The organism is Bradyrhizobium sp. sBnM-33, from assembly GCF_032917945.1.
Lineage (GTDB): Bacteria > Pseudomonadota > Alphaproteobacteria > Rhizobiales > Xanthobacteraceae > Bradyrhizobium.
The window spans coordinates 966,922-1,079,893 of the sequence record NZ_CP136624.1 but is presented as its reverse complement, the minus strand read 5'-3'; the positions used below and the strand labels follow the sequence as shown (position 1 = coordinate 1,079,893).

General features: G+C 62.7%; 108 protein-coding genes, 1 other RNA gene and 3 pseudogenes (1 of these 112 cut by a window edge). 43 read left to right on the top strand and 69 right to left on the bottom strand.

Annotated features, from left to right (window positions below):
- On the bottom strand, positions 1–84 hold the 5' portion of the coding sequence (locus RX328_RS05075) for a TetR/AcrR family transcriptional regulator (RefSeq protein ID WP_213254039.1). Its footprint begins 576 nt before the window's first position; 84 of the gene's 660 nt are visible here — the first part of the coding sequence; it begins with the start codon at positions 82–84; the stop codon falls past the left edge of the window.
- A 106-nt stretch (positions 85–190) separates the two neighbouring features.
- Here RX328_RS05075 and RX328_RS05070 point away from each other — a divergent pair, with 106 nt between their 5' ends.
- Positions 191–835, top strand: a complete 645-nt coding sequence (locus RX328_RS05070; RefSeq protein ID WP_213254040.1) for a glutathione binding-like protein — start codon at positions 191–193, stop codon at positions 833–835.
- A 175-nt stretch (positions 836–1,010) separates the two neighbouring features.
- Here RX328_RS05070 and RX328_RS05065 read toward each other — a convergent pair whose 3' ends face one another.
- From RX328_RS05065 to RX328_RS05020, 10 genes are all read right to left on the bottom strand, one after another.
- Complete coding sequence (locus RX328_RS05065; RefSeq protein ID WP_213254041.1) at positions 1,011–1,577, bottom strand: TetR/AcrR family transcriptional regulator; 567 nt, start codon at positions 1,575–1,577, stop codon at positions 1,011–1,013.
- Between the two features lie 4 nt (positions 1,578–1,581).
- Positions 1,582–2,049, bottom strand: a complete 468-nt coding sequence (locus RX328_RS05060; RefSeq protein ID WP_213254042.1) for a DUF1348 family protein — start codon at positions 2,047–2,049, stop codon at positions 1,582–1,584.
- 66 nt (positions 2,050–2,115) lie between these two features.
- On the bottom strand, positions 2,116–2,523 hold the full coding sequence (gene ybgC, locus RX328_RS05055) for a tol-pal system-associated acyl-CoA thioesterase (protein WP_213254069.1): 408 nt from the start codon (positions 2,521–2,523) through the stop codon (positions 2,116–2,118).
- Positions 2,524–2,646: 123 nt separating this feature from the next.
- Positions 2,647–3,558: a metallophosphoesterase gene (locus tag RX328_RS05050; RefSeq protein WP_213254043.1), complete on the bottom strand. Its 912-nt coding sequence runs from the start codon at positions 3,556–3,558 to the stop codon at positions 2,647–2,649.
- Between the two features lie 94 nt (positions 3,559–3,652).
- Entirely contained in the window at positions 3,653–4,522 is an 870-nt protein-coding gene (locus tag RX328_RS05045; RefSeq protein ID WP_213254044.1) for a DUF6869 domain-containing protein, read from the bottom strand.
- Positions 4,523–4,613: 91 nt separating this feature from the next.
- Positions 4,614–5,660 (bottom strand): Holliday junction branch migration DNA helicase RuvB, encoded by a 1,047-nt coding sequence (gene ruvB, locus RX328_RS05040; protein ID WP_213254045.1) that lies wholly within the window; start codon positions 5,658–5,660, stop codon positions 4,614–4,616.
- Positions 5,657–6,076, bottom strand: a complete 420-nt coding sequence (locus RX328_RS05035) for a cytidine deaminase (protein ID WP_213254046.1) — start codon at positions 6,074–6,076, stop codon at positions 5,657–5,659. The genes ruvB and RX328_RS05035 overlap by 4 nt, the downstream gene beginning before the upstream one ends.
- A gap of 41 nt (positions 6,077–6,117) precedes the next feature.
- Positions 6,118–6,735: a Holliday junction branch migration protein RuvA gene (ruvA, locus tag RX328_RS05030; protein WP_213254047.1), complete on the bottom strand. Its 618-nt coding sequence runs from the start codon at positions 6,733–6,735 to the stop codon at positions 6,118–6,120.
- 334 nt (positions 6,736–7,069) lie between these two features.
- Entirely contained in the window at positions 7,070–7,597 is a 528-nt protein-coding gene (ruvC, locus tag RX328_RS05025) for a crossover junction endodeoxyribonuclease RuvC (RefSeq protein ID WP_213254048.1), read from the bottom strand.
- Between the two features lie 212 nt (positions 7,598–7,809).
- A complete protein-coding gene (locus tag RX328_RS05020; RefSeq protein ID WP_213254049.1) occupies positions 7,810–8,556 on the bottom strand; it encodes a YebC/PmpR family DNA-binding transcriptional regulator in 747 nt (248 codons plus the stop codon).
- Between the two features lie 198 nt (positions 8,557–8,754).
- On the opposite strand from RX328_RS05020, the gene RX328_RS05015 reads away from it, so the two are divergent.
- The 4 genes from RX328_RS05015 (at position 8,755) to RX328_RS05000 (ending at position 14,545) form a co-directional block, all read left to right on the top strand.
- The gene (locus RX328_RS05015) at positions 8,755–10,533 is read left to right on the top strand and encodes a methyl-accepting chemotaxis protein (protein ID WP_213254050.1); all 1,779 of its coding nucleotides are present in this window, start codon (positions 8,755–8,757) and stop codon (positions 10,531–10,533) included.
- Positions 10,534–10,803: 270 nt separating this feature from the next.
- Positions 10,804–11,319 carry a (2Fe-2S)-binding protein gene (locus RX328_RS05010; RefSeq protein WP_213254051.1) on the top strand — a complete coding sequence of 172 codons (516 nt, stop codon included), beginning with the start codon at positions 10,804–10,806 and terminating at the stop codon, positions 11,317–11,319.
- Positions 11,316–12,332 carry an FAD binding domain-containing protein gene (locus RX328_RS05005; protein WP_213254052.1) on the top strand — a complete coding sequence of 339 codons (1,017 nt, stop codon included), beginning with the start codon at positions 11,316–11,318 and terminating at the stop codon, positions 12,330–12,332. Before RX328_RS05010 ends, RX328_RS05005 begins: the two co-directional genes overlap by 4 nt.
- Positions 12,333–12,337: 5 nt before the next feature.
- Positions 12,338–14,545 carry a xanthine dehydrogenase family protein molybdopterin-binding subunit gene (locus tag RX328_RS05000; protein WP_213254053.1) on the top strand — a complete coding sequence of 736 codons (2,208 nt, stop codon included), beginning with the start codon at positions 12,338–12,340 and terminating at the stop codon, positions 14,543–14,545.
- Between the two features lie 13 nt (positions 14,546–14,558).
- On the opposite strand, the gene RX328_RS04995 is transcribed toward RX328_RS05000, so the two are convergent.
- The 5 genes from RX328_RS04995 to RX328_RS04975 all read right to left on the bottom strand — a co-directional run bounded on the left by RX328_RS04995 (position 14,559) and on the right by RX328_RS04975 (position 17,039).
- A complete protein-coding gene (locus RX328_RS04995; RefSeq protein ID WP_213254054.1) occupies positions 14,559–15,380 on the bottom strand; it encodes a TIGR00282 family metallophosphoesterase in 822 nt (273 codons plus the stop codon).
- Positions 15,381–15,383: 3 nt separating this feature from the next.
- Entirely contained in the window at positions 15,384–15,959 is a 576-nt protein-coding gene (locus RX328_RS04990) for a 5-formyltetrahydrofolate cyclo-ligase (RefSeq protein ID WP_213254055.1), read from the bottom strand.
- A 160-nt stretch (positions 15,960–16,119) separates the two neighbouring features.
- Positions 16,120–16,280: non-coding RNA, 6S RNA (ssrS, locus tag RX328_RS04985), on the bottom strand.
- 52 nt (positions 16,281–16,332) lie between these two features.
- Positions 16,333–16,716, bottom strand: coding sequence for a cell division protein ZapA (locus tag RX328_RS04980; protein ID WP_028349229.1), 384 nt, complete (start codon positions 16,714–16,716; stop codon positions 16,333–16,335).
- Positions 16,713–17,039: a DUF4164 domain-containing protein gene (locus RX328_RS04975; RefSeq protein WP_213254056.1), complete on the bottom strand. Its 327-nt coding sequence runs from the start codon at positions 17,037–17,039 to the stop codon at positions 16,713–16,715. The genes RX328_RS04980 and RX328_RS04975 overlap by 4 nt, the downstream gene beginning before the upstream one ends.
- A gap of 285 nt (positions 17,040–17,324) precedes the next feature.
- Here RX328_RS04975 and tkt point away from each other — a divergent pair, with 285 nt between their 5' ends.
- From tkt to RX328_RS04935, 8 genes are all read left to right on the top strand, one after another.
- On the top strand, positions 17,325–19,310 hold the full coding sequence (gene tkt / locus RX328_RS04970) for a transketolase (protein WP_213254057.1): 1,986 nt from the start codon (positions 17,325–17,327) through the stop codon (positions 19,308–19,310).
- A 139-nt stretch (positions 19,311–19,449) separates the two neighbouring features.
- Positions 19,450–20,463 (top strand): type I glyceraldehyde-3-phosphate dehydrogenase, encoded by a 1,014-nt coding sequence (gene gap / locus RX328_RS04965; RefSeq protein ID WP_213254058.1) that lies wholly within the window; start codon positions 19,450–19,452, stop codon positions 20,461–20,463.
- A gap of 154 nt (positions 20,464–20,617) precedes the next feature.
- A complete protein-coding gene (locus RX328_RS04960; RefSeq protein WP_213254059.1) occupies positions 20,618–21,814 on the top strand; it encodes a phosphoglycerate kinase in 1,197 nt (398 codons plus the stop codon).
- Positions 21,815–21,864: 50 nt separating this feature from the next.
- Positions 21,865–22,932: a class II fructose-bisphosphate aldolase gene (gene fba, locus RX328_RS04955; protein WP_213254060.1), complete on the top strand. Its 1,068-nt coding sequence runs from the start codon at positions 21,865–21,867 to the stop codon at positions 22,930–22,932.
- 111 nt (positions 22,933–23,043) lie between these two features.
- Positions 23,044–24,069 carry a class I fructose-bisphosphate aldolase gene (locus RX328_RS04950; protein ID WP_213254061.1) on the top strand — a complete coding sequence of 342 codons (1,026 nt, stop codon included), beginning with the start codon at positions 23,044–23,046 and terminating at the stop codon, positions 24,067–24,069.
- A 2-nt stretch (positions 24,070–24,071) separates the two neighbouring features.
- Positions 24,072–24,782, top strand: coding sequence for a thiamine phosphate synthase (locus RX328_RS04945; RefSeq protein WP_213254062.1), 711 nt, complete (start codon positions 24,072–24,074; stop codon positions 24,780–24,782).
- A gap of 9 nt (positions 24,783–24,791) precedes the next feature.
- Positions 24,792–25,937, top strand: coding sequence for a tetratricopeptide repeat protein (locus RX328_RS04940; protein WP_213254063.1), 1,146 nt, complete (start codon positions 24,792–24,794; stop codon positions 25,935–25,937).
- A gap of 42 nt (positions 25,938–25,979) precedes the next feature.
- Positions 25,980–26,774 carry an inositol monophosphatase family protein gene (locus RX328_RS04935; RefSeq protein ID WP_213254064.1) on the top strand — a complete coding sequence of 265 codons (795 nt, stop codon included), beginning with the start codon at positions 25,980–25,982 and terminating at the stop codon, positions 26,772–26,774.
- A 201-nt stretch (positions 26,775–26,975) separates the two neighbouring features.
- Here RX328_RS04935 and RX328_RS04930 read toward each other — a convergent pair.
- The 5 genes and pseudogenes from RX328_RS04930 to RX328_RS04910 all read right to left on the bottom strand — a co-directional run.
- A pseudogene (locus RX328_RS04930) lies at positions 26,976–27,169 on the bottom strand (transposase); the annotation flags it as partial.
- Between the two features lie 262 nt (positions 27,170–27,431).
- Positions 27,432–28,169, bottom strand: a complete 738-nt coding sequence (locus RX328_RS04925; RefSeq protein ID WP_213254065.1) for a 50S ribosomal protein L11 methyltransferase — start codon at positions 28,167–28,169, stop codon at positions 27,432–27,434.
- Between the two features lie 433 nt (positions 28,170–28,602).
- Entirely contained in the window at positions 28,603–30,309 is a 1,707-nt protein-coding gene (locus RX328_RS04920; protein ID WP_213254066.1) for an adenylate/guanylate cyclase domain-containing protein, read from the bottom strand.
- Between the two features lie 378 nt (positions 30,310–30,687).
- Positions 30,688–31,050: a cache domain-containing protein gene (locus RX328_RS04915; RefSeq protein ID WP_249726911.1), complete on the bottom strand. Its 363-nt coding sequence runs from the start codon at positions 31,048–31,050 to the stop codon at positions 30,688–30,690.
- 645 nt (positions 31,051–31,695) lie between these two features.
- Positions 31,696–32,523 (bottom strand): Crp/Fnr family transcriptional regulator, encoded by an 828-nt coding sequence (locus RX328_RS04910; RefSeq protein WP_108523393.1) that lies wholly within the window; start codon positions 32,521–32,523, stop codon positions 31,696–31,698.
- 353 nt (positions 32,524–32,876) lie between these two features.
- Between RX328_RS04910 and RX328_RS04905 the strand changes: the two are divergent.
- Positions 32,877–33,901: pseudogene (locus RX328_RS04905) on the top strand (IS110 family transposase).
- A 720-nt stretch (positions 33,902–34,621) separates the two neighbouring features.
- On the opposite strand, the gene RX328_RS04900 reads toward RX328_RS04905, so the two are convergent.
- Positions 34,622–35,686 (bottom strand): IS110 family transposase, encoded by a 1,065-nt coding sequence (locus RX328_RS04900; RefSeq protein ID WP_317258619.1) that lies wholly within the window; start codon positions 35,684–35,686, stop codon positions 34,622–34,624.
- 442 nt (positions 35,687–36,128) lie between these two features.
- Here RX328_RS04900 and RX328_RS04895 point away from each other — a divergent pair, with 442 nt between their 5' ends.
- Both RX328_RS04895 and RX328_RS04890 read left to right on the top strand, forming a co-directional pair.
- Positions 36,129–37,403, top strand: coding sequence for a serine hydrolase domain-containing protein (locus RX328_RS04895; RefSeq protein WP_249726153.1), 1,275 nt, complete (start codon positions 36,129–36,131; stop codon positions 37,401–37,403).
- A 214-nt stretch (positions 37,404–37,617) separates the two neighbouring features.
- Entirely contained in the window at positions 37,618–38,553 is a 936-nt protein-coding gene (locus RX328_RS04890) for an alpha/beta fold hydrolase (protein WP_213248382.1), read from the top strand.
- A 239-nt stretch (positions 38,554–38,792) separates the two neighbouring features.
- Here the strand turns inward: RX328_RS04890 and RX328_RS04885 are convergent, their stop codons facing one another.
- Positions 38,793–38,966, bottom strand: a complete 174-nt coding sequence (locus RX328_RS04885) for a hypothetical protein (protein WP_213248384.1) — start codon at positions 38,964–38,966, stop codon at positions 38,793–38,795.
- A gap of 79 nt (positions 38,967–39,045) precedes the next feature.
- Here RX328_RS04885 and RX328_RS04880 point away from each other — a divergent pair, with 79 nt between their 5' ends.
- Complete coding sequence (locus RX328_RS04880) at positions 39,046–39,555, top strand: PadR family transcriptional regulator (RefSeq protein WP_213248386.1); 510 nt, start codon at positions 39,046–39,048, stop codon at positions 39,553–39,555.
- Positions 39,556–39,671: 116 nt separating this feature from the next.
- Here the strand turns inward: RX328_RS04880 and RX328_RS04875 are convergent, their stop codons facing one another.
- The 4 genes and pseudogenes from RX328_RS04875 to RX328_RS04860 form a co-directional block, all read right to left on the bottom strand.
- Positions 39,672–40,391, bottom strand: coding sequence for an NAD(P)H-dependent oxidoreductase (locus tag RX328_RS04875; RefSeq protein WP_213248388.1), 720 nt, complete (start codon positions 40,389–40,391; stop codon positions 39,672–39,674).
- Between the two features lie 11 nt (positions 40,392–40,402).
- Complete coding sequence (locus tag RX328_RS04870; protein WP_213248390.1) at positions 40,403–40,771, bottom strand: nuclear transport factor 2 family protein; 369 nt, start codon at positions 40,769–40,771, stop codon at positions 40,403–40,405.
- 159 nt (positions 40,772–40,930) lie between these two features.
- Positions 40,931–41,812, bottom strand: a complete 882-nt coding sequence (locus tag RX328_RS04865; RefSeq protein ID WP_213248821.1) for an SDR family oxidoreductase — start codon at positions 41,810–41,812, stop codon at positions 40,931–40,933.
- 6 nt (positions 41,813–41,818) lie between these two features.
- A pseudogene (locus RX328_RS04860) lies at positions 41,819–42,247 on the bottom strand (aldehyde dehydrogenase family protein); the annotation flags it as partial.
- Positions 42,248–42,344: 97 nt separating this feature from the next.
- Here RX328_RS04860 and RX328_RS04855 point away from each other — a divergent pair.
- Positions 42,345–42,956 (top strand): TetR/AcrR family transcriptional regulator, encoded by a 612-nt coding sequence (locus tag RX328_RS04855; protein ID WP_213248392.1) that lies wholly within the window; start codon positions 42,345–42,347, stop codon positions 42,954–42,956.
- Between the two features lie 62 nt (positions 42,957–43,018).
- Here the strand turns inward: RX328_RS04855 and RX328_RS04850 are convergent, their stop codons facing one another.
- The 3 genes from RX328_RS04850 to RX328_RS04840 all read right to left on the bottom strand — a co-directional run bounded on the left by RX328_RS04850 (position 43,019) and on the right by RX328_RS04840 (position 48,746).
- Entirely contained in the window at positions 43,019–46,174 is a 3,156-nt protein-coding gene (locus RX328_RS04850) for a multidrug efflux RND transporter permease subunit (protein WP_213248394.1), read from the bottom strand.
- 9 nt (positions 46,175–46,183) lie between these two features.
- A complete protein-coding gene (locus RX328_RS04845) occupies positions 46,184–47,389 on the bottom strand; it encodes an efflux RND transporter periplasmic adaptor subunit (RefSeq protein ID WP_213248396.1) in 1,206 nt (401 codons plus the stop codon).
- A gap of 331 nt (positions 47,390–47,720) precedes the next feature.
- Positions 47,721–48,746, bottom strand: a complete 1,026-nt coding sequence (locus RX328_RS04840; protein WP_213248398.1) for an SAM-dependent methyltransferase — start codon at positions 48,744–48,746, stop codon at positions 47,721–47,723.
- 390 nt (positions 48,747–49,136) lie between these two features.
- Here RX328_RS04840 and RX328_RS04835 point away from each other — a divergent pair, with 390 nt between their 5' ends.
- The 3 genes from RX328_RS04835 to RX328_RS04825 all read left to right on the top strand — a co-directional run bounded on the left by RX328_RS04835 (position 49,137) and on the right by RX328_RS04825 (position 51,781).
- Positions 49,137–50,132, top strand: coding sequence for a flagellar motor protein MotA (locus RX328_RS04835; protein WP_213248400.1), 996 nt, complete (start codon positions 49,137–49,139; stop codon positions 50,130–50,132).
- Between the two features lie 180 nt (positions 50,133–50,312).
- A complete protein-coding gene (locus tag RX328_RS04830) occupies positions 50,313–51,338 on the top strand; it encodes a peptidoglycan -binding protein (protein WP_213248402.1) in 1,026 nt (341 codons plus the stop codon).
- Positions 51,338–51,781, top strand: coding sequence for a GNAT family N-acetyltransferase (locus RX328_RS04825; RefSeq protein ID WP_213248404.1), 444 nt, complete (start codon positions 51,338–51,340; stop codon positions 51,779–51,781). Before RX328_RS04830 ends, RX328_RS04825 begins: the two co-directional genes overlap by 1 nt.
- 136 nt (positions 51,782–51,917) lie before the next feature.
- Here RX328_RS04825 and RX328_RS04820 read toward each other — a convergent pair whose 3' ends face one another.
- Together RX328_RS04820 and RX328_RS04815 are read right to left on the bottom strand one after the other, a co-directional pair.
- Complete coding sequence (locus RX328_RS04820; RefSeq protein WP_213248406.1) at positions 51,918–52,118, bottom strand: hypothetical protein; 201 nt, start codon at positions 52,116–52,118, stop codon at positions 51,918–51,920.
- 79 nt (positions 52,119–52,197) lie between these two features.
- Entirely contained in the window at positions 52,198–54,051 is a 1,854-nt protein-coding gene (locus RX328_RS04815; RefSeq protein ID WP_213248407.1) for an ABC transporter ATP-binding protein/permease, read from the bottom strand.
- A gap of 181 nt (positions 54,052–54,232) precedes the next feature.
- Between RX328_RS04815 and rpmE the strand changes: the two genes are divergently transcribed.
- Positions 54,233–54,460, top strand: a complete 228-nt coding sequence (rpmE, locus tag RX328_RS04810) for a 50S ribosomal protein L31 (protein WP_057833964.1) — start codon at positions 54,233–54,235, stop codon at positions 54,458–54,460.
- 229 nt (positions 54,461–54,689) lie between these two features.
- Here the strand turns inward: rpmE and RX328_RS04805 are convergent, their stop codons facing one another.
- Both RX328_RS04805 and RX328_RS04800 read right to left on the bottom strand, forming a co-directional pair.
- Positions 54,690–55,202 carry a DUF1465 family protein gene (locus RX328_RS04805; protein ID WP_065747422.1) on the bottom strand — a complete coding sequence of 171 codons (513 nt, stop codon included), beginning with the start codon at positions 55,200–55,202 and terminating at the stop codon, positions 54,690–54,692.
- A gap of 644 nt (positions 55,203–55,846) precedes the next feature.
- Positions 55,847–56,038, bottom strand: coding sequence for a DUF1192 domain-containing protein (locus tag RX328_RS04800; RefSeq protein ID WP_213248408.1), 192 nt, complete (start codon positions 56,036–56,038; stop codon positions 55,847–55,849).
- 120 nt (positions 56,039–56,158) lie between these two features.
- Here RX328_RS04800 and RX328_RS04795 point away from each other — a divergent pair, with 120 nt between their 5' ends.
- The gene (locus RX328_RS04795) at positions 56,159–57,157 is read left to right on the top strand and encodes an NAD(P)H-quinone oxidoreductase (RefSeq protein ID WP_213248409.1); all 999 of its coding nucleotides are present in this window, start codon (positions 56,159–56,161) and stop codon (positions 57,155–57,157) included.
- Between the two features lie 121 nt (positions 57,158–57,278).
- Positions 57,279–60,155 carry an EAL domain-containing protein gene (locus RX328_RS04790; RefSeq protein ID WP_213248410.1) on the top strand — a complete coding sequence of 959 codons (2,877 nt, stop codon included), beginning with the start codon at positions 57,279–57,281 and terminating at the stop codon, positions 60,153–60,155.
- A gap of 129 nt (positions 60,156–60,284) precedes the next feature.
- Here RX328_RS04790 and RX328_RS04785 read toward each other — a convergent pair whose 3' ends face one another.
- A complete protein-coding gene (locus RX328_RS04785; protein WP_213248411.1) occupies positions 60,285–61,820 on the bottom strand; it encodes a L,D-transpeptidase in 1,536 nt (511 codons plus the stop codon).
- Positions 61,821–62,153: 333 nt separating this feature from the next.
- Complete coding sequence (locus RX328_RS04780; protein ID WP_213248412.1) at positions 62,154–62,411, bottom strand: hypothetical protein; 258 nt, start codon at positions 62,409–62,411, stop codon at positions 62,154–62,156.
- A gap of 132 nt (positions 62,412–62,543) precedes the next feature.
- On the opposite strand from RX328_RS04780, the gene RX328_RS04775 reads away from it, so the two are divergent.
- Entirely contained in the window at positions 62,544–64,070 is a 1,527-nt protein-coding gene (locus RX328_RS04775) for a sensor domain-containing diguanylate cyclase (protein ID WP_213248823.1), read from the top strand.
- 126 nt (positions 64,071–64,196) lie between these two features.
- Here the strand turns inward: RX328_RS04775 and galU are convergent, their stop codons facing one another.
- Entirely contained in the window at positions 64,197–65,075 is an 879-nt protein-coding gene (gene galU / locus RX328_RS04770) for a UTP--glucose-1-phosphate uridylyltransferase GalU (RefSeq protein ID WP_213248414.1), read from the bottom strand.
- A 244-nt stretch (positions 65,076–65,319) separates the two neighbouring features.
- Between galU and RX328_RS04765 the strand changes: the two genes are divergently transcribed.
- Entirely contained in the window at positions 65,320–66,684 is a 1,365-nt protein-coding gene (locus RX328_RS04765; protein WP_249726155.1) for a lytic murein transglycosylase, read from the top strand.
- Between the two features lie 163 nt (positions 66,685–66,847).
- The gene (locus tag RX328_RS04760; protein ID WP_213248416.1) at positions 66,848–68,551 is read left to right on the top strand and encodes an SGNH family hydrolase; all 1,704 of its coding nucleotides are present in this window, start codon (positions 66,848–66,850) and stop codon (positions 68,549–68,551) included.
- A 166-nt stretch (positions 68,552–68,717) separates the two neighbouring features.
- Here the strand turns inward: RX328_RS04760 and RX328_RS04755 are convergent, their stop codons facing one another.
- The 3 genes from RX328_RS04755 to RX328_RS04745 all read right to left on the bottom strand — a co-directional run bounded on the left by RX328_RS04755 (position 68,718) and on the right by RX328_RS04745 (position 70,449).
- Entirely contained in the window at positions 68,718–69,092 is a 375-nt protein-coding gene (locus tag RX328_RS04755) for a CsbD family protein (protein WP_213248418.1), read from the bottom strand.
- Positions 69,093–69,172: 80 nt separating this feature from the next.
- Complete coding sequence (locus RX328_RS04750) at positions 69,173–69,907, bottom strand: SDR family NAD(P)-dependent oxidoreductase (protein WP_213248420.1); 735 nt, start codon at positions 69,905–69,907, stop codon at positions 69,173–69,175.
- A gap of 23 nt (positions 69,908–69,930) precedes the next feature.
- A complete protein-coding gene (locus tag RX328_RS04745) occupies positions 69,931–70,449 on the bottom strand; it encodes a GNAT family N-acetyltransferase (protein ID WP_312017960.1) in 519 nt (172 codons plus the stop codon).
- A 95-nt stretch (positions 70,450–70,544) separates the two neighbouring features.
- Between RX328_RS04745 and RX328_RS04740 the strand changes: the two genes are divergently transcribed.
- Together RX328_RS04740 and RX328_RS04735 are read left to right on the top strand one after the other, a co-directional pair.
- Complete coding sequence (locus RX328_RS04740; protein WP_213248422.1) at positions 70,545–71,324, top strand: SDR family NAD(P)-dependent oxidoreductase; 780 nt, start codon at positions 70,545–70,547, stop codon at positions 71,322–71,324.
- Positions 71,325–71,570: 246 nt separating this feature from the next.
- A complete protein-coding gene (locus RX328_RS04735) occupies positions 71,571–72,458 on the top strand; it encodes a TauD/TfdA dioxygenase family protein (protein ID WP_213248424.1) in 888 nt (295 codons plus the stop codon).
- Between the two features lie 115 nt (positions 72,459–72,573).
- On the opposite strand, the gene RX328_RS04730 is transcribed toward RX328_RS04735, so the two are convergent.
- The gene (locus RX328_RS04730) at positions 72,574–73,224 is read right to left on the bottom strand and encodes a YqgE/AlgH family protein (RefSeq protein ID WP_213248426.1); all 651 of its coding nucleotides are present in this window, start codon (positions 73,222–73,224) and stop codon (positions 72,574–72,576) included.
- A 136-nt stretch (positions 73,225–73,360) separates the two neighbouring features.
- Between RX328_RS04730 and RX328_RS04725 the strand changes: the two genes are divergently transcribed.
- A complete protein-coding gene (locus tag RX328_RS04725) occupies positions 73,361–74,194 on the top strand; it encodes a protein-disulfide reductase DsbD domain-containing protein (RefSeq protein WP_213248428.1) in 834 nt (277 codons plus the stop codon).
- Between the two features lie 90 nt (positions 74,195–74,284).
- Here the strand turns inward: RX328_RS04725 and RX328_RS04720 are convergent, their stop codons facing one another.
- Complete coding sequence (locus tag RX328_RS04720) at positions 74,285–74,539, bottom strand: hypothetical protein (protein WP_213248430.1); 255 nt, start codon at positions 74,537–74,539, stop codon at positions 74,285–74,287.
- A gap of 200 nt (positions 74,540–74,739) precedes the next feature.
- Entirely contained in the window at positions 74,740–74,892 is a 153-nt protein-coding gene (locus RX328_RS04715; protein WP_213248432.1) for a hypothetical protein, read from the bottom strand.
- 594 nt (positions 74,893–75,486) lie between these two features.
- Between RX328_RS04715 and RX328_RS04710 the strand changes: the two genes are divergently transcribed.
- From RX328_RS04710 to RX328_RS04700, 3 genes are all read left to right on the top strand, one after another.
- Positions 75,487–75,834, top strand: coding sequence for a hypothetical protein (locus tag RX328_RS04710; protein ID WP_213248434.1), 348 nt, complete (start codon positions 75,487–75,489; stop codon positions 75,832–75,834).
- Positions 75,835–76,099: 265 nt separating this feature from the next.
- Positions 76,100–77,458, top strand: coding sequence for a lipopolysaccharide biosynthesis protein (locus RX328_RS04705; RefSeq protein WP_213248436.1), 1,359 nt, complete (start codon positions 76,100–76,102; stop codon positions 77,456–77,458).
- A gap of 296 nt (positions 77,459–77,754) precedes the next feature.
- Positions 77,755–78,585, top strand: a complete 831-nt coding sequence (locus tag RX328_RS04700) for a sulfite exporter TauE/SafE family protein (protein WP_213248438.1) — start codon at positions 77,755–77,757, stop codon at positions 78,583–78,585.
- A gap of 127 nt (positions 78,586–78,712) precedes the next feature.
- Here the strand turns inward: RX328_RS04700 and RX328_RS04695 are convergent, their stop codons facing one another.
- From RX328_RS04695 to cysG, 12 genes are all read right to left on the bottom strand, one after another.
- Positions 78,713–79,501 carry a 3-hydroxybutyrate dehydrogenase gene (locus RX328_RS04695; RefSeq protein WP_213248440.1) on the bottom strand — a complete coding sequence of 263 codons (789 nt, stop codon included), beginning with the start codon at positions 79,499–79,501 and terminating at the stop codon, positions 78,713–78,715.
- 5 nt (positions 79,502–79,506) lie between these two features.
- On the bottom strand, positions 79,507–80,682 hold the full coding sequence (locus RX328_RS04690; RefSeq protein ID WP_213248442.1) for a DUF3734 domain-containing protein: 1,176 nt from the start codon (positions 80,680–80,682) through the stop codon (positions 79,507–79,509).
- A gap of 135 nt (positions 80,683–80,817) precedes the next feature.
- A complete protein-coding gene (locus RX328_RS04685; protein WP_213248444.1) occupies positions 80,818–81,315 on the bottom strand; it encodes a CAP domain-containing protein in 498 nt (165 codons plus the stop codon).
- Between the two features lie 207 nt (positions 81,316–81,522).
- Complete coding sequence (locus RX328_RS04680) at positions 81,523–82,572, bottom strand: sulfate/molybdate ABC transporter ATP-binding protein (RefSeq protein WP_213248446.1); 1,050 nt, start codon at positions 82,570–82,572, stop codon at positions 81,523–81,525.
- Entirely contained in the window at positions 82,562–83,530 is a 969-nt protein-coding gene (gene cysW / locus RX328_RS04675) for a sulfate ABC transporter permease subunit CysW (RefSeq protein ID WP_249726170.1), read from the bottom strand. The genes RX328_RS04680 and cysW overlap by 11 nt, the downstream gene beginning before the upstream one ends.
- A gap of 16 nt (positions 83,531–83,546) precedes the next feature.
- On the bottom strand, positions 83,547–84,332 hold the full coding sequence (gene cysT / locus RX328_RS04670) for a sulfate ABC transporter permease subunit CysT (protein WP_249726171.1): 786 nt from the start codon (positions 84,330–84,332) through the stop codon (positions 83,547–83,549).
- 90 nt (positions 84,333–84,422) lie between these two features.
- Positions 84,423–85,412: a sulfate ABC transporter substrate-binding protein gene (locus RX328_RS04665; RefSeq protein ID WP_213248450.1), complete on the bottom strand. Its 990-nt coding sequence runs from the start codon at positions 85,410–85,412 to the stop codon at positions 84,423–84,425.
- 137 nt (positions 85,413–85,549) lie between these two features.
- Positions 85,550–86,272 (bottom strand): phosphoadenylyl-sulfate reductase, encoded by a 723-nt coding sequence (locus RX328_RS04660; RefSeq protein WP_213248831.1) that lies wholly within the window; start codon positions 86,270–86,272, stop codon positions 85,550–85,552.
- A gap of 2 nt (positions 86,273–86,274) precedes the next feature.
- Positions 86,275–86,790 (bottom strand): DUF934 domain-containing protein, encoded by a 516-nt coding sequence (locus RX328_RS04655; protein ID WP_213248452.1) that lies wholly within the window; start codon positions 86,788–86,790, stop codon positions 86,275–86,277.
- Positions 86,777–88,432, bottom strand: a complete 1,656-nt coding sequence (locus RX328_RS04650; RefSeq protein WP_213248454.1) for a nitrite/sulfite reductase — start codon at positions 88,430–88,432, stop codon at positions 86,777–86,779. Before RX328_RS04650 ends, RX328_RS04655 begins: the two co-directional genes overlap by 14 nt.
- Before the next feature lie 12 nt (positions 88,433–88,444).
- Entirely contained in the window at positions 88,445–88,756 is a 312-nt protein-coding gene (locus RX328_RS04645; protein ID WP_213248456.1) for a DUF2849 domain-containing protein, read from the bottom strand.
- Positions 88,753–90,189, bottom strand: a complete 1,437-nt coding sequence (gene cysG / locus RX328_RS04640) for a siroheme synthase CysG (RefSeq protein WP_213248458.1) — start codon at positions 90,187–90,189, stop codon at positions 88,753–88,755. The genes RX328_RS04645 and cysG overlap by 4 nt, the downstream gene beginning before the upstream one ends.
- Before the next feature lie 253 nt (positions 90,190–90,442).
- Here cysG and cysD point away from each other — a divergent pair, with 253 nt between their 5' ends.
- The 4 genes from cysD (at position 90,443) to RX328_RS04620 (ending at position 95,759) form a co-directional block, all read left to right on the top strand.
- Positions 90,443–91,237 carry a sulfate adenylyltransferase subunit CysD gene (gene cysD / locus RX328_RS04635; RefSeq protein WP_213248832.1) on the top strand — a complete coding sequence of 265 codons (795 nt, stop codon included), beginning with the start codon at positions 90,443–90,445 and terminating at the stop codon, positions 91,235–91,237.
- Positions 91,238–91,261: 24 nt separating this feature from the next.
- The gene (gene cysC / locus RX328_RS04630; protein WP_213248460.1) at positions 91,262–93,178 is read left to right on the top strand and encodes an adenylyl-sulfate kinase; all 1,917 of its coding nucleotides are present in this window, start codon (positions 91,262–91,264) and stop codon (positions 93,176–93,178) included.
- Between the two features lie 134 nt (positions 93,179–93,312).
- Entirely contained in the window at positions 93,313–95,475 is a 2,163-nt protein-coding gene (locus tag RX328_RS04625) for a malate synthase G (protein ID WP_213248462.1), read from the top strand.
- Positions 95,476–95,558: 83 nt separating this feature from the next.
- Positions 95,559–95,759 (top strand): CsbD family protein, encoded by a 201-nt coding sequence (locus tag RX328_RS04620; RefSeq protein ID WP_213248464.1) that lies wholly within the window; start codon positions 95,559–95,561, stop codon positions 95,757–95,759.
- A 69-nt stretch (positions 95,760–95,828) separates the two neighbouring features.
- On the opposite strand, the gene RX328_RS04615 is transcribed toward RX328_RS04620, so the two are convergent.
- The 3 genes from RX328_RS04615 to RX328_RS04605 form a co-directional block, all read right to left on the bottom strand.
- Positions 95,829–95,984, bottom strand: a complete 156-nt coding sequence (locus RX328_RS04615) for a Thivi_2564 family membrane protein (protein ID WP_213248466.1) — start codon at positions 95,982–95,984, stop codon at positions 95,829–95,831.
- A 344-nt stretch (positions 95,985–96,328) separates the two neighbouring features.
- Positions 96,329–96,970, bottom strand: a complete 642-nt coding sequence (locus RX328_RS04610; RefSeq protein WP_213248468.1) for a DUF2865 domain-containing protein — start codon at positions 96,968–96,970, stop codon at positions 96,329–96,331.
- 33 nt (positions 96,971–97,003) lie between these two features.
- Complete coding sequence (locus RX328_RS04605; RefSeq protein ID WP_213248471.1) at positions 97,004–97,774, bottom strand: L,D-transpeptidase; 771 nt, start codon at positions 97,772–97,774, stop codon at positions 97,004–97,006.
- 295 nt (positions 97,775–98,069) lie between these two features.
- Between RX328_RS04605 and RX328_RS04600 the strand changes: the two genes are divergently transcribed.
- From RX328_RS04600 to RX328_RS04590, 3 genes are all read left to right on the top strand, one after another.
- Entirely contained in the window at positions 98,070–99,173 is a 1,104-nt protein-coding gene (locus tag RX328_RS04600) for an AI-2E family transporter (protein WP_249726172.1), read from the top strand.
- 81 nt (positions 99,174–99,254) lie between these two features.
- Entirely contained in the window at positions 99,255–99,599 is a 345-nt protein-coding gene (locus tag RX328_RS04595; RefSeq protein ID WP_213248475.1) for a YqjD family protein, read from the top strand.
- Between the two features lie 119 nt (positions 99,600–99,718).
- Positions 99,719–100,162, top strand: a complete 444-nt coding sequence (locus RX328_RS04590) for a hypothetical protein (protein ID WP_213248477.1) — start codon at positions 99,719–99,721, stop codon at positions 100,160–100,162.
- 509 nt (positions 100,163–100,671) lie between these two features.
- Here RX328_RS04590 and RX328_RS04585 read toward each other — a convergent pair.
- The 3 genes from RX328_RS04585 to RX328_RS04575 form a co-directional block, all read right to left on the bottom strand.
- A complete protein-coding gene (locus tag RX328_RS04585) occupies positions 100,672–101,088 on the bottom strand; it encodes a hypothetical protein (protein WP_213248479.1) in 417 nt (138 codons plus the stop codon).
- A gap of 253 nt (positions 101,089–101,341) precedes the next feature.
- Positions 101,342–102,616 carry an MFS transporter gene (locus RX328_RS04580; protein WP_213248481.1) on the bottom strand — a complete coding sequence of 425 codons (1,275 nt, stop codon included), beginning with the start codon at positions 102,614–102,616 and terminating at the stop codon, positions 101,342–101,344.
- A 441-nt stretch (positions 102,617–103,057) separates the two neighbouring features.
- On the bottom strand, positions 103,058–103,669 hold the full coding sequence (locus tag RX328_RS04575) for an NYN domain-containing protein (RefSeq protein ID WP_213248483.1): 612 nt from the start codon (positions 103,667–103,669) through the stop codon (positions 103,058–103,060).
- A gap of 574 nt (positions 103,670–104,243) precedes the next feature.
- On the opposite strand from RX328_RS04575, the gene RX328_RS04570 reads away from it, so the two are divergent.
- On the top strand, positions 104,244–104,681 hold the full coding sequence (locus RX328_RS04570; RefSeq protein ID WP_213248485.1) for an energy transducer TonB: 438 nt from the start codon (positions 104,244–104,246) through the stop codon (positions 104,679–104,681).
- 117 nt (positions 104,682–104,798) lie between these two features.
- On the opposite strand, the gene RX328_RS04565 is transcribed toward RX328_RS04570, so the two are convergent.
- On the bottom strand, positions 104,799–105,782 hold the full coding sequence (locus RX328_RS04565; RefSeq protein WP_213248487.1) for a DUF808 domain-containing protein: 984 nt from the start codon (positions 105,780–105,782) through the stop codon (positions 104,799–104,801).
- 125 nt (positions 105,783–105,907) lie between these two features.
- Positions 105,908–106,714 (bottom strand): response regulator, encoded by an 807-nt coding sequence (locus RX328_RS04560; RefSeq protein WP_213248490.1) that lies wholly within the window; start codon positions 106,712–106,714, stop codon positions 105,908–105,910.
- A gap of 312 nt (positions 106,715–107,026) precedes the next feature.
- Here RX328_RS04560 and RX328_RS04555 point away from each other — a divergent pair, with 312 nt between their 5' ends.
- The gene (locus RX328_RS04555; protein ID WP_057841045.1) at positions 107,027–107,224 is read left to right on the top strand and encodes a NepR family anti-sigma factor; all 198 of its coding nucleotides are present in this window, start codon (positions 107,027–107,029) and stop codon (positions 107,222–107,224) included.
- Positions 107,224–107,772: a sigma-70 family RNA polymerase sigma factor gene (locus tag RX328_RS04550; RefSeq protein ID WP_028349310.1), complete on the top strand. Its 549-nt coding sequence runs from the start codon at positions 107,224–107,226 to the stop codon at positions 107,770–107,772. The genes RX328_RS04555 and RX328_RS04550 overlap by 1 nt, the downstream gene beginning before the upstream one ends.
- Before the next feature lie 253 nt (positions 107,773–108,025).
- On the opposite strand, the gene RX328_RS04545 is transcribed toward RX328_RS04550, so the two are convergent.
- From RX328_RS04545 to RX328_RS04520, 6 genes are all read right to left on the bottom strand, one after another.
- On the bottom strand, positions 108,026–109,684 hold the full coding sequence (locus RX328_RS04545; protein WP_213248492.1) for an HWE histidine kinase domain-containing protein: 1,659 nt from the start codon (positions 109,682–109,684) through the stop codon (positions 108,026–108,028).
- Between the two features lie 399 nt (positions 109,685–110,083).
- Positions 110,084–110,716 (bottom strand): urease accessory protein UreG, encoded by a 633-nt coding sequence (gene ureG / locus RX328_RS04540; protein WP_213248494.1) that lies wholly within the window; start codon positions 110,714–110,716, stop codon positions 110,084–110,086.
- A 137-nt stretch (positions 110,717–110,853) separates the two neighbouring features.
- Positions 110,854–111,591: an urease accessory protein UreF gene (locus RX328_RS04535; RefSeq protein WP_213248834.1), complete on the bottom strand. Its 738-nt coding sequence runs from the start codon at positions 111,589–111,591 to the stop codon at positions 110,854–110,856.
- On the bottom strand, positions 111,572–112,144 hold the full coding sequence (locus RX328_RS04530; RefSeq protein WP_213248836.1) for an urease accessory protein UreE: 573 nt from the start codon (positions 112,142–112,144) through the stop codon (positions 111,572–111,574). The genes RX328_RS04535 and RX328_RS04530 overlap by 20 nt, the downstream gene beginning before the upstream one ends.
- 160 nt (positions 112,145–112,304) lie before the next feature.
- A complete protein-coding gene (locus tag RX328_RS04525) occupies positions 112,305–112,604 on the bottom strand; it encodes a putative quinol monooxygenase (RefSeq protein WP_213248496.1) in 300 nt (99 codons plus the stop codon).
- 26 nt (positions 112,605–112,630) lie between these two features.
- A complete protein-coding gene (locus tag RX328_RS04520) occupies positions 112,631–112,930 on the bottom strand; it encodes a putative quinol monooxygenase (protein ID WP_213248499.1) in 300 nt (99 codons plus the stop codon).
- Positions 112,931–112,972 lie beyond the last annotated feature (42 nt).

Genomic DNA, 112,972 nt, shown 5'->3' with positions numbered 1-112,972 from the left:
ATAGGCGCGCGGGCGGCCCCGCCGCTTGGGCGGGATCGGTGTATCGATCTGGGGGATCGGAGGCTTCTTCCCTTTTTGTACCATTTCGCAAACAATTCCTTGACCGGATCCATATTATGCGGAACAGTATAAAAATCAATCCTGCCCGCCTCGAAGCCGGCCGATTGATCAACCGCCAAGGAGGCAAATCATGGACCTGTATTTCTCGCCGCTCGCCTGCTCGCTGGCGACACGGATTGCGCTGCACGAAGCCAGCGCTGACGCCAACTATCTCGAGGTCGATCCCAAGACCAAAGTGGTGCAGAAGGACGGCTCGGATTTCCGCGCTGTCAATCCGCTCGGGCTGGTGCCGACGCTGCGTACCGACGAGGGGACGGTGCTGACGGAGAACGCGGCGATCCTGCAATATGTCGCCGATCACTTTCCGGGCGCTGGCATCTCGGCCAACTCGGCTGAGGAGCGCAGCCGTCTGCATCAATGGCTGTGCTTCATCGGCACCGAACTGCACAAGGCGCTGTTCGTGCCGCTGCTAGACAAGACGGCGCCGCAGGACGCAAAGACTTATGCGCTGAACAAGAATCTGTCGCGTCTCGACTATCTCGAGAACTACCTGAAGGGCCGCGAATTCCTGCTCGATCACTTCAGCGTCGCGGATGCCTATCTCGTCACCATCATCAACTGGACGATGGCGACGCCGCCGATCGAACTGGCGAAGTGGCCTAACGTGAAGGCCTATCACGAGCGGCTGCGCGCACGCCCCTCGATTGCGAAAGCGGTCGCCGAGGAGTTCGAACTCTACAAGGCCGAACTGGCAAGGCATAAGGCGGCGGCGTAAGGAAGATCTCGTGTCCCGGACGCGGTGCAGCACCTCTTCGGTGATGCACCGCAGAGCCGGGACCTGTGTCGGTATCGTAGCCCGGATGAAGCGCAGCGAAATCGGGGAGAAACTCGCGCAACGTGCTGCGCCGCCCCGGATTGCGCTACGCTCCATCCGGGCTACGGACTGACACTCAGTCCGGCGACGCCAATAGCCGCGCCGTCAGATCGCTCAACGCGCGACGAAAGATTTTGGCGTCGCCCCGTGCACGTGCCAGCACCAGCGCGCCCTGAATGGTAAGTAGCGCGTCTTCGGCGCGCCGCTGCGCTTGGCTGTTCGTCAGTCCGGATCGCCGCAATAACGCGGCGAGCGCTGTCTGCCAGCGCGCGAAATAACCATCGACCGCTTCGGCAAAACTGTCGCGCGCCGAGCCGAGCGCCACCATGCCGACCAGGCAGACGCGATCGCCCGAATGAAAATATTGATCGACGCCCGCGATCATCGCAGCGATGGCGCGCGCGGGATCATCGGCGGTGCGCAAGGGCGCGAAGATATGGAGTTCGAACCAGCCGTCGATCTCGGCCAGCACCTCGGAGGCCATCTGCTCCTTGCCGCCGGGGAACAGATGATAGAGGCTACCCTTGCCGAGCCCGGTGGCCTCCGTGATCAGCGTCAGCGAGGCGCCCTCGTAGCCATGGGCGCGAAACACCTCGCCGAGCGCGCGCAGTACCTCTCCCCGTTCGACGCCTCTTTTCAGCATCCCATCACAGCGGATTCTCACTCAGTCCCGCGACATCGTCCGGACGCGGACCCGGGGCCGGCCAGTGGAAGCGGCGCTCGCTTTCCTTGATGGCGATATCGTTGATGCTGGCTTCGCGCCGCCGCATTAGGCCGTGCTCGTCGAATTCCCACTGCTCGTTGCCGTAGGAGCGATGCCACTGCCCGGAACCGTCGTGCCACTCATACTGAAAGCGCACCGCGATGCGGTTCTGATCGAACGCCCAGAGGTCCTTGATCAGGCGATAGTCATGCTCCTTCGCCCACTTGCGGGTAAGGAATTCGACGATCGCCTCGCGGCCTTCAAAGAATTCGGAGCGGTTGCGCCAGCGGCTGTCCTCGGTATAGGCCAGCGATACCCGGGCGGGATCGCGCGAATTCCAGGCGTCTTCCGCCATGCGCGCCTTTTGGGCGGCGGTTTCGCGGGTGAACGGCGGCAGCGGCGGACGCGACATGAGGTTTTCTCCGGAATGATTGCCGGAGGAGATTGTACCGATCGGTACAAAGAGTCAATCCGCGAATTATTCCGGCGCCAGATCGGCCTTCATCAACAACCGCAGCGATTTCGGGATCGGCTGCGCCTTGCCTTCGCTGATGAAAGCGACGCGCACCTCGGCCTTGACCAGCACGTCATCGCCGCGCCGCACTTCCTGCGCCAGCGTGATCGAGGCGCCCTTCACCGCAACCGGCCACGTCACCACGTCGAGCACGTCGTCCATCCGCGCCGGCCGCAGGAAGTCGAGCAGCATCGAGCGCACCACGAAGGCAAAGCCGGGCGTCTCCTCCTGCGCCTCTTCGAACAGCGCGTGCTGCGAGGCGCCCATCAGCCGCAGATGGTTGGTGCGCCCGCGCTCCATGAAGCGCAGATAATTGGCGTGGTAGACGATGCCGGAGAAATCCGTGTCCTCGTAATAGACACGGACCTGCATGTGATGGCGGCCGTCGCGGATCTCGCCGTCGAGATTGGGTAATGCCACTTGCGGTTCCTGATCGCGCTGGAAAGCCCTGCTTTTGCGCAAAATCGGCGCGGCGCGCAAGCGCTGCGAGGAACGCTACGCCACCGCCGGCCTCGTCGCCCCAACCGTTACCAGCACGATCTCCGGCGGCACCCCGAGACGGAACGGCATGATGCTGCAGCCGAGGCCGCCGGAGACGACGACATCGCAATTCATGCGGACGTGGCCGTAGGCGAGCTGCTGTCCGGACGGCGAGATCGGTGACCACCCCAACATCCGGACCTGGCCGCCATGGGTATGTCCGGAGAGCTGCAGCGCGACGCGCGAGGGCACGCGGCGGGCGATATCAGGCTCATGCGCCATCAGAACCACCGGCGCATCGTCGGTGATCTTCGCCAGCGTCGCGCCGAGATCGTCGACGCCAATCCGCTTGAGCGGCCGGAAGCGGCGGGCCGGCACGTAGGCGAGCTGGTCGCCAAGACCCGCTAGCCAGAACGAATGACCATTCTTGCTGAGCTTCTTCGCGTCATTTTCGTACACGGGGATGCCGGCGGCCTCCAGCGCCCGGCCCGCGCTCGGCAGTCCCTGCCCTTCGCGTTGCACTTCCTTGTCTTCCCACCAGTCGTGATTGCCGAGCACCGCATGTACGCCGAGCGGCGCCTTCAATCCGGCCAACGCTCCCGCCCATTCGGCGTCGGGAATGAAGCGCGTTACCTTGCGATGTCCGGCCACGTAGTCGCCGAGCATGACGACGATGTCAGGCTTGAGCGCATTGGTGCGGTCGACGATCTCACCGATATGATCGAGCGACATCCAGGGATCGCAGGCGTGGAGGTCGGCGATGGCGGCGATCCTGAGCTTGAGACCGGCCGGCCATTGCGGCGGCGAGATATTGTACCGCACGACGCGAAGCCGGACGACCGGCGCGCTGAATCCGTAAGCGGTGGTCGAGACGCCCACTGCGCCCAAGCCACCCATGGACTTCAAGAAATGACGGCGTGTTAACATGTGATCCAATCGTGATGCAGCGCCAACATGGTGGCGGATTGAGCCCGAATTGGGGTATGTTTGTGCAAAACGTCAGCAGTCCTCCAGCAGCTTCTCACCAACGGTTCTGCCCTACAAGAGCATCCAGGCGCGCTTTCAATTCTTCCGGCGCGCGGTAGTACCAGACGCCGCCGAGCAGGTCGTGGAAGCGCTTGTTGGCGGCAGCTTCGCGCTCGATGCGATCGATCGTTTCCATGCTGATGACATCCTCGAGCGGACCGGCGGCGAGCAGCGACAGCATCACCGAATTGGTCTCGATCTTCAGGATCTCGACGATGAGGTCGATCGCCTTGTCGGGATCCTCCTCCCGCAGGTCACGCTCGTAATCCATCATGGTGAAGAAATTATCATCGCGGTCGCGCTCGGATTTCGAATATTGCTCGACCCAGGCGCGCGCCAGTTCCGCCACCGACATCGCTTCGCAATCAAGCGGATGCTTCGGGGTCCGGCGCGCGAGATCGTCGGCGCGCCAGGCTTTGCTGTCGGCAATCGCCTCGATGCGGCGCTTGAACGGCTCATCGGGCCCAAAGTGAATTCCGCCCAGCAGCCAGCGCAGGGCGGCGTTATGCTTTGCCTCGGCCTCGATGCGGTCGATCACGGCGGCGCCATGGGCATAGAGCAGCGACAGCATGAACTTGTCATTGAGCTGCATCACGGTCGGCTTGTCGGATTCGGCGCGCAGCACTTCAAGCGCGAGGTCGAGCGCGCGGTCCGGCCGCTTGTGCGGCAGATGATCGAAATAGAGGATCGCCGACCAGGCGGCGCCTGTCTGATCGCGCCGGCTCAGGCGCTGCAGCGCGCCCCACATCGAGGCGAGTTCTGATATCGGCATGGCGTCGAGAAAGATTTCGGTGTCATCGGGTGTCGCCAGTTCCGGCGCCTCCGCGATGTGGGCAAGCATGTCAGCGTCTTCGGTCGATGCCATCGTTATGCACTCCACGGCAAGCAGGCCGGGCGCTTAGGCGCCAGGCGTTTTGCCCCTTAGTGCACCGCCGGAGTGAACGGGTTCGACGCGATCAATCGTCGCTGTCGTTGCCGAACAGGCCGAACTGCGCGGGATCGCGCGTGGGCTCGGCGAGGCCGAGATGGCGGAAGGCGTGCGAGGTGAGCAGCCGGCCGCGCGGGGTGCGCTGCAAATAGCCGCACTGGATCAGATACGGCTCGATGATGTCCTCGATGGCGTCGCGCGGCTCCGATAACGCCGCTGCCATGGTCTCGACGCCGACCGGGCCGCCGCCATAGTTCATCGCGATGGTCGTCAGATAGCGGCGGTCCATCGCGTCCAGGCCGGCGGCATCGACTTCCAGCGCGCTCAGCGCGTGGTCGGCGATGGCGCGATCGACCGAGCTGGCATCGGCTGCGGAAGCAAAATCGCGTACGCGGCGCAGAAGGCGGCCGGCAATGCGCGGCGTGCCACGGGCGCGGCGCGCGATTTCGTTGGCGCCGTCAGGCGTCATGCCGATATTGAGAACGCGGGCGCCGCGGCTAACGATCTTCTCCAGCTCTTCCTCGGTGTAGAAGTTCAGCCGGATCGGAATGCCGAAACGGTCGCGCAGCGGATTGGTCAACAGCCCTGCCCGCGTCGTGGCGCCAACGAGCGTGAACTTTGCGAGATCGATCTTGACCGAACGCGCCGCCGGGCCCTCGCCGATGATGAGGTCGAGCTGAAAATCCTCCATCGCGGGATAGAGCACTTCCTCGACCGCGGGGCTGAGGCGATGGATTTCGTCGATGAAGAGCACGTCGCGCTCTTCGAGATTGGTGAGCAGTGCCGCGAGATCGCCGGCCTTGGCGATAACGGGACCGGAGGTGGCGCGAAAGCCGACGCCGAGTTCCCGCGCGACGATCTGCGCCAGCGTGGTTTTTCCGAGACCGGGAGGCCCGACGAACAGCACGTGGTCCAGCGCCTCGCCTCGCTTTCGCGCGGCCTCGATGAAGATCGAAAGATTCTTGCGCGCCTGCGCCTGGCCGACGAACTCCGACAGCAATTGCGGGCGCAGCGCGGTGTCGCCGACATCGTCGGAACGGCGCTCGGGGGTAACGATGCGGGAGGGCGTGTTCACTCTACGCCCCGCTTGTACTTGTTGGGCAGGAGTTCGCCGATGGTCACGACCTTCGGCTCACGGCCGCTGTCGGGGACAATAACCCGCGCCTTTGCATCGTAATCGTGGATCAGCTCGCGACAAATTCCGCAGGGCGATACCACGGCGACATCGCCTCGCTCGTTCGGCTTCGGATGGCGTACGGCGACGATGGTCTCGATGCCGTGATCGCCGGTTTCGGTGATGGCGCGGCCAATGGCGATCGCCTCCGCGCAGACCGCGATCCGGCCGATATAGGCGTCGATATTCACTCCGGTGACGATGCGGCCGTCGCGGGTGCGCAAGGCAGCGCCGACCTCCTGCCAGTCGTTGCGATAACGCCGACTGATCGCATCAGTCGCGGCGGCGATCAGTTCTTGGTCTTTTTCGCTCAACATGGCGGGAAAGCATTCCTTGGTCGGTCAGTGGCGAACATAGTCTATTTCGCCAACTCCTTCAGGCCCAGCCGGATCAATTGCGCGGTCTCGGCTTTCTCGCCTGCGCTGCGCGACGCCGCAGCAATTGCGGCGGCGGCCTGGGGCTGGCCGTAGCCGAGATTGACCAAAGCCGAGATCGCGTCGGTGACCGGGCGCGGCGCGCGGTCGCTGTCGACCGCGCCGGCGAGATGCACCACGGCCGGATCGACATTGGCAAACGCCGGCGCCTTGTCCTTCAATTCAGACACGATGCGCTCGGCGACCTTTGGCCCGACACCGGGCGTGCGCGATACTGCGGCCTTGTCGCGCAGCGCGATGGCGTTGGCGAGTTCGGCGGGCGGCAGCGTCGAGAGCACCGCCAGCGCGACTTTGGCGCCGACGCCCTGCACGGTCTGCAGCAGGCGAAACCACTCGCGCTCCGTGTCGGTGCGGAAGCCGAACAGCTTTATCTGGTCTTCGCGGACATAGGTCTCGATCGACAACACCGCGGCCTCGCCAGGCGACGGCAGCGCCTGCAGCGTCCGCGACGAGCAATGCACCTGATAGCCAACGCCACCAACGTCGAGGATCACGTAATCCTCGCCGTAGGAATCGATCAGGCCTTTGAGCTTGCCGATCATCTTGAAAACCGGGATTCGATGCCGGCGACGGCGGCTCCAACATCAGTGAGGGACGCAGCGGCGGACGGGTTCCCTCCCCCCTCGTGTCCGCCGAAGCCTAGGCGAAGGCGGATGCGGGGGAGGGTTAGGGAGAGGGGTGCCGCTTGTTCGATTGCCTGACCTATAGCAAGAAGGACTTCCTCATCGATTATCTCGGCAAGTTCGTTGATCGACTGCCGTCGCATTTCTTCGATCGGAGCCCGGGGCTTACCCCTCTCCCCGACCCTCCCCCGCAAGGGGGGAGGGAGCCCGACCAGCGTGCTCTCCTCACTTGGCATTACGCGGCGGCAGTTCATCATGCGCTCGCCACTTTCAGCCGCATTGCCGCGCTCTGGCGGTGATGGGCATGCGTGATGGCAATCGCCAGCGCATCGGCGGCGTCGGCGGATTTGGGCTCGGCCTTCGGCAGCAGTATTTTCAGCATCACCGCGATCTGGTTCTTATCGGCGTGGCCGGCACCGACCACGGTCTTCTTCACTTGATTGGGCGCATATTCCGCAACGGATATGCCAAACATCGCGGGCGCCAGCATGGCGACGCCGCGGGCCTGGCCGAGCTTCAGCGTCGCGACGCCGTCCTTGTTCACAAAGGTCTGCTCCACCGCGGCTTCCGCTGGCCTGAAATCGCCGAGCACGGCGGCGAGCCCCTCATGGATCGCGAGCAGGCGGCTCGCTATAGGCAGATTATCCAGCGGCTCCACCGAGCCGCAGCCGACGAAGACGAGCCGGTTGCCCTCGGTCTCGATCACGCCCCAGCCAGTGCGGCGCAGGCCGGGGTCGATGCCGATAATCCGGACAGGATGGCGAATCGGTGGGGATGTCATGGCGTAGTGATAACGCCAGAGGCGGATGAACGAAACATAAAGAGAACGGAAATCCCCTGCCGGCTCGTCGCCCCTTGCTCCTCTTGTCATCCCCGCGGAAGGCGGGATCCAGTACGCCGCGGCGTCTGGTGCGATCACCACGGCCTCTGGAATACTGGATCGCCCGGTCAAGCCGGGCGACGACAGCGGCGTGAGAGGCGGGATTGCAGCCGCTACCCGCCCATCTTGGCGACCAGCGCGTCGGAGACCTCGAAATTGGCGTAGACGTTCTGCACGTCGTCGTGCTCGTTCAACAGGTCCATTAGCTTCAACAGCTTCTCGCCGGTCTCGTCGTCCACCGCGACCGTGTTTTGCGGCTTCCAGGTCAGCGCTGCCTTGCGGGCTTCGCCGAACTTGGCTTCCAGCGCTTTCGCAACCTCGCGGAAGGTTTCCTGTGAGGCGTAGATCTCGTGGCCGCTTTCGCTTGAGACCACGTCGTCGGCGCCGGCCTCGATCGCGGCTTCCAGCATCGCGTCATCGGAGGCTTTGCCGGCGTCATATTCGATGATGCCGGTGCGGTCGAACATGAAGGCGACCGAGCCGGTTTCGCCCAGATTGCCACCGGATTTGGTGAAGTAGGAGCGGATATCGGAGGCGGCGCGGTTGCGGTTGTCCGTCAGCGCCTCGACGATGATAGCGACGCCGCCGGGGCCGTAGCCCTCGTAGCGGATCTCGTCATAACTCTCGCTCTCGCCGCCGATCGCCTTCTTGATGGCGCGCTCGATATTGTCCTTCGGCATGTTCTCCTGGCGCGCCGCGATCACCGCCGCGCGCAGCCGGGGGTTCATGGCGGGGTCCGGGGTTCCCAGCTTGGCGGCAACGGTGATTTCGCGCGCGAGCTTGCTGAACAGCTTGGATTTCTGGGCATCCTGCCGGCCCTTGCGGTGCATGATGTTCTTGAATTGGGAATGGCCGGCCATGCGAGGTCTCTTGGATTCGTCCCGGGAATGTGGGGTGAAGCGCGGCCTTATAGGCCGGCAATCGGCTGAAATCAAAGATTTACGGCCGATTCGGCTACTAAAGTAGTGCGCGCCTACGGGAAAAACAGGCAGCTGTTAACCATGACTTCATGCTCGGATGAGAGGATTTCGCACCTGTCCTCAACTTTTGAGAGACCCATGGCCTTCGGTTTGTTCAAAAAGCAGGTGGCGGAACCGACTTTGCCTGCCGTCCAGCCCAAGGCTCAAACGGCGGTTCAGCCGGCCGCCGTGGCGGAGGCCGTTTCGGGCGATGGCGAGTCGGCCAAGGCCATTCTCGAACTTCTGGAACTCGAACTCGGCGCGATGATCCGCCAGCTCGAGCGCGCGGCCAATTCGGTCGCCGGCGGCGCCGAGGCGACGGCTGCGACGCTATCCACGATCCGCCAGCGCACCGATGCTCTGACGAGCCGCACCAGCGCTGCACAGGGCACCGCGACGACTTTTTCATACGCCGCAGACAAGTTCACCCAATCGGCGCAAGGGATCGGCTCCCAGGTGCGCGACGCTGGCAAGCTCGCCGACCAGGCCAGTGAGGCCGCCCGCGAAGCCAGCGTCAATGTCGACCGCCTGAGGGAATCGTCGGCCGCGATCGGCAACGTCGTCAACCTGATCGCGCAGATCGCGCGGCAGACCACGCTCTTGGCGCTCAATTCCACCATCGAGGCCGCACGCGCCGGCGAGGCCGGGCGCGGTTTTGCCGTCGTCGCCACCGAAGTGAAGGCGCTCGCGGTGCAGACCCAGAACGCGACCGAGGAAATCACCAAGAAGATCGAGGCGCTGCAGCGGGATGCCGCGGGCTCGGTCGACGCCGTGCATCGCATCACCCAGGCGATCGAGGCGATCCGTCCGGTGTTCGAGAACGTCAACGGCGCGGTTGCCGAGCAGAACGCGACCACTGGCGAGATGGCCGACAATGCGGCCTCCGCCTCAAGCTTCATCGCTTCCGTCGGCGCCAGCGCTACCGAAATCGACAGCGCGACCAAGGAGGCCGAGGTCCATGGCGAAAGCGTCGCCAAGGCCGGACGGGCCGTCACCGCATTTGCGCAGAAGCTCAAGGCGCGTTGCGCGGTGCTGTTGCGGCAAGGAGAAAAGGAAGGCGAGCGCACGGGGCGCCGCGAACAGCAAAAGCTGCCCTGCAGCCTCAAGATCGAAATCCAGACGCCGCGCGGCGTGATTTCGGCACCGGTCTATGAGATTTCGATCGACGGCATCCTGGTCAGCGGCCCGGACGCCGAAAGGCTCGCGCAGGGCCAGAGTTTTGATGCGACGCTGCAGGACATCGGCGCCTGCCGCATTCGCATCGGCGAGCGCTCGAAGGCCGGCACGCAGGCCCGATTCGAGCGGACGAATGCCGCGCTGACCGAGAAGATCGAAGACAAGCTGTGGTCGATCCAGGATGACAACACCGAGGCGGTGACCCGCGCGATGGAAGCCGGCGCGGCGCTGAAGAAGATTTTCGAGAACGCTATCGATAGCGGCGCGATCTCGATGGAAGAGATGTTCGATACCAATTATGTCGAGATAGCCGGCACCAACCCGGTGCAATATCGCACCAGGATCCTGGATTGGGCCGATCGAGCGTTGCCGGCGTTCCAGGAAGCGTTCCTCGCCAAGGATCCGCGGATGGCGTTCTGCGCCATGATCGACACCAACGGCTATTTGCCGGTGCATAACAAAATCTATTCGCACCCGCAGCGGCCGGGCGACGTCGCCTGGAACACCGCCAACAGCCGCAACCGCCGCATCTTCAACGATCCGGCCGGGCTTGCCGCAGGACGCAATCAGCGCGCCTATCTGATCCAGAGCTACGCCCGTGACATGGGCAACGGCAAAATGGTGATGATGCGCGAGATCGACGTGCCGATCCGCGTCAAAGGCCGCCACTGGGGCGGCTTCCGCACGGCCTACCGGCTGTAACCCCACTCACCCTCACCGCGCATGTTGCATCATTGCGTCCGTCGCTTCGCGTGATTGCGCGGATGGCTGCCTGAAAGACCTGCCGCGGAGCGGATGCGCCTATCGCGCTTTCACCCTGAACCTTCCTTGTTCGAACTCGTTATAGGGCAGGCTTGGAACCGCGGCTGACGGGCTCCCTCAGCGCGCCAAATCAAGCAGGCTGGATCATCCCCGCGCAGCATCCTCGCGCACCAGCCAAAGGCAGGCGGAGATCAGCAGGCGGAGGTCAAAATGGCCCGATCTGGCACAGCAAAGCGTGCGGCGCGGACGGTCACCGTGCCGGACAAAATTCCGATCAGGCTGACCGTCAACGGCAACCGTATGGAACTGACGGTCGCCCCGTGGACGACGCTGCTGGACGCGCTACGCGATCACCTCGACCTGACGGGCACCAAGAAGGGCTGCGACCACGGACAATGCGGCGCGTGCACCGTTCTGGTCGACGGGCGGCGGATTAACTCCTGCCTGACGCTGGCGGTGATGCAACAAGGCGCCGAAATCGTCACCATCGAGGGCCTTGCGCGCGACGGTGAGCTGCATCCGCTTCAGCAGGCCTTCATCGATCACGATGCATTTCAGTGCGGCTACTGCACGTCGGGCCAGATCTGCTCCGCCGCCGGGCTGATCGCCGAGGGCAAGGCAAAAACGGCCGACGAGATTCGCGAACTCATGAGCGGCAATATCTGCCGTTGCGGCGCCTATCCGAACATCGTGGCGGCGATCCAGCAGGCGATGGAGCGATCATGACCCCATTCCAGTATGCGCGCGCCAACGACGTCGCCGATGCCATCAAGCAGATTGCCACGGACCCTTCCGCAAAATTCATCGCCGGCGGCACCAATCTGATCGACCTGATCAAATATGACGTCGAGGGACCGAGCCGGCTGGTCGATATTTCGCACCTGCCGCTCAGGAGCGTCGAGCCAACCTCCGCCGGCGGTGTTCTGATCGGCGCGATGGTGCCGAACACCGATCTCGCCTACCATCCCATCATCGAAGAGCGCTATCCACTGCTCTCGCGCGCGATCTTGTCCGGCGCATCGCAGCAATTGCGCAACATGGCCTCGACCGGCGGCAACCTCTTGCAGCGGACGCGCTGCTTCTATTTCTACGACACAGCGACGCCGTGCAACAAGCGCGAGCCGGGCAGCGGCTGCTCGGCGATCGATGGCGTCAACCGCATCAATGCAATCCTCGGCACGAGCGAAGCCTGCATCGCCACGCATCCGTCCGACATGTGCGTAGCGCTCGCAGCGCTTGAAGCTATCGTGCATGTCGTAGGCCCGGCCGGGCCGCGCACCATCGCATTTGCGGATTTCCATCGCCTGCCCGGCAACACGCCGCAGCGCGACACCAATCTGGAGCCCGACGAGATCATCACCGCTATCGAGCTTCCACCGAAGGGTTTTAGCGCGAACTATTCCTACCTCAAGATCCGCGATCGCCTCTCCTATGCGTTCGCCCTGGTATCGGTGGCGGCGGCGCTCGAACTCGACGGCGACACGATCAAGGAGGCGCGCCTGGCGCTCGGGGGCGTGGCGCACAAACCGTGGCGCAATTCGGCGGCCGAAGCGGCGCTGCTCGGACAACACGCCGACGCGACTGCATTTGCGAAAGCCGCGGACTGGCTGCTGCACGGCGCTAAGGGCTATGGGCACAACGATTTCAAAATTGGCTTGGCACGACGCGCCATCGTGCGGACACTCAGTCAAGCCGCGCGAGGCACGCCGCAATCGGTCTCAGACAAGAAAATACGGTGAACGCCATGGCATCCTATATCGGATCAGCGACATCCCGCGTCGACGGCAAGGCCAAGGTTAGCGGCGAAGCCAGATATGCCGGCGATTTCAACGTCCCCGGCCTGGTCCATGGCTATGTCATCGAGTCGACGATACCGAAGGGGCGGATCGTGCGCATCGACACCAGCGGGGCATTGGGCGTTGATGGCGTGATCGACGTGCTCACGCATCAGAACCGGCCGCCAATGGCCGACAAGGATGACGCCTACAAGGACGAAGTCGCGCCGGAGGAAGGCTCGCCCTATCGCCCGCTCTACGACGAAAAGATTCATTTCACCGGACAACCGCTGGCGCTTGTGCTGGCGGAGGATTGGGAGGCAGCGCGCGTTGCCGCCTCGCAGGTCAGGATCGAATTCCAGAAGGAGCCGCACGTCACTGATCTGCACGCGGAGCGCGCCCGCGCCTTTGCGGTCGACAGTCCGGAGAAGTCGCGCGGTGATGCCGGAAAGGCGTTTGCGTCCGCCGCTGTGCGCCATGCGGCAGAATATTTCATTCCGACCGAGCACCACAATCCGATGGAATTGTTTGCCTCGACCGCGATTTGGGAAGACGGTCGGCTCACCGTCTACGATAAGACGCAAGGCGTGCAGAACGTGCAAAAGTATCTTTGCGGCGTGTTCAAGATGAAGCCGGACGAAGTGCGCGTGATGTCGCCCTATATGGGCGGCGGCTTCGGCGCGGGCCTACGCCCGCAATATCAGGTCGTACTGGCGGTGCTGGGAGCGCAGGCACTCAAACGTCCGGTTCGTGTCATGCTGGCGAGAGCGCAGATGTATGCACTCGGCTACCGGCCGGCGAGCATCGAACGGCTTGCACTTGGCGCCAGCAGCGAGGGCACGCTCGAATCAATGCAACATGAAGCCATCGCCGTGACCTCGCGGTTCGAGGAGTTCGCGCGCAACGACACCGGCTGGGGCAATCTGCTTTACAAGAGTCCGAATGCAGAATTCGAGCACAGACTGGTGAAGCTCGATCTGCCGACCTCCTGTGACATGCGGGCGCCGGGCGCTGCGACTGGCGTCTATGCGCTGGAATGCGCGATGGACGAACTCGCCATCGCCCTCAAGACCGATCCGGTGCAACTGCGGCTGCAATGCTATTCCGATCGCCACCAAGGCGAGGACCTTCCCTATACCAGCAAGCAATTGCGTGAGTGCTACCGGCAGGGTGCCGAGGCGTTCGGCTGGAACAAACGCAACGCGGAGCCGCGCTCGATGCGGGACGCCAACGAACTCGTCGGCTGGGGCATGGCGTCCGGCGTATGGGAAGCTTTGCAGATGCCCGCCACGATCCGTATCGTGCTGACGGCGAACGGCCATGCGGAAGTGGCAACCGCAGCCTCCGATATCGGCACAGGCACCTACACGATCATGGCGCAGGTCGCGGCCGACACGCTCGGCCTGCCGATCGACAATATCACCGTCAAGCTCGGCGATTCCACGCTGCCGCAATGTCCGCTCGAAGGCGGCTCGTGGATCGCGGCCTCAGTGTGCAACGCGATTGCCAATACCGCCCGCGCGGTTCGCGGCGACTTACTGAAGCTTGCGGTCCGGATGAAGGATTCGCCGCTGGCAGGCGCCGGCGTGGACGACGTCGCGCTGATCGAGGGCAAGATCGTCAGCAAGCGGGATGCGACCCGTGCGGTCTCGATTGCCAGTGCGATGCAGTCCGGCAAGGCCGAGCGCATCACGCGCGAGGAAGCCAACAAGGTGGACGAAGACAAATCTCACGCACGCAATGTCCATTCCGCGATCTTCGCGGAGGTCAAGATCGACGAAGAACTGGGCGTTATCCGCGTAACCCGCGTGGTCAATGCCGTCGCCGCCGGCCGCGTCCTCAACCCGAAGACCGCCCATAGCCAGGTCATGGGTGGCGTGGTCTGGGGGATCGGCATGGCGCTGCACGAGGAAACGCTGTTCGACCATCGCTTCGGACGCGTCATGAACGCCAATATCGCCGAATACCACGTGCCGGTGAATGCCGACGTGCACGACATCAAGGTGATCTTCGTCGACGAGCCGGACCAGATCGTCAACCCGCTCGGCATCAAGGGCCTCGGCGAAATCGGTATCGTCGGCGTAGCGGCGGCGATCGCTAACGCGGTTTATCATGCGACGGGAAAACGCGTGCGCGACCTGCCGATCACGCTCGACAAGGTGGTCCAGTTCAATTGAATCCCGCGCGGCCTCACGCCCAAAACGCCGGCACGGTCGGCTCGAGCCTGCCGCCGGCGCGCACCGGCGCAACACGCCGCGCAAGGCCGGTCAAATCATCGGTCTCGACCGCGACACCGCTGAGTGTCGCCACCCCTGCGGCCGGTTCGAAACGGGCCGATGGGATACCGGTCGTGAATCGCCGCAGCGGCTCTTCCTTCTGCATCCCGATAATAGAATCATAATCGCCGGTCATGCCGGCGTCTGTCATGTAGGCGGTGCCGCCGGCGAGGATCTGATGATCGGCAGTCGGCACATGGGTGTGCGTGCCGACGACGAGGCTGGCGCGGCCGTCGCAGAAATAGCCGATGCCTTGTTTCTCGCTCGTCGCCTCGCCATGGAAATCGACCACAATCGCATCCGCCGCCTCGCGCAGCGGACAGGCCTCTAGCTCCTGATTGAGCACCGCGAAGGGATCGTCGAATGGCGTCATGAAGACGCGGCCGATCGCGTTGATAACGAGCGCGCGCTTGCCGTTCTTGGTATCGACCAGTGCCGCGCCCCGACCCGGCGTACCCTTTGGGTAGTTCGCAGGCCGGATCAGTTTCGGCGCGCGCTCGATGAACACCAGCGCCTCGCGCTGATCCCAGGCGTGATTGCCGAGCGTGATGGCATCCGCTCCGGCGTCGAGCAGTTCCTGATAGATCACCTCGGTGATGCCGAACCCGCCGGCGGAATTCTCGCCATTGACGACGACGAGGTCGAGCGCCCAGCCCCTGATCATGCCGGGCAGATGTTCCGCGACCGCGGCGCGGCCTGCTCGGCCGACTACGTCACCAACGAAGAGAATACGCAAAGTTCAGCTCCGGAAATCGAACACTTTCTTTTCCGTTAGCACATAATCCAGCGCCACGTCGTGCGGCAGCGCGGGAACGGCTTTTATTTCCTGCACGGAAAAGGCGATGCCGACGGCCGTAATGGCCTTCGCCTTGCGCAAGTGGGCGAGCGTGAAGTCGTAATGCCCAGCGCCATAGCCGATGCGATGGCCGGCGCGATCGAACGCCGCCAGCGGCACCAGCATGATATCGGGCACGAGTTCGGCCGCGGCCGGTGATGGTTCGAGAATGCCGAGCGGCCCCATCATCAGCCTGTCATCAGGCGACCACGCGCGAAACGCGAGCGATTTGCCACGCGACAGCACCGCCGGCAGCGCGAGCCTTGCGCCCTGCTCGGCGAGCTTGCGCATCAAGGGCGCGGGATCGATCTCGCTGCGGATCGGCGAGTATCCGGAGACGACCATGCCGGGCAGAATCGCAAACGGCACGCCTTGCCTTGCCATGGCTTGCGCCGCGGCGGCGCGCTGTTCGTCGCTCAACGCATCGCGCTTGGCCAGCGCGGCGGTGCGGAGGTCGGCTTTCGACAGGGTTGCCGTCATGCAGGGGCTCGTTCCGTCATCATCCGCGCAGGCGGATGATCCAGTATCCAGAGACGCTGGTGCTCAACTGCAGGGCCGCGGCGTACTGGATATCCCGCATGCACGGCGTATGACGAACGTGCGCGGGATGACAAACATGCACGCAACGAAAAAACAAAAGTGCGAGGCCGCGAACGCCGTTGAAGCACTCGATCCCGGAGTTCCCTACGAAAGTAGGTGGGCACCATATGTCCGGATCCACGGACCCGGCCAGGGACAGTTCCCTAAAGGATCGATAAGGCCCCGGGGATATATGGCTCCTGACGCACGACGCAGCCTCGCAGGATGCAATGTAAGCGTTACCGACCGAATCCGCCAGCGCTAACGCTACCAATCACCCGATCGCGACGCCGCTGCCGATGGTGCGGTTGATGACCTGCGTGGTTTTTTCGATGCGGTCGGCGGCGGCGTTGAGCGCGTTGGCCACGGCGACCTGGGTAGCCTTGGCGCGGTCGGCGGCGGCGGTGCGGACATTGCGCAGGGTTTCGAGTTCGCCCTCCAGCGCGCGGATGCGCGCGTTGGCGTCCAGCAGTTCGTCGCACACGGTGAGCGCGGCCATTACGGTGAGGCGCGCGTCGCCGATCTCGCCGAACTTGCCGCGCAACTCTCCGACGCGCGATTCCAGGCTCTCGGCGAGCTTGAGCAGCCGCACCTCCTGCCCTTCCTCGCAGGCCATGCGGTACTGCCGGCCATTGATGGTGACGTTGATGTGACTCATTCACTCTCCCCGGCGTCGGCATCGAGCACCGCACGGATGGTGCCGATTGCGGCATCCAGCTTTTCTGATACCTCGCGGTTGGTGCGCTCCAGCCGCCGCGTCTTCACCAGCGAGCCGTCGAGTTCGTCGGCAAGGCGCGAGCGATCGGCGCCGAGCGCCTGGATCCGGCTCGCCAACTCGTTCTCGTCGCGGTCGGCGTCGCGCCGCCGCTCGGCCGCAGCTTCGAGCGCATCGAGCGCCATCATCAAGCGCCGTGTGGCGGCGTCGATATCGGCATAGACCGGCTCGGCATTGCCGGTCCCGTTGGTGTGACGATCGCTCATGAGAGACAGCGCGCACCCTCGCGTAGGCCCGCCGCACGGCAGCAAAATCCGCGGTTCGGCAAGCGGTTAGAGCCCGAAATTTACGTGGCAAGCGAGCCAAGCGCAACGCCCGCGCGAAGCTATGCACTGCTAAGCAACTTTTCGCATGGCAAGCGCGTTTCCACGCCTTGGACTCCCGGGGATTGAGGTGCTATCCAGCCCGCACTTTCCCTCAAACACGCCCGTATTGCGGCCTTTGCCCGGTACATACCCCTAACCAAGCACCTCATTTCAGGCGGATTTCACATGACGCAGGTCGAACATACCCGTATGGCCAATGCGATTCGCGGGCTTGCCATGGATGCCGTCGAAAAGGCGAAATCCGGCCATCCCGGCTTGCCGATGGGCACCGCCGACATCGCGACCGTGCTGTTCACGCAGTTCCTCAAATTCGATGCGGCGGCTCCGACCTGGCCGGACCGCGACCGCTTTGTGCTCTCGGCCGGACACGGCTCGATGCTGCTCTATGCACTGCTGTACCTCACCGGCAACAAGGACATGACGCTCGATCAGATCCGGAATTTCCGTCAGCTCGGCTCCAAGACGCCGGGACACCCGGAGAACTTCGAGACCAGCGGCGTCGAGACCACGACCGGCCCGCTCGGCCAGGGCATCGCCACCTCGGTCGGCATGGCGTTGGCGGAAAAGATGCTGGCTGCAGAGTTCGGCAAAAAGGTCGTCAGCCACCATACCTACGTGCTCGCTTCCGACGGCGATCTGATGGAAGGCGTGTCGCAGGAAGCGATCGCGATGGCCGGGCACTGGAAGCTGAACAAGCTGATCGTGCTGTATGACAGCAACGGCATCTCGATCGACGGCCCGACCTCACTCGCCGATTCGGTCGACCAGGTGAAGCGCTTCAAGTCCGCGGGCTGGGCGGCGGAATTGATCGACGGTCATGACCCGAAAGCGATTGCCGCCGCGATCACCCGCGCGCAAAAATCCAACAAGCCGTCGCTGATCGCCTGCAAGACCACGATCGGTTACGGCGCGCCGACGCGGGCCGGCACGGCGAAGGTCCATGGTGAGGCGCTCGGCGCCGACGAGCTGAAGGGCGCCAAGGAAAAGCTCGGCATTTCGCTCGATGCCTTCTCGGTGCCTGACGATGTGCTGAAGGCATGGCGTGCCGCCGGCAGCCGCGGCGCTGCCGCGCGCGAGGAATGGGAAAGCGTTTTCGCCGAGCTCGGCCCCCGCAAGCGCGCCGAGTTCGAGCGGCGGATGCGGCACGAGCGGCCAGCCACGCTGTCGAAGGCGCTGCGCGCACACAAGAAGGCGCTGCTCGAATCGCCGCTGAATGTCGCCACGCGGAAATCTTCCGAAGCAGCGATCGAGGCGATTGCGGCTGCGATGCCGATGGAATTTTTGGCGGGCTCCGCCGACCTCACCGGCTCCAACAACAACAAGGCGAAGTCGGCAGTGGCGTTTTCGGCCAAGACGCCGAAGGGCCGCTTCATCCATTACGGCATCCGCGAGCACGGCATGGCCGCGGCGATGAACGGCATCTTCCTGCATGGCGGCTTCGCGCCGAACGGCGCGACCTTCCTGGTGTTCACGGACTACGCCCGACCCGCGATGCGGCTCGCCGCGCTGATGGGCGCAGGCGTCGTCTACGTGATGACCCATGATTCGATCGGGCTTGGCGAGGACGGCCCGACGCATCAGCCGGTCGAGCATCTCGCGGCGCTTCGCGCGATTCCCAACATGCGCGTGTTCCGGCCCTGCGATGCCGTCGAGGTCGCGGAGTGCTGGGAACTGGCGCTCAACCGGGTCGACGGCCCGACGGTGCTGGCGCTGACCCGCCAGAACCTGCCGCAGCTTCGCACCAATGCGCCGAACGATAATCCGTGCGCGCATGGCGCCTATGAGCTGGTCGCGGCGCAGGGCGATGCAAAAGTGTCGCTGTTCGCCTCGGGCTCTGAGGTCGAGATCGCGGTGGCTGCCCAAAAGCAACTGACGGAGCGTGGCATCCGGTCGCGGGTGGTCTCGGTGCCCTCGCTCGAGCTCCTGCTGGCACAACCGGCGGACCGAAAGGCAGCCATTATTGGCAATGCGCCGGTCAAGATCGCCGTTGAAGCGGCGGTACGCTGGGGTTGGGACGCCGTGATCGGACAGGATGGTGAATTCATCGGCATGCACGGTTTCGGTGCAAGCGCCCCCGCCAAGGACCTTTTCAAGCACTTCGGAATTACCGCCGAGGCCGTCGTTAACGCTGCCGTGAAGCGCTTGGGCTGACGGTTGAGCTCTCGGGGAAAAAGGACTACCTAGACCCCATCTTGACCGTTCCCGCCCGGCCGAACCGGGCGTTCCGCCGTAAGCACCTCCGTGGAACGTCTCCGCGGGGCTGGCAGCGGCTATCAGAGGAGAAACCAGCATGGCAGTCCGCGTCGCGATCAACGGATTTGGCCGCATTGGCCGCAACGTGTTGCGGGCGATTGCGGAATCCGGCCGCAAGGATATCGAAGTGGTCGGCATCAACGATCTCGGCCCGGTCGAGACCAACGCCCACCTGCTGCGCTTCGATTCCGTGCATGGCCGTTTCCCCGGCACCGTGACTATCGACGGCGACTCGATCAGCCTCGGCAATGGTAAGATCAAGGTTTCCGCCGAGCGCGACCCCTCGAAGCTGCCGTGGAAGGCGCTCGGCGTCGACATTGCGCTGGAATGCACCGGCATCTTCACGGCCAAGGACAAGGCCTCCGCGCACCTGACCGCCGGCGCCAAGCGCGTGCTGGTCTCGGCGCCCGCCGACAATGCTGACGCCACCATCGTCTACGGCGTGAACCATGACACCCTGACCAAGGATCATCTGGTCGTCTCCAACGGCTCCTGCACCACGAACTGCCTGGCGCCGCTCGCCAAGGTCTTGAACGACACCGTCGGCATCGAGACCGGCTTCATGACCACGATCCACGCTTACACCGGCGACCAGCCAACGCTCGACACGCTACACAAGGATCTCTATCGCGGCCGTGCGGCGGCGATGTCGATGATTCCGACCTCGACCGGTGCGGCGAAGGCAATCGGCCTGGTGCTGCCGGAGCTGAAGGGCAAGCTTGACGGCGTCGCGATCCGCGTGCCGACGCCGAACGTTTCGGTGGTCGACCTCAAGATCGTTGCCAAGCGCGCCACCGACGTCAAGGAAATCAACGCGGCGATGAAGCGTGCCTCCGAGCAGCAGCTCAAGGGCATCCTCGGCTACACCACCGCGCCGAATGTCTCGATCGACTTCAACCACGATCCCCACTCGTCGACGTTCCACGAGGACCAGACCAAGGTGCAAAACGGCACGCTGGTGCGGGTGATGTCCTGGTACGACAATGAATGGGGTTTCTCCAACCGCATGGCGGACACCGCCGTGGCGATGGGGAAGTTGCTGCAAGTTTGAGTCTCGTGTCCCGGACGCGACGCGGCACGAAGTGACGCGACGCAGAGCCGGGACCCATTCCAGCGTAGGTCCCTTCGGGATCATTCCAGCGTAGGTCCCGGTTCTGCACAGCGGCACTTCGCGCCGCAGTGCGTCCGGGACAAGAGAAGCGCCCATGCCAAAGACATTCCGAACCCTCGATGACGTCGATGTGAAGGGCAAGCGCGTGCTGCTGCGCGTCGACCTTAACGTGCCCATGGAGAACGGCCGCGTCACCGACGCGACAAGGCTCGAGCGTGTCGCACCGACCATTACCGAGATCGCGGACAAGGGCGGCAAGGTCATCCTGCTTGCCCATTTCGGCCGCCCGAAGGGGCGCGATGCCAAGGATTCGCTGAAGCCCGTCGCGGCGGCGCTCGGCCACGTCATCAAGAAGCCGGTTGCATTTGCCGACGACTGCATCGGCGAGGCTGCCGCCAAGGCCGTCGCTGCGATGAAGGACGGCGGTATCCTCTGCCTCGAAAACACCCGTTTCCACAAAGAGGAAGAGAAAAACGATCCTGCCTTCGTAGCCGAACTGGCAAAGCTCGGCGACATCTGGGTCAACGACGCCTTTTCGGCTGCGCACCGTGCACACGCTACGACCGAAGGTCTTGGCCACAAGCTGCCCGCCTATGCCGGCCGCACCATGCAGGCCGAACTCGACGCGCTTGGCAAGGCGCTGGAAGCGCCGACAAAGCCGGTTATCGCGATCATTGGCGGCGCAAAAGTCTCCACCAAGATCAATCTGCTCCAAAACCTGGTGACGAAAGTCGATGCGCTGGTGATCGGCGGCGGCATGGCCAACACCTTCCTGCACGCGCAGGGCGTCGGCGTCGGCAAGTCGCTGGCGGAAAAAGACCTCGCCGCGACCGCGCTGCGCATCCTGGAAAAGGCCAGCGCCGCGAACTGCGCCATCATTCTCCCGGTCGATGCCGTGGTCGCCTATCATTTCGCGGCCAACTCGCCCTCGCACGCTTATGGGCTCGATGCGATCCCGGCCGACGGCATGATCCTCGACGTCGGCCCGCAATCGATCGTGCGGATTCACGCCGCGATCGACGACGCCGCGACGCTGGTCTGGAACGGCCCGCTCGGCGCGTTCGAAATGACGCCGTTCGACCGCGGCACCGTCGTTGCGGCCAAGCACGCAGCGGCGCGCACCAAGGCGAAGAAGCTGATCTCGGTTGCCGGCGGCGGCGACACGGTCGCGGCGCTGAACCAGGCCGGGGTGGCCGACGATTTTACCTATGTTTCGACGGCCGGCGGCGCGTTTCTCGAATGGATGGAAGGCAAACCGCTGCCCGGTGTCGAAGTTCTCAAACTGCGTTAGACCAGGACTTGAAGGAGCGCCAAAGGCGCGGCAAATACAGGAGAATTTGAATGGCTCGCATTACCTTGCGTCAACTGCTCGATCATGCGGCAGAGCACGATTACGGGGTGCCGGCGTTCAACATCAACAACATGGAGCAGGCGCTCGCCATCATGGAGGCCGCCTCCGCGGTCGACGCGCCCGTCATCATCCAAGCCTCGCGCGGCGCGCGCTCCTATGCCAACGACGTGATGCTCAAGCACATGATGGACGCCGTCACTGAAATCTATCCGCAGATCCCGGTCTGCGTGCATCTCGATCACGGTAACGAGCCCGCGACCTGCATGACCGCGATCCAGGCCGGCTTCACCTCCGTCATGATGGACGGATCGCTGAAAGCCGACGGCAAGACCCCCGGCGACTGGGACTACAATGTCGGCGTGACCAAGACGGTCACCGACATGGCCCATCTCGGCGGCATCTCGGTGGAAGGCGAGCTCGGCGTGCTCGGCTCGCTGGAGACCGGCATGGGCGACAAGGAAGACGGTCACGGCGCCGAAGGCAAGCTCTCGCACGACCAGTTGCTCACCAACCCGGATGAGGCCGTGAAGTTCGTCAAGGAGACCAAGGTCGACGCGCTGGCGATCGCGATGGGCACCTCGCACGGAGCCTACAAGTTCACCCGGAAGCCGGACGGCGACATCCTCGCCATGAACGTGATCGAGGAAATCCATCGCAAGCTGCCGAACACGCATCTCGTGATGCACGGTTCGTCCTCGGTGCCGCAGGACCTGCAGGAAATCATCAATGCCAATGGCGGCAAAATGAAGCCGACCTGGGGCGTGCCGGTTTCGGAGATTCAGCGCGGCATCAAGAACGGCGTGCGCAAGATCAACATCGATACCGACAACCGCATGGCGATGACCGGGCAGATCCGTAAAGTGCTGAAGGACAATCCGGAAGAGTTCGACCCGCGCAAATACCTCAAGCCCGCGATGGAAGCCATGGCCAAGCTGTGCAAGCAGCGGCTGCAGGAATTCAATACCGCAGGGCAGGCCAGCAAGATCAAGAAGGTGCTGACGACGGCCGAAATGGCCAAGCGGTACGGCAAGGGTGAGCTGGACCCGCGGGTTGCCTGAGCCGGCGCCCGCCTCGCAAACACCCCCGGTGCGACGAACGTTTTCTAGGCAATTGCCCGAGAACCGCCTATTTTGGTGCGCAAGGGCATGATGTTTTCGGAGAACGTTCCCATGAATCTTGCTGACCTCAACAAGGTTGCCCTCGCCATGGTCACCCCAGGCAAGGGCATTCTCGCCGCCGACGAATCCTCGGGCACGATCAAGAAGCGTTTTGACGCCATCAAGGTCGAATCCACGGAGGAGAATCGCCGCGACTACCGTGAAATGCTGTTCCGCTCCACCGAGGCGATGAGCAAGTACGTCTCGGGCGTCATCCTCTACGACGAAACCATCTGGCAGAACGCCAAGGACGGCACGCCGCTGGTCAAGCTGATCGAGCAGTCCGGGGCCATCCCCGGCATCAAGGTCGATGAAGGAACGCAAGCGCTGCCGCAGTGTCCGGGCGAACTGGTCACCGTCGGCCTCGACAAGCTCGCCGAGCGGCTGAAAAAATACTACGAGCGCGGCGCGCGCTTCGCGAAGTGGCGTGCAGTGATCGATATCGGCGGCGGCATTCCGACGATGACCGCGATCAACGTCAATGCCCATGCGCTGGCGCGCTACGCCGCGCTGTGCCAGGCGGCGCAGATCGTGCCGATCGTCGAACCGGAAGTGCTGATGGACGGCGATCACGATATCGACCGCTGCTACGATGTTACTCAGCGTGTGCTGAACAAGACATTCCAGGAATTGCGGATCCAGCGCGTCGAGCTTGAGGGCATGGTGCTGAAGCCCAACATGGCCATTTCAGGCAAGAAGTGCCCGAAGCAGGCTTCCGTCGAGGAAGTTGCGGAGAAAACCGTCCGTCTCCTGAAGGCGTGCGTTCCCGCGGCCGTGCCGGGCATCGCCTTCCTCTCCGGCGGACAGTCCGATGAGGAAGCGACCGCGCATCTGAACGCCATGAACCGGATCGGCGGCCTGCCTTGGCGGCTGACCTTCTCCTATGGCCGGGCGCTGCAGGCGGCGCCGCAGAAGGCGTGGTCGGGTAAGGCCGAGAACATCGCCGCAGGCCAGCGCGCGTTCACACACCGTGCGCGGATGAACGCGCTGGCGAGCAAGGGCGAGTGGGAAACCGGCCTGGAAAAGAAGGTCGCCTAGACTTGTCCAACAAACCCGTTCCGCCGCGCCCGGCGCCGCGCCTCTATCTCGCGACGCCGGAGGTGGACGATCCATCGCAGTTCGCAAATCAGCTTCCGGAGCTGTTGGCCGCGGTCGACGTCGCGGCTGTACTGCTGCGGTTGAAGCAGACCGACCAGCGCACCATGATCGCACGCGTGAAAGCACTTGCGCCCGCGATCCAGAACGGCGGCGCGGCGCTGTTGCTCGACGGCCATGTCGAACTGGTGGCGCGGGCCGGCGCCGACGGCGCGCATCTGACCGGCCTCGCCGCGCTGGAAGACGCCTTGCCGTCGCTGAAGCCTGACCGCATCGCCGGCATCGGCGGTCTTGCTACGCGGCACGATTCGATGGCGGCGGGCGAAGCGGGTGCTGACTACGTGCTGTTTGGCGAACCCGATGCCAAGGGCCAGCGGCCATCAACTGAAGCGATCGCCGAACGCCTGCAATGGTGGGATGAACTGTTCGAGCCGCCCTGCATCGGCTTTGCTACGTCGCGCGCGGAGGCTTCCGAATTTGCGGCTGCCGGCGCCGATTTCGTGCTGGTCGGCGATTTCATCTGGGCTGATCCGCGTGGCGCCAAGGCTGCGCTGATCGATGCCGCGCAGGCAATCGCACAAGCGTACGAGGCAGCGTTCGGAAAAGAAAAATCTGGTATCGATAAGTCTGGCACGGACAAGGCCGGGCACGGATAACGCCGGACAATGAAACTCCTGCGTCCCATATCGCTGCTTGCGGGCCTCTTGATGACGGTGGCCGGCGCCTCCGCGCAGATCTCGCTGACGCCGCCCGCCGCGCAACCGCCCGCCAGCCCGCCGCCGGCGAAAAAGGAAGCGCCGCCCAAGCCAAAAGCTCCGCCCGCAGCGAAGCAGCCCGCCGCGCCGCCGAAGCCGGCGGCAGCGCCCAAACCGGCGGCGACACCCACGCCCGCGCCCTCGCCGACAGCCGCCTTCGAGGATCCCAACGTCGATCTCGTCTACGGCGCCTATCAGCGCGGCATGTACAAGACGGCGTTCGATCTCGCGACGACGCGCGCGCAGTATAACGGCGACCCCAAGGCGATGACGATGCTGGGCGAGCTCTACGCCAACGGGCTCGGCATCAAGCGCGACTATGCCAAGGCCGCCGATTGGTACCAGCGTGCAGCCGATGCCGGCGACCGCGAGGGCATGTTCGCACTCGCCATGATGCGGCTGTCCGGCCGCGGCGGGCCGACCAATCGGGAACAGGCCGTCAAGCTCCTGGCCTCCGCGGCCAAGCTCGGCAACCCGAAGGCGGCTTACAATCTGGCGCTGCTCTATCTCGACGGCAACACGCTGCCGCAGGATGTCCGGCGCGCTGCCGAACTGCTGCGCGTCGCAGCCGACGCAGGCAATCCCGAAGCGCAATACGCGTTGGCTACCTTCTACAAGGAAGGCACCGGCGTACCGAAGGACATCGACAAGGCGGTGCGGCTGTTGCAGGCGGCGTCGCTGGCCGACAATGTCGACGCCGAGGTCGAATATGCGATTGCGCTGTTCAACGGCACAGGCACGCCTAAGAACCAGCCGGCCGCGGTCGCGCTCTTGCGCAAGGCCGCCCGGCAAAACAGCCCAGTCGCGCAAAACCGGCTGGCCTGGCTGCTGATCTACGGTGCGGGCACACCCGTGGACAAAATCGAGGGCTTCAAGTGGCATCTCATCGCCAAGACCGCCGGCAAGGGTGACCCTAAGCTGGACGAAATGCTTGCGGAGCTCAGCCCCGAGGATCGCACCAAGGTGCAGGAGGCGGCGCGGAAATGGACCGGTACCGCCGACAAATCACGCCTTGACGGCGGCACATCAGCAGGGCACCCAGTCCCTAAACCCTGACGGCATTGCACCGTTCCCTCTCACACCATAAGCGCTCACATCATGCTGTATTCAGCCATTATCAACGTCATGGTGAAAGCCGCGCGCCGCGCCGGCCGCAGCCTCAAGCGCGACCTCGGCGAGATCGAGCATCTGCAGGTGTCGCTGAAGGGGCCGGCGAACTTCGTCACCAAGGCCGACAAGCGCGCCGAGGAAATGCTGTACGAGGACCTCGCCAAGGCACGTCCCGGCTACGGCTTCATCGGCGAGGAAGGCGGCACGCGCGAAGGCGCCGACAAGACCCACACCTGGATCGTCGATCCCTTGGACGGCACCACCAACTTCCTGCATGGCATTCCGCAATTTGCGATCTCGATCGGCCTCGCCCGCGAGGGCACCATCATTGCCGGCGTGATCTACAATCCGGCCAATGACGAGTTGTACATTGCGGAGCGCGGCAAGGGCGCGTTCCTCAACGACCAGCGGCTGCGCGTCGCCGGCCGCCGCCAACTCAACGAATGCGTGGTCGCCTGTGGCCTGCCGCATATCGGCCGCGGCGACCATGAGCTGGCGAACCGCGAGATGGCCGCGCTGCAGAACAAGGTGGCCGGCTTCCGCCGCTTCGGCGCCGCCTCGCTCGACCTCGCCTTTGTCGCCGCCGGCCGCCTCGACGGCTATTGGGAACGCAACCTGTCGCCGTGGGATATCGCAGCGGGGCAGATCATGGTGCGCGAGGCAGGCGGCATGATCTCAGACATCGGCGGCAATGACGACGCACTGAAGACCGGGGATGTGGTGTGCGGGAATGAGTTCGTGCATGGGGAGCTAGTGAAGATATTGGAGCCGCTTGGCAAGTAGAGCGACGGTTCCAAGCCGCGCGCCGTCATCATCCGGGATCGGCGATGCAGTCGCCCAGAGACGGCGGAACGACACGGAGGAGCCTCGGCGCTCCCAGCCAAAATATTGAAAACAACCCCATGCACAGTAGCCGGCACTCATCGAGTGCCAAAATCGACATTTGACACGTCGGGCAAATCAGCGAGACAAGACCATCATCCCCCGAAGGTAGCGATTGTAACAAGTCGTGCGGGGACATAGGTCGCGGGCAGGTCGCGCCATGGCGCACCTGAACGCAGGACCCAAACGATGCCATCGAGCACGCGGCGGTCATCTACTCGCCGAACGCCGCGCGGCTTGTTCGGCAACATCGCCTTAATGGCGGTCCACTCATGTTCGCTGAATTCGCAGCGCATGATTCGAGGCTCCGGTTTCGAAGCTTGAATGACGTCCGGGGGAGCGCCATCAATCCGCACCGGTCACTAGCGAAGCCGCTAATGCTCTGAATTTACTTCCGCTTTCGGAGGCATAGCCGGCATGACCAGACTTGCCGCTGAGTCGCCCGTGTAGCGATTGACCCGGAACGGACATCGAAAGTGGTCGGGAGCCGCCAAAGAGTTTGAAATTTGGACGGCTGGCGGTCCTGGAACGACGCCGAGACCGTCAAATCCGATGTTCCTAATCGGGTATTAGATCAGTTTCTGCCAACGAAAGCTCATACAGATAGAACGCCTCTACCCAAATTGAGCGCTTTGCAATCTGCTTCGAGCTAAGGCCGGCTGAACGGGTCAGGCGATCCATCAAAGCGAGGTTGCTGTCTGATGAAAGTAGGAGATACATTCTTCCGTTCGGGTGCAACCTCTGAGCGGACTGCTTGAACAGAGGCAAGATATCCCGGTAACCAGGACCAGCATGCCAAGCTCGGTCAGCATCGTCGCGTGGCTCACCCGAGAAAGATGGTGGGCTAGAGATGATGATATCAAACTTGCGCTCCGCCGGTATGGCGGAAAACAGATCGGATTGAAACGCTCTTACTTGCTCAAAACCATTCTTTGCTGCGTTTAAGTTGGCAGCCTTGACCGCCGCCGGATTTATGTCCAAGGCGATGACCGACTTAGCGCCCGCCTTGGCTGCCGATAGTGAGAGTATTCCAGAGCCGGTGCCGATTTCTACGACGTTTTTTCCCTGCAAGTCTAACGATTGCAGAAATCGCGCGAAAAATGCGCTGGTCAGGAAGATCTTCGGATGGAAGACCGATGGCAGCACCGCGAGATCAAATCCTTCGACGTGGGTCGTGGTTGACTGTTTACGGGTAAGAATGAAGCGGTAGGAGAAGAAGTGCACCAGTGTGCGATAAACAGCCCGTGCTGGGCTGAATGAGTCGTCTCGTTCGATGGTCTTCTCACCGACGTTCAAGGGTCACCTGAACTTTCTCCGCCCCTTAGTAAAGGATCAAACCGGATGAATGTTCCTCAATGTTTGCGAAGCACGAATATTGCCTGAGAGCCCCCACGATGAATATGAGTTCGGCTCCGCCACAGGGGGCCGGAATAACAGTCGCATCTTCTGCATGCGCACTGAACTCGTCGGCTTCTGGCATTTTTCAAAAGTGGTGATCCCGATGCGTGATGTCCGCAGTTGGGGGAGGACCGGAAGTGGTCAGCGGTGGGGCAACCGACGCGATTGACCCAGAACGGACATCACGAAACCGCTTACTCGATCACCTCGCCTAGCGCGGAGGAAAAATAGCTGGATGGCATACAAGGGTGCGGACATCATTCCGGAAGGCCCGCAAGCCGCAATCCACGGTACAGGGATTCGGCGACATCTGGTCTCTTGAAAGGGCTATTCATGTCGAACTCGTGGTGCCGGCGCACCTCGGATACGGTGTAGCCTGGCGCATGCTCGAGCAATCGAGCGATGACCTGCCGCGCCTCGTGTGTGCGGCCGAGAAGAGCGAGGCTCGCCGCGCGGTAGCGAAGCGCGCCCGCGACATTGGGGCGCTCGCGAAGGATGCGCGCTGTCCAATCCACGACTTTCTCATGATCGCCGCGCCAAAATAGGCAATCGGGTAGGCCACACTCCCACTCCAGCCCGCGTCCAATGGATTGAGGCGCTCGCATTGCTGCAGATGCTCGACCGCCCTATCGATCTCGCCCCTATACGCGTAGAGATTCCCCCCCACCCGAAACGCTTCGGCATTGTTGCGATTGAGACCTATGGCCTTCTCCACTAAGGCTAAGCCGGTCTCCATGTCGCCCGACACACCGAGGATAAGGGCGGCGATGGCTACGACCTCGGAATCGGCCGGGTCGAGCGCGACCGCCCTTTGAGCCACCTCGTTATCTGCAACTAGAGGGGTGTCTCGATGTCCGAAACCCTGAGCAATGAATATCCAGCAACAGAGCGATAGATTGGCCATGCCTCGTGCGTAGCTCGGATCAATCTGCACCGCCTGTCTAAGCAGGCCGAGCGCCTGCTCGACCTCGGGCCGCCGTCGGGTTCGCGTCAGCGCAACGGCGCGCAAGACCAGATCGTACGCCTTCAGATTGCGCGCAGGCTTGCTTCGGGCGCGCTCGATCTCGGCCTGCTCCACCCGCGGCGCGATGATGCCAACTACGTTTTCGGTCACGCGGTCTTGAAGCTCGAACACGTCTTCGAGCGCGCCATCAAAGCGGTCTGCCCACAAATGTGTGCCGTTAGCTGCGTCTATGAGCTGTCCGGTGATGCGAATGCGATTGCCCACTTTGCGGACGCTACCCTCAAGCACATAGCGCACCCCGAGTTCGCGCCCGACTTGCCGGATGTCTGGCGATTTGCCCTTGTACGCGAAGGTCGAATTTCGCGCGATGACGAAGAGCGACTTGAAACTTGAAAGCCCCGTGATGATATCCTCTACGAGACCATCGACGAAATATTCCTGCTCCGGGTCGCGGCTCATATTCTCAAACGGCAGCACGGCGACGGATGGCTTGTCGGGTAGTGTCAGGAGCACGTCAGTGGCGTGGGGCGGGGCCGCCGTGGCCGGGATACCGTCCATCTGCACTCCAAAGGCGCGCACCGGCCGCTCGATGTTCTTAAGCGACAGCTCTCCTAAGGCCACGAAGGTCGCCTTCAATCGGCCAGCGACGGCATTGTGCACGTCACCCGAAATCACGATGCCACCCGGCTGCGCTTCGGCCTCCAGCCTCGCGGCTACGTTCACGCCGTCACCGTAGAGATCGTCGCCGTCCACAATCAGGTCGCCGAGATGCAGGCCGATCCGGAACACGATGGCATCGTCTTGGGGCTGGTCACGATTGGCCTCGGCCATGACCTGCTGGAACTCGATGGCAGCGCCTAGTGCATCGACGGCGCTGGCAAACTTCACCAGGGCGCCATCGCCTATCAGCTTAACCAAGCGGCCGCCATGGTCGGCCAACACAGGTTCCAGGTGCAGTTTGCGGTGTTCCCGCAGGCGCGCCACGGTACCACTTTCGTCCCGCCCCATCAGGCGGGAATAGCCGACCACGTCGGCTGCAAAGATGGCTGCTAAGCGGCGCTGCTCACGGGTCAATGGAGTATCTCCGCCCCCCCGTTTCCTGATCGTAAAGGGGCTTAGCCGACTGGGCAATGATGCGGCCGGCGTGGAACGGTCATGTCGGCTAATGGGCACTTTCCGGACATGACCGGTCTAGCTGACAATGTCCGCTCACGGGGCTGAAGCGGGCATCGTCAAACATTCGCAGTTTGAGGTTTTGCTTCTGGCCTATCGGCGCACCGCCCTTTGTGTGTACCGAGCGGCATAAAATCAAGCCGAGATTGCGCGATTGAAAATACGTTTAGAGGCCGGGGTAGCGCGGTCCCGCGTGGGGTCACGCCCTTCAAAGAACTTGCGAAACCGATGGGCGGTGGTCAGGCCGTCACTGCCCGCATTACGGCACGGCCGGGTTAGTTACTTGTAGTATCCGACGCCGCAGCCGAGTTCGCCGACCCTGGTTACGAAGCTCACCTTAGGTAGCGGCTTTGCGTCGGCGCCTGGCCTTACAAACATGTAGCTAACTTCGGTGATTTGACCTTCGGGCTTCTGCGCGGCAGCATAGAGTTCCTGACCATATGCATTGCCGGTTGCATCCTTCAGGGTTCTAACGTCCGTGCCAGCTGGAACGGAAGGCGGACTCGCAAGCGCCTTCCCGTCCCCGGTTCGGAAACAGAACGGATAAAGGTCGCGATCTCGAAACCCGCCCTCTCCCTTGAGAAACATCGCCAGGGCCACCGGTTGGTCCGCCTTTAAGACAACGACTGCCTTATCGAGCATTGCCCTGGCCTCCTGGGGCGTGCCGAACTGAGCTTGCTGCGCGAAAGTGGCCGCTGACAAAGTGAGGGCTGCGCCCGATACTGCGCCAATCATGAGTGTACGAGGCATGGACTTCCTCCCTGGTTGGCTCGCGCGGCGTGCAGCACCGCAGTGCAGACACTGGCTGCTGCGACACCCGCGAAACGTAGGTTTGATTTTTACAAGCATTGTTGTAGCTGCCGATCCCACTGCGCTGCCCGTTGCAGCGACCGGATTTCGGTGCGTCCTCGTGTTGAGGGGCAGCTATCGGAGAGCCTCGCAGGCTTGTCCGCGAGTTCATCATATCGGCTTTCGGCACTGCGCGTAAGGCCGAATGGAGTACCGCCCTGAAAGGTACTCTCCATCACCGGCGAGAGATCTAATAGAGATGCTGTTTGCTGCGGTGCATGAGTCGGGTGATGGCACGAAACAGACTCGCCCGCGCATTTCGCCAATGTCCGTAGTTATGCCAGAGCGGACCAAGCGCGTCCGGCGCCGGAGGTCAGTTGATTACCCATTTGCGACATCGAGAGCATTTGGCCGCCGCTGCAAAGCGTATCGCGGGCGGGGCAGGAGCACGGCCGGACCATCAGATTAGCGGACATCGGCTTGTTCGCTCAGCATCCTCTAAAGTTCAACCGTACCGCTCGCGACTGCAATCGGCGGTGCGATTTTGTTCTGTGCGATGATTTCTTCAAGCTTTGCATTATTCTCCAGCAGGCGGTGACTGGTGAGGATGAGGAAGTAATAACCAAATTCCGGATTTTGAAAGTAAATCTCCAGCAACTTATCATACTCAATTGTCAGCACATGGCCGCCCTCGATGCACTCGATCGTCGCCGTCCGTCGATTTTTCGGCGTCAGGAAGCCAAGCTCGCCCATCAGACTTCCAGGCGGAAGCTCTACGCTGAATTCGGTGACCAGGAATTTTCCGGTGATGATCAAAAACATTTCGTTGGCTGCATCGCCCTTGCTGCACAATTTGTCGCCCTTGCGATATTTGCGCTCGGTCATGAAAGGTTTGAGCCATTCCAATGAGGTATCGCCCTCTGTGGCTATGCGTGCCCTCTTGATCAGTTTGAGCATTTGGCGGAGGCGAATTGCATTGATCGGCAGGAAAAGCAGATACAGGATAAAAGTCCCGACGCTTCCGGAGAGCGCGCCAAAGACGACGAAGAATGTACAGCCGACCATGTTCGCGATGCGCAGCGGCACCATTGTATGCATCAGCAACGTAGCTACAAGAAAGGTGGCACCAATCACAGCGAACATATTGGCAAGCGTGATGTTGGCCAGCACAATTTCTAGCAGCCGGTTGAGTAGGGCATCGTAGGTAATGTTGTTGGGATCGAGACCCATTTGAACCAGAATCTTTGCGATCCTGAGATTGTCCGCCGCCGTATCAAGAATGCGGTTTAGTATTGTCGAAAAATCTGCGTTGCTGCTCGAGTTCATCAGATACTCCTCGCGCAAAGCCGTCGGAATTCGTCGGGTAAACCTCAAAAGTCGAAACGCCAATATTTGGCAGAATTATTGGGGAAAATCGTCAACTTTTTCAGCATTTTTCCCGCTCATCGACCCTGAATTCTAGAGCCTGGCGCGTAGTCTCGAAGGCATCTCCGATGTCGTTCCTGGCACCTTTGAGACATGCCCGCCTATCCTGAGAATGTCCCTTCACCGGGTAGACCGGAAGTCACAGTGGTCAGGCCAAACCGACGCGAATGATGTGGTGGACGACGCCCGCTCCCGGCATCGAATGTGCCAAAGGGTGATTGTTCAACAACGAATCACCGGAGGGGGTCGTCCACATGCAGGTTAGCACCATCGGCGTTGATCTCGAAGAACGTGTTCCAAGTGCACGGCGTGGATCGTGCGGGTAAGGTCGTCATCACTCGTCAGTTGCGGCGCAAGCAGGTCATTGGCTTCTTTAGCAAGATTCCCCCTTGCCTGGTCGGCATGGAAGCCTGCGGAACCGCTCATCATTGGGCGCGTGAAGTCTCCAAGCTCGGTCACACCGTGCGTCTGATGCCGCCAAGTTACGTGAAGGGCTATGTCAAACGGTCGAAAAACGATGCTGCCGACGCAGCCGCCATCTGTGAGGCCGTGACACGCCCATCAATGCGGTTCGTGCCGATTAAGTCGGCCGATCAGCAAGCCTTGCTGATGTTGCATCGAACGCCGGATCTTTTAATCCGTCAGCGCACGCAGCTGATCAATGCGCTCCGAGCCCACCTTGCCGAGTTCGGCCTCGTTGCGGAGACGAGGGCGCGAAGGTCTCGCGCGGCTTGCCGCGATCATCACGGACGAAAGTAACCGCGAAGCTCTTCCATCTGCGATGAAACAGGCGCTGCAGGCCATTGTCGATCAACTCGCTGCTCTGGAATTGCAAATCGGGACTCTGGATCGCGCCATTCACGCCCATCATCGTGCCAATGACATGAGCTGCCGCCTCGAGACCGTGCCCGGGATTGGCGTGATCGGGGCCACGGCCATTGCCTCTACTGTCACAGACCCGAGTGACTTCAAATCCGGTCGGGATTTTGCGGCATGGATCGGACTTGTGCCGCGGCAGCATTCGACGGGGGCAAGGAGCGGCTCGGCGGCATCTCCAAGCAGGTGCTATCTCCGACGGTTGCTCGTCATCGGTGCAACAGCCGTTGTTCGACACGCCCGGCAGCAGCCGCAAAAGCATCCCTGGGTCATGAGGCTGCTGGCCAAGAAGCCGGCCAAGCTCGTCGCCGTTGCCGTTGCCAACAAGATGGCGCGCATCGCTTGGGCGATCATGGCCAAGGGAGGATACTATCGAGCGCCGGAGCTTGCTGCAGCCGCCTGAAGAGGCTTGGCAATAGGAGCCTGAGGCGACGGCGGAGCAAGACAACCGAATTGCGAGGGTGATGATGGCGTGATGCGAAACGGTCGAGCCGTCGATTGGGACAACCCGCTTCTGGGTCATGGGCGGCAAAGCCCCTGCGAATGATTGGGACCCGATCCGCGGACTACATCAGGGCCAGCGGTCATGGTGCCGCGCAAACAGGCCGGACACATGACTTGTACCCGACCGCGAGCCGAACGTCAGATTCTTCTTGCAACGCGGGCGTCGTCCACACATGACCCAATGTATGGTCCGGCCGTGCGGTGCAAGAAGATTTCGACGATCCGGTAGATGCGGTCTTGCATCAATGTATCCGGCCTCTGCTAGGAGCGCAGTGCTCCGGGCCATCATGGATATCAGCGCGCATGTGATCTGGTTAGCGGACAGGCCTCGACCGGGCCATTTGGGTCACCAGTGTTCGCATGCGCCGGGAAGACCGATTCTCCATCGTCGTCTCATCTTCTCGCAGACCTCGGCGGGTAAGGGGTGTTGTTACGTCATCGATAGCTCCTCACTTCGCGCTGTTCCTTTGTTCGTGCCTGGCGGTCGTTCCTTCGTCCCGGCCTGCGCGCGCAGACGCGCCGCGCGCAAGGGGTCGTCAAGGCCGGCCGTCGTGCTTTCCTGACGTCTTGCTCTCTGCTGCCAGGCTGCGCCTTGACGGCCCCGCGCACGGCGCGAGGGTCAAGCAGGTCGGGACGCTGTCTCCTCCGTCTTGACGCTCGCGAAGGCGCGTCCCTTGTTGAGGACCGCCCAGGCAATTCGGGCGAGTTTGTTAGCGAGCGCAATCGCCAGCACGTTGTGATGCAATCGTTTCTTGGCGGCTCGGATCCAAGAGTTGAGGCCATAGCGCTCCCAACACCTGATCTTGACCAGCACAACCCAAGCGGCTTGCACGAACAGCGCGCGCAGGTAGCGATTGCCGCGCCTTGATATACTGCCGAGGATCGTGCGGTCGCCGGTCGATGTCTGCTTCGGCACAAGTCCAAGCCAGGCGCCGAAGTCGCGGCCTTTCGAGAACACGTCTCCAGCGCCGATCGCGGCCACCATTGCGCTCGAGATGATCGGGCCAATACCAGGCACCGTCATCAGTCGCCGGCAGGCCTCATCTTGATGGGCTAGTGTTTCGATCTCGCTAGATAGCCTCTCGATACGCTGATCCAGCCGGCGCCAGTCTTCCACCAGGCCCTCGATGATGAGCGACATGCGAGGCGAGAGCACATCGATGCGTGTCGCCAAGATGCCCGGCAACTCGAACCGCAGGGAATGCAGGCCTTGCCGCACGGCGATGCCCCGCTCCAGCAGGAACGCACGGATCTGATTGATGACGCCGGTACGCTGACCGACCAATCGATCGCGGACGCGGTGCAGTGCCTGAAGGGCGAGCTGTTCGGCGGTCTTGGTCGCGACGAACTTCATCGTCGGGCGTTGGACCGCCTCGGCGATGGCTTCCGCATCTCGGAAGTCATTCTTCTGTCCCTTCGAATACGGGCGCACGTACTTCGCCGGCATCAGGCGGGCGTCGTGGCCAAGCATCTGGAGTTTGCGGCTGAGATGATGGGCGCCTACGCAGGCCTCCATACCGATCAAGCACGGCGGCAGGTTGGCGAGCCGCGTTTCCACCTGGCCGCGTGACCACTTCTGCCGCAGCACGATGGCACCGCGGTGATCATGACCCACGATGTGGAGCGAGTTTTTGCCAATATCGATGCCGATCACGGCGATCGCTGCGTTGATTTTCTGAGACATGGCGTGCTCCTTGTCTTGAGCGCCCCTTGCCAGCTTCTCGTGCTGGCAGGGCCGGAGCACGGCCGGACCATCCCATTAGCCGACGTCAGTGAAAGCATCGCGTAGGGAATGCCGGTGCAAGTGGCGTACCCGTTCCGACCGAAGCTCGTATGCTCCTTCATTCTGCGTGCGAGGCTATGGATAGGGCAAAGCAGCTGACATTCCCTGTACCCTCCTGTTTCGCCGTGAGCGCGCGAACGCGCGTCGTACATTGTTGGCAAGAATCGAAATGGGAGGATGCCCCTTCCTCGGCGCCGCGGCGCAGGTTGGTTCAGTCGGCATCGCTGGCGGCAAGCGAATTGTGGTTGCGGACCATTGTGCCGAATCCTAGTCTCGCGCTGTGGTCGCCAACCACACCACCTCTAATAGCCAATCAAAAGCAATAGCGGCCAAGGAGGAAACAATGCGATACAGCAATCCAGACCGTCGAACCATTCTGAAAGCCATGACGTCATTGGCGGCGGCATCATCGATGGCAAAAATCACCGTTGGACGTGCGGAGGCCGCCGCCGCTTCCGAACCGGCCCTGAGCCCCGCGCTTGGGGATGTCGATCAGGCGCTGCGGCAGGCCGTCAACGCGCGGACCGTGCCGGGCCTCGTCGCCATCGCGGCAAACGACAAAGGCATCGTCTACGTGGGCGCGTTTGGGCCCTCGATCACCACGGACAGCGTGTTCTGGATCGCTTCGATGACCAAGGCGATCACGGGCGCGGCCTGCATGCAACTGGTCGAGCAGGGCAAGCTGGAGCTCGATCAGCCGATGGGCAAGCTGCTTCCGCAACTTGAGCAACCCAAGGTGTTTGAAGGATTCGACGCCAGCGGCGCACCGAAGCTTCGCCCCGCCAAGCGAGCGATTACACTGCGCCACCTCCTCACTCACACCGCAGGTTTCACCTACAGTATCTGGAGCGAGCCGATGACGCAGTTTGAGAAGGTCACGGGAACGCCCTTCATCGGCCAATGCAAGAATGCCGCCTTCAACGCGCCTCTGGTGTTCGATCCCGGCGATCGCTGGGAATACGGCATCAATATTGATTGGGTAGGCAAGGCGGTTGAGGCCGTGAGTGGCCAGTCATTGGAGGTCTATTTCAAGGAGAAGATCTTTACGCCGCTCGGCATGACGGATACCGGCTTTCTGATCAGCTCCTCGCAAAAGGCCCGTGTTGCGCCGATGTTCAGCCGCCAGGGCGACGGCTCGCTCAAGCCGATGGCCTTCGAAATGCCGCAGCGGCCCGAATTCTTCATGGGCGGCGGTGCGCTCTTCAGCACGCCGCGGAACTACATGGCGTTTCTGCAGATGCTGTTGCACGAAGGCACGTTCAACGGCGCGCAGGTGCTGAAGCCCGAGACCGTGGCGCTCATGCGGCAGAACCATATCGGGGATCTCAACGTGGTCACGTTGAAGACAGTGCGACCGGAAAGCTCGAACGATGCGAACCTGTTCCCCGGCATGACCCAGAAATGGGGACTGTCGTTCGACATCAACACTGAACCCGGCCCCGCCGGACGCAGCGCGGGTAGCCTCGCCTGGGCCGGGCTGTTCAACACCTACTTCTGGATTGATCCGAACAAGCGTGTGACCGGCACGATCATGACGCAGCTCCTGCCGTTCGCCGACGATCAGGTCCTGAAGCTGTTCGCCAAGTTCGAGAGCGGTCTCTATGCCGCTATCGCCTGACGCATGATCCGGAAGAGTGGACACCGGTCTTCCGAAAAGGTCATGCGCAAGCAATGTGCCAAAGCGCGATGGCGATTAGAGCGAACAAAGACGAAACGCATCACTTTGGTAACCTCCGTGACCGAGGTCAGCAATATGAGGCTGACAAGACTTGGTTGTACCGCGCTTTTTCGAGGAGTTGAACCGGCAACAATCACAACACCAGGAGAGTCATATGCAATCGAGAACGCTCGTCCTGAAATACATTGTCCTCGTATCGGTAGCAGCCATGTTCTTCGTCGCGAGTCCGTCATTCGCGCAGCAGAAAGGCGCATCCTCTTCTGAGATGCAAACAAGGGAGGTGCAAATTAATGGCCTTACACTGCATTACATTGAACTCGGGCAAGGAATTCCAGTGGTGTTGGTGCACGGCACACTGGAGGATTACCGCACGTGGGATGGACAGCTTGAGGCGTTGTCGAAGGGATATCGACTAATCTCGTACAGTCGTCGGTATCACTATCCAAATGAATGGACCAAAGATTCAACAGATTTCTCTGTCACCATACATGCGAGAGACCTAGCTGCCTTCATCAAGGCACTTAATCTAACCCCGGTTCATCTCATTGGTCATTCGTATGGGGCGTTTATTGCGTTCCTAGTCGCACGAGATCACCCTGAGGTCATTCGCAGTCTGACGCTGGGCGAACCGCCCATAATGCCGTTACTAAAAACTACACCTGAAGGAGATGCTCTTCTTACCGCCGCTATCACGAGATCAATCGCTACGAGCGAAGCTTTCAAGCAGGGGAATGACGAAGAAGGAGTGCGTCGATTTGTGAACGGCGTGTTGGGCGAGGGTTCGTACGAGAAACTCGCACCTCCCGTTCTGAAGCGCCTCATGGATAATGCCCAAGAACTAAAAGGCGCGACCTCATCGCGAGACCTCTACCCGCCCACCACATGCGAGGATGTGCAGAAAGTGAAAGCGCCAACATTGCTCCTCGACGGGGAGCGCAGTCCTAAGATGTTCCGTCTCATCAACGACAGACTGGAGCACTGCTTACTGAGCGTAGAACGTGCAACGATTCCGGCGGCATCTCATCAGATGGAGGTTGAGAACCCCCACGCCTTCAATGAGAAGGTGCTTGCATTCATTGCAAAGCAATGAACTGCATGCGGTGCATGAGTCTGCTGTTGGCACATAGCGTCGTTTCGCTGCTATGCAGTAGCACGTCGGCTATCGGGGCATAGCGGACTCTGGCGCGGCGTCAGCCCAGCAAATTTCTGGCTTCATGGACTGGATGCATCGGCCGCCGCCTGCGCCAAGGCTTCTCGACGGCCCGAGGCCGCAAGTCCCGGCGAAGCCCTGGCGTCGCGGGGTCACGGAGCATGACAGCGTCTATGACTTCACCGGCGCCGGCGGGCCGACCACCTCGGCTCCCGCGGCCTCCTCCACCTTCTCTCGGTCCCCGCCAGCACGCGCTGCACTGAGACGAAGAACACCGGCACCATGAACAGCGCCAGAATCACCACCGCGATTTTGAAGCCAATCTCAGCCGAGAAGTTCGGCCACTTCGCCATTGAGTTCGTCCATAGCTGATGCGACAAGCTCTACTGTCATGTTGAGACTCTTTCGTCGATGTCCTTGCCCCACGCACTGTTGACCGCATTGATCGAACGATCCTGTTCCGGATCCGAACTGGCCGAACGCTTCGACCGTTCCATCGGCTATTTTTGGCAAGCGACTCATCAGCAGATTTACCGGGAGCTTGCCCGTCTCGAAGCCGCCGGCTTCGTTCAAGGCTCTCTCGTCGACGGCGCGCGAGGCGGCAAGAAGACTTATCTTGTGCTGCCCGCCGGACTCGAGGAACTGCGACGTTGGCTTACGGAGAGGCAGGCCCCGTCTCCGATTCGCGATGAGCTGATGGTCCGGCTTCGGGCGGAAGCCGTCATCGGCCCCACACGCCTGATCGAAGAGCTGGAGAGACTTGCCGGACAACACCGCGAAAAGCTCAAGGTCTACCGGGAAATCGAGGCCAGGGATTTCTCGCAAAAGACAATGACGCGGGATGAAAAGCTTCGTCTTCTCGTGCTCAAGGCGGGAATCGACTTCGAGACCCAGCGTATCGCCTTTTGCGAGGAGGCAATTTCAATCCTGAAAGCATCCTGAGCTGATGATCCAGCCCCCTATGAAAAGGAGGCGGATAGCCTTGGGCGCCGCCTTACCACCCTGCGCGACAATGACGTCAGCGCCACGCTCAGCAACTCAATTGGCCGGACTACCCGCTAACGAGCACGGTCGCGCGTTGGCGTAAGCACATCGTCGAAATCTCTAAGCTCGGGAAATTTAAGGGTGGGTTGGCGGTCGAGTTCACGCAGATAGACTCGCAGATCCTGCAGCTGTGCCTGCCTCTCGCGATCCGCAACATATGGAACATGATAGGCGACAAATGGCTTGTGTACGGTTAGTCCGACATAGCCTAACGTCCCCTGAAAGAAATGACGCATCATCCCAGTCTCGAGCTCTCCGTGGAGGGCGTCTGGTCCGAACATATTTCGGCGCCCGCCGAGAGCCATTGCAGTAAATGTTCTCTTACCCCTGAGACCACCCAGATCGTAAAACCCCCGGTTGCCGCTATGCATCGGGCCGCACAGCAAGACACGGTCGATCCAGCCTTTGAGAATTGCCGGAACGCTGAACCAGAATATTGGAAACGTGAAGACGATGAGGTCCGCCGTCAGTACATTCTCTACCTCGCGGGCAACATCGGAAGCCAGCGTCGAAGTAGTGTAGCCGTGCCGTTGTTCGAGCGTGTATACCAAGTAATCGGGTCGGCTTCTTGAAGTGAAATCGTTCCCGGAGAGAACAGGGTTGAAACCGTTGTGATAGAGATCGCAAATGGTGACAATCGCACCCGCGGCCTTCAGTTCGTCGATAACAACATCGCGCATCGCGCTCACAAAGGAGTTCGGCTCAGGGTGCGCATGGACCAGATGAACACGCATCTCATCTCACCTCACTTGAACGAAGGGAGCGCGCCGGAGACGCGCTTCGCCATTTCCGCGGCAAGCGCCTGCGCGGCATTGAGCGGCCGCATCATCACGTCGAACTCGATGATCTTGCCGTCGTCGTCAAAGCGAATGAAATCGATTCCCTTGGCCATCTTGCCGCCAACCTTGGCGCTGAATTCGAGAACGACATTCCGGCCATCGGCAGTCGCGGCCTGACGATGGTAGTTGAAATCCTCAAAAATCTGAACCGCGTTGCTCATGACGAGAACCAACGCTTCGACGCTGTGGTAGGGATTGAATGCGATCGGGAAACGGAGGACCACTTCCGGATGAGTGATCGAGGGAAGTTCGCCAAGATCTTTCCTTGCGATCATAGCGTGCCACCTCTCCAGAGATGCTGCGGCGGCCGGGTGAAGATGGGGCAGTCCAGTCATTGTGACTTCCTCGTCTTTGGAATTCCGGATTGCGTGCTCAGATCGACGCGGCAAGCCGTGTTCCCTGATTGATGGCGCGCTTTGCGTCCAGTTGGACCGCTAACCACGCTTCGCCTTGTCCTTCTCGTTCTGAGCCATGATGGCGTCGCGCGCTGCGGCCCAATCTGAATCCTTCCAGTCGCGCACTTCGTAGAAGTTGCCGCCCATCGCCAGCGCCTGGGCACCGTCCATCACGATGGTCTCGCCGTTGATCCAGTCGCAGCCGCCGGAGATCAGAAAGGTCGCGAGATTTTGCAACTCGCTCATTTCCCCAACGCGGCCCATCGGATTCGCAGCGACGGTCCTCGCACCGGCCTCGTCGCCGGGCTTGATACGCTTGCTCATGCCTTCGGTCGGAATTTCTCCCGGCGCGATGGTGTTGAGGCGGTTGCCGTAGCGACCCCATTCCGTGGCCAGCGACATGGTCATGGCGTGAATCGCGGATTTGCTCATGGTGGACGGCACCACGTACGGGCTGCCATTACGTACCCATGTCACAGTAATGGAGACAACGTTGCCGCGATGTCCGCCGGCGATCCAGCGTTTGCCGACAGCGTGGGTCACGTAGAACGTGCCGTGCATCACGATATTGGCGATAGCATCGAACCCGCGTGGCGTGAGATCCTGCGTGCGGGAAATGAAATTGCCAGCGGCGTTGTTGATGAGATCGGTGAGAGGACGGTCTTTGAAGGCGGAGTCGATCATGGCGTCGACAGCCGCGGCGTCGCGGATGTCCACGCCGTGGGCGGTGACCTTGCCGCCATGAAGTTTCATCAACTCGGCGGCGGTCTCCTCGCAAACGCCTTTGCGGCGTCCGCAAATGTGAATGTCTGCGCCGAGGCTGAGAAATTTCGCTGCCATGGCCTTGCCGAGCCCGGTGCCACCGCCGGTCTTCGCGAGTAGCGAATTCGTGACAGGCGTGAACTCCGAGGGCTTCAGCATAACTCGGTTTCCGGCGGCGATGGCCGTGACAACCGGCATCAGCGCGAGGTTCACCGGATAGTTCCAAGGCGACATCACTCCGACGACGCCAAGCGGCTGGTATTGGATGCGGGCGTTGCCGATGCGCATGTGCAGCGCAACGTGTCGGCGGGTCGGCTTCATGAATTTGCGAAGTTTACGGATCAGATACTTTGTGCCTTCGGCGACCCCCGCCACCTCCATGATCGCCGTCTCATACCTCGAGCGATGCCCGAAATCGGCATTGATGGCGTCTTCGATCGCCTTGCGATGGCCGATGATCGCGGCTCGGAACTTGGTCAGATCGGCGCGCCGCTGCACCAGCGAAGGGGCCCCCTCACGTAGGAAGGCAGCACGTTGGCTGGCGAGGAGGCCGCCGAGCCGATCAGCGTCGGTGACTTTTCCGGTAGCGTTCATGGTCCACTCCGATGTAGACAATAGAAACTTACGCCCTCGACATAGGCGCTTAAGTAGCCACTGTCAACAATGTATCCATAAGAAACTTTGAGGTACGATGCAGGACGCACCCAACCGCCCCTATCACCACGGTGATCTCCGTCGCGCGGTTATCGAGACGGCGTTAGATATGCTTCGGGAGGAGAAAGGCTGGCAGTTCACGCTGCGGGAAGTCGCCCGCCGAGCTGGCGTAAGCCATGCGGCCCCCTACAAGCACTTTCCGGACAAAGCCGCGCTGCTTGCAGAACTCGCCATGATTGGGTTCGACCGGCTGCGGGAGTCTTTATCGGCCGCGAAGCCCAAAGCGCCAAAATCCCTGCGCGACGAAATTACTACGGTAGCTCGTGCCTACGTCGCGTTCGGAACGAACAACCCGGCTCTCTACCGCCTGATGTTTAGCGCGGAGGAGGGGAAATCGGTGGGAATACATCTCAATGAGCGGGGGCTGGCGGTGTTCGATGTTCTCCTCGAAATCCTCCGGCGCGGCCACGCCGCGGGGAGCATTCGCAAGCGGCCGATAGAAGGTCAGGCGGCAGCCGGCTGGGGGCTCGTCCACGGCATGACCATGCTTGCGATCGATGGGCTCTTGGTGCCCGAGAAGGTGGGATCGGCCCCCTTGGATGCGGCCTTGAGTACGCTGGTGGAAGGGCTGGGGAACCCAGCAACATGACACTAGCTGCATGCAATAAGATCCGCTCATGGCCGCAAACCGGTTGGCGCTAAACACTCGGCCTATGACTTCACCGGCGCCGGCCGGCCGACCACCTCGGCTCCCGCCACTTCCTCCACTTTCTCACGGTCCCCCGCCAGCACGCGCTGCACGCTGACGAAGAACACCGGCACCATCAACAGCGCCAAAATCACCACCGCGATCATGCCGCCCATCACGCTGGTGCCGAGCGCCTGCTGGCTGGCGCCGCCGGCTCCCGTCGCAATCGCCATCGGCAGCACGCCGCAGACGAAGGCCAGGCCCGTCATCAGAATCGGCCGGAAGCGCAACGAACAGGCTTCGACCGTCGCTTCAATCAGCGGCTTACCTTGCGCACGCAAATCCTTGGCGAATTCGATGATGAGGATGGCGTCTTTCGCCGCCAGGCCAATGATGGTGATCAGGCCGACGGTGAAATAGACGTCGTTCGGCAGCCCCCGCATGGTCGCGGCAATCACCGCGCCGCAGATGCCGAGCGGCACCGTCAGCAAGACCGCAAGCGGAATGGTCCAGCTCTCATAGAGAGCGGCGAGCAGCAGGAACACCACCAGCACCGAGAGGCCGAGCAGGAACGGCGCCTGCGAGCCCGACAGCTTTTCCTGCAGCGACTGGCCGGTCCATTCGAAACCGAAGCCGCGCGGCAGCTTGCCCGCGAGCCGCTCCATCTCTGCGATGGCATCGCCGGAGGTGAAGCCGGGCCTGGCCTCGCCTGAGATGCGCACGGCGGGATAATAGTTGAAGCCCGCGATCTGGGTCGGCCCCTTCGACCACTGCACCGTGGCGAAGGCGGAGAACGGCACCAATTGCCCGCGGCTGTTCTTGACGTTGTAGTTGAGGATGTCGTCGGCGTTCATGCGGCTGACGCGGTCGGCCTGCACGATCACGCGCTGCATCCTGCCGCGGTTCGGAAAGTCGTTGATATAGTTCGAGCCGAGATTGGTCGAAATCGTCTGGTTGATGTCCTCGAAGGTGACGCCGAACGCACCGGCTTTCTCGCGGTCGATCACCAGATTAACCTGCGGCGCCGGCGGCAGGCCCTCGACATAGACTTTCTGCAAGATGGGGCTGGCGTTGGCTTCAGCGATCAGCCGCTCGGATGCGGCGACCAGCGCCGGATAGCCCTTCTGCCCGCGGTCCTGCAGGCGGAACGAGAAGCCGGAGGAATTGCCGAGATTGTCGATCGGCGGCGGCTGCAGCGCCGATATCCTGGCGTCACGGATTGACGAGAGCTCGCGGTTGATGTCGGCGACGATCGCGGCGGCGGAATCCTTGCGCCCCCGCTCCGACCAGTCCTTCAACGTGATGAAGGCCTGCGCAGTGTTCATGCCCTGGCCGAGGAAGCTGAAGCCGGTGAGGAACGTGACGTCCTCGACGCCAGCGCGATTGAGCAGATACTTCTCCACGGCCTCGACCGCCGCTTCGGTGCGGGCATAGGAAGAGTCGGACGGCGTTTGCACGTCTGTCGTGATGAAGCCCTGGTCGTCGACCGGCAGGAACCCGCCGGGCAGCCGGACGAAGGCCCAGCCGAGGCCGATGAGCAGCGCGGCGTAGATCAGCATCAAACGCCCGGTGCGCTTCAGCGAGCCCCGCACGGTGCGCGAATAGCCGCCACGGCTCGTCTCGAGCACACGGTTGAACCAGCCGAACACGCCCTTGCGCGCATGGCCGTGGCCAGCCTCGACCGGCTTCAATAGCGTCGCGCACAGCGCCGGCGTCAGCGAAAGCGCCAGCAACGCGGAGAAGGCGATGGCCGAGATCATGGTGACCGAGAACTGGCGATAGATGATGCCGACCGATCCCGGGAAGAACGCCATCGGCACGAACACGGCCATCAGCACCAGCGTGATGCCGATGATGGCGCCGGTGATCTGCGACATCGCCTTGCGGGTGGCCTCCTTCGGCGGCAGGCCCTCTTCCGCCATGATCCGCTCGACGTTTTCGACCACCACGATGGCGTCATCGACGAGAATGCCGACCGCCAGCACCATGCCGAACATCGTCAGCATGTTGATGGAATAGCCGGCCGCCATCAGCATCGCGCAGGTGCCGAGCAGCGCCACCGGCACCACAATGGTGGGGATGATGGTGTAGCGGATGTTCTGCAGGAACAGGAACATCACGATGAAGACCAGCACCACCGCTTCCACCAGCGTCATCAACACCTTGTTGATCGAAGCCTTGACGACGGGTGTGATGTTGTAGGGGATTTCGTAGCCGATATTGGCCGGGAAGAACTTCGACAGTTCCTTCATTTTGGCTTCGACGGCGCTGGCGGTCGCCAGCGCGTTGCCGGTCGGCGACAGCAGCACCGAAAGGCCCGCAGTCGGCTTGCCGTTGAGCCGCGTGTTGAACTGGTAGCTCAAGCCGCCGATCTCGATGCGGGCGACGTCACGCAGCCGCACCGTGGAACCGTCCGGATTGGCGCGCAGCGTGATCGCGCCGAACTCGTCAGGCGAGGAAAGCTGGCCCTTGACCAGCACCAGCGCGGAAATCCTCTGCTCCGGCGTGCTCGGCTCGGCGCCGACGCTGCCCGAGGCGACCTGGGCGTTCTGCGCCGAGATCGCCTTGTTGACATCGTCGGCAGTGAGGCCGTAGCCGACCAGCTTGGCCGGATCGACCCAGATCCGCAGCGAACGTTCGGTGGAATAAAGCGTGGCGCGGCCAACGCCGGGAATGCGCCTGATCTCGCCGAGCACGTTGCGGATCATGAAATCGCCGAGGCCGATTTCGTCGAGCGAGCCGTCGGTCGAATTCAGCGTAATGATCTGCAGCACGGCGGAGGAGGCTTCCTCGACCAGGATGCCCTGCTGGATCACCGCGCGCGGCAGCCGCGCCTCGACGCGCTTGAGACGATTCTGCACTTCGACCGACGCCGCGCCCGTCTCCGTGCCGGGCACGAAGTTGGCGATGATTTCGACCTGCCCCAGCGAGTCAGAGGTAGATTCGAAATTGAGGATGCCGGAGGCGCCGTTGAGCTCCTCCTCGATCAGCCGCGTGACGCTGTTGTAGAGGTTCTCCGGCGACGCGCCGGGATAGCTGGTCGAGATCGAGATCGAGGGCGGTGCGATGATCGGATATTGCGCGACCGCCAGCAATGGGATCGAGATTGCGCCGATCAGGCAGATGAAAAGCGCGACCACCCAGGCGAAGATCGGCCTGTCAATGAAGAAGCTGGGCATGTCCCGGTCTCAGCGGGACGCTTGTGCTGCCGGTGCTCCCGGTATCGTACCAACCGAGGCATCCGCATCGATCCACGCCTTCGCCTTGACCTTGTCGCCGGGAACAAACTTCTGGAACCCGTCGACGATGATCCGGTCGCCCTCCTTCAGGCCCTCACTGATCAACCAGAGACCGTCCTGCATCGGGCCGGTGCGGACCGGCTGCGTCGCGACGCGGCCATCGTCCTTGACCACGAAGACTTCGCTGCCGCCACCGGCATCGCGCTGGATCGCCTGTTGCGGTACGGCGATGGCATCGGAATCGATGCCCTGCTCGATCAGAACGCGGACATACATGCCCGGCAGCAGTTCGCGATTCGGATTCGGAAACTGTCCGCGCAGCGTGACCTGCCCGGTATAGGCGTCGACCTTGGCATCGGAAAACAGAAGCTTGCCGGAAATCGGATAAACTGTGCCATCGTCGAGCACGAGGCGGACCTTGGCCGCGTCGGGCGCGATCCGGTCGAGGTCGCCGCTTTCGAGCGCACGGCGCAGCTTGTTCATTTCCGAGATCGATTGCGTGAAGTCGGCGTAGATCGGGTCGAGCTGCTGGATTGTGGCGAGGCTGGTGGTCTCGTTCTGCACCACCAGCGCGCCTTCGCTCACCAGCGCGGCGCCGACGACGCCGCTGATTGGCGCACGGATCGTTGCGTAATCGAGATTGAGTTTCGCGCGGGCGACATCGGCCCTGCGGCTGCCAACTTCAGCTTCAGCTTGGCGTTGGGCTCCGATGGCCTTTTCGTTCTCTGCCTCGGGCGCGGCGCGCTGGCTGGTCAGCGTCGCAATGCGCCGGGCGTGCTGGGTGGCGAGATCGAGCGCGGCTTCCGCCTTGTCCAGCGCGGCCTCACTCGCCTGCAGTTCCACCTCGAACGGTTTGGGGTCGATCCGGTACAGGGGATCGCCGGCCTTCACCTCGGTGCCCTGCTGGAACAGGCGCTCGACGACGATGCCTGAAACCCGCGCACGGACTTCCGAGACCCGGGTGGGTGCGATTCGGCCGGGCAATTCACGAACGATGGCGCGGGCCTGAGATCTGATGGTGAAGGTGCCTACTTCAGGCTCGGGCGGCTTTGCCGCTGCGGTTGCGGCGATGGGTTCATTGCAGCCAGCCAACAGCGGCGCCATCGCAGTCAACATCACAACGATGCATGCCGATTGCGTTCGTAGTCCGGACATTGAAAGCATTGCCCCAGTTCAAGTTGGAGAGCGCGAATTGAGCATCCGCGACGTTGTCGTAAGCGGTATCGGGAACTCACGGTTGATGGCAGATAGGATAGGGAAAGCGTACTGCGATGCAATATGGTTCCGCGGCGGCCCAATGTCACACGACGCCTATCACCCTGAACTGCCGCCGATTTTTCCGGACTCACTTGATCGTGAGCCGGTTCCATCGCTGCTTTTTGCTCTTGGATCGGAAATAGACGGTCGGGAACATGCTGTTTCACTGCATAAGATTGCAGCAGATGACCGCGCGGGGGGCATCCGGCACGAATCGATTAACGCCGGGCTAAGCCGCCGCCTTGAGCCGGTAATGGCTGACGCCCCACTCGCTGCCACCGGCGTAACCGAACAGGCCTGCGGTGGCGAGCAGGAACCAGCGCCAGCGCCGCATCCATAACGCGGTCTCGCCGCCATGGATTTTGCGGAGCACGTGCTCGATTTCGTCGCGATGTTGGTCGAAATTCGCCAGCCAGTCCTGCGCGGTGCGCTGATAATGCATGCCGCTCCAGCGCCATTCCTTTTCGACCTCGAACAGATCGGCATATTGCCGGATCAGGTGATGGCTCGGCATCACGCCGCCGGTGAAGAAATGCTGCGCAATCCAGTCCTCGCCATCGGCACGATCGAACAGATGGGCCCCGGAGCGGTGGGTGAATATCTGCAGGAAGAAGCGGCCGTCGGGTTTCAGCCATCCGCACAGACGCATCATCAGTTCGCGCCAGTTCATCATATGTTCGAAGATCTCGATCGCGAGGATGCGGTCGTACCGCGCTTCCGGTGCGAACAGGTTCAGGTCTGACCTGATAATGCGCAGATTGGCCAGCCCACGCTTTGCGGCTTCGCCCTCAATATATTCGCGCTGCGCGTTCGAGTTGGTGACTGCTGTAACTTGCGAATGCGGGAACTGTCGTGCCGCCCACAGCGACAGCGAACCCCAGCCGCAGCCAAGTTCGAGGATCGACTGCCCGTCGGCCAGATCGGCATGCTCCACCGTCTGGCGTAGCGCCTCTTCCTCGGCCTCCTGCAGGGTCGATGCCGCTTCGCGGTAGAAGCAACAGGAGTATTTCCGGTTAGGACCGAGCACGCGGGCAAAGAATGCGGCCGGCACCTCGTAAAGCTGGATATCGAGCGCGTCGGCATATTCAATGGCCCGTGCCGCCATTTCGTCGGCGAGCCAGGCATCGCTTTCTGCATTTCCGGTGGCGAGCTTCGCGGCGGTGCGTGAGCAGAGCTGGTGGATGGCGGCCCGGACAATGATGTCGGGCAGCGACACCCGCTCCGCGGTGCCCATGATCGTGGAGACGAAGCTCATGTCCACGCCCTCCCTTTTTGGCACGATCCTTTTCAAAAGCCGGCCCGCCGCTATGGGCTAACGCGACCCTCCGGGTCGGATAATGCCGGCGGCGGCCGCGGGGAGAACGGGCTTGTGCGCAACCGGCTGCTGCACCATCCAGGCGCCCGCCATCAGAACGGGGAGAGACGCGGCAATGGCCACCCGCGCCGCGGGATATAGATATAAGAGTGTCATGAAGAATCCCGGTTGGACATCGAACCGTTCCAAAATACGCTGACGTCAAAGCCGGGTTTCGGGAAGAGGTTCCACATTGTCGGCCCGAAATCGCGGCTTGCCCGCTTTTTTCTCCAGCCCGCTGTGCCATATTGGCCGCCAGCGCGGCTTTTCGTAACGGATGACACCCCGCAAATGCCCTCAGGCCACACCTCCCGCTCCGAGATAGAGATCGAACTGAGCAAACTGTCCTCACCGCGGATTTTCCTGGTGCGGATGCTGGTGTTCCTGGTGCTATGCGCGCTGGTCACGATCGTGCTCTATAAGCAGATCATCGTCGCATTCTTTGCCAATCCGGGCCTTAACGCGCTGATCGGCGGGGTGCTCCTGATCGGCATCATCCTGTCGTTCCGGCAGGTGGTTCGGCTCTATCCGGAAGTGGCCTGGGTCAACAGTTTCCGCATCGCCGATCCGGGGCTCGCGATCGACCGGCGCCCGACCCTGCTGGCGCCGATGGCCGCCATCCTCGGCGGCGAACGTACCGGGCGGATGACGATATCGCAGCAGACCATGCGGCACTTGCTAGATTCGATCGCGACCCGGCTGGACGAAGCCCGCGATATTTCACGGTACATGACGGGCTTGCTGGTCTTCCTCGGCCTGCTCGGCACCTTCTGGGGTCTGATCGAAACCGTCGGTTCCGTCGGCAAGGTGATCGACGGCTTGAAGGTCGGCGGCGATGCCGGTTCGCTATTCGACACCCTGAAGGAGGGGTTGGCCGCGCCGCTCGGCGGCATGGGCATTTCGTTCTCGTCTTCGCTATTCGGCCTCGCGGGCTCCCTGATCCTGGGCTTTCTCGACCTGCAGTCGAGCCAGGCACAGAACCGCTTCTATACCGACCTTGAGGACTGGCTGGCTTCCACCGTGCGCGAATATGGCGATGGCACTTCCGGAATCGGCGGTGAACTGCAGCATGCGATGGAACGTATCCGCGCAGTGGTGGAAGAGAGCGGCGGCAGCCGCAACACCACGGCGGCGATGGCCAATCTGGCTGAGGCGATCCAGGGCCTGGTCGCGCATATGCGCACCGAACAGCAGATGATCCGCGAATGGGCCGACGGCCAGGGCGAACAAAACCGCGAGATCAAGAAGCTCCTCGAGCGGATCGCCAGGCAGCCCGAGAAGAGCTGAAGAAGTGGAATGTTCGTGTCCCGGCCGCGGCGCAGCACCATAAGCGCGTTTACGCGCGTCTTCGACACGCTATGGTGATGCGACGCAGAGCCGGAACCCATCGCGAGTAGGTCCCGGCTCTGCGGAGCGGCGTTGCACGCCGCACCGCGTCCGGGACACGAGATTGTCGGAGAATTGAAAATGGCCCTCGCCCGTGCCCGCCGTAGTGAATCCGGTTTCAACTACTGGCCGGGCTTCGTCGACGCGCTGTCGACGCTGGTGCTGTCGATCGTGTTCCTGCTGTCGGTGTTTTTGGTGGTGCAGTTCTTCCTGTCGCAGGAGGTCACCGGCAAGGACAAGGCGCTCGAACAACTCAACGCCAAGATCGCGCAGCTCAACGACCTGCTGTCGCTGGAAAAGCTCGGCAAGATCACGCTCGACGACCAGCTCGCGCAATTGCGCGCCGGCCTCGCCGCCGCGGAAGGCGAACGCGACCGCTTCAAGGGGCTCTACGAGGGATCGAGCAGTGCCGGCGACGCCCAGGGCCGCGCCAATGAGCTCAATAAGGCGCTCGAATCCGAAAAGGCGGTGACCTCGCGCGCGCTCGCCCAGATCGAGGTGCTGAACCAGCAGATCAGCGCGCTGCGCCGCCAGCTTGCGGCGCTCGAGGAAGCGCTGGAAGCCTCCGAAAAGCGCGACAAGGAATCGCAGGGACGGATTGCCGATCTCGGCCAGCGCCTGAACGTCGCGCTGGCGCAACGCGTGCAGGAACTGTCGCGCTACCGTTCGGAATTCTTCGGCCGCCTGCGCGCCATTCTGGGCAATCGTCCCGATATCCGCATCGTCGGCGACCGCTTCGTATTCCAGTCGGAAGTGTTCTTCGATACCGGCCAGGCGGTGCTGCTCCCCGAGGGCCGCTCCGAACTCGAAAAGCTCGCCACTGCGCTGATCGATCTCGACAAGCAGATACCGAGCGAGATCGGCTGGGTGCTGCGGGTCGACGGCCACACCGACATGCGGCCGATCAACTCGCCCCTGTTCAAGTCGAACTGGGAATTGTCGTCGGCGCGCGCCATCTCCGTGGTGCAATATCTGGTTTTCCTCGGCGTTCCCGCGCAGCGGCTGGTCGCCGCCGGTTTTGCCGAATTCCAGCCGCTCGACTCAGCGGCCAACGAAGACGCCTACAAGCGCAACCGCCGCATCGAACTGAAGCTGACGGAACGGTAGTGGCGTATTACACTCGCTTCTATCGAGCAGAGGATGAAGCAGCCGCAATCGAGCTGTGGCATCGCACTTGGCAGGAGGCCTATCCTGATATCGACTTCGCCTCACGGCTGGAATGGTGGCGCGGGCGCTGGCGCAGGGATCTCGTACCGAAGGCCGAGATTATGGTCGCGGAACAAGATGGCGCGCTGGTCGGCTTTGTCACCGTCGATCGCGAAGGCTACCTCGACCAGCTTGTGGTTGCGCCAGAGCACTGGGGCTCCGGCGTCGCCTACCTGTTGGTTGAAGAGGCCAAGCGCATCTCTCCGAAGGGCGTCACGCTACTCGTCAACAAGGACAACCCGCGCGCCATTCGCTTCTATGAGCGCAATGGCTTCGTCCATGCCGGCGAGGATGTGAACCCGACGTCTGGGCGGCCGGTGCTGAAGATGGAATGGAAAGCATAACACGTCACCCAGCCCGACAGTGTCATACCGCGCATGCGGGTATCCAGTACGCCGCGGCTTCTCGGTTCAGTTGCTGGTGTCTCTGGAATACTGGGTCACCCGCTTTCGCGGGTGACGACACTCGCGTGGGCGACAACTACACGCCCCGGATCAAAACTCCCGCCGTCAGCAGCACATAAGCAATGGCCAGCGCATCGAACGCGCGCGATGGGCTGATGATCGGTATCGACACATGGGCGTAACGAACGAGCAGCGCGCAAACCGCAAGTATGAGCGAAATCAGGAAGATCGCGACCGAGGGCGGCGTCAGGGCAAAACCACTGCGGCGAAAGGGCATGACTATCTCCTGTTGAATCAGCCGGGCAAGAAAGCACGGCGTTGCAACAGCGAGACGACACTTTAGGTTCCAGCGGTTGTTACACGCCCTTGAACTGCAGCCGGGCCAATCGCGCGTACAGCCCGTTCGCCGCGACCAGTTCGGCATGCGTGCCCTGTTCGACGATCCTGCCCTGGTCCATCACCATGATGCGGTCGCAAGACAATACCGTCGCCAGACGATGGGCAATCACGAGCGTGGTGCGATGGCGCATCAGCTCTTCCAGCGCGGTCTGCACCAGCGTCTCGCTTTCGGCATCGAGCGCTGACGTGGCTTCGTCGAGCAGCAATAGCGGCGCGTCACGCAGGATCGCGCGGGCGATCGCGATGCGCTGGCGCTGGCCGCCCGACAGCGTCACGCCGCGCTCGCCAAGTTGCGCCTCGAAGCCGCCGGGCAGCTTGCGCAGGAATTCGGTGGCGTGCGCGAGATCGGCGGCGCGCTCGACCTCAGCGTCGGTGGCATCGGGCCGGCCGAAGCGGATGTTTTCGCGCGCGGAAGCCGCGAATACCACCGAGTCCTGCGGCACCAGCGCAATCCGCGAGCGGACGTCAAGCGGATCCGCCGATTTGATCGGCACTCCGTCGAGCGAGATCGTGCCCTTGGCCGGATCGTAGAACCGCAGCAGAAGATGAAAAAGCGTGCTCTTGCCTGCACCCGAGGGACCTACGATCGCGACCTTCTCGCCCGCCTTGACCGATAGCGAAACATTGTCGACCGCGAGCACGTCCGGCCGCGCCGGATAGGCAAAGCTGACGTTCTCGAACCCGACGTCGCCGCGCGCAGGCTGCGGCAGCGCAACGGGCTGCGACGGCGCCGTGATCTGCGATTTCACCCGAAGGATCTCGAATAGCCGCTCCGCCGCGCCTGATGCGGCCGAGACTTCGCCCCAGACCTCGCTGAGCTGGCCGAGACCGGCCGCGGCGAACGCGGCATACAGCACAAACTGGCCGAGCCGGCCCGGCGTGATCTGGCCAGTCAGCACGTCGTGCGAACCGACCCAGAGGATCGCCACCACGCTGGAGAACACGATGAAGATGATGATCAGCGTCAGCACCGCGCGCGCCCGCGTCGAGCTGCGCGCCGCCTCATAGGCCTGCTCGACTTCGCCGCCGAAGCGGGCGGTGGCCATCCGCTCGCTGGTACAGGCCTGCACGGTCCTGATCGCGCCGACCAGTTCGGAAGCATACGCGCTGGCGTCCGCCAGCGTATCCTGCGCGTTGCGCGACAGCCGCCGCACCCAGCGGCCGAAGGCGACCAGCGGGATCACGATCACGGGGATCGCCAGCAGCACGAAGCCTGAAAGTTTCGGGCTCGTGATCACCATCATAGTGGCGGCGCCGATGAACAGCATCATGTTGCGCAGCGCTATCGATACCGAGGCGCCGACCGCCGATTTGATCTGGGTGGTGTCAGCGGTGAGCCGCGACACCAACTCGCCCGAACGCGCGGAGTCGAAGAAGGCCGGCGACAGCGAGACCAGATGCGCGAACACGTCACGCCTGAGATCGGCGACGATACGCTCGCCGATCGTCATGACGAGGTAGTAGCGGGACGCGCTGGCCGCGGCCAGTACCGCGACGATGGCGATCATGACGCTGAAATAGCTGTTGATCAGCGCGATGCCTTCCGGGCTGAAGCCGAAATCGATCATGCGCCTGACCGCGATCGGCACAACCAGCGTGGTGATCGCCGCGATCGTCAACGAAATCAAGGCGAGCGCCGCGCGCCCGCGGTAGCGCGCGACATAGGGCGCGAGCGCCAGCAACGGGCGAAGCCTGGCGCCGGTCCTGGCAGGCGATTGCGTCAACTGGCTCTCGATGAAGGCCTCTTCCTCGAGCAGGGCGTCGCGCGGCGGCGTGCCGCGGGGGGCTTCAATCTGTTCCACTGCGCTCATGAAATCCGACCCGTTTTTCTGCCCCCAGATAGGCCTCCGCGGCCCCCTCTGGCAAATCCGGGAGATTCCCAATCAGGACATATACGTAGCTTGTTTTGACAGGCTTCCTGAGCTATAGAGCCGCCAAATCCCGTATCCCCTGACTTTTTGAGACGGGCGCCGGCGCGCCGAAGGATATGCCATGAAAGCCGAAATTCACCCGAATTATCATACGATTACGGTCGTGATGACCGACGGGACAGAGTACCAGACCCGCTCCACCTGGGGCAAGGAAGGCGACAAGCTGAACCTCGATATCGACCCCAAATCGCATCCGGCCTGGACCGGCGGCTCGCAGCAGATCCTCGACCGCGGCGGCCGAGTGTCGCGCTTCCAGAAGAAGTTTTCGGGTTTCCTCAAGAAGGACTGAGGCCGTCCGGTCCTGCTTTCTTGGGTTCAGAATGCGAAACGCCCCGGGTAGCCCGGGGCGTTTTTGTTTTGGCGCTGCGGCCTATCCTCGTCATTTGCGAGGAGCAAAGCGACGAAGCAATCCATCGCTCCACATGCGCTGAGAGATGGATTGCTTCGCGGAGCCTGTCATCGGGCGCGCATCGCGCGACCCGTTGGCTCGCAATGACGGCGGAGAGAGTTTGCGGGGCTTACTGCTCGAACGCCGCTTTCAACCTGTTGAGCTGCGGCACCAGCGGATTGCCGATCGGCGCACGTTCCGCGGGCGCGGCGTGGATCGAGATGTCGAGCCGACGGACCCGCGTCTGCAGGCTCATCGATCGCGCAATCAGATCCTGCAATTGCTGCGGGAGCTTCTCGATCATGTCCTCCGGCCCGGGATCGGCGGCCGTGAGCTTGACCTTGGTCTTTTCCCGATTGGCCTGGGTCAGCGTCATCTCGCCTTCCTTGACTGCGCGATGCAGCAACAGCCACGACGCAAGCTGCATCAGGCGGGTGGTCAGGCGCATGCTTTCGGTTGCGTAAGTAAGGCTGACGGAACGTTCGAGCGCCTTGGCTTCGGTGCGGCCGTCGCCGTCGAGATAGGCGGCGGTTTCCTCGACGAGATCCATGCCTTCCCGGAAGAGAGTTCCGAACGCCGCCGAATTAGTCAGCCGCTCGCTGAACAGAACGAGCGCGGATTCGCTTTGCGAACGGTCCGCCATGGTTAACGCCCTCACGCCACTATTTGCCCCAACCGGCTGTGAACCACCGGCTTATGATGAACAAATCATTGCTCGGGCGACGTCGAGAGTCCAGCGGCAACCGGATTTATGGTTTCCAGCTCGTGGGGGCACAAAATAGCCGCGGTGAGCACAAAAAAGAGCCGCCGTTTCCGGCGGCTTTTGAAGTTGATAACAGGGAGGCGTCAAACAGAGTGGACAGGAGCCACTCGGTGTCCAAACGAGGACGATGCCAGTCATAATCGAGAAAGCTTAACGGACCGTAAACGAACGAATTTCTTTAGGGATTGTTTGCCATGTCGGCCATTGGCCGAGTTTGTGATTGACCTGCTTGCGAGCGATTGTAGCCCGGATGGAGCGCAGCGAAATCCGGGGCCAGCGCAACCAGATCGAGCGTTCCCGGATTGCGCGGAGCCTGTCATCGGGCGCGCATTCGCGCGACCCGTTGGCTCCATCCGGGCTACATGCCAGCGCGCGCGCTGGGACCCAAAGCCACCGGCGGATGAAATTGAGGGAAAGTCGGCCAGCGGCCTGCCACAAGCCGGGCTGTGGCGCATGGGTCGCGGATCGCGTTCGCTGCGCTCACTTGTCCGGGACGACGGCGAGAGGAGGTCGCGGCTTGAATTCTACGACTTGAAAATACTGTTCGCGGCATCCTTTGACGCGCGCTTTTTGGTGACGGCCTCTTGCAGCCGCGCGATTTCCGAATTCAAGAGCGCAATCCGCTCCGTCAGTTCCTCGACCGACAGCAGCGACAGGTCCTGGCCGATCTCATGGCTGATTTTCTTCCGCGGCTTGTCGTCGTCTTCGATGGCCATGCATTTCCTCCTTTCGGCATTCCCTTCAGGTCTGGCCGTCCCTTCACGCGGTTGCCAGCCGCAGCCGGGCTGGCTAATCAGGGGCCGCCCTCAATCCTCAGCCTTTCGCAAGGACAAATCATGGAAAAGCTGCCCGCGCAAATGACCGTCATCGGCATCAGCAAGCCCGGCGGCCCCGAGGTGTTGCTGCCCGAAACCCGCAGCGTTCCAACGCCCGGCCCAGGCGAAATCCTGGTCAAGGTGATGGCGGCGGGTGTCAACCGCCCCGACGTTGCGCAGCGCTCCGGCGCTTACCCGCCGCCGCCCGGCGCCAGCGACCTGCCCGGCCTTGAAATCGCGGGCGAAGTGGTGGCGCTCGGCGAAGGCGCCAAAAAGCACAAGCTCGGCGACAAGGTGATGTCGCTGGTCGCGGGCGGTGGCTACGCCCAATATTGCATTGCGCAAGACGCGCAGGCGATGGCGGTGCCGCCGTCGCTGTCGATCCAGGAAGCCGGCGCGATCCCGGAAACGCTGATGACCGTCTGGCACAATGTGTTCGAGCGCGGCGGGCTCAAGCCCGGCGAAACACTTCTGATCCACGGCGGCTCGTCCGGCATCGGCACCATGGCGATCCAGCTTGCGAAAGCGTTCGGCTCCAAAGTGATCGTGACCGTCGGCTCGCAAGACAAGGCCGACGCATGCCTCAAGCTCGGCGCCGACCGCGCGATCAATTACAAGACCGAGGACTTCGTCACCGTGGTCAAGGCGGAGACCAACAATGTCGGCGCCGACCTAATCCTTGACATGGTCGCCGGCGACTATGTCGATCGCAACTATGACGCTGCCGCGGTCGACGGCCGTATCGTGCAGATCGCGACGCTCAACGGGGCCAAGGTTACCGTCAACATTGCCAAGGTGATGGTGAAGCGACTGACCCATACCGGCTCCACGCTGCGCCCCCGTACTAATGCGGATAAGGCAGCGATGGTCGCCGCGATCGAGGCCAAGGTGATGCCGCTGTTGCGCGAAGGACGTGTAAAACCGCTGATGGACAGCTCATTCCCGCTGGAAAAAGCGGCTGACGCGCACCGGCGGATGGAGACGTCAGCACATATTGGCAAAATTGTGTTGGCAGTCTAGCCGATCGCGAGCGAAGCGCGGGTGGAAACCCTTTGATTTGCTTCGCTTTCATGTCATTTATCGCTGGCAACGCCGACCCGTTCGCTGGGCCGGGAGGGTCGTTGGTCGCGGAGTACTCACATTGCGTCTGATCAGGTGCCTTGCGCTGCTTGCGCTGGGCCTCATGATTGTTGCGGCCGCGCCGGCGGCGCACGCCATTGACGCGGTCAGCGTCCGCAGCGACGCGCCTGCCATCGATCTCACCGCAGTGCTCGACCGCCAGCGCAGCGAAACCGACCGCATCCAGGTTTCGACCGCGCCGGGAACCGACGGCATCGTCCGCCGCATCGAGGTCCGCGCCCGCGAAGGCGGACAGAACTGGGTGGTGTTCGCGCTGGCCAACAATACCGACGACCAGCTCGACCGCCTGATCGTCGCGCCACACTATCGCATCGTATCATCCGGCCTGTTGTGGCCCGACCTCGGCCTGTCGCGCATCGCAACGATCACGCCCTCGACCGGCGATCGCCCCGAGCGCCAGGAAAGCGCAACCGCCGACATCTTCCGCATCACGCTCGACCCCGGCGCCGTCATCACATTCGTGGCAGAGCTCCGCACCGACAAACTGCCGCAGCTCTATCTCTGGGAACCCGACGCCTACAAGGACAAGGTCAACTCGTTCACGCTCTACCAGGGCATCGTGATCGGCATCTCGGGCCTGCTGGCGCTGGTGCTGACGATCCTGTTCGTGGTCAAGGGCAGCATCATGTTCCCCGCCGCCGCCGCGCTGGCCTGGGCGGTGCTGGTCTATATCGGCGTCGATTTCGGCTTTTGGGGCAAGGTGCTCGACATGTCGAACAACGCCGAGCGCGTCTGGCGCGCGGCCGGCGAAGCGATCCTCGCGGCGACGCTGCTGGTGTTCCTGTTCGCCTATCTCAACTTGAGCCGCTGGCATGTGCGTTATTCCCACATCACTGTCGGCTGGCTGGCCTTCCTCGGCTCGCTGGTGGCGCTGGCGCTGTTCGATCCTGCAGTCGCTTCCGGCATCGCGCGCATCTCGCTGGTGCTGATCGCCTTCGCCGGCTTCGCGCTGATCGTCTATCTCTCGACGCATGGCTTCGACCGCGCGGTGTTGTTGATCCCGACCTGGTTCCTTCTGGTGGTCTGGGTGATCGCGGCCGGCATGACGGTGGCGGGAAGCGTCACCAACGACATCGTGGGTCCGGCGCTGCTCGGCGGCCTCGTGCTGATCGTGATGCTGATCGGATTTACGGTGATGCAGCACGCGTTCGCCGGCGGCGGCGCGACTACCGGCATCGTCTCCGACATCGAGCGCCGCGCGCTGGCGCTGACCGGCTCCGGCGACCTGATCTGGGACTGGGACGTTTCCGCCGACAAAGTGTTCACCAGCCCGGAGACCGAAAGCCTGCTCGGACTGAAGCGCGGCACCCTGGAAGGACCGGCCGCAAAATGGCTGGAGGTGCTGCACCCGCTCGACCAGGACCGCTTCCGCGCCGCGCTGGATAGCGTGCTCGACCAGCGCCGCGGCCGGCTGGTGCAGGATTTCCGCCTGCGCACGCCTGATGGCCACTTCATGTGGTTCGCGCTGAAGGCGCGTCCGGTGGTCGGCTCCGACGGTGAAGTCTCGCGCGTGGTTGGGACGCTGACCGACGTCACCGAAATCAAGAACGCCGAAGAGCGCATGCTGCACGACTCCGTGCATGACAACCTCACCGGCCTGCCCAACCGCAAACTGTTCATGGATCGCCTCGGCGCGGTGGCGAATTTCGCCAAGAGCATGCCGAATCTGCGGCCGACGCTGATGGTGATCGACCTCGATCGCTTCAAGCAGGTCAACGATTCCGTCGGCATTGCGGTCGGCGACTCCATCCTGCTGACGCTGGCGCGGAGGCTGACGCGTATCCTGAAACCGCAGGATACGCTGGCGCGGCTGGCCGGCGACCAGTTCGGCCTGATCCTGATATCGGAGCAGGACCCGGCGCGCATCACCGCCTTCGCCGAAACCATCCGCAAGACCATCCGCGCGCCGATCGCCTTCAACGACCGCGAGATCTTCCTGACCGCTTCGATCGGGCTCGCGCTATCGGATCCTCAGGCGCAATTGTCCGACGAGATTATCAAGGACGCCGAGCTTGCGATGTATCATTCCAAGCGGATCGGCGGCGACCGCATCGACGTCTACAAGCCGGCGATGCGCGCGCGAAAGACCGACCGCCTAACGCTGGAAAGCGAATTGCGCCGGGCCATCGAGCGGCAGGAAATCAGCATCCTCTACCAGCCGATCGTGCGGCTGGAAGATCGCTCGATCGCCGGCTTCGAGGCGCTGGCGCGCTGGGATCATCCCAAGCTCGGCCGGATGTCGCCGTCGGAATTCATCACGATTGCCGAGGAGATCGGCCTGATCGTCGATCTCGGCATGTTCGTGCTGGACCAGACGGCGCGGCAGCTTTCGGTGTGGCAGCGCGCGATGCGCTCGCGCGAACCGATCTTCGCCTCCGTCAACGTTTCCTCGCGGCAGTTGCTGCGCCATGACTTGATCCACGATATCCGCACCGTGCTGTCGCGCTCATCGGTGGCGCGCGGCACGCTTAAGCTTGAGCTGACGGAATCGCTCGTGATGGAGAATCCGGAGCATGCCGCACAGATGCTGGCACGCATTCGCGAACTCGGCACCGGACTGTCGCTCGACGATTTCGGCACTGGCCATTCCTCGCTAGCCTACCTGCAGCGCTTTCCCTTCGACACTATCAAGATCGACCAGTCCTTCGTGCGCACCACCAGCCGCGGCACCCGCCCGGTGATCCTCAAATCGATCATTGCGCTCGCGCACGACCTCGGCATGGACGTGGTGGCGGAAGGCGCGGAGACGGATTCGGATGCGGTCGAGCTCTATCAGTTGGGCTGCGAATACGCGCAAGGGTTTGCCTTCGGCGAGCCGATGGATGCCGACGCCGCGATGCGGCTATTGACCGAAGAACGGCTGGAAGCGGCGAGCTAAGCGGCCCGGCGAAGGCGGCGCCCCATACGCCGTGGCTTGTCTGTACGGCGATGGAGCCATTGCCTTTGCAACAACAACGCCCTCTGGCCATGGGCGGCCCCACCTTCCCTGCGCGCGGCGTGCCGCGTCTTACCACCAGCCCGGTTGCATCGGACGATAGTACTGGCCGCCGCGCCGGCGCGTGTTGCCGGTTTGGGGAGCCGGATCGCGCGGGAAATTGAAGAAACCGAAACCGTCGTCGCCCTGGAAGTCGTCGCTCGCAATGCGGACATCGGCCGTAGGCCGGCGCGTCACGAAGCCGCCCTGCGGCTCGGTGCTCAGCACCGCGACGAACTCTGTGCGATAGTTGGTCTCGCTGCTCAGCGGCTCGTCCGAGACGACGATCGAGGATCGTGGCAATGCGGTCGGCGCGATGCGATCGAGCACCTCCTGCGGGATGGTGATGCGGTCGAGCGCGGCCTTGGCGTTGTCGCCGTTGTCGATGGTGACCGCGGTCCAGCGCAGGGCCGCCCCGTTGCGCGCCACCGCCGTGAACACATGCGTGCCGATCGGTCTTTCGGGATTGCGGATCGTGACAGGAACCTCAATCGTCGCATCGAACACGATCCCGCCGCCGTCAGGTGCCGGCTTATGCGTAGGGCGCCGCACGTAAAGCTTCTGCGTCGCGCGGCTGATGTAGATCGAGACCGGCTCGAGCGCGAGCTTCGCCTCGCTCGCCGCCTTGGCGATGTCGGCCTTCCTAATCCCGGCCGCCTTGGCGGCGTCCTTTGCGGTTGCCGCGGCGTCGAGCTTGGATTTTGCGTCGGCATTGGCAGTGTCGAGCTGTGTTCCCAGTTCCGCGGCCTTCGCGGCGGCCTTTTGCCTAAAGTCCTCGGCCCGCGTCTTGGCCTCGTCCGTCTTGGCGACGGCGAGCACCTTGTCGGCGTAGGCGAGCTCAGCGTCGGCGCGGGTCTTGAGCCCCTTCAGCTTGCGCAGCGACGCCGTGAACGATGCTGTCTCGCGCGCCGCCATCGCGGCGGCCTTCTTCGTCTCGTCGGCCGTCCTGGCGGCCTCCGCGGCCTCGCGGGCGAGCGTCTCGGCGCGCGTCGGTGCAGCTGCAATGGCCTCCGGGCTCGGCACGAATAGCGCCGGGTGGGAGAACTCGACCGGCTCGGCATTATCAGGCGAGACGATTACCCGCATCCCGATCCGCGTCCTGTCGAACAACTTCTCGGCAAAGCCAAAGGGCATCCGCACGCAGCCGTGCGAGGCCGCATATCCGGGCAGCGGCCCGCCATGCAGCGCGATGCCGTTCCAGGTGATGCGCTGCATGTTCGGCATCTCGGCATCGTCATAGAGGCTCGAGCGGTGATCCTTGTTCTTCTCGAGGATGGCGAACACGCCGGCGGGCGTCTCGCGTCCCGTGGTGCCGGTTGAAACCGGCGCGCGCAGGATCCAGCCGTCGGCGTCGTAGATGGTGACCTGCTGGGTCTTGATCGACACGATCGCCATGATCGGCTCGCCTGCATCGCGCGGCGCCGTCGCCTCGGTTGGGGCCTTGGGGCGCGCCTGTCTCGCCGTGGCGTCGACGGTCAGCGCCGCCATTACCACGAGCGTCACAATGGCGGGAGCACCCCAGCGCCGCATCGCCACGGTGGATCGCGCCGTCGTAACTCGATTCACCATGCCACGCCCCGGTTGAAATGCCTGTCCGCGCTTGCGTCCATCAAGTGCCAGATCGCTACTTTTGGGTTTAACCAACCGCCGCCACCATCCGCGCCGCCAATTCGCTCCTGGGACTATCGGCACGTCCCGTTGGCAATTCTCTCATACACGACAGCCCGCGTAGCAGGAAGGGTGGCTGGCAGTTGAAATTGGCACTTTGTGGACCCCGCGCAATTTTCCACATTGAGTCCGCAAGGCGCACCAAAGTGGCGGTGTGCTGGGCCTGTAAATTTTGGGGATTCACCGCCCGCGTGGTTCGAGGAACCGCGGCACGATGCAGGTTGAACGGCGCAGCTATTTCCTCACCGGCATCTTCTTGAACTTCACGCTCTTCCCATCCGCCTGCCGCGTTGCGATGTAGCCGGCTTCCAGGCAGGCTTCGCGCTGCGGCATTCTCTCCTGCGGGCTCCGCAACGTCTCCCACCATGACGCGCGCTGCGCGGCACGCGGCAGCGCGGCGTCGATGATCTCCTCAATCCGTTCGAAGCTCAGCACGAATTCGGTGCGCTTCTGCGCCTTCAGATAGTCCCGCAGCGGGTCGTAAACGTTCACGCGTGTCCTCTTGAGCGAATTGCACAAAACCGTCGACGCCGGCAACCGAATGTTAACTGTCTACCATATCGCCGTCGCCGCTTAAGACCGCAACAATTTATCCGGCGCATACCGGAAGGCTTGGAGCGGATGATGCTATTCGAGCGGCAAAGCGACTTAGCCAGAAAGGGTTGGTTCAGGAAAGACTCCGGCCGCCGCCCCTGGCGATTGTCGGTAAAGCTGTTGATCGCATCGTCGGTTGCGGCGGTGATCGGCTTCTCCGCGATCTGCACCAGCGTCATGTTTGACATGCGCCGCGGCGAGGAAGAGCTGGCGCGTCAAACGCTTGAAAATCTTGCCTCGAGCATCGACTCCGATATCAGCCGCAATATCGAACTCTACGATCTGTCGCTGCGTAGCGTCGCGACCAATCTGGTGATGCCGGAGATCGAAAAGGTCAGCAAGGAGATTCGCCATCTGATTCTGTTCGATCATGCCGCGACTGCCAGGCATTTCGGCGCGATCCAGGTATTCGACGCGCAGGGCAAGCTGATCATCGATGCGGCAAGCCTCGATCCCGTGCCGGAGGATCGCAGCGATGAGGAATACTTCTTCGTCCATCGCGACAAGCCCGACATTGGCTTGTACATGAGCCGTCCGATGCTGCATCGCAGCGCCTATTCGATCGTGCTCAGCCGACGCGTTAGCGACGCCGATGGTGGTTTTCTCGGTGTGGTCGCGGGCTCGATCCGATTCAGTTATTTCCACGATTTGTTCGGACGGCTGACACTCGATCCCGCCGATACGATCACGGTATTGCGCCGTGACCGGACGATCATCATGCGCAAACCATTCGACCTCGACATCGTCGGCAAAAATCTGGCAGAGCGAAGAAACTGGAATCCGGGAAATCTGAAGCAAGGCGGGGCCTACGCCGGGGTCGGACCGGTGGACCCGACACCGCGGCTTTACGTTCGAAGCGCCAATACGAGCCTGTTCTTTGTCGTCGTCGGAAAACCGCTGGCGAGCATCCTGAGCCTCTGGCACCGGGAGGTGATCCGGATCGGAGCGGTCATGGTGACCCTGATCCTGTTCGTGCTTGCCACCACATTGTTTCTCGCGCGCGAGATCGGCCGCCGCGCCGAGGCCGAAGAAAAGCTGGAAGAGCTGGCGACCACCGACGCGCTCACCGGCCTGAAGAACCGGCGCAAGTTCGATACAGAAATCGATGCCGAATGGCGACGGGCGGCGCGCAACCAGACCCCCATCGCGGTGCTGATGATCGATGCCGATCATTTCAAATCGTACAATGACACGTTTGGACATCAGGCCGGCGACCAGGTGCTGGTCGGCATTGCGATCTGCATCTCGGATTCGGTGGGGCGGGCCGGCGACTGTCCGGCCAGATACGGCGGCGAGGAATTCGCGGTACTTCTGCCTGGCCTCTCGGCGGCGGAAGCGCTCACCGTCGCCGAAACCATCCGCCTGAAAGTCGAACAATGGGCCGAAGATCCCCGCGTGACGACGGTGAGTATCGGCGTGGCGAGCATGACGCCCACGGCAGCGATCGATTGGTCCTATCTGATCGAAGCGGCCGACAAGGCGCTCTACGCGGCCAAGGCCAACGGCCGCAACCAGTCGGTGGTCGCCGCCATCCCGCAGCTTGCGCTGGTGGCTTGAGTTTCTACGCCAGCACCGTCATTGCGAGCGAAGCGAAGCAATCCATGCACCAGCATATTCGGAACGATGGATTGCTTCGTCGCTATCGCTCCTTGCAATGACGGAATGAGCAGCGGCACCCCGCCCTCATTTCTCCAGATACTTCTTCATCTCCGCGCGCAGGCCATCGCGCAGCTCGGCGCGTGCCATGCCGTAGGCGATGTTGGCGCGCAGGAAGCCTGGCTTGGAGCCGCAATCATGGCGCTCGCCCTCGAACTCGACGCCGTAGAACTTTTGCGTCTTGGCAAGAGCTTTCATCGCATCGGTGAGCTGGATCTCGTTGCCTGCACCGCGCTCCTGGCTTTCGAGAATCTTGAAGATTTCCGGCTGCAGGATGTAACGCCCGGTGATCGAGAGGTTTGACGGCGCGGTGCCCTTTGGCGGTTTTTCCACCATGCCGTCGACCTCGAACATGTTCTTGGCGAGGCGTTTGCCGACGCCGCAGATGCCGTATTGGTGGGTAAGATCATCAGGCACCGCCTCCACCGCAAGCAGATTGGATTTAGCGCCGAGTTTCGCGGCGGCCTCGATCATCTGCTTCAGGCAACCCGGGCTGTTGAGCACCAGTTCGTCCGGCAGCACCACGGCGAACGGCTCGTCGCCGACGATGTCGCGCGCGCACCAGACCGCATGGCCGAGGCCGAGCGGCGCCTGCTGGCGGGTGAAACTCATGGCGCCGGCCTCGGGCTGGTCGCGTGCCAGGATGTCCTGCTCGGCCTTCTTGCCGCGCGCGGCAAGCGTGGTGTCGAGTTCGAACATCCGGTCGAAATGGTCCTCGATCACACCCTTGTTGCGCCCGGTGACGAAAACGAAATGCTCGATGCCGGCCTCCTTGGCCTCGTCGACCACATATTGAATCAGCGGCTTGTCGACGATAGTCAGCATTTCCTTCGGCATCGCCTTGGTGGCGGGCAGGACGCGGGTGCCGAGGCCGGCGACCGGAAAGACGGCTTTACGGATTTTCATGGGATGTCGGGCGCCTTGATATCGAGAAACTTGGAAATGCGGAAAGTCGCTTTGATTGCACGTTGATAGCCGGTTTGCACCCGTGAACAAAGGCGGATGTATGGTGGCCTTCCCGCCTCCCCACCTCCCCTTGCGCTTACCGGGTGCGACAACAAAATGGCCTCTGTTAAGCTATTGGAAACCGTGGCAGGGCCTTCTGGCACGGGGTTGTTACGACGGACGGCACGGCATGATGGAACGAACGATGAGCAATCGAATCGGCGCGGTCTTAATCGCGGCCGCGCTGTTATGTTCCTCTGGCCAATCGCATGCCCAATCCTCCGGCAACGGGATTTCGAACTTCCTCGGCAACATCTTCCAAGGCCAGCAGTCCAGCGAGCCGCCGCAAGCCGCGCCCGGCCCCAACGGCGGTCCGCCGCCCTGGAGCGGCGAGGACGGCGCCTCTGGCCATCCGCTGATGACCGCGTCCGCGATCCGGCAGGCGGCGGCGAATTTTCAAAACTGCGTCGCCTCGATGTGGCCGGATGCCGCACGGCGCAATATCACCAAGCAAAATTTCGAGCGCTTCACCGCCGGCCTCGAGCCTGATTTGCGCATCATGGACCTGATGGACTCGCAGCCCGAATTCACCAAGGCGATCTGGGACTATCTCGACATCCTCGTGAACGACAACCGCCTTGCCAAGGGCCGCGAGATCCTCGCCCAATACAGGCCGCAATTCGACGCGGTGGAGAAAGCCTATGGCGTCGACCGCTACATCATCGCGTCGATCTGGGGCATCGAATCGAACTACTCGACGCAAGTGGGTGACCGCAACGTAGTGCGATCGACCGCGACACTGGCCTGCATCGGCCGCCGCCAAGCCTATTTCAGGGATGAATTCCTCACCGCGATCGAGATCCTCAACCGCGGCGATCTGCGACCCGAACAGATGCGCGGCTCCTGGGCCGGCGCGTTCGGACCGACGCAGTTCATGCCGACCGCCTTCAAGCGCTATGCCGTCGACGCCGACGGTGACGGCCGCCGCGACGTCGTCGACAACGTCGCCGATCTGATCGCCTCCACCGCCAATAACCTCAAGAAAGACGGCTGGCAGACCGGCCGGAGCTGGGGTTACGAGGTGGTGCTGCCGGAGGGTTTTAATTTCATGCTGGCGGACAAGTCCAAGGCGATGACGATTGCGCAGTGGCAGAGCCAAGGGCTGAAGCGGGCCGATGGCAAGCCTTTCCCCGATTCGACCGAGAAAGCCTATCTGCTGGCGCCAGCCGGCATGCAGGGGCCCGGCTTCCTGATGCTGCAGAACTTCCGGGTGATCATGAAGTACAATCCGGCCGAGGCCTATGCGCTGGCGATCGGCCACTTTGCCGACCGGCTGCGCGGCGGGCCGCCGTTCGTGCAACCCTGGCCGCGGCAGGAACGGGTGCTGTCGCGGGCGGAGCGACTGGAACTGCAGCAGCTGCTGGCGCAGCGCGGCTTCTACAAGGGCACGCCGGATGGCCAGTTCGGTGGCCACACCCGGGAGGCGCTCCGCAGCTTCCAGGCCTCGATCGGAGCGCCGGCGGACGGATTTGCCTCTTCCGACGTGCTGGATCGGCTGCGGGGCCGTTAAGACGTGTTTTCAGCGCTTAAAGTGACCCTGAAAACCACGATTCGGCGGGAGCCTTGACGCTGGGCCTGGAACCCCGGTTTATGGGGTGTGAAATCTGCCCGCTTGCGGCCCGATTCCGCTGCTATATTTAACCGCTTCACGATCCATTTGCGACCGAGCCCGGATGCGAAAGCCAACGTCCTTCTTGCGCGTGTTTACCGAGACCGGGCCGCTGGTGGCGCTGGCGGTCGCGATCGCGCTTCTGATCGGGATCGTGGGACCCGCGTCGGCGCAGTTTTTCAACTTCGGCGGCTTCGGCGGCCCACCGCGGCAAGCGCCACAACGTGGCGGCGGCTGGTTCGGCGGCGATTTCTTTTCGCCATTCCAGCAGCAGGCGCCGCAGGCGCCGCGCCAGGATTTCTCCCGCGCGCCCGCGCCCGCCAAGCGCGACACGGTGCCGGAACGTAACGTGCTGGTGCTCGGCGACGCCATGGCCGACTGGCTCGCCTATGGCTTGGAAGACGCCTATTCCGAGCAGCCCGACATGGGCGTGATCCGCAAGCACAAGACCGTCTCCGGCCTGATCAAGTATCAGCCGCGCGGCGAGCCCGCCGATTGGGCTGCGGCCGCCAAGGGCATCCTCGCCACCGAAAAGCCCGATGCCATCGTCGTCATGCTCGGCCTCCACGACCGCCAGGCCATCCGCGAGGCGGTCACCGAGAAGAAGACCGACAAGAAGGAAGACAAGAAGGACGCGCGCGCCAAGACAGATAGCAAGCCGGCGGACGCAAAGAAGCCGGAAGGCTCGACTGACACGGCAAAGCGCGACGACAAGCCGGCCGATGCCGAATTGTCGCCTGACGATGCAGCCGATAACGACACACAAATCGCCGCACCCGCGCGATCAGGCGGCGGGCTTTACGAGTTCCGCGACGAGCGCTGGGTCGAACTCTACACCAAGAAGATCGAAGAGCTGATCGGCGTGCTGAAATCCAAGGGCGTCCCAGTGTTGTGGGTCGGCCTGCCAGCGATCCGCGGGCAAAGGGGAACGGCCGACATGCTGTTCCTCGACGCGCTGTATCGCGACGGCGCCGGCAAGGCCGGCATCACCTATGTCGATATCTGGGATGGCTTTGTCGATGAAGCCGGCCGCTTCCTGCAGAAAGGTCCCGACTTCGAAGGCCAGATCCGCCAGCTCCGCACCGCCGATGGCGTCTTCTTCACCAAACCCGGCGCGCGCAAGCTCGCGCATTATGTCGAGCGCGAGGTGACGCGCTTGCTGGCCGCACGCTCCGGGCCGATCGCCGTACCGATCGAGCCGACAACGCCGGAGGCCAATGTCGCGCCCGGCCAGCCGGCGCCACGTCCGCTGGCCGGACCGGTCATGCCGCTGGTGGCCTCGTCCGTCGGCACCGATCAGTTGCTGGGCGGTCCCGGCTCGCGTCCGGCAGCGGTCGATGCGCTCGCCGCGCGCACGCTGGTGAAGGGCGAAGCCCTGGCCGCGCCGGCCGGCCGCGCCGACGACTACGTATGGCCTCGTCGCGAAATCGGCCGCGAGCCGGCGAAGGGCGAAACACCGGTAGCGGCAGCCACCTCGCCGGGCGGAACCGCGGCAGCCGCCCCCGCACAGAAGCAGCTCTTGCTTCCGCCGCCGCAGCAAACGTTGCAGCAACAGAAGAGACAGCCGCCGCCGCCGATGCAGCTCCGCCCGGCGCAAAACAACGGGCCATCACTGCGTGACTTCTTCGGCGGCTTCGGTGCGGCACCACGAACACCCGCACCGCCCGCGGCTGCACCGCCGCGCGGACCCGTTGCTCCGGGCGCGCCACGCCCGCCGGGCAATGTCGGGCGCTCGGCAGAGGTGCCGCCGGGCAATTTCACGCGATAGGAGCTGTCAGTCCGGGGCGATGCGCCAGCATCGAACTACGATGTGCAATTGCAGATCGGAGAATATCCAGAAGTTTGGGATCGAGATGCGCCGCAGGCGCGGCGCGGGTTCGCGCCGACGCGCGCCCTCAGATACGCAGTTGCGCACCAGAAATGACTGATACGGCTCAGCCGTAGTAGCGCCAGCGCGACGGCGGACGGCGCGGCGGGCGCGTCATCAACAGCGCCAGCGCAAAGCCAATGCCAGCTGCGACCAACAGCGCGCCGAGCGGATTTTCCTGCACGGTTTTCGCCACCGCCTGCTGGCCGGTGCGAACTGTCTGGCCGCTGCTCTCATAAGCATCCTTGGCGTAGCTGACCGCGGAGTCGGTGGCGTCGCGGGCGGCATCCTTGGCCTGGCCGTAGAGATTTTGCACTGTGCCGGCCGCTTCGCGCGCGCGGCCCTCGGCCTGCGTCTTCGCGTCGCCAGCCATGTCGCCGGCGGTGCTTTCGACCTTACCCGCAACATCCTTCGCCGAGCCAGCAATCCGATCCTTATCCATCGCGGTCCCTCCTGTTTCAGAAGATTTAACCGACCAGACGCGCCCAGGTTCCTACCGCGCTCGAAACGCCCGTGCCGGGCTCACAGGATCAGCCCGCCATCGACCACGATGGTCTGGCCGATGATGTAGGATGATAGCGGCGAGGCCAGGAACAGCGCGGCACCAGCCATGTCGGCCGGCGTGCCGAGCCGCTTCAACGGGATCCGCTCGAGCGCGCCTTCGAGCCGTTTCGGATTGGCTGTCGTCGCCTTGGTCATCTTGGTGTCGACCAGCCCGGGCGCGATGCCGTTGACGCGGATGCCGTCCCCGGCCCATGCCTCGCCGAGCGTACGCGTCAGCCCGACCGCGCCGGTCTTCGAGGCGTTGTAGGCCGGATTGCCCATCGTGGAGTGATAGGCGGCGGTCGAACTGACGATGATGAGCGAGCCTTTGCTGGCGCTCAGCATCGCATGAAACTTGGTGGCACAGGCCATCAGGCTCATCAGGTTGACTTCCACGACCTTGCGAAAGCCATCCATCTCGAATTCGCCGCGGCGGTAGATTACCGCGCCTTGCGCCAGCACCAGCACGTCCAGCTTTGCGAACGATAGCTGGAAGGATTCGATGGCCTGCGCGTTGCTGACGTCGAGCTGGAAATAGTCGAGTCCGTCAAGATGAGAGCCTTCGTCGGGCGAATAGTCGGCTGCGCTTTCGCGGGTGCCGCAGACCGCGACCCGCGCGCCCTTGGCGCGGAAGGCCTGCGCGATGCCATTGCCGATCCCGCTGGAGCCGCCGACCACCAGCACTTGCCTGCCGCTGAAATCCAGTTCGTTCATCGCTCGCCATCCTCCTTGGTGCTCTAGTTCAGTCCTTCGTCGAGGAATTTGACCATCAGAACCTGATCGTAATATCGCCCATCATACTTGAGGCCCCTCTTTTCATAGCCGTACTCGACAAAACCCGCGGCGCTGTAAACCCGGCGCGCGCCCTCATTCTCACTCACCACGGTCAATTGAACCATCTCCACGCGTCCGCGCGCATGGTCGAGTACCGCCGCAACGAGCTTCTTCCCGAGCCCCAAGTTTCTCGCGGTGTCTCGAACATACATGCCCCAGAGTGTCGCCTTATGCGCTTGCTTCGCACCTTCCTGCGCAGCATAGGCCGCGACGCCTCCGAGCGTCTCCTCTATGAATGCGCCGAAGATGGCGGTACGGCCAAGGACGGCTTCGAACCACGATAGCGGTAGCGCGCTTTCCTTCTCAAACGTGCTGCCGAAGGCTTCCGGATTTCGCTGGAGGCCTTCCAGCCGAATATCCCTGTACAGCGCAGCGTCCGAAGGCTTGAGGCGGCGGATCTGCAGGCCGCGAATATTCGTCACGTTTGCACCTCGCTCGGCTCGTTTGACCTGTCTGCGGATCGGTGCCAGCCTTGTCAATCCTGCAACGTGCCCAGCCTTCGTCGTCCGGATCCGTCATGTCAGATTTCAAGCAGCTCAGCCGTTCGGTCAAAGGCCTGACCGTTCTCGTCACCGGTGCTGCCAGCGGCATGGGGCGCGCCACCGCGCTCGTGTTCGCGGCCGAGGGCGCCAATGTGGCCGTCACCGATCTCAATGCCGAGGCGACGCAGGCCGTCGCCAGCGAGATTGCTGCAATCGGCGGTTCGGCCAAGGCATGGCCGCTCGACGTTGCCAAGCCCGATGACATCATCAAGGTGGTCAACGACGTTGCCGCATATTTCGATGGACTCGACATCGTCATCAACAATGCCGGCATCTCCGTGCGCGTGGCGATCGACGAGGAAGGTTATGAGGCCGCCTGGGCCAGGGCAATGGATGTGATGCTGACCGCACATCCGCGTATTATCCGGGCCGCGTTGCCGCATTTGCGCCAATCGAAATGCCCGCGGATTGTCAACATCGCCTCCACCGAAGCGCTCGGCGCGACCGCACTGCACAGTCCCTATTCGGCGGCGAAAGCCGGCGTCACCGGCTTGACGCGCTCGCTTGCCGTCGAGCTCGGCCGCGAAGGCATCACCGTGAACTGCATCTGCCCGGGGCCGATCCGCACCGCGATCACCGAGCGGATTTCCGAAGAGCACAAGACGATCTATGCCAAGCGCCGCACCGCACTCGGCCGCTACGGCGAGCCTGAGGAAGTGGCGCACATGACGCTGAGCCTGTGCCTGCCGGCGGCTTCGTTCCTGACCGGCGCGGTGATCCCGGTTGACGGCGGGCTGATGGCGCGCAATGCGTGAAGCGTTCCCTGGATGCTGCGCAGCCTGAAGTACTGCGCTGCTGATCCGGGTCCAGGGTGGGTCCCGGCTCTGCGGCGCAGCGTACCGACGATGCTTCGCATCGCCGGGGCACGCTGCACCGCGTCCGGGACACGAGACAGGCGCAATGCGCGCATGCGCGCCGCAGCGTTGACTTGGACAGGTTGGGGGGTAGTTTTTCCTGCAAACGGAGCGGGCAAAACCGCCCGCTGCTTTCGGGAGAGACGCATGGCGATCGCAATTCGGCAGTTGCATCCGCATTTTGTCGGCGAAGTATCCGGGCTTGATCTACGAAAACCCCTGACGAAGCAGGAAGCGATCGAGGTCGAAGCCGCGATGGATAAATACGCCGTGCTCGTCTTCCACGACCAGGACATCACCGACGAACAGCAACTCGCATTCGCGCTGAATTTCGGCGAGCGCGAAGACGCTCGCGGCGGCAATATCGTCAAGCCTCAGGATTCGCGCCTGTCGACCGGCCTCAACGATGTCTCCAACCTCGGCAAGGACGGCAAGCCATTGCCGCGCGACAGCCGCGCGCATCTCTTTAACCTCGGCAATTGCCTGTGGCATTCCGACAGCTCGTTCCGCCCGATCCCGGCGAAGTTCTCGCTCTTGTCGGCGCGGGTGGTGAACCCGAAGGGCGGCAACACCGAATTCGCCGACATGCGCGCGGCCTATGACGCGCTCGATGACGAGACCAAGGCAGAGATCGAGGACCTGATCTGCGAACATTCGCTGATGTATTCGCGCGGCTCGCTCGGGTTCCTGGATTATACCGACGAAGAAAAAGAGATGTTCAAGCCGGTGCTGCAGCGGCTGGTGCGGACGCATCCGGTGCATTGCCGCAAGTCGCTGTATCTGTCATCGCACGCGGGCGCGATTCTGGGCATGAGCATGCCCGAGGCGCGGTTACTGCTGCGCGACCTGACCGAGCACGCCACGCAGAAGGAATTCGTCTATGTCCATAAATGGGCCGTGCATGACCTTGTGATGTGGGACAATCGCCAGACCATGCACCGGGTGCGGCGCTACGACCAGTCGCAGCCCCGCGACATGCGCCGTGCGACGGTGGCCGGCACCGAGCCGACGGTGCGGCAACAGGCGGCGGAGTAATCCTCCGCTGTCATCGCCAGCCAAGGCGGGCGATCCAGTAAACGCAGTTTTCTGAAAATTGGGAAGGTTGGTGGGTTACTGGATGCCCCGCCTTCGCGGGGCATGACGATCGGAGCTACGCGTGGCCGGCCTCGTTCGACAGCATGCCGGGATCGATGCCGATCTTGCGCAATGCGCGCTGATATTTTTCGTCGACGTCGTCGCCGAAGATCAGATCAGGGTCGGCGTCGCAATGCAGCCAGCCATTGTGCTGGATCTCGTTCTCGAGTTGCCCGGGCGCCCAGCCGGCATAACCGAGCGCCAGGATCGCGTGCTTCGGCCCCGTGCCTTTGGCGATCGCCTTAAGGATGTCGACCGTCGCGGTCAGGCAGATGCCGTCGTCGATATTCAGCGTCGCGTCCTTGATGAAGAAATCGCTCGAATGCAGCACGAAGCCGCGGCCGGTATCGACCGGACCGCCCTTCAGCACCTGCATGGTTTCGGCGTTTTCCGGCAGCGTGATCTGGTCGGCCTTCTCGATGATGTCGAGTTGCACCAGCAGTCCTGGAAAGTCGATGCTGCCGGCCGGACGGTTGACGATGATGCCCATCGCCCCTTCCGACGAGTGCGCGCACATGTAGATGACGGAGCGCTCGAAGCGCGGATCGCCCATGACCGGCATGGCGATCAGCAGCCGGCCGTCCAGATAGCCCTCGCCGGACGAATGATCGCCAAAACCAGCGGTTTTGGGGCGGACAGGCTTCGATGTCTTGCCTTCAGGGCTCATCCGCAAAGGCCTTTCTCTTGCAGGTTCATATCCTGATATCGGGTGCGGTTTCTGTCAATCAAGCTTCCGGCATCATTCGGCTGCGATCACACGCAATTCAATGGTTTGCCTCGAAACTTGCCTGTAAAGACGTGCCATGAGCGTCCTAGTTCCCCTGCGCGCCGCACTCGGCGTCGCCGCCTTGTGTGTCGCGTGTGCGGCGTCGGAAGTTCGCGCCCAGGATGCCTCGCCGTGGCAACGCGACGCCCATTCCGCGGTCCGGTTACTGGCGGGATCACGCAGCGGCGCGGTGCTGCTCGGCGGTGTAGCCATCCAGTTGCAGCCGGGGTGGAAGACCTATTGGCGGACGCCCGGGGATTCTGGCGTGCCGCCCCGTTTCGACTTCTCCAAATCCGACAATGTCGAAGCCGTGACGGTGCTGTGGCCGGCACCGATGAAATTCGACGACGGTGCGGGCGGCACCGCGCTGGGATACAAGCAACAGGTCGTGCTGCCGTTGCGGATCGTCGCCAAGAATGCCGACAAGCCGGTGACGCTGCGCACCCACATCAGCTACGCGGTCTGCGAGAAGATCTGCATTCCCGTCGAAGCCCATGCCGAGCTTGCCTTTGCCAGCGTAGCAAGCACCGAGGACGGCACGCTGTCCGATGCCCTCAATGCGGTGCCGAAGCCGGCCAATATCGGGGACCCCAATCCGCTGACCATCCGCGACGTCAAGCGCGAGGGAAAGAACGTGCTGGTCGACGTGACCGCGCCCGAGGCCAAGGAGGTCAGCCTGTTCGTCGAGGGGCCGACGCCCGACTGGGCGCTGCCGGTTCCCAGGCTCGTGGAGCAAAGCCCACCCGCTGTCAAACGCTTTGCCTTCGAACTCGACGGCCTGCCACCCGGCGCCAGCCCGGAAGGCGCCGCACTCAAACTGACGCTGGTCGGCGGCGACCGGGCTTACGAGTTCAACGTCAGCTTGAATTGACGCGACCTGCCGTCCCTCTGAGTGCAGCGACGCTTTCTGATCCGAGGAGAGCCGGCGCTTGGCAGCTCACCTCTTCAGCAATGTGTACTCCTAGCCTTTCTGCCCGCTCATTTGCTGAGCGCGCATATAGCTCTTGCAAGCGCTGCGCATGTCGCCCTTTGCCAAGGCGGCATTCGCCGCACCCATCTCTTTCATTATCGCAAATTTGCCGGGACTATCAGGCATAGCGTTGCTGGACGTCATGAGCTTGGCCATGTTTTCGCTTGTGCAAGCCGTCTTCTGGGCAGAAGCCGGGCTGACAGCCAGTGCGGTGGTGATCGTGACAGCGGTGATAAGCAGTTTCATATTTTTCCTCCCCGGCCGCACGATGCGGCCGAAGCTCAAAATTACAAGAAGCCAGAAAAGTTCCCTAGAGCACCGCGAGCCCACAGGCGTAGGTCACCGGCTGAGAGCCGCACCGACTCGCTGGGCAGGTACGCGCCACGCGGAAGGTGCTCAACCGCTTCCGCGCTGTTTCGCCAAACCAACGATACAAGAGCAATAAGCTACGAAACCGGGGATACCTGCACGGCTGGTGGTGCTGTACGGGTCGGTATGGGATCGGGTGTCATGATGAGATAAAGCGCGCCAGCCACCAGCATGATGGCAGCCATCGCCAATCCCAACATGGCCAGAACCAGATCGTTCGGGTCATCCATCTCGCGGCCCGGACACGCGGGCTATTCGGGTGGGGCAGCCATCGCCTTTGGCTATCCGCGCGAGCGCCTGTAATGAATAACGGCGGGTCCGAAGACCTTTGGCTATCCGCGACATGCGCCGTTGTGAACGGCGGGCGATGGCTCCGCGGCAACAAACGACGGCTCGGCCGTTTTGTTCCTTGGGTTGTTCGGCGCCGCGACCAAGGGGCGGCAACTCAGGCGCGAGCCATACAAGAGCGATCAGCGGGCCGGGCCAGCAAGACTCTACAGTTGCGCCTATCCATTCGGCATCGGCTTGGTATCGAACAAAAAATTCCGCAAGCCCCTTGAACCCGATTTTTTCGCCCCCTAGATCGCTCTCCGCGCCGGAGGCGCCTTCCCGCCGCGGACGGTGCGCTTCTGAATACGCAGCCTGACAGCGACACGTTCGCCAGACGAGGAAAGGATGCATCGGCAAACCACGGGAGCTTGAGATGAGCACATCTGTTCAGCGAAGACCGCACAAGAGCGGGCAGCTTGTTCTGGACTGGCTCATGGTCGCAATGAGCTTCGCAACGATCGCCTGGATCAGTTTTCGAACGATAGGAGGATGATATGATCACTGATCACACCATTGTCTCCGCTCGTGCGGAGCAACCCAAAAAAACCGTTGAAGATCGCCGCCTCATCCGGCGATTGATCGCAGCTTCCATTGGCGCGGCATTGGCCATGCCGGCGCTGGCAGCCTGGGGAATGGACAGTCCGCATACCCACCAGCCTTCCGATCGCGGCGTGACTCCGATCACCTTGCCGCCAATTCCCTATATCGACTCCATACCCTGGATGAAGTGGGACGCGAACGTCAACGCGTTCAAGACCGACCTCCTGACATCGCCGACATTGCGGTGGGGGATCGGACCGACACCGGAGCCGCGGGATAACCAGAAACTGTCAGCCAATTGAGCCAAATCTGCCCGGATGCGATTTGCGGTCGCTCGCGCAGATCGCATCCGTCCATCTGCAGCGGCTCGGTACAAGCTATCTCGGTAGGCCATTTGACTGCGAACTGCCCGCAGAACATCGTCAATCGGCCCTAAAGCCCCTCATATCGACCCCACACGAACGACGCATTACGGCCCCACCCAACCGAATCTTAACGAATGGTTGATACATCCGACCATCGCCGCCGCCTCGCGGCGCGTTTCGGGGATGCACCCTTGTGGCCGTGATGGATACGCAATCCGCAACCGCTCCGCCTGCCGGCGTGAGCGCGCGCCTGCGTGCGCTGCTGGGCGGCTCGAGTGAAGCCTCCGTCACAAAGCGGCTGGCTGGCACGATCTTCGTCATCCGCGTCTTCAGCGCGGCACTGGCCTACTTCTCGCAGATCCTGCTGGCGCGCTGGATGGGCGGCTCCGATTACGGCGTCTATGTCTATGTCTGGACCTGGGTGCTGCTGCTCGGCAGCATGATGGATTTCGGCATCTCGGCATCGGCGCAGAAGATCATTCCGGAATACCGCACCCGCGGCGAACACGCGCTGTTGCGAGGTTTCCTTTCCGGCAGCCGATGGATGACGTTCGCAGTCTCCTCCATCGTCTCGCTGCTGCTGGCGGGCGTAGTGAAGGGATTGTCGCCGTGGATCGACGGCAACGCGATCGTTCCCCTCTATATCGGTTGCCTGACACTGCCGGCGTTCGTCGTCGCCAACACCCAGGACGGCATCGCCCGTTCGCATGACTGGATGCGGCTTGGCCTGATGCCGCAGTTCATCGTGCGCCAGTCGCTGATGATCGGCCTGACCGCCGGCGCCTTCGTGCTCGGCTTCAATCTCGGCGCCACCGCCGCGATGTGGGCAAGCGCCGCGGCGGTATGGGTCGCGATGATCAGCCAGATGATCGTGCTCAATCGCAAGCTCGCCGGCCATATCGAGTCCGGCCCCCGGGCTTACGATTTCCGTGGCTGGCTCGCGGTCTCGCTGCCGATCCTGATGGTGGAGAGTTTTTATCTGCTGTTGTCCTACACAGACGTGTTGGTGCTGCAGCAATTCCGCTCCTCGGAGGAGGTTGGCGTCTACTTTGCCGTGGTGAAGACGCTGGCGTTGGTCTCCTTCATTCACTACGCGATGGCGGCGACAACGGCGCATCGCTTTGCCGAGTACAACGCGCAAGGCGACAAGGCGCGGCTGTCGGCCTATGTGGCGCATGCGATCCAGTGGACGTTCTGGCCGTCGCTGGCCGCGACCATTCTGCTGCTGGCGCTGGGCAAGCCGCTATTGTGGCTGTTCGGACCGCAATTCGTCGTCGGCTACGACATCATGTTCATTGCCGCGATCGGCCTTTTGGTGCGCGCGGCAATCGGCCCGGTCGAGCGGCTCCTGAACATGCTCGGCCATCAGCACATCTGCGCGCTGGCCTACGCGCTGGCCTTCGTCATGAACCTTGTGCTGTGCGTCGTCCTGGTGCCGCGCTTTGGCGGCCACGGTGCGGCGGCGGCGACGTCGATCGCGCTGGCGTTCGAGACGGTGCTGCTGTTCTGGATCGTGCGCCGGCGGCTCGGCCTGCACGTCTTGGCATTCGGCAAACGCTGATGCCGGGCGCCCGTCGACCCTGATGCGCGGGCGCAGCCAGCCTGCTCATCCCTTCAAAGGACGGTCTTCGGGGCGCGTTGGCGGCTGCTTCAGTGACCGCTACCGCCTTTCGGTGGTCTCGCTTTGGCCGCAGGACGTCGCTATCGCCGTGCACCGGAAAATTGGGGAAAATAACCACGGGGGTTCGATGCACGTACTAAATATTCTTATTTCGCCCGAGCGCCCGCCATCGATAGGACGTTTATTCCTTGCATTGATATATACTTGCACATGCGAAATGGAACTTTCCCCCGGAAATGATTGATCCACTTTACGTTGCCTCGGGATTCGGCGTTGGCTTGCTGGTCGGGATGACGGGTGTCGGCGGCGGCTCGCTGATGACGCCGATGCTGATCCTGCTATTTGGCGTCCACCCATCGACTGCCGTCGGCACCGACCTTCTCTACGCCGCGGCGACCAAGACGGGCGGCAGCCTGGTGCATGGCTTCGCACGCAGCATTCACTGGCCGGCAGTGATATGTCTCGCCAGCGGCAGCATCCCGGCAAGCATCGTTACCTTGCTCTTGCTGTGGCAACTCGACCTCAACAGCGATTCCGGGCGCAGCCTGATCAATCTGGTGCTGTGCTTTGCACTCCTCCTTACGGCGACGTCGTTGATCTTTCGCAAGGCGATCATGGAGCGCTATCGCCGACGCATGGAGGGGTTCGATGCCGCGACCACCGACCGCGCGACCGTGATGGTCGGCGTGGCGCTCGGTGTGCTGGTCTCGATTTCATCCGTCGGTGCCGGCGCAGTCGGCGTCACCGCGCTCCTGCTGCTCTACCCGCGCCTGCCGATGGCGAGCATCGTCGGCTCCGACATCGCACATGCGGTGCCGCTGACGCTGGTAGCCGGCATCGGACACTGGGCGCTGGGGTCGGTCGATTGGGCGCTGATGGGGGTGCTGTTGATCGGATCCTTGCCCGGCATCGTGATCGGCAGCTACTGCGCGGTTCGCGTGCCAGAGACGGTGCTGAGAGTAGTGCTGGCTTCAGTTCTGGTTCTGGTGGCCAGCAAGCTCGGCTTCAATGAGCTGCATTTTTCGCAGGAGAGTATCGCAGCCGTCACCGGGAGCACCGCCCATTAGAGCGTTTTCCAGCGAAGTGGACACCCGTTCGCGTCAAGAAAACGCGTCAAAGCAAAAGTCTAGAGCCCGGTTCTGATTCAATCAGAACCGGGCTCTAGGCGCACTTCCCGGGCCTGCTTGCGACTGCCTATGCCGCGGTCCAACCGCCATCGATCGATAGATTGGCGCCGGTGATCTGGGCAGCATCGTCGCTGCACAGGAACAGCGCAAGGGCTGCGACTTGCTCCGACGTCACGAACTCCTTGGTTGGCTGCGCCTGCAGCAACACGTCGTTGATGACCTGCTCTTTGGTCAGGTTGCGCGCCTTCATGGTCTCGGGAATCTGCTTCTCCACCAGCGGTGTCCAGACATAACCGGGGCTGATGCAGTTGCAGGTGATCTTGAACGTCGCAAGCTCCAGCGCCACCGTCTTGGTGAGACCGGCAATGCCGTGCTTGGCCGAGACATAGGCCGCCTTGAACGGCGACGCCACCAACGAATGCGCGGAAGCCGTGTTGATGATACGGCCCCAGCCGCGCTTCTTCATGCCGGGGACTGCGGCACGGATGCCGTAGAACGCCGACGACAGGTTGATGGCGATAATGGCTTCCCACTTCTCGGGCGGAAACTCCTCGATCGGTGACACGAACTGAATGCCGGCATTGTTGACGAGGATATCGACCGAACCAAACGTCTTCTCGCCAAGCGCGATCATTTCGGCAATCTCGGGGGGCTTGGTCATGTCGGCGGGCGAGTGCACCGCGCGGACCTTGAAGTCGGTCTCGATGCCGGAACGCTCGCGCTCGATATCGGCCGGCACGCCCATGCCGTTGAGCACAACGTTAGCGCCCGCGGCGGCAAAAGCGCGCGCGTAAGCCAATCCGATGCCGCTTGTCGAGCCGGTCACGACAGCGGTCTTGCCTTTCAACGTACCCATTCCATTCACTCCTGCTTGCCTGCGGCGGTCTTCCAAACATCCCTCGTCATATCGTAGGCCGTCATGGTCTGGCCGGATTGCGGACGCTCCAGCACATCCTTGTGACGCATCGACAGATGAACGTCGCGGACGCCTGCGTTCCAGTGTTCGACCATGGCGACATGCGAAAAGTCGTAATCCTTGGATGAAGTTTCGTAGTTCTTGCTCTTGTAAATCAGATGCACCACGGTGACGGTGTTTTCCTCGGCCGCGTTGCAGAGAACTGCCACCGACGGATCGTTCTTGAGATCATCGGGCAATTTTCCAAGCAATTCGCGCAGCGCCTTCCGAGCATTGTGCACCTGCTTGTTCTTATCGGTAGCCATGCGGGTGCGGCTGGAATAGCGGATATCTTTTTCGCGCTCAGCAGCTTCCAGCAACGACGTCGGCAATTCGCCGCGCGCGCTGAACAGATCGACCTGGAAGATCAGGAGATCGCGGTTGGTTTCTGCGCCCAGCACGTAATCGAGCGGCGTGTTGGAAGCGATGCCGCCGTCCCAATAGTGCTCGCCGTCGATCTCGATGGAAGGGAAGCCGGGCGGCAGCGCGCCGGAGGCCATGATGTGCTCCGGGCCCATCTTTTTGCTGAGCTTCCTGAGCTCGAAATTGTCGAAATATTTCAGGTTGCCCGAAGTTACGCCGACCGCACCGACGCTGAGCCGCGTCTTCAGATCGTTGATGCGGTCGAAGTCGACCAGCTTCTCGAGCGTTTTCTTCAGCGGCGCGGTGTCGTAATAGCTCTGCGATTGCGGGGTACCCGGCGGCCACAAAGGGGCAGGCGGAATGCGCGGTGTGAAGAAGCCCGGTACGCCGAAGGTCGCAATCAGCGCGGCGCTGGTCTCGTTGAACAGCGAGCGCGCGCGGTCGCCTGGCGCGACAGGCTTCCACGGCACCGGAGATGACACCATCTCCCAAAATTCCTTCAGCCGATCGACGCGCTTTTCGCCTTCGTTGCCGGCAATGATCGCGGCATTGACGGAGCCGATCGAAATGCCCGCGATCCATTCAGGTTCGAACCCCGAGCGGCACAGCGCCTGAAAAGCACCCGCTTGGTAGGAGCCGAGCGCGCCGCCGCCTTGCAGGACCAGCACACGCTGCGCCATCGCGGGCGTGGTTGCCGGCGCGGTATCGGAATGATCCATCGTGACCGTCGGCTAGTGGACAATGGGGGGCACCGTGGCGAGAGTTCGCGACGGCGTCAATCAGGCAAGATCGAAGCAAGGATCACGCCCAGTTTATCGTTTTGTGAGACCTCGAAGCCCGTATCCGGAGTTGCTTCAGGTTGATGCAAGGATGAGCGTCCAGAACACCTTATACTTGGTGTTTGGATCATAAACCGCCGCGATGCCCAATTTTGTGACACCGTTCTTGAGCATATTGGCCTTATGCGGCGGCGAGTCGCGCCAGCCGGAAAAGGCTTCCGCCATCGTGTGATAGCCGGCCGAGATATTCTCGACCGCAAGCTTCGCCGGATAGCCTGAGGCCCCCAGCCGCTTCTCCAGCGGGCCCTTCACATTGTGATCCATCTTGTTGCGGGCCGCCATCGCCTGCGACTGCTGCTCGGCGAGCTTGATCAGCTCGGGATCGACTACGACGACGCCGAGGCCGTTGTTCTGGCGATATTGCGAGATCAGGATCGCCGCCGCCACAGGGTCGAGCGTGGCGCCGGGTTGGGCCATGTCGAGATACATGGCCGGCTGTTCCGGAATCTTGACGTCTGCCGAGCAGCCGGCAAGCAGCAATAGGCCGATAATGGCGGTGGTCGCCCGTTTCACTGAAAGAATCCCCCGAGAATCCCTAAGCCTGGATGGCCGCTTGTTGCATACCAACAGTGGCTGAATGGTGAACGGGGGGCGATTAGAGGCAGACCGGCCGCGGAAATCGTGGTTCGTAGCCCGGATGGAGCGGAGCGCAATCCGGGGCAGCCCATCCGCGTGGAAGGAGCCCCGGGGTGCGCTGCGCTTCACCCGGGCTACGCGAAATCACTCTTGGGCGGCAAAGATACGGTAGCGGCGAGGTTGCAGGCTGATGATTTCGCCGGCCTGGAGTTCCCGGTCCCGGGGGGCATCGATCTCGATCACGGTCTTGCCCTCGCCGCCCGTCAAGGCGATCTCCGCCCGCTGGATCGGGCCGAACGAGCGGACATGGCGCACCGCCCCCTCCAAAGAGCCGGTTCCGGCCGGGCCGATCTGCATGTCGTGGCGACGGACGAACAGCTTTGAGGCGCCGGAGGCTGCGCCGTCGGCGGCGATATTGAGCGGCCGGCCGCCGAGCCGCACCGAGCCGCCTGAGACCTCCACCGGCAGCACGATGGATTCGCCGATGAAGCCGTGAACGAAGGCGGTTGCGGGATTGTCATAGACATCGCCGGGCGTGCCGATCTGTTCGATGCGGCCCTTGTCCATCACCACTACGCGGTTGGCGACTTCCAGCGCCTCCTCCTGGTCGTGGGTGACGAAGATCGAGGTGACGTGGATTTCAGAATGCAGCGAACGCAGCCATTGCCGCAGTTCTTTCCGCACCTTTGCATCGAGCGCGCCGAAGGGCTCATCCAGCAAGAGGATGCGCGGCTCGATCGCGAGCGCGCGGGCGAGTGCAATGCGCTGACGCTGGCCACCGGACAATTGGCTCGGATAGCGGTTCGCCAGCCAGTCGAGTTGCACGAGGTCGAGCAATTCCTTGACGCGGGCGCGGATCGTGGCCTCGTCCTTGCGGACGGCACGCGGCTGCACGCGCAGACCAAAGGCGACGTTCTCGAACACGGTCATGTGGCGGAACAGCGCGTAATGCTGAAACACGAATCCGACATGGCGCTCGCTGGCGCCGTGACCGAGTGCATCCTCACCATCGATCCGCACCTCGCCGGCGTCGGGCCAGTCTAGGCCTGCAATGATGCGCAACAGCGTCGTCTTGCCCGAACCGGACGGGCCGAGCAGCGCCAGCAATTCGCCCTTGCCGACTTTCAGATCGACATTGTCGAGGGCTGCGAATGCGCCGAACTTCTTGACGATATTTTTGACTTCAATGGTCACTTGAATCGTCCCTTGGGGTTTGTCCTTCGTCCAGACGCCGTTCGAGAACGGTCTTCACGACAAGCGTGATCAGGGCCAGCATAGCGAGCAGCGAGGCAATCGCAAACGAAGCTACGAACTGATACTCATTATAGAGGATTTCGACCAGTAGCGGCATGGTATTGGTCTCGCCGCGAATATGGCCCGATACCACCGAAACCGCACCGAATTCACCCATGGCGCGCGCATTGCACAGCAGTACGCCATATAGCAGGCCCCATTTGATATTGGGCAGAGTGACGCGGAAGAAAGTCTGCAGGCCTGACGCTCCCAGCGAGATCGCCGCCTCCTCCTCCTGTGTGCCCTGCTCCTGCATCAGCGGGATCAGTGAACGGGCCACAAACGGAAACGTCACGAAGATGGTGGCGAGCGCAATGCCCGGCACGGCGAACAGAATATGGATGTTGTGCGCCTGCAGCCAGGTGCCCCAATAGCCCTGCGCGCCGAACAGCAGCACAAAGACGAGGCCCGAAATGACCGGACTAACCGAGAATGGCAGGTCGATCAGCGTGACCAGGAAGGTTTTGCCGCGGAAATCGAACTTTGCAATCGCCCAGGCCGCGATCACCCCGAACAGCAGATTGAGACCAACCGAAATTGCCGCCACCAGCAGGGTCAGCCGGATTGCCGACAGCGCCTCCGGCTCGGCCAGTGCGGCGAAATAGGTGCCGAAACCTTTCGACAAGGCCGATGCGAACACCACGACCAAAGGCAGCACGACAAAGATGGTGAGGAAGCTGACGGCAAGCGCGATGATGACGAAGCGGACCGGCCCGGGCTCGCTTCGCAGGTCCTTGGACGAAGCAATCGTCCGCGGACGTTCGCGCGCCTCGTGGCGCGACGGCGGGGAAATGGCAACGCCCGCCGTTGACGCGTAGGCCTTCAGCGGCGTCGCCTGAGTCACAACGTTCGTTTGCATCGACATCGATCGGCTCTCAACGCGCGGGAATGCGGGTTTGTGCCCAGCGTTGCAGGCGATTGACGGCGAAGATGATCACGAACGAAGCCAGCAGCATGACGACGGCAATCGCCGTCGCATCGGCGTAACGGAATTCGGACAACCGGATCACGATCAGCAGTGGCGCGATCTCCGACACATTCGGCAGGTTGCCGGCGATGAAGATCACCGAGCCATACTCGCCGACCGCGCGCGCGAACGCCAGCGCAAACCCGGTCAGCAGCGCCGGAATCAGGCTCGGCAAAATCACACGGAAAACCGTGTGCCAGCGGTTGGCGCCGAGGCTTGCGGCCGCTTCCTCGATTTCCGGATCGAGATCGATCAGGACGGGCTGCACCGTTCGCACCACGAAGGGAATGCCGATGAATACCATCGCGATGAATATCCCGATCGGCGTGAACGCCACTTTGATGCCGAGCTCAGCCAGCGGCGCCCCGAGCCATCCCTTCTGTGCGAACAATTGCGTCAGCGCCACACCCGCCACCGCGGTCGGCAGCGCAAAAGGTATGTCAACGATCGCGTCGAACAGCCGTCGGCCCGGAAAGCGGTAGCGCACCAGCGCCCATACGATGATGGTGCCCATCACCAGGTTGACGCAGGCCGCGGCAAAGGAGAGACCGAACGAAATCTTCAGCGCATTCAGCGTGCGGCGGCTGGTGAGAATTTCCCAGAACTGCCCGGGTGAAAGCTCGAGCGTCTTGAGGAACAGGCCGGCGAGGGGAATGAGGATGATGACGGAGAGCCACGTCAGGGTCAGGCCCATGGTCAGACCGAACCCGGGCAAGCTCGTGCGCCGTGCGACCGCTGTGCTCACAAATCCCCCTGCTTCCGCTACGGCTGGCCGTTGGCCAGATCAATTCTTGTAAATTTGGTCGAAAATGCCGCCTTCGCCGAAGTGATCTTTCTGCGCCTTGGTCCAACCACCAAAAACGTCGTCGATCGTGAAAAGTTCGACCTTGGCGAAAGATTTTTCGTATTCCTTGGCGATTTCGGAATCGCGCGCACGATAGGAATTGCGCGCGGCTATTTCCTGACCTTGCTTGGTGTACCAATACTTCAGGTAGGCCTCGGCGACGGCACGAGTGCCTTTTTTGTCGGCAACCTTGTCGACGACCGCCACCGGCGGCTCGGCGAGGATCGACAGCGGCGGCGCTACGATCTCGAACTTGTCCTTGCCGAATTCGCGCTGAGCCAGGAACGCCTCGTTCTCCCATGCCAGCAGCACGTCGCCGACCCCGCGCTCGACGAAGGTTACCGTCGAGCCGCGCGCGCCGGTATCGAGCACCGGAACGTTCTTGAAGAGATCGGCGACGAAGTTCTTTGCTTTGTCGAGCGAACCGAATTTCTTTTCGGCAAAGCCCCAGGCCGCCAGGTAATTCCAGCGCGCGCCGCCCGAGGTTTTCGGGTTCGGCGTAATCACCTGCACGCCGGGCTTGATCAGATCGTCCCAATCCTTGATCGCCTTGGGATTGCCCTTGCGCACCAGGAACACGATCGTGGAGGTGTAGGGTGACGCATTGAGCGACAGCCGCTTCTGCCAGTCCGGCGCCACCAACCCCTTCGCGGCGATGGCGTCGATGTCATAGGCCAGCGCCAGCGTGACGACGTCGGCCTGCAGCCCGTCGATTACCGCGCGCGCCTGCGAGCCCGAGCCGCCATGCGACTGCTTGATCTCGACGCTCTTGCCGGTTTCTTTCTGATAGGCCGCGACGAATGCCTTGTTGAAATCGGCGTAGAGCTCGCGCGTCGGATCGTAGGACACGTTGAGCAATGTGTAATCGGCAGCGAAGGCCGAACTCGCCCAGAGCAATCCGGCAGCAAGCGGCAGAATGCGACGGATCATCGTTGATCTCCATTCAGCTTGATGAAGAATATCATCAATCACGAACGCATAAGTCGCGACGAAAGGCCGCTTAGTCAACGAAACTGCATTTCATTGTTTGCGGTTCCGCAGCTTCGTTGTCCTATGAAGTCCGGACTCTACGAAGTCTTCATCGTATGGATGCCGCATTCCGTCTTGGGCCTGCCGCGCCAGCGGCCGGCCCGGGCGTCCTCGTCCGGCGCGGTCCGGCTCGAACACGGCATGCACCCGACCGACAAGTAGCCCGAGGCGAACAGCGGATGCGGCGGCAATTTGGCGAGCTTGTAGATCGCTTCGATCTCCTCGCGCGACACATTGGCGAACGGATTGAATTTCAGCCTCGCTCCGTCTTCCTCGACGACGGGAATTTCGGCGCGGGCGCCGCCCTGAAACCGCTTGCGCCCGTTGATCCAGGCCGAGAACGGCTTGAGCGCCCGCGCCAGCGGCTCTACTTTACGGATACGGCAGCAGGCGTCCGGATCGGAAAACCACAATTCGCGATCGGGATCCTGGCGCGAGAGCGCTTCTTCCAAGGGCTTGATCGAGCGAACGTCGCGAAGGCCTAGCGTCGCGATTAGCGTATCGCGATAAGCGAGCGTTTCCTCGAATAACCATCCGGTGTCGAGAAAGATCACGGGAATCGCGGGATCGACATCGGCCATCACCTTGAGCAACGCTGCCGATTCCGTGCCGAACGACGACACCAGCGCAAGCTGCTCGCGGCCGACGGTCTTCAGAGCGGTTTCAATGACATGCGACGGCGAAGCGTCGCGCAAGCTATGGTCGAGCGTCTGCGCCGAATGAGGGATCGCTGCCAAGGCAAAGGCATGCTGTGAGATCATGGTCACTGGCCGGCACTCTCCGAATGACGCAACTGCATCCGCCGGTTCAGCGCGGTGACGCGGCCATCGCCGGTCGGCTGGTAGAACACCGAATAGCGCTTCATGGTCTCCGCGAAGGCGTCGGCGTCGGCATCCTTCTTCACCTCGAACCCGTCGAAACCGGCGCGCGACATGAATACGAACTGGTCGCGCAGCACTTGGCCGGTGGCGCGCAGCTCGCCGTCATAGCCATGCCGCTCGCGCAGCAGGCGCGCCTGGCTGTAGGCGCGGCCGTCGCGGAAGGTCGGGAATACCAGCGCGACGGCGGCCAAGCGATCGAGATAGGGCACGAGGTCGTCGACGGCGCGACTGTTCGGCCAGATCACGCCGGTTTTGCCGGCGCGCTTGAGAATGGCTTCCGGATCTTCAAGGAACCGCGCCGCCGAAATGAGGACCGCTCCGTCGCCCGGCAATTCGGCGCCGTCGGCAACATGGACGAACAGGTCGGTGGTGATTCTTCCGTTCTTAACGAGTGGCATAGACCCGCTCCTTGAATGGCTCGACGCCGAGGCGCTTAACCGTGTCCACGAACAATTCCTCGGGACGGTCGCGCAGCGCGAGATAGGCTTCGACAATGTCTTCGATCACGTCGGCAACTTCCGCATAGGGGACGGCCGGCCCGATCAGCACGCCCATCTGCGCATTTTCGTCGGCGCGGCCGCCGATCGTGATCTGGTAAAATTCCTCGCCGTTTTTCTCGACGCCGAGAATGCCGATATGGCCGACGTGGTGATGGCCACATGCGTTGATGCAGCCGGAGATGTTGATGTGCAGCCGCCCAATCATGTCGGCGGTGTCGTGGTTGGCGAAACGGCGGGTCAGTTCCTGTGCGATCGGAATCGAGCGCGCGTTGGCCAGCGAGCAGTAGTCGAGCCCGGGGCAGGCGATGATATCGGTGACCAGATTGACGTTCGGCGTGGCGAGCCCGAGACGGTCGAGCGCCTTCCAGAGCTGCGGCAGGTCGCGCTTGGCAACGTGCGGCAGCGCCAGGTTCTGCTCGTGGCCGACGCGGATTTCGCCGAAGGAGTATTTGTCGGCGAGATCGGCGACCGCGTCCATCTGGTCGGCGGTGGCATCGCCGGGCGGGCCGCCCACCGGCTTCAGCGACAGCGTCACGATCGAATAGCCCTGCACCTTGTGGGGGGCCACCGAGTTCTTGCGCCAGCGCTCGAACAGCGGATCATGCGCGGCCTGCTTCAGTTCGTCCGGCATGTGCGGCAGCTTCTCGTAAGCCGGATAGGAGAAGCGCGAACGCACTTCCTCGATGACGGGATGGTCGAGCGTCAGGGCGCTGTGACCCATCTGCCTCCATTCCTCGTCGACCTCACGCGCGAACTTCTCGATGCCGAGCTCATGCACCAGGATCTTGATGCGCGCCTTGTAGATGTTGTCGCGGCGGCCGTACTGGTTGTAGACGCGCAGGATCGCCTCGACATAGCTGAGAATGTCGCGGCCGTGGACGAACGGCTTGATGGTCTTGGCGATGAACGGCGTGCGGCCAAGACCGCCGCCGACCAGCACCTCGAAACCGGTTTCGCCGTCTGCGTTCTTGTGCAGGCGCAGCCCGATGTCATGGATCTTGATCGCGGCCCGGTCGTGCTCGGACGCGGTGATCGCGATCTTGAACTTGCGCGGCAGGAACGAGAATTCCGGATGCAGCGTAGTGTGCTGGCGCAGGATCTCCGACCAGATGCGGGGATCCTCGACCTCGCCGGGCGCGACGCCGGCCCACTGGTCCGAGGTGACGTTGCGCATATTGTTGCCGGAGGTCTGCATCGCGTGGATACCGACCTCGGCGAGTTCGGCCAACGCATCGGGCAGTTCGGCGAGCTTGATCCAGTTGAACTGGATGTTCTGCCGCGTGGTGAAATGGCCGTAGCCGCGGTCGTAGCGGCGGGCGACATGCGCGAGCCGGCGCAACTGCTTCGACGACAACGTGCCATAGGGGATCGCGACGCGGAACATGTAGGCGTGCAATTGCAGGTACACGCCGTTCTGCAGCCGCAGCATCTTGAATTCGTCCTCGGTGAGTTCGCCCGAGAGGCGGCGCTTCACCTGATCGCGGAATTCAGACACGCGCTCGTTAATCAGCGTGCGATCGAGTTCGTCATATGCGTACATGATGGATCAGCCTCAGGCCGGAAGAAGGTCGATGGTGAGGCCCTTCGACCGAATGTGTTCGCGGAGATTGCCGGGCTTGACCACCCCGCCTTTGAGCTCGACCGGCGCGATATAGGCACCGACCGCGCCGACGTCATCGGCAGCGCTTTCGGCGAGCAACGCACGCGCATCATCCGAAGTGCTCACGATCGCGGCGTCGGACAGAGCGGTCGACCAACCCTGTTGTGCGGTCCGGTAGACCACGACGCCATCCCAGGTGCGATTGGCGGTCACCACCGATGGCCCCGTGATCTTGATTTTCTTCTGTTCGAGCGGAGAGGTCATTCGGCAGCATCCAATAGTTTCGAGATGACTTGATTGACGTTGGACTGGCGCCACGGCGCGGAATGCGCGACCACGTCGCCGATGATGAGGATGGCGGGGCCGCTATCGATTTTTTCGACCAGCGCGGGAAGATTTCCGAGCGTCCCGACCACGGCCTGCGCATCCGGCCGCGTCACCCGCGCGAACACGCCGACGGGCGTTTGCGGCAACCGGCCGGCAGCCAACAGGCCTGCACGGACTGACGGTGCGGCGGTCATGCCCATATAGACCACGATGGTCATCTTCTTGTCTGTCAGCACCGACCAGTCGACGGCTTCGGCATCCTTTGCCTTGTGGGCGGTCAGGAAAGTAATGCGCAGCGCCTCACGCCTGAAGGTCAGCGGCGCTTCGAATTGCGCGGCAGCGCCGAGGCCTGCGGTGATGCCCGGCACCACCGAATAGGCAACGCCGGCGGCGCGCAGCACTTCGATTTCCTCGCCGCCGCGGCCGAAGATGAAGGGATCGCCGCCCTTCAGCCGCACCGCGCGCTGTCCAGCCCTGGCAGCCTCGATAAGCAGCTTGTTGATCGCATTCTGGCCGATGCCGGGCTTGCCGACGCGGCGGCCGACCGGAACGCGCGAAGCGTCGCGGCGCACGCGATCGAGAATTTCCGGCGACACCAGCTCGTCGTAGAAAACCACGTCGGCATCCTGCAGCGCGCGCAGCGCCTTGATGGTGAGCAGATCCGGATCGCCCGGCCCCGCGCCGACCAGCGTCACCCTGCCCTCGGCCTTGCCGTCCTTGCTCGCGCCGGCAAACGCGGAGGGATCAGTGATTTCGTTCAGCGCTTTTTCAGCCTCGCTCTTGCGCCCGGCCAGCACGAGCGCACCGATCGGGCCGTCGATCACGCGCTCCCAGAAGCGGCGGCGCAACGCGAATTCGGGAATGCGCGCGTGCATCGATTTGCGAAAGCTGCCGATGAAGGACGCGAGATCGCCGATGCGCGCCGGCAGCACCGCTTCGATGCGCTCACGCACGCGGCGTGCCACCACCGGCGATGCACCGCCGGTGCCGACGGCGACGACGACGTCGCCGCGATCAACAATCGCGGGAAAGATGAACGTGGAATGCGCGAGATCGTCCATCACGTTGACGGGCAGGCCGACTGCTTTCGCGCGCACTGACATCGCAACGCCGATATCACCGGCGCCGGCGCAGAGCACCGCGATGACGCCCGCAAGATCAGCCGTGAGCGGATCGCCTGTTGCGCGTTCGATCCGCGCGGCAGCGGTCGCATCGAGCCCCGAAACGTCATGGCTGCCGTCGGTCGCATACCAGCGAATGTTTGCGCCGGCCGATGCCAAGAGGCGCAGCTTCGCGCGGACAAGGTCGCCGGCTCCGACGAGCAGCACCACGCCGCTTTGCAGATCGAGAAACACGGGCAGAAATCGCATGCGAAACTCGCTTCCCCCACTTCGGGGTTGACTGGAATTATTTTCTATATATGTCTCGTTCAGCGCCCGCAAAGAGAAAATTATTACTTCTCTATTGCATCGCAACTATAGAATTTTCGCCCCCCAAGGCCAAGGCCCAGAGATGCATCTTCTCAACTCCAACTCTGCAAAAGACCGTCTGCGTGGCGCTGATCGCCCGAACGGCTCCGCCGTCGAAAAAATTATCGCTGACGGACGGCTGCCGCCGCCTTCGATGGATCATCTCGACGAGCTCGAGGCGCAGAGCATCTACATTCTGCGCGAGGCGTTCGCGCGGTTGAAAAAACTCGCGCTGCTGTGGTCGCTCGGAAAAGATTCCAATGTGATGATCTGGCTGGCGCGCAAAGCCTTCTTCGGCCGCGTGCCGTTTCCGGCATTGCATGTCGATACCGGCAAGAAATTTCCGGAGATGTATGCATTCCGCGACCGCTTCGGACAAGAGTGGGATCTGGATCTGAAGGTCGAGCCCTGCCCGCCGATCGACGCGGTCGATCCAACCTTGCCGCCGGCCGCGCGTTCTGCCGCCCGCAAGACTGAAGGACTGAAGTGGGCGCTAACCAAATATGGTTTTGACGGATTGATCGCCGGCATTCGCCGCGATGAAGAGGCGACGCGCGCCAAGGAGCGCGTGTTCTCGCCGCGCGGGCTCGAAGGCGGCTGGGATGTGCGCGACCAGCCCCCGGAGTTCTGGGATCAGTTCAACGCATCAGTGCCGCAAGGCGCACATCTTCGCGTTCACCCGATCCTGCATTGGACCGAGGCCGACATCTGGGCCTACACCAAGCGCGAAAATATTCCGATCATCCCGCTGTATCTTTCGAAGGATGGCAAGCGCTATCGCTCGCTGGGCGATCAGGACATCACCAATCCGGTGGCGTCGACCGCCTCCAACATCGACGAGATCCTCGCCGAGCTCGACGGCACAAAGGTGCCGGAGCGCGCCGGCCGTGCGCTCGATCACGAAACCGAAGATGCGTTCGAGCGGCTGCGCGTCGCCGGCTATCTCTAACGGACACTTGCTGTGAGCGTTGCGATGAACATGATCCTGCCTGCCAGCGTTTCGGCAACACCGAACGGCACCACCCGCCCGCAAGTCCGCATCGTCATCGTCGGCCACGTCGATCACGGCAAATCCACTTTGGTCGGCCGCTTGCTGCATGAGACCGGCAGCCTGCCCGAGGGCAAGCTGGAGATGCTCAAAGCCGTCAGCGCACGGCGCGGCATGCCGTTCGAATGGTCGTTCCTGCTCGATGCGCTGCAGACGGAGCGCGATCAGGGCATCACCATCGACACCACGCAAATCCGCTTCCGCACCCGCTCGCGCGACGTCGTGCTGATCGACGCGCCCGGCCATGCCGAGTTCCTGCGCAACATGATCACCGGAGCCTCGCAGGCCGACGGCGCGGTGCTGATCATCGACGCGCTGGAAGGCGTGCGCGACCAGACCCGGCGTCACGGCTATCTCTTGCATCTGTTGGGCATCAAGCAGGTCGCGATCGTCGTCAACAAGATGGACCGCGTTGACTTCAGCGCGGATCGCTTCAAGGAGATTAGCGACGAGATTTCGGCGCATCTGACCGGCCTTGGCGTGACGCCCTCGGCTGTGATTCCGATTTCCGCGCGCGACGGCGACGGCGTTGCGGAGCAGACGCCACGGATCGGCTGGTATCAGGGACCAACCGTCGTCGAAGCGCTCGATGCGCTCGAGCCGGCGCGGCCGTTGGAGCAACTGGCGCTCAGACTGCCGGTGCAGGCGATCTACAAGTTCGACGATCGCCGCATTGTTGCGGGTCGCATCGAGTCCGGACTACTGAGTGCGGGCGATGAAATCGTCATCATGCCCGCCGGCAAGATCGCGAAGATCAAGACGGTGGAGAGCTGGCCGGTGACACCGCTCAAGGGCAGCCACGGCGCCGGCCGCTCGGTCGGCATCACGCTCGACCGCGAATTGTTCATCGAGCGCGGCGATGTCATCGCCCATTCCGGCGCGAGCCCGCGCGATACGCGGCGAATTCGTGCCCGCATTTTCTGGCTGCACGACAAGCCGCTGTCGAAGGGCGACCAGATCCTGATCCGCCTCGGCACGCGGGAAACCCGCGCCAGCGTGGTGGCGATCGAGAAGGCGGTTGATCCCGGTGAACTCTCCAACGAGGAGACCACGGCGATCGCGCGCAATCATGTCGGCGAAATCGACATCTCGCTGGCGCAGCCGATCGCGGCCGACTCCTATCAGGAAAATTCGCGCACCGGTCGGCTGGTAATCGAGGTCAATGGCCGCATCGCCGGCGGCGGCCTCGTGCTGTCGGTCGACGCCGGACAGCGCGCCGTTCCGATCGACATCGTGCCGGTGGAATCCGCATTGCGTCCCGAAGAGCGCTCGGCGCGCTACCATCACAATGGCGCGGTGATCTGGCTGACCGGCTTGCCGGGTTCGGGCAAATCGACACTGGCACGCGCACTCGAGCGACGGCTGTTTTCGCGCGGCGGTTCGCCCATCCTGCTAGATGGCGACACGCTGCGCGCCGGCCTCAACGGCGATCTCGGTTTCTCGGCGCAGGACCGCACCGAAAACATCCGTCGGCTCGCGGAAGTCGCAACGCATCTGGCGCGCAACGGCCACATCGCTGTCGTCGCGGCGGTCTCGCCATCGGCGGACGATCGCGCCGCCGCGCGCCGGATCGCCGACATCTCGTTCCGCGAGATCTACGTCGCGACGCCGGCGGAAGTCTGCGAGAGCCGCGACCCCAAAGGCCACTACGCCAAGGCGCGCGCCGGCACGTTGCAGGCCTTCACCGGCATCGGCAATGACTACCAGCCGCCGGTCCAGGCGGAGCTGCGCATCGACACCTCGGCCAAGACAGTTTCGGACGCGACCGACGAAATCGAGCGAATGCTGGCGGAGACTGGCATTCTGTTCGACGAACTGGTGGATTTGGCGGCGAACATCTAGGCCTTTTGGGGCCTTCTCATCGACCCGGCTTTAGGGCTAAAAGGGCGGCCAACGCTGCCTTTTTTGGCGCGCTTTTTGCTGTTTTCACTCCGAAAACTGCGTTTGAACGCCAATTTCTATCGAGAAAGCCCATCATGAATCGTGTCGATGCCCACGGATTGAAGATCGCCCCCGTCCTGTTCGACTTTATCGCCAAGGAGGCGACCCCTAAGACCGGGATTTCGCCCGATGCATTCTGGGCCGGCGTCGCCGCCATCGTCAAAAAGCTCGGGCCGAAAAATCGCGAGCTGCTCGCCCTCCGCGACGCACTGCAGGTCAAGATCGACGGCTGGCATCGCGCCAACAAGGGCAAGGCTTTCGACATGAACGCCTATACGGCGTTCCTCAAGGAGATCGGTTATCTCCTGCCCGAGCCGGCCACGAAGCAGGTCGAGACATCTGATGTCGACGAGGAAATCGGCAAGATCTGCGGGCCGCAGCTCGTCGTTCCCCTGACCAATGCCCGTTATGCGCTGAACGCGGCGAATGCGCGCTGGGGCTCATTGTACGACGCTTTTTACGGCACCGACGCGATTCCGCACGATCCGAGCGAAAGCGGCAAGGGCTACAACAAGGCGCGCGGCGACAAGGTGATCGCCAAGGCCAAGACCTTCCTCGATGCCGCGGTGCCGCTGGCGACTGGCAGCCACACCGACGTGACGTCGTATAGCGTGATTGCCGGCCAGCTCGCGGTGAAGCTCAAGAGCGGCAATGCCACCGCGCTAAAATCTGCCTCGCAGTTCGCCGGATACCAGGGCGATGCCGCCCAGCCTTCCGCGGTCCTGCTGGTCAACAACGGCATGCATGTCGAAGTGAAGATCGATCGCAACCACGCGATCGGCAAGGACGATCCGGCCGGCGTCGCCGACATGATCCTGGAATCGGCGGTCTCGACCATTCTCGACATGGAAGACTCGGTTGCCGCCGTCGACGCCGAGGACAAAGTGCTGATCTATCGCAACACGCTCGGTTTGATGAACGGCACACTCTCAGCCGATTTCGAAAAGGGCGGCAAGACGGTGAAGCGTTCGCTCAATCCCGACCGCGTCTACAAGACGCCCGACGGCAAGGAGCTGACGCTGCACGGCCGCAGCCTGCTGCTGATGCGCAATGTCGGCCATCACATGTTCACCGACGCCGTGCTCGATGAGAAGGGCGAGGAGATTCCGGAAGGTCTGCTGGATGCTGCGGTCGCCGGTCTGCTCGCGATCCACGATCTCAAGGGCAATTCGAAAGTCAGGAATAGCCGCACCGGCTCGGTCTATATCGTCAAGCCGAAGATGCATGGGCCCGACGAGGTCGCGCTGACCTGTGAATTGTTCGGCGAGGTGGAAAAGCTGCTCGGACTGCCCGAGAACACCATGAAGGTCGGCATCATGGACGAGGAGCGCCGCACCACGGTCAACCTCAAGGCCTGCATCCAGAACGCATCGAAGCGCATCTGCTTCATCAACACCGGCTTCCTCGACCGCACCGGCGACGAGATTCACACCTCGATGGAAGCGGGTCCGATGATCCGCAAGAACGACATGAAGGCGCAGCCCTGGATCAAGGCCTATGAAGACTGGAATGTCGACATGGGGCTGATCGACGGCCTGCCCGGCCATGCCCAGATCGGCAAGGGCATGTGGGCGGCACCCGATAAGATGGCCGACATGCTCAGCCAGAAGCTCGGTCATCCGCAGGCCGGCGCCACCACGGCATGGGTGCCCTCGCCGACCGCCGCCACGCTGCACGCGCTGCACTACCACCAGGTCAACGTAATCGCGCGCCAGGAAGAGCTCGCCAAGGGCGGCCAGCGCGCAAAACTCTCCCACATCCTCACCATTCCGGTATCGCAGTCGAACTGGGCACCTGATGACGTGAAGCAGGAGATCGACAACAACTGCCAGGGCATCCTCGGCTATGTCGTGCGCTGGATCGACCAGGGCGTCGGCTGCTCGAAGGTGCCCGACATCCATGACGTCGGCCTGATGGAAGACCGCGCCACCCTGCGCATTTCCAGCCAGCATCTGGCGAACTGGCTCGCGCATGGCGTCGTCAGCAAGGATCAGGTGATGGAGTCGCTAAAGCGCATGGCGGTCGTGGTCGACAAGCAGAATGCCGGCGATCCGCTCTACAAGCCGATGGCACCTTCGTTCGACGGTGTTGCCTTCCAGGCCGCCTGCGATCTCGTCTTCAAGGGCCGCGAGCAGCCGAACGGCTACACCGAATACATCCTCACCGCGCGCCGCCGCGAGGCAAAGGCGGCCGGCTGAGCCATGTCATGATGCCGCGGTTCCGGCCGGAACGTCCGGAGCGGATCGCCGTTGATCGTCCATCTCAACAGGAGGAGATGACGATGGATTGGAACAGGGTTGAAGGCAACTGGAAACAGTTCAAGGGCGCGGCCAAGCAGAAGTGGGGCAAGCTCACCGATGACGATCTCAACGTGATCGAGGGGAGCCGCGAGCAACTCGAAGGCAAGCTGCAGCAGCGCTACGGCTTCGCCAAGGACCAGATCCGCAAGGACGTGGACGACTGGTTCAAAAGCTTGAAGTAGGAAATAGGAACACGCTTTCGAGCAAAAGAGCCCCGGCCTGCGCCGGGGCCTTTTCGTTGGCGGCAGCGGCTATATCACCGCGATGTATCTCAACAGCGAGATCACGCCCAGAATGATCACCACGACGCGGGCGATCTGCTTGGCGCGGCCGTCGAGCGGCAGCAGGTTGATGAGATAGAGGACGAGGATAACGACCAGGAACGTGATGAGTACACTGACAAACATGCGGAGCCCCCTTCGGCCTTGGCCGGAAAATGCGCTGGTAGTGTTTTGTTAACGTGAACGAGCGCGCCGGGTTCCGCGCCACGGAACCGAGCTCGCTTGGAAAATCGCAGTCGGCGCGAAGGCCGACGCCTACGCGGCAGCGGCGGTCGCCGAGGGTGTCAAGCAGGCTTCCCAGATGCTGGAGACGCAATAGGTCACCGCGTTCCTCGGCAAGATCCGCGCAGCGTAAAGACTCGTCGTGCCCGGGCTTGACCCGGGCATCCATCGCCCTTCGCACGAATTTTCTGAAGATGGATGGATGACCGGGTCAAGCCCGGCCATGACGGAATTGGGCACCACAATCCTCAATCCCGCGCCACCACGGGCACGCGCCCATACTTGGCGCGGACCTTTTCTGATGCGGGTGAGAAGTTCAGCTCGGCGCCGCGCTTGTCGGCGCTGCGGCCCGCGACCAGGAGCCCGTTCGCGCCGGCGACGATGTCGCCCTTGCGCAGCGTCGGGTCGTCCTCGATCTTGACCTGCGCCAGCCCGACCGGGTCCTTGCCGTTGCAGGTGCAGCCGCTGACGAGTTCGTTGCGATAGCGGAACGCGTTCGGCAATTCCGAGTACGCCTTGCCATTTTCGGCCGCGGCCTCGTCGATGCTGCTGCCGTAGAACACCTTGGTTTCGCTCGCCGGGCATAGCTTGTTGCAGGAGGCCGCCCGGCTTGCGTTGTCGGACGTTGTGAGCGGGAAGTGACGCCCGTCGCAGGTCCGCACGCAATACGCCTGACCGCCGCCGGCATAGCGCGAACGCCCCTCACCCCGCGGCGCGTACACCCGACCGTCGTCATTTGCGAAGGGCATCTGGATGTAGGGCTGGTGGCGCGGGCGAGCGAATCCGCCGAATAGCTGCGAGAAGAAGTCCTGCGCCTGCGCGGCAGGCGCCAACGCCGACGCGCAGGCCAGCGCGGCTGCGCCCCACGCCGCCAGTTTTCCCGATCGCATCAACGCTCTCCTCTCACGCATACCAGGCACAATTCAGTTGAGCTCCGGCGCCATCAGGCTCATCGCCTGGCGGCCCGACGGACCAATTGCGACCGGGCGCGGATGCGCGGCGGCCGGACGAGCCGTGATGCCGGTCCTGGAATCCCCGCCGCGCGCCATGACCGGCGCGTTCTTCGGCAGCACCACGACCTTGGTGCCGACATCGGCCCGGTTGAACAGATCGATAACGTCCTCATTGGTCAGGCGGATGCAGCCGGACGAGACGAATTTCCCGATCGTCGAGGGATCGTTGGTGCCGTGAATGCGGTACTGGCTGGTGCCGAGATACATCGCCCGCGCGCCGAGCGGATTGCCGGGACCACCGGCCATGAAGCGCGGCAGATAGGGCTGGCGCGCGATCATCTCGGCCGGCGGATGCCAATCCGGCCATTCCGCCTTGCGGCTGATGGTCTGCACCCCGGCCCAGGTAAAGCCTTCGCGGCCAACTCCGACGCCGTACCTGATGGCCCGGCCCTGCCCGAGCACGTAATAGAGCGTGGTGTTGCCGGTATCGATGACGATGGTACCCGGCGCCTCCGTCGTACCGAACGGGACGACGGCGCGGCGAAGCCGTTCGGGCGTCGCGCCCTCGTCGGACGCGATCACCTCATCGGCGGGATAAGCATTCGGCTGGGTGGACGCGTAGCCGAGCGTTTGCGCGTTCGCAGCGCTCGAGAGCGTCGACGGCGTCAGCAAGACGGCGGCGACGAGGACAAACATGCTCGCCACGCGCGACAAAGGCCGGCGGTCGGAGGACTGTGTCATGGGACTGCCCCGTGGGATATGTGCATCATTGGATGCTCTACACCAGCAAACGCGGCCACAAGCCGGCGGTTCCGAACCGCCGGTGTCGCGTCGCATCACGTCAAGTGCGACAGCGCTCACGCCTGCGCGATTGGAACTCGCACCTTGGCGTCACGTTATGATCGCAGTCCGGTTCGCGACGTCGCTTTTGCCGTGTCACCGCCGCTTCGGGCGAGGGAAAATCATTGTGAGCGTCATTCCCACCAAGCCTTCGCCCGCCAAACCTTTGGCCGCCAAATCCCCGCCGACAAAGCCGTTGCCCGGTGAACGCCAGGTTTCTCACGAGCAGGAAGGCACGCCGGTCCCCGAGAGCAAGCTCGATTTGCCGCCGGTCATCCGCCGCACCGAAGTAGTGGCGATCTCGCTCGTCGGCCTCCTGGTCGTCTGCATCATTGCCGGCCTCTATCTTGCCAAGGCGCTCCTTCTGCCGATCACGATGGCTTTTATCGTCGGGACCATGCTGTCCCCGGCCGCCAGCCTCCTGGAGCGCTACCGCATTCCGCGCGCAGTCGCTGCGGTGCTGATCGTGGCTGCCACCAGCGCCGCCGCCGCTTTCATGGTCGGCCTGATCGCCTCGCCCGCGATCGAATGGAGCGGCAAACTTCCGGAGCTGGGAGCGCTTTTGAAGGACAAGCTGCACGTGTTCGACCGGCCGCTCGCACTCTGGCAGGAACTGCAGAGCATGCTCGGCGGGCCCGGTACGCTCACGACATTGCATCTGCCCAAGGTCGACTGGGTGCAGCCGACATTGGAATTCCTGTCGCCGACCTTTGCCGAATTCCTGCTGTTCATCGCAACGCTGATCCTGTTCATTGCGAGCTGGCGGGACCTGCGCCGGGCCCTGATCCTGAATTTCGGCGAGCGGGCGTGGCGGCTGCGGACGCTGCGGATCCTCAACGAGATCGAGGAGCATCTCGGCAACTATTTGCTGCTGGTGACCACGATCAATGCCGGCGTCGGCATCGCCACTGGCCTGATCTGCGCGGTCACGGGCATGCCCAACCCGGCCAGTCTCGGCGCACTGGCGGCGATCCTGAATTTCATTCCGATCATCGGCCCGGTGGCGATGTTTGCAGTGCTGGTCGTGGTCGGCATTGTCGCGCTCCCGACCATCAGCGCCGGGCTGCTGGCGCCGGCCATGTTCGCCGTGATGACTTTCCTGGAAGGCCATTTCCTGACGCCGACGATCGTCGGCCGCCGGCTGGCGCTGAACGCGCTTGCGGTTTTCCTGGCGGTGGCGTTCTGGACTTGGCTGTGGGGCCCGATGGGCGCCTTCCTGTCGTCGCCGCTTCTGATCGTCGCGCTGATCATGAAGGAGCACTTGATGCCGCCGGATTCGCCGCAACTGCCGGAGGACTAGGGCAAGGAACTTCCCATTCGGCGGAGCGTTTGTTCCGCGGATGAACTCAGTACCCGGGAGCTTTCGATATCTGACGCCGCAATGAAGAATCTGACGGACAAAGCGACCTACGAGCGCCTGCAGAAGGATATGACCGCTGTGAAAAACGATATCGCAGCCCTGACCGAGCAGATCACCGACGCGCTGAGCAGTTTTGCCGGCACCGCCGGCAAGCAGGCGCGACATGGCTTCAGGCAGGCGCGCGCCAATGCGGAACAGGTGGCCGACGACGTGTCCGAGCGCGGCAGCGCGATGCTGGACGCCGCCCAGGATGCCGCATCTTCGATCGAGGAGACGCTGGAAGACGCCATCACGCAGCGTCCGCTGGCAACCGTCGCCCTGGCGCTGGGGATCGGCTTTCTGATCGGTGTGGCGTGGCGTAGGTAGGTTTGGCGAAGGATCGCGTGCGCTGGACAGCCATGGCCTGCATCGCCTCTTGCATTCCCGTGGCGACGGAGCGCTGCGGCGTGTTTCGTTGACGCGGGTTTTCAGATCGAGGCTTGGCCATGTTTCAGCGACTGATCGACGATTTCAAGGAATCGACCGGCACCGCGTTGCGGCTCACTTCGCTGGCGGCAGCGGCAGCGATGGCATTGCTGGTCACGGCCGCCTTTCTCTGCGCAGCGGCCTTCGTGTTCGTGCTGGAGCGATACGGTCCCGTGCAGGCTTGCCTCACCGGTGCCGCCATCTTCTTCGTGGTCGCGCTCATTGCGGCCGGCTTCTACATGGTGCGCAAGAAGGAGATCGAGGCGCGCGCCAAACAGGCGGCGAAGGCGAAATCCACCGCGCAGACCGTGCTGTCCGATCCGATGCTGGTCGCGACCGGCATCCAGGTGATCCGCGCCGTCGGCGTCAAGAAGCTGATCCCGATTCTCGCGATCGGCGGACTGGCGCTCGGATTTCTCGCGAGCCGCGCCAACGCAAGCAGCGGCGAGGCGCCGGCGGAGTAGGTGAGCTCGCCCGTCGTGAGATAACGAAGTTGTCGTCGGCCCGCGCGCATGCGTATCCAGCGCGCAACGGCCCATCCACATCATTGCGAGCCAACGGGTCGCAATAACGACGAGTGCCGAAGCACCACAAGCTGTCATCCCCCGCGAAAGCGGGGGATCCAGTACGCTGCGGCCTATCGGTTCAATCACTGCTGTCTCTGGAATACTGGGTCACCCGCCTTCGAGGGTGACGACAACGGAATATGAGGCGGCCTTCTCGCGGCGCATTGCACCCGAGTTTTTTTTGTCAACTCACCGCCCTCTCCAATCAGAGGGCGCAGGGAAGACCGGGTGCGCGCGTCTTCGGCGCGAGCAAATCAGCTCTCAGTTTGTAGGGTGGGCAAAGCGCAAGCGTGCCCACCATCACTTGCACCGAACGGTTGGAATGGTGGGCACGGCGCTGTCGCGCCTTTGCCCACCCTACAGATCTCGCTTGGCGGACACGATGTCTCGCGCCGCGGAGCCGCGGATCAGGTGACGCAGCGGCCGGGCTGAAGCAGTTTTGCGACTTCGGTCAACACGCTGACCGGCGGTTCGCAGGCGATCACCGTCTTCGATTTGTCAGGTTTGTTGTCTGGCTTGGCGGGTGGCGCCGGGCGGTTCCGCGCCTCCTCTTGAACCACGGGAACACGTACCACTACGGATGTGTCGTCGAGGCCGACGGTCCGGATCGTTATCGTCTCGGTCTGGCCCGCCGCGGCTTTGACGGCCGCCCGGTCGGCCTTGGCGGCGCGGTTAATGTCTGCTCCGCGGCTGATGTCTGTTCCGGGTGAGGTCGCGGCGAGCTTCAGCCGGCTGGCCAGATCGTGACCGGAAGCGAGCTGAACGGCGCCAAACGTAGCGAAGACGGCAAGAAGGGCAAAAATTGCTTTGAAAATCTGTGACATGGCTCGGTGTCCCTCGCCCCATGGCGATCACGAACACAACCCGAACCGAGTAGCCGTAGGTCCGATGCTTATCGATCACTTAACCGTGTATGAAAAAGATTCCCAAAAAATATTTGTCGGAGGCTGGAACGACTTTGGGGGGCTCGGAGTCATCCTGGCAGCCGGTTATTCCCCCTGCCCCATTGACCGGCGACGTAGGGCGCGACCGTGGTGATGCCGGTCGCGCCCTGCTTTTTTTCAAATCTGCCTGCTTCTATCGCCCCGCCGCCTTCATCTCCTCACTCGGCTTCACATCTTGCGATCTGCTGTAGATCGCAACCGCCACGATCAGCACCAGCGTCAGCGTGCCGAACAACGCGCGATAGGCTTCCTCCGTGCGCGCGCCGTTCGCGAGCGGCTCGAAGGCGCCGATGATGATGCCGGAGAGTGTCTGCATGCAGGCCACGCCGAGCATCACCGACGTGTTCATCGTCGAGATGCCGCGGCCGATCAGCCGATCCGGGAAGATGCCGCGGCCGTGCGTCATCACCATGGTGCTGGAAGCGGAGAAGAAGCCCATGGCGACGATGACGCCGATCGGTAGCCAGGCAGGCGGGTGGGAGAACAGCGCCAGAATCGCGAGCAACAAAATGATCGCCGAGGTGCCGCCGATGGCGATCCATTTGCGGGTGTCGAGCCGGCGGTCGAGCGGGCCGAAGGCAAGCATGCCGACCTGGTAGGCGATCACCGCGCAGAGCAGGACGTTGCCGGCCGCGATCGGGCCGAGGCCATGCACCTCGCGCAGGAACGCGCCGCCCCACAGGCCCTGCACGGTGAAGGTGCAGGCATAGTTGCAGAAGTTCAGCGCCAATATCGGCTTCAGGCGCGGGTTATGCAGCACCTCGATCAGGCCTTTGAGCATCTCGCCGGGCGGCTCCACCTTGCGGCTCAGGAACGGGTGACCGGGCGGCGCGTCGCGCACCACCAGAAAGATCGCGATCGTGGCGAGCGCGGTGAAGACGACGACGGCGCCGAACACCGGACGCCAGCCGACCGCCTGCGACGCCCAAGCGAGCGGCGTGGTGGCGGCGAGGTTGCCGAGCAGGCCGATTGACAGCACGATCGCGGTTAGCGTGGAAAAACGATCCGGCGGAAACCAGCGCGAGATCACCACCATACTGCCGATCAGCATCACGCCGCAGCCGGCCCCCATCAGCACGCGGCCGGTGAGCAGCACCGGCCAGCTCGGCGCCAGCGTGAACATCGCGCCACCAATGCAGGCCACGATCAGCATGCCGACCACGGTATAGCGGGGCCCGAAACGGTCGAAAAAGAAGCCGCACGGGATCTGCATCGCGGCGAAGCCGAAGAAGAACGCGCCGGTCAGCGCTCCCAGTGCTTCCGGCCCGATGGCGAGATCGCGCATCAGGTCGAGACCGATGGTGACGTTGGAGGCTCGATAAAAATGGCTCGCGACATAGGCGGTCGCCAAGGTCGCAACGATAATCAGGCCCCGGCGGAGGGGGAAAGGCCGCTCGGCGGGCTGCATCGGTGACGGGACGTTTCCGTTTGTTTTCTCGTTGCAGCGAGCCTATGCGGGCGCGGCGCTCAGTTCAACAAGCAATCGATCCGATTGGTAGCCTCCATGTCAGTGCGTGCATGGCCCTTTGAAAAAATCCGGCGCGCAGGTGGCGCGCCGGATAGTCCGACCAGCTTTCACGTCGAAGCTGGTGGCCCGAGCCAGGGGGAGGTGCCTGGCCGAGAACACGGTAACGCCGGCGGTTCCCGGTCCCAACGTGCGGAATTCCGGGATCGGCGGCGTATCAGCAGAAGCAATCATACCGCCGGCTTCACAAGCCGGAGGTGAACTGCTTCACAGACCGCGGCACAAAAAGACAGGCGTGCAGCGGCCGCGCGGGATCCATTCCAACTCTACGCAACAACAATTCGGGTCAGTCCGCAGCCTGCGGTTCAATCGACCAATCAGAAATCATCCCGCAATGCCACCGCCATTGATCGCTCCGCGCGTCGCGAACGGCGGCAATTGCTGGCGGATTTCGCGTAGTCCCGGCCGCTCGGACGGATCGCGCCCGAGCGTTGCTTTCAATTCCGCAAGGTCGAGAAAAGCGTCGGCCTGACGCCGCAGTTCGTCAGCCACCATCGGAGGCTGGCTGGTCAAGGTCGAGACGACAGTAACGTGCACGCCGCGGCGCTGCACCGCCTCCAGCAGCGGGCGGAAATCCCCATCGCCGGAGAACAGAAACATCCTGTCGATGCGCCCGGCGAGCTCCATCGCATTGACGGCAAGCTCGACATGCATGCTGCCCTTCACCTTGCGGCGGCCGCTGGCGTCAACGAATTCCTTGGTGAGCTTGGTGACGACGGTGTAGCCGTTATAATCGAGCCAATCGATCAGGGGACGGATGGATGTATATTCCTGATCCTCAATGACGGTTGTGTAGTAGAACGCGCGCAACAACGCGCCACGGCCCTGGAACTCCTTGAGCAGACGCCGGTAATCGATATCGAAACCGAGTGTCCTGGCGGTCGCGTATAGATTGGCGCCATCGATAAAGACCGCGATTCTATCGGACGGTGTCATCAGACACTGGACTCTCATTTAAGGGCACGCCGATCGAGCGAGCATTCGCTAAAGGCTTGCCTGCACGCTGCTAAGGTACCAAAGCTGACCGAGGTGACGAGGCAGGTGGCGCCGACGACCGGGAGGAACAATCGTGCGCTGCGCCGGTAGTTCAATCGATATGCATCCTGCCTCGACGCGCCAACGTTAAAGTGCGCGCGCGCCGAGCTCAATTGTACCGAGGTAAGCCGCCGGTATCGAAACGGATGGACCGACTATACGAAGGTTTATGAGCCGCATCCGCAGTGACGCTGCGGGCGGGTGCGACCTCAGCCGAACTGTGACGTAGGCTGCATCAGCCGCGCCTGCCGCCCGCGACGTAGCCGGCGGTAACTTCGCCCTCGTGGGCGGCGAAGGCTGCCAGGGCTTTCATCCGGACGCTTGGCTCGCTGAACCAGCTCGGTATCGTCCGGCGCCGGTGGGCCGGAAGCCCGCATCGCTGCATCGGCGCTGCCACGAGCAAACCGATCAGCCTGCCTTGTAATCAACCAAAAGGCGAATATGATCCGGCGCGTTGAAAATTGCAGAGTCTCCTATGTTGCGCCGAATCAGCCTGATTGCCCTGCTTACTACGATCGCCATGCCTGCTGTTGCGCGGTCCGAAACGATCAAGGAATGGCACAAGGAGATCATTGCCCGGTTGGATAGCAGCAAGCGTTTTCCAGCGGCAGCGTCGGACCACCGTGGCACCGCCAAGGTCGGTTTCGTCCTGGACCGCAATGGCGGACTGGTTTCTCGCTGGCTCGAGGAAAGTACCGGCAATCGCGCGCTCGACGAAGAAAGCCTGGCGATTATCGAACGTGCCCAACCGTTTCCGATACCTCCGCCGAACCTGAATGAAGATCATCTGAGATTGGCAATCCCATTTATATTCGCGAACCGGCCCGGCTTCGCGAACCAGCCCGGCCCGTCGTGGGAACAGGAAGAAGCGAGGCTGAGGTCCAAGGTGAACAGCATCTGCCGCGGCTGTTGAGCCACACGGCTTCCATCACGCCCTTCGCAAGGCCAGCCGCCAGCACCATCGCCACGACCTCACGCACGCCGAGTGGTTCGCCCAGAATGAGCGCCGCTTCGACACGCATTACCTGGCCTACCGACCTCCTTGCAGAACAGCTTTCACGGCTTTCCACGCGGGCGCGATGACAAATCCGACGACCGGAATCGATGCGGCGCCGATCAGCAATCCGATGACACCGGAGATGGCGGCCTCAACCATCCATTCGACAATCGCGGCGACGGGCGGCACCGCGTGCGCCGCAGCCTCGGCCGCCGCCTTGACGGCGTGTTCGATCGCGGGCGGGCCGAAGACCTCGAGGCCATGCAGGATGATGCCGCCGCCCACCCAGATCATGGCGGCGGTGCCGATCACACTGAGGAGTTTCAGAAGCACGGGCATGCTGCGAACGATGCCGCGTCCGAGCGCGCGGCCTAGAGCCGAGGCGCGGTCGCTCCGCGCCAGAGCCACGCCGACATCGTCGGCCTTCACGATCAGCGCGACCACGCCATACACGGCGACGGTGATTCCGATCGCCACGACCGCCAACACGAGCGCCTGCTTCCAAATGCTCCCCGCTGGGAGCGCCGCCAGCGTGATCGCCATGATCTCGGCTGAAAGGATGAAGTCGGTCTTGATCGCGCTTGCGACCTTCTCGTCTTCGACTGACTGAGCGTTCAACGACACCGAGCCGAGCTGGGCCTCGTGCTGGTGTGCCTGATGGGGCATGACCGCTTCCAGCACTTTCTCGACCCCTTCGTAGCAAAGATAGACGCCGCCCAGCATCAGCAGCGGCGTGATCGTCCAGGGGAGGAAGTAGCTCAGCACCAAGGCGGCTGGCAGCAGAATCAACAGCTTGTTGCGCAGCGATCCTGCGGCGATCCTGCCCACAATGGGAAGCTCGCGCTTCGGCTCGAACCCGATCACGTAACCGGGCGTGACCGCGGTATCGTCGATCACGACGCCTGCGGCTTTTGCGCCCGCCCTGGCGGCCTGGCTAGCGACATCATCGAGGGAGGCTGCGGCTACCTTCGCGATACCAGCGACATCGTCGAGAAGGCCGATCAGCCCGATACTCATCGAATTCTACCCCACACCATTCGCAGATTCATCGCAGACAAGCTGCGGCATGTACACGACGAGAAAAATCCGGCGCGCTAGTCGAGCGCGCCGGATGCATTCCTACTCACTCAACAAGGCCTAGATCAACCGGTGGCTGCGCGCGGGGTCCGATTGCGCGAGTTGCGCTGGAAGAACAACGCCTGGCTCGCGACCGCCGAAACCATCGCGGGCTGGAACGGTTTTGAGATCAGGAACGCGGGCTCGGGGCGTTCGCCGGTCAGGAAGCGCTCGGGGTAAGCGGTGATGAACACCACCGGCACCTCGAACGCGCGTAGCAATTCGTTGACCGCATCGAGGCCCGACGAGCCGTCGGCGAGCTGGATGTCAGCGAGGATCAGGCCGGGCTTTTTGTTCTTGGCGAGCGCGACGGCGTCGGCATGGGTGCGGGCGACGCCGATGACGTTGTGACCGAGATTCTTCACGAGGCTCTCGAGGTCCATCGCGATGAAGGTCTCGTCCTCGATGATCAGGACGTCGGTGGCGATTTCCGCCGCCATCTCGCGGCCGGCGGTATCCGTCAGTTGCCGGGTCTCGGCAATGTCGGTATTGAGAATGAACGCTACCTCTTCCTCGGAGAAGCCTTCGAGCGACAGCAAGAGGAAAGCCTGCCGCGGCAGCGGCGTGATGTTCGACAGCCGCCGCTCCGGCGGCAGCGCCAGCGTCGCGACATCAGGATTGTCGTTGAGCGAGACCGAATTCCAGATCTGGGTGAACAGCTTGAACAGCCCGGCGCGCGGGCCGAACCGTTCATCCAGCAGCGAGCCATCCTGCAGCAGGGCCTCCAGCATGGCGGCCACATAGGCATCGCCCGAGGCCTGATTTCCGGTGAGCGCACGGGCATAGCGCCGCAACAGCGGCAGATGTTCAGCAACGAGCTGTGATCGGGACATCCCCATTCCATCCTTGTCTTGGGCCGTATCCTTGGCCGTTACTTAGGGTCGCATCTGGGCGGACGTAACCTTGAGCGCCGCGTCCGGCGCCAATTAAAAGTTTCTTAAGCCTTGATTCGGGGGGACCCGGTTCCCCTGGCACCCCGACTACTCGCGGAAGCCAAAAAAGTTCCAGAAAAAGTTCCCAGTTTTCGGAACCATCCGCAGATATTCGCATTAGCCTCTGACCTATAACGCGGCGGCTAGGCCCAATTTCGAGGTAACCTCTTGAAACCACAGAGAATTAACTCTCGGGGAAGCGTGGATCAGACCATGAAGGAAGCAAAAAAGCAGGGCGGGCTCAATGCCGAGATTCAATCGAGGATCGGCCACCAGCTTCGCGCCATGTACGATGATGTGGTCCGACAGGGCGTGCCGGACCGCTTTGCGGAGCTGATCCGGAAGCTCGATGGGCCGGAGGCGGCGGCGGCCCAGATCGACGAAACAGCAAAAAATGACGGGAGGGACTAATGCCTCTCACGGACTCTCTTCGCGACGACATTTTGGCGTCGGTACCAAGCCTGCGCGCGTTCGCGATCTCACTTTCGGGCAATGGTGACCGTGCGGACGACCTTGTGCAGGAAACGTTGCTGCGCGCCATTGCCAACATTGACTCGTTCCAGCCCGGCTCGAACCTGCCGGCCTGGTTGTTCACCATCCTGCGCAACCTGTTCCGCTCCGACTATCGCAAGCGGCGGCGCGAGGTGGAGGACGCCGAGGGCAATTACGCGAAAACTTTGAAGACCCAGCCGTCGCAAAACGCGCATCTGGAGTTCGAGGAGTTTCGCACAGCGCTCGACAAGCTGCCGCAGGACCAGCGCGAAGCGTTGATCCTGGTCGGTGCCTCCGGCTTCTCCTACGAGGACGCCGCTGCCATCTGCGGCTGCGCGGTCGGCACTATCAAGAGCCGCGTCAACCGCGCGCGCTCGAAACTCTCAGCGTTGCTCTATGTCGAGGGCGCCGAGGATTTCGGGCCCGACGAGACGGTGCGCGCCGTGATCGGCGGCAATGGCGGCTGACGACGCGATCGAGACGGCACGGAAAAGGCGGCCCGAGCGGGCCGCCTTTTTTGTTGCCGGTGTCGTAGTGTCGTAACCCGGATAGCGCAGCGATATCCGGGAGCAACTGCAGATCGGCCCCGGATGTCGCTTCGCTCATCCGGGCTACTGCTCCTCCGTGATTAGCGCGATGAGAACCAATGCGGAGATGGAGCGTACAGCTCTCCAACTCCGTCGTCTCTGCGCACGCAGGACGACGTGCGGAGAGAGTGACCTACTTTACCGGCCGTACCGGCGCGGAAATCTCGCCCGTGCGGTCGCGCTCGGTCATGTCGACCACGGTTACCATCGGCGCGGTGAGTTCGTAGACATAGCTGACATCGGTGAAGTAGCGTTTTGCCGTGCCGCCGAGCGCTTCGGGAGCGACGCGGTCGAGCAGGATGAGGCCGAAATCCGAGTCTTCGCGCCGCGTCGCTGCGCTGGTGTTGAACTCTTCCCAGCGGAAATGAAAGATCGTGTCGGGCTCCTCGCCCGAGACTTCCCAGTTCGCGACGATATGCGGATGCTTGCCGACCAGCGACAGGCCCTCGTCTGAGTGCGAGGCCAGTTCGAAGAACAACAGCGAGAGCGACTGGGCGGCACGCGCGCTGACAGCGATATCCGGGCCGTTGACGACGATACGGTCGGCATGCGGGATCGCGCGCGACTCGAACAGGCCCTTGAGCTTGACGCCCTGCCACTGGCTTTCGCTGAGCAGCGTCACCACGTTCGACATCGCATGGATGCGGCCGATCAATAGCTCGCGCGACACATCCATGTCGGAGCCGTGGCGCAGCGTGCGCGTCACGATCGACTGGATCACGGCGAGGATGTTCTTGACCCGGTGGTTGAGCTCGTCGATGACGGCGGTCAAGCGCCGCTCGAAACCGATCCGCACCTCGATCTCGCGGCTGAGCCGCAGATTGTTGTAGGCGACATAGCCGAACAGCCCGCAGACGATGCCGGTGAGCGCCAGCCCAATGGCCGCGACGACGATCGCGGTCTGCTGCGCACGCTGCGCGGCGTTGTTCTTGGCGTAATAGCCGAGCGACCAGTCGCGGCCGCCGAACGTTACCGTCCGCACCACCGACGGCAGCGGATCGCCCTGCCTCACCGCCCGCAGCGTGACGACGCCCTGCTCGTTGGCGACATATTCGTCATTGGCGTCATCAGGGTCCTTCAACACCACCGAAAACAGCGAGCGGTCGTCATCGGTCAGCATCAGCGGCGCCAACTCGTAGGAAAAGGTGACGAAGCCGGCCGGCTCCGAACTGCCCTCCAGCAGAATCGGAGAGGCCAGTACGAGACCGATCGGCCCGTTCTGGCGCAACAGCGGGATCGGGTCCGAGGCCAGCGGCTTGCCGGTTGCCGCCGCTTGCGCCAGCATCGGCCCGATCACCGAGTGGCGGTCGTAGGCGCGGCCGGGAAAGCCGAGCGTATCCGGACTGCGCGGCTCGAGATCCATCAGCACGTCGATCGGCTTGTTGATGGTCCGGAGATCCAGCGGCTTGTCGTCGAAATCCCTGATCGTTGGATTGGTGAACCCGGCCCCCTTCAACTCCGCCTGCGCAGCCGCCAGATCGCCCGGCTTGAGACGCGCGATCCAGGACGCAACCACAAAATCGGTCTTGAAGGCATAGATCGCCGAACGCAGCGGCTGCAGCATGTTGGCCTTCACTACCGAGGGTGAACGAAATAGGCCGGATGCAACGCGCGCGAGCAATTCGCGCTCGGTCAGCCGGTCCTGCACCAGGCTGGCATGAACGTCGATGGCGCGCGACAGCGCGATGCCGTCGATCGCCAGTTCCTGCTCGTGAACGCGATAGGCTGCGAGACCGGAGAGCAGAACTCCGATCAGCGCGATAAAGCCGATAATGAAGCCCAGCCGAACCACTCGCTTACTCAGGAATGACGTGTTGGCGAAGACGTATTGGAAGCATTTCGAGGTCTGCCGGGGCAGAGACACATGGCAATAGCGCGAAGGCCAAGCGCGGCGAATATGACGGAGCGATCATCAGCACGCAACTGACAGCTTGGCAGCGGGCAAACAACACGGCAGCCGTTAACGCTGATTTGGCGGCGCCAGAAGTTGATAATCTGACAGCGTCGATTTGGTTCCGGCGCGGACGGACAAATCCGAGGGCTGCGGCGGCGGACCGAGCATTAATGTTAACGCGCCGCTCACCTGCCGCTGGCCTGACCGCTTGTTCGGCCGCCTGTTCGCTGGGTCGGCTATCCCGCGCTCGCTGTGGTCCCTCTCCCCGTTCTTCACGGGGCGAGGGAGGTCTGGGCCCTACCGGGCCTTCGCGGCCGGGCGCAGGCCGCCCTTGGTCTCGATGAAGCCGATGATGCGATCGAGCCCCTCGCTCTTCTTCAAATTGGTCATCACGAACGGCCGCTCGCCGCGCATACGCTTGGCGTCAGTCTCCATCTTCTCCAGCGACGCGCCGACGTAAGGCGCCAGGTCGATCTTGTTGATGACGAGGAGGTCCGAGCGGGTGATGCCAGGCCCGCCCTTGGAGGGGATCTTGTCGCCGGCGGCGACATCGATCACGTAGATCGTGAGATCGGCGAGTTCGGGGGAAAACGTCGCGGCAAGATTGTCGCCGCCGGATTCGATCAGCACCAGATCGAGATCGGGAAATTTCGCGCGCATGTCGGCGACCGCCGCGAGATTCATAGAGGCGTCCTCGCGGATCGCGGTGTGCGGACAGCCGCCGGTCTCGACGCCGGCGATGCGGTCCGGCGTCAGCGAGCCCGAGCGGACCAGAAACTCCGCGTCCCATTTGGTGTAGATGTCGTTGGTGATGGCGGCGATGTCGTAGCGCTCGCGCATCGACTTGCAGAGCAGGTCCATCAGCGCGGTCTTGCCGGAGCCGACAGGACCGCCGACGCCGATACGGAGCGGGCCGTGAGATTTTGACATTTGCGATGCTCTTCTAGTTGCGCGCTTGGACGATCGTAGCCCGGATGGAGCGCAGCGCAATCCGGGACCAGTTGATCCGAATGTGAGGTGCCCCCGGATTACGCTTCGCTCCATCCGGGCTACAGCTTGCTGCGGCCTCATGACCTAAACAGCCGCGTATACTGCGTCTCGTGGCGGAGGCTGGCGAGATCGGCGCGGAAGGTAGCGCTGCCGAGATCGTCAAGGGAAGCTGCGAGCGCGCGGCGGGCGGTGGCGGCGACATCGATTTCGAGGCCGGCGAGAATGCGCTGGCTGTCGGTTTGCCCGAGCGGCACGAGGCGCGCGCCGGCGGAAATCCAGTTCGACACCACGGCATGCAGGAAGGCGTGCATCGCCGGCGCAAGCGGAACGGCATGCGCGGCGCTGACGACGCCAACCGCGACGGGATACACGATCGCGCTGCCGCTCGCAGCAACCATGCTGTCGAGCCCGTCGCAGGCCCAGGCGGCGCGTGCGATGTCGATGAAGGCGCGGCCCTGCGTTGTCGTCTCGAGCTGACGCTCCCGCGAGGGCACGAAGGCAGTAGCGAGTTCGGCGATGTCGCGCAACGCCATGGCGTCCTGCACGGACGCGGCGCGATGCGCCTGCGCCAGAAACACGGCGTCACAGAAACCGGAACCGTCAACCAGCATCGCAGCTAGCCAGTCGCGCAGCGAGGCGGCGTCGGTAATGTCACCGGCCTCAACCGCCCATTCGATGCCGCTGGAATAGGAGAATGCGCCGACCGGGAAGGACGGCGACAGCCAGGTCATCAGCCGGTACAGCGCCGCTGATTCCTCCGCACTCATTCCGCTGCTCGCGTCGGCGGGCGCAGGCTCACTTGTGGTCATGAGCATGGGAATGATCGTGGTGGTGATGATCGTGGTCGCAATGTTCGTCGTGGTCGTGATGGTGCGCATGATCATCATCATGGTGACGATGATCATGGCCGTGATGGTGCGAGGCATGATCATGCGAAACCTGCGCATACGCCCCGCCTTCGGGATCGAACGGCGCCTCGATTTCGATGATGCGCGCACCCAGCCCCTTCACCATCGCCTCGATGACATGATCGCGGCGAATACGCAGGCCCTTCGGCATGATCTGGGTCGGCAGATGGCGGTTGCCGAGATGCCAGGCGATGCGGACCAGATGCAGGGGATCGACGCCGCGGATCTCGATCAAGGGCTCGGCGGCCGCGACCACCTCGATCAGCCGGCCGTCCTCCAGCACCAGCGCATCACCGCCGCGCAGCGCCACCGCGTTCTCCAGGTCGAGCAGGAATTCGAGCCCGCGCGTGCCCATCATCGCCATCCGCCGCCGGTGCCGGTCGTCGAAATCGAGCACGACGGTATCGGCGGCTGCTTGCGTCCAGCGATGCTGGCCCAAAACTTTGGTCGCGCGGATCATGTGGAAATACCTGAAGCGCATTCGGGCATCTGGGCTTCATCCTTCGAGACGGCGCTCCGCGCCTCCTCAGGATGAGGTCTAAGATCCTCATGGTGAGGAGCGCGGCAACGCCGCGCGTCTCGAACCAAGAGGCCACTGAATGCGCAGCAATACGCGAACACTAAAACTTCTCCACCTTGCCGTCGCTGATGATCTCGATCACCGTCGGCGCGGTCTTCATCTGCGAGGAGTATTCCCGCCACACCTTCATGTGCGGTGCGCGGCCATGTGCATTGAGGTCGTCGCGGGTCTCCCAACGCTCCACCACCACATACAGGTTTGGATCGTTCACGCTGACGTGGCCTTCATAGGAGATGCAGCCTTTCTCTTTCAGCGTCTCGGCGATACAGGCCTTGTGCCCCTTGATGAAGTCGTCCTTGTTTTCCGGCTTCATCGGCGTGGTGGCGATAACGTAGATCATGAGTTTCTACCCCTTGCTTTTCTTGATCAGCGAACGTCGATCTTTTCGGGGGTGATGACTTCGACTTTCGGCGGCGCCGTCATGCATTTCACGGCGACGCGGCCGAACGTCTTCATGTGCTCGGCGCCACGATGCGGCACCAGCGCCTCGGCATTTTCCCACTGCTCGACGAACACCATCTTTGAGGGATCGGTGACGCTCTCATGCAGGTCATAGGCGATGTTACCCGGCTCTTTGCGGGTTTCCTTGATACAGGCGGTGGCGGCCGCGATGAAATCGGCGCGCGTTTCGGGCTTGATGGTCAGCGTGGCGACGACGTAGATCACTCGATCCTCCCGGACTTTTGTTCTGGATATAGTTCCGGGATG

What these genes read in the sequence shown, in the direction of transcription:
- gap (WP_213254058.1), top strand. Translation starts at nt 19,450, where the DNA reads ATGGCAGTCCGCGTCGCGATCAACGGATTTGGCCGCATTGGCCGCAAC.
- RX328_RS04805 (WP_065747422.1), bottom strand. Translation starts at nt 55,202, where the DNA reads ATGGCGGACCGTTCGCAAAGCGAATCCGCGCTCGTTCTGTTCAGCGAG.
- RX328_RS04845 (WP_213248396.1), bottom strand. Translation starts at nt 47,389, where the DNA reads ATGTCCGGACTACGAACGCAATCGGCATGCATCGTTGTGATGTTGACT.
- RX328_RS05060 (WP_213254042.1), bottom strand. Translation starts at nt 2,049, where the DNA reads ATGTCGCGTCCGCCGCTGCCGCCGTTCACCCGCGAAACCGCCGCCCAA.
- RX328_RS04870 (WP_213248390.1), bottom strand. Translation starts at nt 40,771, where the DNA reads ATGATCGCAAGGAAAGATCTTGGCGAACTTCCCTCGATCACTCATCCG.
- RX328_RS05050 (WP_213254043.1), bottom strand. Translation starts at nt 3,558, where the DNA reads ATGTTAACACGCCGTCATTTCTTGAAGTCCATGGGTGGCTTGGGCGCA.
- RX328_RS04710 (WP_213248434.1), top strand. Translation starts at nt 75,487, where the DNA reads ATGATCACTGATCACACCATTGTCTCCGCTCGTGCGGAGCAACCCAAA.
- galU (WP_213248414.1), bottom strand. Translation starts at nt 65,075, where the DNA reads ATGAAAATCCGTAAAGCCGTCTTTCCGGTCGCCGGCCTCGGCACCCGC.
- RX328_RS04645 (WP_213248456.1), bottom strand. Translation starts at nt 88,756, where the DNA reads ATGACCTCTCCGCTCGAACAGAAGAAAATCAAGATCACGGGGCCATCG.
- RX328_RS04565 (WP_213248487.1), bottom strand. Translation starts at nt 105,782, where the DNA reads ATGAGTATCGGGCTGATCGGCCTTCTCGACGATGTCGCTGGTATCGCG.
- RX328_RS04705 (WP_213248436.1), top strand. Translation starts at nt 76,100, where the DNA reads ATGGATACGCAATCCGCAACCGCTCCGCCTGCCGGCGTGAGCGCGCGC.
- RX328_RS04895 (WP_249726153.1), top strand. Translation starts at nt 36,129, where the DNA reads ATGCGATACAGCAATCCAGACCGTCGAACCATTCTGAAAGCCATGACG.
- RX328_RS04610 (WP_213248468.1), bottom strand. Translation starts at nt 96,970, where the DNA reads ATGCGATCGGGAAAACTGGCGGCGTGGGGCGCAGCCGCGCTGGCCTGC.
- RX328_RS04835 (WP_213248400.1), top strand. Translation starts at nt 49,137, where the DNA reads ATGCCCTCAGGCCACACCTCCCGCTCCGAGATAGAGATCGAACTGAGC.
- RX328_RS04535 (WP_213248834.1), bottom strand. Translation starts at nt 111,591, where the DNA reads ATGCTCATGACCACAAGTGAGCCTGCGCCCGCCGACGCGAGCAGCGGA.
- cysG (WP_213248458.1), bottom strand. Translation starts at nt 90,189, where the DNA reads ATGCGATTTCTGCCCGTGTTTCTCGATCTGCAAAGCGGCGTGGTGCTG.
- RX328_RS04755 (WP_213248418.1), bottom strand. Translation starts at nt 69,092, where the DNA reads ATGGATAAGGATCGGATTGCTGGCTCGGCGAAGGATGTTGCGGGTAAG.
- ruvA (WP_213254047.1), bottom strand. Translation starts at nt 6,735, where the DNA reads ATGATCGGCAAGCTCAAAGGCCTGATCGATTCCTACGGCGAGGATTAC.
- RX328_RS05065 (WP_213254041.1), bottom strand. Translation starts at nt 1,577, where the DNA reads ATGCTGAAAAGAGGCGTCGAACGGGGAGAGGTACTGCGCGCGCTCGGC.
- RX328_RS04830 (WP_213248402.1), top strand. Translation starts at nt 50,313, where the DNA reads ATGGCCCTCGCCCGTGCCCGCCGTAGTGAATCCGGTTTCAACTACTGG.
- RX328_RS04585 (WP_213248479.1), bottom strand. Translation starts at nt 101,088, where the DNA reads ATGTCACAGATTTTCAAAGCAATTTTTGCCCTTCTTGCCGTCTTCGCT.
- RX328_RS04840 (WP_213248398.1), bottom strand. Translation starts at nt 48,746, where the DNA reads ATGAGCTTCGTCTCCACGATCATGGGCACCGCGGAGCGGGTGTCGCTG.
- RX328_RS04590 (WP_213248477.1), top strand. Translation starts at nt 99,719, where the DNA reads ATGTTTCAGCGACTGATCGACGATTTCAAGGAATCGACCGGCACCGCG.
- RX328_RS04915 (WP_249726911.1), bottom strand. Translation starts at nt 31,050, where the DNA reads ATGCTCGATAAGGCAGTCGTTGTCTTAAAGGCGGACCAACCGGTGGCC.
- RX328_RS04715 (WP_213248432.1), bottom strand. Translation starts at nt 74,892, where the DNA reads ATGGATGACCCGAACGATCTGGTTCTGGCCATGTTGGGATTGGCGATG.
- RX328_RS04820 (WP_213248406.1), bottom strand. Translation starts at nt 52,118, where the DNA reads ATGCCCTTTCGCCGCAGTGGTTTTGCCCTGACGCCGCCCTCGGTCGCG.
- RX328_RS05070 (WP_213254040.1), top strand. Translation starts at nt 191, where the DNA reads ATGGACCTGTATTTCTCGCCGCTCGCCTGCTCGCTGGCGACACGGATT.
- RX328_RS04605 (WP_213248471.1), bottom strand. Translation starts at nt 97,774, where the DNA reads ATGACACAGTCCTCCGACCGCCGGCCTTTGTCGCGCGTGGCGAGCATG.
- RX328_RS04620 (WP_213248464.1), top strand. Translation starts at nt 95,559, where the DNA reads ATGGATTGGAACAGGGTTGAAGGCAACTGGAAACAGTTCAAGGGCGCG.
- RX328_RS05045 (WP_213254044.1), bottom strand. Translation starts at nt 4,522, where the DNA reads ATGGCATCGACCGAAGACGCTGACATGCTTGCCCACATCGCGGAGGCG.
- RX328_RS04655 (WP_213248452.1), bottom strand. Translation starts at nt 86,790, where the DNA reads ATGCCACTCGTTAAGAACGGAAGAATCACCACCGACCTGTTCGTCCAT.
- RX328_RS04550 (WP_028349310.1), top strand. Translation starts at nt 107,224, where the DNA reads ATGCCTCTCACGGACTCTCTTCGCGACGACATTTTGGCGTCGGTACCA.
- RX328_RS04875 (WP_213248388.1), bottom strand. Translation starts at nt 40,391, where the DNA reads ATGCGTGTTCATCTGGTCCATGCGCACCCTGAGCCGAACTCCTTTGTG.
- RX328_RS04615 (WP_213248466.1), bottom strand. Translation starts at nt 95,984, where the DNA reads ATGTTTGTCAGTGTACTCATCACGTTCCTGGTCGTTATCCTCGTCCTC.
- RX328_RS04940 (WP_213254063.1), top strand. Translation starts at nt 24,792, where the DNA reads ATGAAACTCCTGCGTCCCATATCGCTGCTTGCGGGCCTCTTGATGACG.
- RX328_RS04530 (WP_213248836.1), bottom strand. Translation starts at nt 112,144, where the DNA reads ATGATCCGCGCGACCAAAGTTTTGGGCCAGCATCGCTGGACGCAAGCA.
- RX328_RS04560 (WP_213248490.1), bottom strand. Translation starts at nt 106,714, where the DNA reads ATGTCCCGATCACAGCTCGTTGCTGAACATCTGCCGCTGTTGCGGCGC.
- RX328_RS04935 (WP_213254064.1), top strand. Translation starts at nt 25,980, where the DNA reads ATGCTGTATTCAGCCATTATCAACGTCATGGTGAAAGCCGCGCGCCGC.
- RX328_RS04760 (WP_213248416.1), top strand. Translation starts at nt 66,848, where the DNA reads ATGCGAAAGCCAACGTCCTTCTTGCGCGTGTTTACCGAGACCGGGCCG.
- cysT (WP_249726171.1), bottom strand. Translation starts at nt 84,332, where the DNA reads ATGGGCCTGACCCTGACGTGGCTCTCCGTCATCATCCTCATTCCCCTC.
- ruvC (WP_213254048.1), bottom strand. Translation starts at nt 7,597, where the DNA reads ATGACATCCCCACCGATTCGCCATCCTGTCCGGATTATCGGCATCGAC.
- ybgC (WP_213254069.1), bottom strand. Translation starts at nt 2,523, where the DNA reads ATGCAGGTCCGTGTCTATTACGAGGACACGGATTTCTCCGGCATCGTC.
- rpmE (WP_057833964.1), top strand. Translation starts at nt 54,233, where the DNA reads ATGAAAGCCGAAATTCACCCGAATTATCATACGATTACGGTCGTGATG.
- RX328_RS04900 (WP_317258619.1), bottom strand. Translation starts at nt 35,686, where the DNA reads ATGTCTCAGAAAATCAACGCAGCGATCGCCGTGATCGGCATCGATATT.
- RX328_RS04660 (WP_213248831.1), bottom strand. Translation starts at nt 86,272, where the DNA reads ATGATCTCACAGCATGCCTTTGCCTTGGCAGCGATCCCTCATTCGGCG.
- cysD (WP_213248832.1), top strand. Translation starts at nt 90,443, where the DNA reads ATGGATCATCTCGACGAGCTCGAGGCGCAGAGCATCTACATTCTGCGC.
- RX328_RS04885 (WP_213248384.1), bottom strand. Translation starts at nt 38,966, where the DNA reads ATGGCGAAGTGGCCGAACTTCTCGGCTGAGATTGGCTTCAAAATCGCG.
- RX328_RS04800 (WP_213248408.1), bottom strand. Translation starts at nt 56,038, where the DNA reads ATGGCCATCGAAGACGACGACAAGCCGCGGAAGAAAATCAGCCATGAG.
- RX328_RS04750 (WP_213248420.1), bottom strand. Translation starts at nt 69,907, where the DNA reads ATGAACGAACTGGATTTCAGCGGCAGGCAAGTGCTGGTGGTCGGCGGC.
- cysC (WP_213248460.1), top strand. Translation starts at nt 91,262, where the DNA reads ATGAACATGATCCTGCCTGCCAGCGTTTCGGCAACACCGAACGGCACC.
- RX328_RS04595 (WP_213248475.1), top strand. Translation starts at nt 99,255, where the DNA reads ATGAAGAATCTGACGGACAAAGCGACCTACGAGCGCCTGCAGAAGGAT.
- RX328_RS04725 (WP_213248428.1), top strand. Translation starts at nt 73,361, where the DNA reads ATGAGCGTCCTAGTTCCCCTGCGCGCCGCACTCGGCGTCGCCGCCTTG.
- RX328_RS04555 (WP_057841045.1), top strand. Translation starts at nt 107,027, where the DNA reads ATGAAGGAAGCAAAAAAGCAGGGCGGGCTCAATGCCGAGATTCAATCG.
- RX328_RS04990 (WP_213254055.1), bottom strand. Translation starts at nt 15,959, where the DNA reads ATGACGGCAACCCTGTCGAAAGCCGACCTCCGCACCGCCGCGCTGGCC.
- RX328_RS04910 (WP_108523393.1), bottom strand. Translation starts at nt 32,523, where the DNA reads ATGAACTCGAGCAGCAACGCAGATTTTTCGACAATACTAAACCGCATT.
- cysW (WP_249726170.1), bottom strand. Translation starts at nt 83,530, where the DNA reads ATGCAAACGAACGTTGTGACTCAGGCGACGCCGCTGAAGGCCTACGCG.
- RX328_RS04740 (WP_213248422.1), top strand. Translation starts at nt 70,545, where the DNA reads ATGTCAGATTTCAAGCAGCTCAGCCGTTCGGTCAAAGGCCTGACCGTT.
- RX328_RS04950 (WP_213254061.1), top strand. Translation starts at nt 23,044, where the DNA reads ATGAATCTTGCTGACCTCAACAAGGTTGCCCTCGCCATGGTCACCCCA.
- RX328_RS05015 (WP_213254050.1), top strand. Translation starts at nt 8,755, where the DNA reads ATGGCCTTCGGTTTGTTCAAAAAGCAGGTGGCGGAACCGACTTTGCCT.
- RX328_RS04650 (WP_213248454.1), bottom strand. Translation starts at nt 88,432, where the DNA reads ATGTACGCATATGACGAACTCGATCGCACGCTGATTAACGAGCGCGTG.
- RX328_RS04855 (WP_213248392.1), top strand. Translation starts at nt 42,345, where the DNA reads ATGCAGGACGCACCCAACCGCCCCTATCACCACGGTGATCTCCGTCGC.
- RX328_RS04960 (WP_213254059.1), top strand. Translation starts at nt 20,618, where the DNA reads ATGCCAAAGACATTCCGAACCCTCGATGACGTCGATGTGAAGGGCAAG.
- RX328_RS04795 (WP_213248409.1), top strand. Translation starts at nt 56,159, where the DNA reads ATGGAAAAGCTGCCCGCGCAAATGACCGTCATCGGCATCAGCAAGCCC.
- fba (WP_213254060.1), top strand. Translation starts at nt 21,865, where the DNA reads ATGGCTCGCATTACCTTGCGTCAACTGCTCGATCATGCGGCAGAGCAC.
- RX328_RS04975 (WP_213254056.1), bottom strand. Translation starts at nt 17,039, where the DNA reads ATGAGCGATCGTCACACCAACGGGACCGGCAATGCCGAGCCGGTCTAT.
- RX328_RS04775 (WP_213248823.1), top strand. Translation starts at nt 62,544, where the DNA reads ATGCTATTCGAGCGGCAAAGCGACTTAGCCAGAAAGGGTTGGTTCAGG.
- RX328_RS04980 (WP_028349229.1), bottom strand. Translation starts at nt 16,716, where the DNA reads ATGAGTCACATCAACGTCACCATCAATGGCCGGCAGTACCGCATGGCC.
- RX328_RS04765 (WP_249726155.1), top strand. Translation starts at nt 65,320, where the DNA reads ATGAGCAATCGAATCGGCGCGGTCTTAATCGCGGCCGCGCTGTTATGT.
- tkt (WP_213254057.1), top strand. Translation starts at nt 17,325, where the DNA reads ATGACGCAGGTCGAACATACCCGTATGGCCAATGCGATTCGCGGGCTT.
- RX328_RS04570 (WP_213248485.1), top strand. Translation starts at nt 104,244, where the DNA reads ATGTTGCGCCGAATCAGCCTGATTGCCCTGCTTACTACGATCGCCATG.
- RX328_RS04525 (WP_213248496.1), bottom strand. Translation starts at nt 112,604, where the DNA reads ATGATCTACGTTATCGCCACCACGCCGATGAAGCCGGAAAACAAGGAC.
- RX328_RS04575 (WP_213248483.1), bottom strand. Translation starts at nt 103,669, where the DNA reads ATGACACCGTCCGATAGAATCGCGGTCTTTATCGATGGCGCCAATCTA.
- RX328_RS04850 (WP_213248394.1), bottom strand. Translation starts at nt 46,174, where the DNA reads ATGCCCAGCTTCTTCATTGACAGGCCGATCTTCGCCTGGGTGGTCGCG.
- RX328_RS05020 (WP_213254049.1), bottom strand. Translation starts at nt 8,556, where the DNA reads ATGGCCGGCCATTCCCAATTCAAGAACATCATGCACCGCAAGGGCCGG.
- RX328_RS04785 (WP_213248411.1), bottom strand. Translation starts at nt 61,820, where the DNA reads ATGGTGAATCGAGTTACGACGGCGCGATCCACCGTGGCGATGCGGCGC.
- RX328_RS04735 (WP_213248424.1), top strand. Translation starts at nt 71,571, where the DNA reads ATGGCGATCGCAATTCGGCAGTTGCATCCGCATTTTGTCGGCGAAGTA.
- RX328_RS04700 (WP_213248438.1), top strand. Translation starts at nt 77,755, where the DNA reads ATGATTGATCCACTTTACGTTGCCTCGGGATTCGGCGTTGGCTTGCTG.
- ureG (WP_213248494.1), bottom strand. Translation starts at nt 110,716, where the DNA reads ATGTCAAAATCTCACGGCCCGCTCCGTATCGGCGTCGGCGGTCCTGTC.
- RX328_RS04865 (WP_213248821.1), bottom strand. Translation starts at nt 41,812, where the DNA reads ATGCTGAAGCCCTCGGAGTTCACGCCTGTCACGAATTCGCTACTCGCG.
- RX328_RS05000 (WP_213254053.1), top strand. Translation starts at nt 12,338, where the DNA reads ATGGCATCCTATATCGGATCAGCGACATCCCGCGTCGACGGCAAGGCC.
- RX328_RS04580 (WP_213248481.1), bottom strand. Translation starts at nt 102,616, where the DNA reads ATGCAGCCCGCCGAGCGGCCTTTCCCCCTCCGCCGGGGCCTGATTATC.
- RX328_RS04690 (WP_213248442.1), bottom strand. Translation starts at nt 80,682, where the DNA reads ATGGATCATTCCGATACCGCGCCGGCAACCACGCCCGCGATGGCGCAG.
- RX328_RS04665 (WP_213248450.1), bottom strand. Translation starts at nt 85,412, where the DNA reads ATGATCCGTCGCATTCTGCCGCTTGCTGCCGGATTGCTCTGGGCGAGT.
- RX328_RS05005 (WP_213254052.1), top strand. Translation starts at nt 11,316, where the DNA reads ATGACCCCATTCCAGTATGCGCGCGCCAACGACGTCGCCGATGCCATC.
- RX328_RS05035 (WP_213254046.1), bottom strand. Translation starts at nt 6,076, where the DNA reads ATGTTGAGCGAAAAAGACCAAGAACTGATCGCCGCCGCGACTGATGCG.
- RX328_RS04625 (WP_213248462.1), top strand. Translation starts at nt 93,313, where the DNA reads ATGAATCGTGTCGATGCCCACGGATTGAAGATCGCCCCCGTCCTGTTC.
- RX328_RS04815 (WP_213248407.1), bottom strand. Translation starts at nt 54,051, where the DNA reads ATGAGCGCAGTGGAACAGATTGAAGCCCCCCGCGGCACGCCGCCGCGC.
- RX328_RS04720 (WP_213248430.1), bottom strand. Translation starts at nt 74,539, where the DNA reads ATGAAACTGCTTATCACCGCTGTCACGATCACCACCGCACTGGCTGTC.
- RX328_RS04890 (WP_213248382.1), top strand. Translation starts at nt 37,618, where the DNA reads ATGCAATCGAGAACGCTCGTCCTGAAATACATTGTCCTCGTATCGGTA.
- RX328_RS05010 (WP_213254051.1), top strand. Translation starts at nt 10,804, where the DNA reads ATGGCCCGATCTGGCACAGCAAAGCGTGCGGCGCGGACGGTCACCGTG.
- RX328_RS04730 (WP_213248426.1), bottom strand. Translation starts at nt 73,224, where the DNA reads ATGAGCCCTGAAGGCAAGACATCGAAGCCTGTCCGCCCCAAAACCGCT.
- RX328_RS04695 (WP_213248440.1), bottom strand. Translation starts at nt 79,501, where the DNA reads ATGGGTACGTTGAAAGGCAAGACCGCTGTCGTGACCGGCTCGACAAGC.